The sequence below is a fragment of the Inquilinus sp. CA228 genome (assembly GCF_052078665.1).
Classification (GTDB): Bacteria; Pseudomonadota; Alphaproteobacteria; order DSM-16000; family Inquilinaceae; genus Inquilinus.
Window position 1 is genome coordinate 1 of record NZ_JBQJIK010000033.1, and the last position, 81,213, is coordinate 81,213.

An 81,213-nucleotide genomic window follows, 5' to 3' on the forward strand; every position below is an offset into this window, starting at 1 on the left:
CGGATAGCGCTTGGTCTTCTTTGCGATCTCGGCCATCCGGCCACGGCTCTGTTCCGTCCACATCCATAGCTTGAATCATATCCTCGCTCGCCGAGAAAGCCCCCATCCGCAATTTCCAAACGGTCTCTTACATATTCCGTCATCCAGCGAATTCGGCTCCTGAAGCTTGGACTGCGGGAAATCAAGGAAGCCAGACACGCTGCAAGCGAGGCATGCTGCTTATCTGTTACAGCTATAGGAGAAAGCCTCTCCACCAGATCGTCATCACTCGGCGGTATTGGTGATGAAAGTTTTTGGAGCCACTCAACAAATTCCGGAAACTTCCCATCCGCGTCGCTAAAACTATCTTCAAATGAGAGATCAAAAAAGGTTGGATGCTCGGCCATTTTTACATAGTTGTTGTTATTTATAGCTCCGAAATTTTCCGGAAAAGATCGACTCATCTCACCTTTGCATGAAACTTGAAGTACGTGCCCGCTATCGTCTGCCCAAAACTTTGAGAGACCACGGGGCCACCAATGGTGCAAACCACTTCCCTGCCTCTTCATCTCGCCCACCCTATTCCAGAGATATTATTATCTGAGTTATCGATTGCAGCAGCCACGTAAAAGCGCAAAAGCGGTTCAACTCCCAGTGCGTAGGTTGGGTTCGCTATCGGCGAACCCAACATTTCGATTCTGGGGTACCCACGATTGTTGGGTTCGCGAAGTGCGAACCCAACCTACGAACCTACACAGCTCTGATCTGGCTAAGCTTGACCCAAACCCACTCCGGATATCGATCATCATCAGACCAAATCTCTACATGGGTTCGGCCTGCCGTTACGGGCACATTGATATATCGAAACAGGTTGCTATCGCTCACGCTGAGAATGCCACTCGGCGTGGTTATAGATCCGGAAAACAGCTTTCTTCCTGCTCTATCGCAATCAGCATCTGTCACAACAACAGTTGACACTCCATCGACATAAGACAAAACCCAAAAGCAGATGCAGCTGTCGGTTGCCGTAACAAACGCCCTGCCCGTATCGGAGGGAACGGCCTCGCGAATATCCGGATCGGAAAGGAACAGGACGGGATACTGCGTCGTCGCCTGCATTTGGAACGTCGTCATGCTGGCCCTCCCATAGGGCGAAGCGTATCCGGCGAATCTGCAGCTTTCCACCCTGCCCCGACGATCACGCGCCGACACCCCCCGCTGCCGGCAGGTGGAACGCCAGCCCGAGATGGTCGCGGAAGGCGCGGACGGCGGGGGTCATCGCCAGGTCGCGCTTCCAGGCCAGGCCGGCATCCATGGTCGGCACCGGCTCGGCCAGGGCGCGCTTCTCGATCCGCTGGCCGTCCAGCGACCAGGGGCGGTAGACCATGTCGGACAGGATCGTCACCCCCATCCCGGCCGCGACCATGGAGCGGACCGCCTCGACCGAGGAGGTCTGGAAGATCACGGTCGGCTGGTGCGGCGTGCGCTCCCAGTAGCGCTTGGCGGTGAAGGCGGCCTCGTCCACCGTCAGCATGATGTAGGGCTGGCGCGCCACATCGGCCAGCGACACGCGCTCCTGCTTCTGCAGCGGGTGGTCGACCGGCAGCCAGAGATGGCGGGCGGAGCGGAACAGCGTCTCTGCCGCGATCTGGTCGGTGTTCTCCAGGTTCGAGGTCAGCATCACCGCGAGGTCGAGCTCGTCGCGCACCAGCCCGTCCTCGATCGCGGTGCGGTGCGCCTCGCGCAGTTCCACCGTCACCTGCGGATAGGCGCGGCGGAAGCGGGCCAAATAGGGCGGCAGGAAGTAGCCGGCGACGGTGTAGGTGACGCCGACCCGCACCCGGCCCTCGACCGGCGCGGCGTCGCCGGAGACGCGCATCGCCTCGGCCACCGCCGCCGCGATCGCCCGGGCCTGCGGCAGGAAGCGCCCGCCCTCATGGGTCAGCGACACGCCGCTGGCGTGGCGGAACAGCAGCCGGGTGCCGAGCAGGTCCTCGAGCTGGCGGATCGCCGCCGTGACCGCCGATTGCGAGACGTTCAGCTCCACCGCCGCCTGGCTGATCTGGCCCAGCTCCGCCGCGGCGATGAAGTAGCGGACCTGGCGAAAAGAGAAGCTCAACCGATTCCTACAACCTGAGGTCGAGCGATATCGGAAAACCAGATATCGATCTGAAGAAGATACTATTTCACAGGGCCGCGCCGCAGCGCAATGATGAGGCAACAACCGGCCCGGACCCGAACGGCATCGCCTTCGGCCAAGCGGCCGGATCCAGACAGAGAGGCCTCCATGCGCGTTCCGCGCCCCGGCACCGCTTTGCCCTGCCCTTCCCTCTGACCAGGCGAGCCCCGCATGACCGAGATCAACTGCGACATGGGCGAGGGCTTCGGCCTGTACCGGATGGGCGACGACGACGCGCTGATGCCGCTGATCTCGGTCGCCAATGTCGCCTGCGGCTTCCATGCCTCCGACTTCAACCACATGCGCCGCACCGTGCAGCTGGCCAGCAAGCACGGCGTGCGGGTCGGCGCCCATCCGTCGCTGCCGGACCTGCAGGGCTTCGGCCGGCGCGAGATGAAGATCGGCCGCGACGAGCTGGCCAACTGCATCATCTACCAGATCGGCGCGCTGAAGGGTTTTCTGGACGCCGAGGGCATGCGCCTGAACCACATCAAGCCGCATGGCGCGCTGTACGGCATGGCGGCGCAGCAGGAGCCGATCGCGCATGCGATCTGCGACGCCGCCGACGTGTTCCGGGTGCCGATCCTGGGCATGGCCGGGACGCTGCACGAGACGGTGTATCAGAGCCGCGGCCACCGCATGGTGTCGGAGTTCTACGCCGATCTCGACTATGGCGACGACGGCTATCTGGTGATCGTGCGGTCGCGCGGCAGCATCGACCCGAAGCGGGCGGCGGAGCGGTCGCTGCGCGCCCTGACTGAAGGCAAGGTCGCGTCCCAGGGCGGCAAGGACATCGCGGTGACGCCGGATTCGATCTGCATCCATTCCGACACGCCGAACGCGGTCGATGTGGTGCGCTCCGTGCGCGACGCCATCGGCCCGTATCTGCGCGCGGCCTGAGGGCGGGCCGGTGAAGACGCTGCTGATCGCCAATCGCGGCGAGATCGCCTGCCGCATCATCCGCAGCGCCAAGGCGCTGGGCCTGGCCACGGTGGCAGTGCATTCCGACGCCGATGCCAAGGCGCTGCATGTCGCCCTGGCCGACCGGGCGGTGCCTATCGGCCCGTCGAAGCCGGCCGAGAGCTATCTGAAGATCGGCGAGATCCTGGACGCCGCCCGCAGCAGCGGGGCCGACGCCGTCCATCCCGGCTATGGCTTCCTGGCCGAGAACGAAGGCTTCGCCCGGGCGGTGGCCGAGGCCGGGCTGACCTGGGTCGGGCCGACGCCGGAGTCGATCGAGGCGATGGGCGACAAGGCCCGCGCCCGCTCGTTGGCCGAGGCCGCCGGCGTGCCGGTGCTGCCCGGCAGCAGGCGCTTCGCCGAGGGCGAGCTGGAGGGCATCGAGGCGGCCGGCGACACGGTCGGCTATCCGCTGCTGGTGAAGGCCTCGGCCGGCGGCGGCGGCATCGGCATGCGGGTGGTCGACGCACCGGCGGATCTGCGCAAGGTGGCGGACTCGACCCAGGGCATGGCGGCGCGCAGCTTCGGCGACGGCGCCGTGTTCCTGGAGCGCTATGTCCGCAACGCCCGGCATGTCGAGGTCCAGGTGTTCGGCTTCGGCGACGGCCGGGCGATCCATCTGTTCGAGCGCGAATGCTCGGTGCAGCGGCGGTTCCAGAAGATCGTGGAGGAGAGCCCCTCCCCCGGCATCTCCGCCGCCACCCGGGCCCGGATGACGACGGCGGCGGTGGCCCTGGCCGCGGCGGTGCGCTATAGCGGCGCCGGCACCATGGAGTTCGTGGTCGATGCCGACAGCGAGGCGTTCTTCTTCCTGGAGATGAACACCCGCATCCAGGTCGAGCACCCGGTGACCGAGGCGGTGACCGGCCTGGACCTGGTGGCGCTGCAGCTGCGCCTCGCCGCCGGCGAGGATCTTTCGCTGCGGCAGGAGGACATCCGCCAGCAGGGCCACGCCATCGAATGCCGGCTCTATGCCGAGAACCCGGCGAAGATGTTCCTGCCGCAGCCCGGCACGCTGGCGCGGCTGGCGCTGCCGGAAGGGATGGCGGGCATCCGCGTCGACACCGGGGTGCGCCAGGGCGATACGGTGACGCCGTTCTACGACCCGATGATCGCCAAGATCATCGCCCATGGCCCGGACCGCGCCGCCGCCGTCGACCGGATGCTGGCGGCGCTGGAGCGGGTCGAGGTCGAGGGGCTGGTGGCCAACGCGCCGTTCCTGGCGCGCGTGATCGGCCACCCCGCCTTCCGCGCAGGCCGCACCACCACGAGCTTCGTCGACACTTACAAGGCCGCGCTGATCGGCTGACCAGGAAGACAGGGCAGGCAGGGAGACAGGGATGATCTACGAGACGCCGGCATTCCGGCCCGGGGGCGACCGGTACATGCTGATCGAGTTCGGCAACGAGATGAATCTCGAGCTGAACTTCATGGCCCAGGGCCTGGCCACCGCCATCGCCGAGCAGAAGACCAAGGGGGTGATCGAGACCGCGCCCTGCTTCGCCTCGATGCTGATCCATTACGAGCCGGACGAGATCTCCTACGCCGACCTGTCGCGCGAGCTGGAGCGGCTGATCGCCGCCCTGGGCCCGTCCGACGACATCGAGCTGGAGAGCCGGATCTTCTACTTCCCGACGGTGTATCTCGACCCCTGGACGCGGGACTGCGTGCAGGACTACATCGTCAAGATCGCGCCGAAGCAGACCGACCCGGAATTCGTGGCCGAGCTGAACGGACTGACGGACGTCGCCCAGTTCGTCCGGGTCCATTCCGGCACCGAATACTGGGTGGCGGCGCTGGGCTTCTGGCCCGGCCTGCCCTTCATGATGGCGCTGGACCCGCGCTGCAAGCTGACCGCGCCCAAGTACAACCCGCCGCGGACCTGGACGCCGAAGGGCACGGTCGGGATGGGCGGCGCCTCGACCGCGATCTATCCGGAGCACCTGCCCGGCGGCTACCAGATCTTCGGCCGCATCCCGGTGCCGATCTGGGACCCGGAGAAGCGCTTCGACGTGTTCACGGAGTCGATCTGCCTGTTCCGCCCCGGCGACCGGGTGAAGTTCGTGCCCTGCACGGTCGAGGAGTTCGAGGAGGCGGAGCGGCGCGTCGCCGACGGCAGCTACGTCTACAATGTGGTGGAATACCAGAAGTTCTCCGTCCGCCAGTACAAGCGCTGGGTCGGGTCGCTCGACCTCGCCCGCCGGTTCTGAGGAGGCCCGCATGCTCGAAGTGATCAAGCCGGGGCTCGAGACCTCGGTACAGGACTGGCCGGGCCGGATCGGCTTCTGGAACCAGGGCTTCCCGCCCTCCGGGCCGATGGATTCCTGGTCCTTCCGCCTGGCCAATGTGCTGGTCGGCAACGCGCCCGGCGCGGCCGGGCTGGAGTGCCAGTTCCTGGGCCCGACGCTGAAATTCCAGCGCGACGGCGTGGTCGCCGTGACCGGCGCCGACATGCAGGCGGCGCTGGATGGCGAGCCGCTGCCGATGTGGCAGTCGGTGGCGGTCAAGGCCGGCCAGACCCTGGCCATGGCCTTCGCCCGCACCGGCGCCCGCACCTATGTCGCCGTGGCCGGGGGGATCGAGACCGAGCCCTGGCTGGGCGCCCGCGCCACCTTCCACAAGGCCGGGGTCGGCGGCATGAACGGCCGGGCGATCAAGGAGGGCCAGTCGGTGCCGGTGGCCGAAGCCGCGGGCAAGCCGGGGCGCCGGGTGAAGGCCGAGGCACGGCCGGAGTTCGCCAAGGAGAAGCGCTGGACCGTCGAGGTGGTGGCCGGGCCGAACGACGACTGGGTCGACGCCGCCGGGCATGAGCGCTTCCTGTCCGCCGACTGGAAGCTGTCGGCCAAGTCCGACCGCACCGGCTTCCGCCTGGACGGGCCGCAATGGAGCTTCGCCGACAAGGCGACGGACAAGGCGCCGGAGCACGGGTCGCTGCCGTCCAACATCATCGACCAGGGCTATCCGCTGGGCGCCATCAACCTGGCCGGGCAGACGCCGATCATCCTGGTCAATGACGGCCCGTCGATGGGCGGCTTCATCAACCCCTACACCGTGCCGCAGGCCGCGTTCTGGAAACTGGGCCAGTCGCGGCCGGGCGAGATCTACAACTTCAAGGCGGTCTCGGTCGACGAGGCCCAGGCCATGGCCCGCCGGCTGCGCGAGCTGTGCAGTGAGGCATCGATCGAGACCGTGTGAGAGCGCAGGCGCCGGGGCCAGTCCCGGCTGTTCATTTTCCTGTCATTGCCGGGCTTGACCCGGCAATCCAGGGCCGCCCGAGCAGCTCTTCGTGGCCCCTGGATCACCGGGTCAAGCCCGGTGATGACAAAGAGAAACCATCTGACGACAGGGAAGACCATGGCGACCGAAGTGAAGACCCAGACCGCGGGCAACATGTGGAAGGTGCTGGTCAAGCCCGGCGACACGGTGGCGGCCGGCGACACGCTGTTCGTCATGGAGGTGATGAAGATGGAGGTGCCGCATGAGGCGCCGGTCGCCGGCACCGTCACCGCCGTCAATGTCGACGAAGGCGCCGAGGGGCTGGATGCCGACGAGACCGTCGTGGTGATCGACTGACGCGGCTGCCGCCCGTTTTGCGGCGGCCACCGATCGATGCCATCATCCCTGCATTGGGAGGACCGAACAGGCCGCACCGGCCAAGTGACACGCATCGACGAGGGAGGAGAGACATGACCGGGGAGGTCTGGATCGACGCCTGCGCGACGGACGACATCGAGCCGGAGGATGTGATCCGCTTCGACCATGGCGGCCGCACCTTCGCCATCTACCGCACCGAGGACGACCGCTACTTCGCCACCGACGCGCTGTGCACGCATGAATACGCGCTGCTGTCCGACGGGCTGGTGATGGGCACGATCATCGAGTGCCCGCTGCACAACGGCCGCTTCGACTTCACCACCGGCGAGGCCAAGGGCGCCCCGGTCGTCGAGGATCTGCAGACCTATCCGGTGAAGGTGGAGGGCGGCCGGGTCCATCTCCGGCTCGACTGACGGACGGCGCCGCGGCTCAGAAGCTGGGCGGGGTGATCGCCCAGATCACCTGGGTGATGCCGGGGCCCGGGTTGCGGTAGCGGTGCGGCCGGGTGCTGGCGAGGGCGAAGCTGTCGCCCGCGCCCAGCACGTAGAGCTTCTCGTCGACCCACAGCTCCAGCGCGCCGGACAGGATGAAGGCGGCCTCCTCGCCCTCATGGGTGTAGCTGTCGGCGCTGCCGGCGCCGGGCTGGATGGTGCACAGCAGCAGCTCCAGCTTGCCGTCGAGATTGGGCACCAGCAGCTCGTCGGTCAGGCCCAGCCCGCCCATGTCCAGCACCTTGCGCCGGCCGGCACGGACCACGACCCGGTCCTCGTCGTCGCGCGGGGTCGGGTCGCGGAAGAACCAGCCGATGGTCACGCCCATGGCGCTGCTGATCAGCTGGAGCTGGCGGATCGTCGGCGTCGACAGGCCGCGCTCGACCTGCGAGAGGTGGCCGACCGACAGGCCGGTGGTGGCGGCCAGCCTGGTCAGGGTCAGGCCGCGCTGCTGCCGCAGCTCGCGGATCTGCGGCCCGATCGTGTCGACCGGGTCGCCGGAGGACGGATCGGACTCCGCCACCCGCAGCTCCGGATCGCTGTTCTCGCCTTCGGTCATCGTCCGTCTCTCCAGCAGATCGGCCTGCCGCCGTCCGCCTCAGATTGCCTCTCCCGCCTGGCGGGAGAGGTCGGGCGTCCGCAGGACGACCGGGTGAGGGCTGGCCCCGGCCTCGACAAAGAACCCTCACCCGGAGCCGCTTCGCGTCTCCGACCTCTCCCGCAAGCGGGAGAGGCAACGCGCAGGAGCCGTCCGTCCATCCGCCTCACGCCCGTCGGGCCTTGACGTCGCGCAGGATCTCGCGCGCCGCGTTGTGGCCCGGGATGCCGGAGACGCCGCCGCCCGGATGCATCGACGAGCCGCAGATGTAAAGCCCCCGGAACGGCGTGCGGTAATCGGCATAGCCGGAGACCGGGCGCTGGAAGAACAGCTGGTCGGTCGACAGCTCGCCATGGAAGATGTGGCCCTGCGGCAGGGCGACGATGCGCTCGATGTCCGGCGCCACCAGCAGCTGGGCCTCGATCACGTCGTTGGAGAAGCCGGGGGCGTATTCCTCGATCGTGTCGAACACGGTCTTGCGGAAATTCTCCTTCTCCGTCGCCCAGTCGCCGCCCTTCAGCGTGTAGGGGGCGTGGCCGCCGAACAGGTTGACGACATGCTTGCCGGGCGGGGCCAGGCTGTCGTCGACGATGGTCGGCACCACCGGGGTCAGGAACGGCCGGCTGGAGTACCAGCCGTACTTCGCGTCGTCATAGGCCCGTTCGAGATAGTCGATGTCGGGCGCGATGTGCATGTAGGTCGGGTAGCTGAAATTGCCCAGCGCGCCGTCGGCCTTGACCTTGTCCAGGATGCGGTATTGCGGCGGCCGCTCGCAGGCGATGTTCATCTTGAAGGCGGTGGAGAAGCTGCGGTAGCCGCGGATCTCGCGCAGCACCTCGGCCGGCAGATGCGCCTCGCCGATCATGTCGAGATACAGCGTCTTGGCGCTGGCGTTGGAGACGATGATCCGGGCCGAATAGGTGTCGCCCTTGGTCGTCGTCACCGCCGTGGCGCGGTCGCCGGTCAGCCGCACCTCCTGGATCTCCGCCTCGGTGACATGGTCGACGCCGACGGTCCGGCCGTAGGAGGCCAGCGCCTGGGTGATCGCGCCCATGCCGCCCTTGATGAAGCCCCAGCCGCCCGCGCCCTCATGCTCGCCCATGATGTGGTGCATGATGACGTAGGCCGAGCCGGGGGTCTTCGGTCCGGCGAAGGTGCCGATCGAGGCGTAATAGGCCAGGACCGCCATCACCCGGTCGTCCTCGAACCATTCGCGCAGGAAGTCGTAGGCGCTCATGCTCAGCATGTCGGCGACCCGGTACATCTTGCGGCCGATCTTGCGGTGCCGCCACAGCAGGGACGCGCCGTCGCGGAAGCCGCGCCAGTCGCGCCGGGCCGGGTCGACCGGCGTCTCCCACAACAGCTTGCGCACGATCTGCGCCGCCTCCTGCAGGTAGCGGTCGAATTCGGGATAGATCGCGGCGTCCTTCTTCGAGAACTTGGCGAAACTGGCCTGGGTCTTGGCCATGTCGTCGGAGAAGACGATGTAGTCGTCGTTCGACACCGGCGAGACCATGTCCGAGCAGGGCAGCACCTCCAGCCCATGCTGCTTCAACTGGAAGTCGCGAATGATGCGCGGGTGCAGCAGGCTCATCAGGTAGGAGAAGATCGAGGCGCGGAAGCCGGGCGCGATCTCCTCGGTCACCGCGGCGCCGCCGAGGACCTTACGGCGCTCCAGCACCAGCACCTTGAGCCCGGAGCGGGCGAGGTAGTTGGCGCAGACCAGGCCGTTGTGGCCGGCGCCGATGATGATGGCGTCGTAGCGCTTGGCCGCCGCCGCGCCATTGGGCTGGGAAGAAATGGTGGTCATCGTTCTCTCTATTCGGCGGCGGCGCGGTGGGCCGGGGCGGGATGGTCGGCCATGCCGCGGCGGACCATGTCCTGGAAGGCGTGCACGGCGTGCTCGTGCTTGGGCGACAGCGGCCCGCGCTGGTAGATGCCGGCGTTCAGGTTGCGCTGCACCCCGGTGATGATGTCGAGGTCCTCGCTGACGATCTGGGCCGACCATTCGATCGAACGCTGGCTCTCCTCCGTCTTTTCGGGGGAAACATCGGTGAAGAAGTACCAGTTGATGTGGCGCAGCCTGCCGGCGCCCAGCGGCTCCAGCGTCGCGATCGAGCTGCCCCAGTCGTACAGGTTCAGCATCAGGAACGGGAAGCGGTAGAAATAGACGCCGCGGGTCAGCCCGCCATCCCGCTTCGGCGCGTGCAGGTGGAACATCTCGTCATGCACATCGATGCTGTAGCGCTCCATGTCCAAGGACGCGCACAGGCCGGGATGCATGGTCCGGCAGTGGTAGCATTCGAGGTAGTTCTCGCCATAGGTCTTCCAGTCGACCTCGCAGTCACGGTTTTTCTCGGCGAACCAGTGCTGCTGCTCGAGCGGATAGTCGGCGGCCAGGGCGTCGATCGGCCCCAGCCAGTCGCGCAGCCCCTCCCCATCCTGTGCGATGCGCAGGAAGACCAGGCCGCGCCACTCTTCCGCGGCGATGCGGAACAGGCCCCATTCGGCCGGATCGAAGGCGGGGGCGGAGCCGAAATCGGGCGACCGTTTCAGCTTGCCGTCCAGCGTGTAGCTCCAGCTGTGATAGGGGCAGACCACCAGCCGCGGGCACTGCCCCTCCGGCTTGGTCAGCAGCTGGGCGCCGCGGTGGCGGCAGACATTGTGGAAGGCGCGGACCTGCCCGTCCTCTCCCCGGATGGCGAAGACCGGATAGCCGGCGACCGTGCCGGTGACGTAGTCGCCCGGATTGCGCAGCCGGGCGGCCCAGGTGAACAGCATCCAGTGCCGGGCGAAGATGCTTTGGCGCTCGGCCTCGTAGCGCTCCGGGTCGCGGTACCAGGCGGCCGGCAGGGTCCAGGTGAAGCCGTCCGGCGCGGCCGGGTTCGTCAACGTCATGGCGCAACCTCTCGGTCGGTCGCCGCCGGCTCGCGACCGGCGCGCAGGATCTGCAGGATCACCAGCAGCAGGGTGACGGCGAACAGCACCGTCGCCGCCGCCGCGATGGTCGGGTCCACCCGCTCGTTGATGCCGTCCCACATCTTGCGCGGCAGGGTGTAGACGGCGCGGGCGGCGATGAAGAGGGTGACCACGATCTCGTCCCAGGAGGTCAGGAAGGCGAAGACCCCGCCGGCCAGGATGCCGGGCAGGATCTGCGGCAGGATCACCCAGCGGATGGTCTGGGACTGGGAGGCGCCGAGCGAGCGCGACGCCTGGTCCTGGCGCGGGTCGACCGAGGCCAGCGCGGCCGACACCGTGACCAGGACATAGGGCGCGGCCAGCAGCGTGTGGGCCAGGATCACCCCGGCGAAGCTGTCGAGGAGACCGATGCCGGCGAAGAAGCGGTAGAAGGCGAGCGCGGAGACCACCGGCGGCACGATCAGCGGCGCCAGGGCCAGCATCCGCGCGAATTCGCCGAGCGCCGAGGACAGCCGCCACAGCCCGATCGCCGCCAGCGTGCCCAGCGCCACCGACAGCGCGGTGACGGCAAGACCGATGCCGAGGCTCTGCAGCATCGCCGAGCGCCACTGCTCGTCGCCGAACAGGGTCTCGTAGTGCTGGAACGAGATGCCGTCGGTCGGCAGCGACAGGTACCGGTTCGGCGTCACCGACAGCGGCATCGCCACCAGGGTCGGCAGCATCAGGAACAGCAGCACGGCCCAGCACAGGGCGACGAGGAAAGACCAGCGCATCAGGCCCCTCCCCCGAACAGCCGGCGGACATCGACGACGCGGGACAGCGCCGCGATCAGGAGCAGGACCGACAGCAGCAGCATCGAGGCCATCATGGTGCCGACGCCCCAGCGCACGGTCTGGAAGATCTGCAGCCGGACGTATTCCGCGATCATCACCACCTTGCCGCCGCCGAGGATCGCGGGCGTCACCAGGAAGCCGAGCGACAGCACGAAGACCAGGAGGCCGGCGGCGAAGATGCCGGGCAGGGACAGCGGCAGGAACACCTTGGCGAAGGTGCGCAGCGGCCCGGCGCCGAGCGAGCGCGAGGCGGCGCCGAGGGCCGGGTCGATGCCCTTCATCCCGGCATAGAGCGGCAGCACGGCGTAGGGCACCATGTAGTGCACCATGCCGACCAGCACGCCGAACTCGTTGCGCACCAGCGGCAGCGGCTCGGTGATCAGGCCGAGGCCGGCCAGCGCCCCGTTCACCAGCCCCTCGCTGCGCAAGAGCGTCAGCCAGGCGAAGGCGCGGACCAGCACCGAGACCCAGAACGGCACCAGCACGAAGGCGGTGATCCACACCCGGTGCCGCGGCGAGGCGTGCAGCATGACATAGGCGACGAGGTAGCCGAGGACCACGGCGCAGACCGTGGTCCAGGCGGCGACGCGGAAGGTGGTCCACAGCACCCGCTGCATGGCGTCGGAGTCGAGCAGCCGCTGGTAGTTGCCGAGGCCGGGCGCCGGGTCGGTGACGCTGATCCACAGGATGTTGGCCAGCGGCAGCAGGTACAGCAGCAGCAGCGCCGCCATCAGCGGCAGCACCAGCCCCCAGGCCGACGCCGGCGTGCGACGCCGGGCGACGGCTGGAGGTGCGCTGTCGAGGGCGGGCGCTGCGACCACCGCTCAGCTCGCGATCAGGTCGAGGAAGTCGTTCTGCACGGTGTCGTAGTTCTCGGCGTACCAGGCACTGTCGATCGGGATCTGCCTGCGGTAGTTCGGCTCGTAGCCGCAGTCGATCTTCTGCAGCTCGGGCGTCAGGCTGGCGCTGGCGGCCGGGTTGGCCGGGCCGTTGCCGAGCAGCTTCAGCAGCTCGACCTGCCGCTCCGGGTTCTGGGTCGAGGCGATGAAGTCGAACACCGCCGGCCCGGCCGGGTTCTTCACCAGCACCGGCAGCACGCCGGGGGCGACGATGCCGTGGTCCCAGGTCCAGGTGATCTTGCCGCCGGAATCCCGGTCCAGCACCGAGGCGCGGGTGCACCAGATCGGGCCCATCGTCACCTCGCCCTCGCGGAACAGCTGCTGGCTTTCCGCCCCGCCGCCCCACAGCAGGAACTGGTCGCGGTTGTCCTTGATGATGGCGAAGGCCTTCTGCACGTCGAGCGGGTACAGCTTGTCCGGCTCGACGCCCGACCCCAGCAGCACCGCCTCCAGCGACCCGACCAGCCATTTGTAGATCGCGCGCTTGCCCGGAAAGTCCTTGAAGTTCAGGTAGTCCTTGAAGCCGTTCGGCGTCTTGCCGCCCGTCTTCTCCACGCTGAAGGCGTTGACGGTCGAATACATGTAGGCGGCGCAGCCATATTCGAAGGTGAATTCCGGCCGCACCTTCGCCTTGTCGACCTTGGAATAGTCGTAAGGCTGGATCAGCCCTTGCTTGCTCAGGATCGGCAGGTAGAAGCCATCGGCGTCGGTGCAGTCCCACACCACATTGCCGCTCTCGATCATCGCCTTGATCGCGCCCGGCGTCGGCTCGGCGCCCAGCACCGTGACCTTGAGGCCGCTGTCCTTGGTGAAGGGGTCGCCCCAGGCCTTGCCCCAGGCCGGCACGGCGTCGCCGCCGAAATTGACCACCACCACCTCCTGCGCCGCGGCCTTGGCCGGGCCGGAGACGAGCAGCGGCGTGACGCCGAGCGCGCCGAGCGCGGCCAGGAAGCCGCGCCGGTCGAGCTGTCCTGCCGCGAACCGCTCCGCCGCGATGGCCGCGAGATCCGCGCGATATCGAGATGCCGTCATTGTAGCCCCCTGTCTGTGTCAGGCCGATCGGTCGTCGGCTTCGTCTTCGATGAGCACGGTGGCCTCCGGCGCCCAGCCGACCCAGGCGGCCGCGCCGAGGCCGAGATCCGGCGCCGCCTCCCAGGCGAAGCCGGTCGCGGTCAGCGGGCCGAAGGCGTCGGTGCCGACCACCACCTGGCGGGTGGCGCCGAGATAGGCGATGTCGAGGATGCGGCCGGGCACGCGGTTGGCCATCTCGTGCGGCTCCTGCGCCGCGACCCGCAGCTTCTCCGGCCGCAGCGCCAGCAGCACGCCGCGGCCCTCGGGCGGCGTCGATGCGCCGCGATGCAACACGGCGGCGCCGCCGGTCTCGAGCCGGATCAGCTCGCCATCGCGGCCGGCCATGCGGCCGGCGATGCAGTTGCTCTTGCCCAGGAACTCGGCGACGAAGCGGGTGTGGGGCCGTTCGTACAGCTCGTCCGGCGCGCCGGCCTGGACCAGCCGGCCGCGGTTCATCACCGCCACCCGGTCGGCCATCGACAGCGCCTCGTCCTGGTCGTGGGTGACCAGGATGAAGGTGGCGCCGAGGTCGCGGTGCAGGGTCTTCAGCTCCAGCTGCATCTCGGCCCGCAGCTGGCGGTCGAGCGCGCCGAGCGGCTCGTCGAACAGCACGATGTCGGGGTCGAACACCAAGGCGCGGGCGACGGCGACGCGCTGCTGCTGGCCGCCGGACAGCTGCCTGGGGTGGCGGTCGTCGAAGCCGTCCAGCCGCACCCGGGCGATGGCGCCGGCGACCTTCTCCGCGATCATCGCCCGCGACACGCCGCGGACCCGCAGCGGATAGGCGATGTTCTCGGCCACCGTCATGTGCGGGAACAGGGCGTAGCCCTGGAACACCATGCCGAAGTTCCGCTTCTCCGGCGGCACGGCGGTGACGTCGCGGCCGTCGACCGCGATCCGGCCGGCGCTGGGCGCGACGAAGCCGGCGATCATCATCAGCAGCGTGGTCTTGCCGGAGCCGGAGGGGCCGAGAAGGGTCAGGAACTCGCCGCCCGGGATGTCGAGCGACACGTCGTCGACGGCGCGGACCGGGCCGTAGCGGCGCGACAGCCGGGTCAGCGCCAGGCCATGCGCCCTGGCGGCGGCTCGGGGGGCTTGCGATCGGTCGGCCCGCATCAGCATCGATCCTGCCTCCTGCGATCTTTTTCATTCTTGTGAAAGAAGCCTGGCGGCGATGGCGGAACCTGTCAAGGGCCAGAAAAGGCACAGACGGGCGGCATTCTCGGTTGCTCCTGGGGTCTCGGAGCCTCTCTCGCAGGCGGACAGCTGTTTTCAATCCTGTGAAAATGCGACACCGGCTTGCCTTGTCCGCAACGGCTTCATCGACGGAACGGCGCGGCGCCCCCATCTGAATCGGCATGCAAGGAGACAGCGGGATCCTGAACCGGGTGACGATCCGGCCCGTCGCCGGCGACAAGCCGGGGATCGAGGCGCGGCTGCCCTATGACCGGGCCATGATGCAGCGGCTGATGGCGGCGTTCCCGCGCGCCCGCTGGCGCGAGGCGGAGGGGGTCTGGTTCATCCCCGGCACGACCGCTGAGCGCCGGCTGACCCGCTGGCTGGCCCAGCAACTGCCGCCCGGCGGCGACCATGCCGACGCCAAGGGCCGCGACGCCCATGACTTCGACCCGATCGAGAGCCGCTATCTCGAGATCGGCGACGAGTTGCTGGTCCGCACCCCCTATTCCCGCACCGTGGTCGAGCAGATGCACGGCATCCCCTGGTCCTGGTGGGAGGCCGAGACGCGGACCTGGCACGTGCCGTTCCGGTCCTATGACGAGCTGTGGCGGCGCTGGCCGGAGATCGAGGCCGCGGCGCGCCGCAACGAGCCGGAGGAGCGCCGCAAGCGCCGCCTGGCCGAATGGACGCCTGAGCGGCAGCGCCGCGCCGCGATCCTGGCCGCCGAGCGCCGCCATCACCGCTATCCGCTGCTGGCCGGCGACCTGCCGCCGCTGGAGCTGCCCGTGATGACCGAGCGGTTCGGCATGCTGGTGTTCACCGGGACCGACGGCGAGATCGCGGATGTCCCCGACCCGGCCGGCATCTACGCCCATGCCGACCCGGCGGCCGGCGACTATGTCTGGGTCCGCTGGCGCCGGCCCGGGCTGGAAGAGCTGATCGGCGTCTGGCCGAGCCGATCGGAGGCCGGGCCGGCGGAGCAGGCCCGCGGCTGGTGGCAGCCGACCCGCGAGGAGCTGCGCCAGGCCCGGCGGACCGCCCGCGTCCGGGAACGGCTGCAGGAGCGCCGCGGGATGAGCCCGCAGGCGGCTGTGTAGCGGCATCCATGCACCGGATCATTGGAGCCGGCGGTTTCATGCATCATCCTCATTGATCTCAGTCCGTTTCCGGCCGAGACTGCCCGCCCCTTTCCATCCGGCGCGGGGCAGCGGATGCGGATCGATTTTCTCGGCCTGGAGGCCTTTCTCAGCATCGCCAACTGGGGCAGCTTCCATCGCGCCGCCGGCCATCTGAACCTGTCGCAGACGGCGCTGAGCCACCGGCTGAAGAAGCTGGAGGAGGATCTCGGGATCAAGCTGGTGACGCGCAGCACCCGGCGCCTGTCGCTGACGCCGGCCGGGCTGGAGCTGCTGCCGACGGCGCAGAAGCTGATCGAGGAGCTGTCGACCTCGCTCGACACGCTGCGCCGCCAGGGCCGCGACCGGCAGGAGCGCATCGCCATCGGCTGCCTGCCGACCATCGCCATCCACCACCTGCCGCAGGTGCTGGCGGAGTTCCAGGCGACGCATCCGCTTCTGGCCGTGCGGGTCTACGACAATTCGGTGAGCGAGCTGACCGACCGCGTGCGCGCCGGCGAGGCGGAGTTCGCCGTCACCATCGTGTCCGCGAACCGCTGGGACCTGGACATCATCCCGCTGATAAAAGAGCCTTTCGTGCTGGTCTGTCCGGCCGGGCATCCTCTGGCCAAGCGAGAGACCGTCGACTGGCAGGACCTGGCCGGGGTGCCGCTGATCCGCATCAGCGCCCAGACCGGCAACCGGCTGCTGATCGACGACGCGCTGGCCAGCCGGCGCGAGATGATGACCTGGCGCAACGAGGTGCAGCATGTCGCCACCGCCATCGGCATGGTGGCGGCGGGGGTGGGCTGCACCGTGGTGCCGAAGCTCGGCGTCAGCACCGTCCGCGTCACCGGCGTCGCCGTGGTGGCGCTGCGCAACCCGAGCGTGACCCGCACCCTCGGCATCATCACCCGCCGCGACCATCCGCTGTCGCCGGCGGCGGAGACGCTGGCCCGCCTGGTGCAGACCCATTTCCGCCAGATCTCGCGGCGCGACGATGCCGACGAGGCAATTGCTGCAGCAAACTGATCGATCGATCATTTACTTTCATTTGTTTCATCTCCGGCCGCTCGGATAGCGTGTCGCCGGATCGAGACGCGCCAGGAGGAGGAGATGCAGGCCGGCATCCGCTGCATGCTGATGCGGGGCGGGACGTCGAAAGGCGCCTATTTCCTCGCCAGCGACCTCCCGACCGACACCGCCGCGCGCGACCGGCTGCTGCTGTCGCTGCTCGGCTCGCCCGATCCGCGCCAGATCGACGGGCTGGGCGGGGCGCATCCGCTGACCAGCAAGGTCGCCATCGTCGCGCCCGCCGCGGACCCCGCCCATGACATCGACTTCCTGTTCTGCCAGGTCGGCGTCGACAAGCCGGTGGTCGACACCACGCCGAACTGCGGCAACATCCTGGCCGGGGTCGCGCCCTTCGCCATCGAGCGCGGCCTGATCGCCGCGGGGGACCCGGAAACGCGCGTACGGGTGCGGACCGTCAACACCGGCACGGTGGCGGAGCTGACGGTGCGGACGCCCGGGGGCCGGGTGGTCTATGCCGGCGATGCGCGGATCGACGGCGTGCCGGGCACCGCCGCGCCGATCACCATCGACTTCCTCGATGCCGCCGGGTCGGTCTGCGGGGCGCTGCTGCCGACCGGCAACGCGGTCGACACCGTCGCCGGGGTCGAGGCGACGCTGATCGACAACGGCATGCCGGTGATCGTGCTGGCGGCCGCCGCCGTCGGCCGCACCGGCTATGAGCCGCGGGACGTGCTGGACCAGGACACCGAGCTGAAGGCACGGCTGGAGCAGATCCGGCGCGCCGCGGGGCCGCTGATGAAGCTCGGCGACGTCGCCGACAAGGTGGTGCCGAAGATCGCCCTGGTGGCGCCGCCGCGGGCCGGCGGCAGCCTGTGCACCCGCAGCTTCATCCCGCATGAATGCCACGCCTCGATCGGCGTCTTCGCGGCGGTGACGGTGGCCACCGCCTGCGTGCTGCCGGGGTCGCCCGCGGCGCGGCTGGCGTGGATCCCCGCCGGCCGCGACAAGACCATCAGCATCGAGCACCCGACCGGCGAGTTCACCGTGCGCATCGCCGTCGGCGGCACGGCGGAGCGTCCGATGATCGAGCGGGCCGGGCTGCTGCGCACCGCCCGCGCCCTGTTCGACGGCATCGCCTTTCCCCATGAGACGGCCCGCACGGCCGCCTGAGCATCGAGAGCGTTCATGACAGCACAAGGCAAATCCGGGCTGGTGATCACTGCCCATCCGGGCGACTTCGTCTGGCGCGCCGGCGGAGCCATCGCCCTGCACGCCCGCAAGGGCTACCGCATGAAGATCGCCTGCCTGTCCTATGGCGAGCGCGGCGAGAGCCAATGGGCCTGGAAGACCGCGGGCGTGCGGCTGGAGGACGTCAAGGCCCAGCGCCGTGCCGAGGCGGAGAAGGCGGCCGCGATCCTGGGCGCCGAGATCGAGTTCTTCGACGCCGGCGACTATCCGCTGAAGGTCACCGAGGCGGTCCTCGACCGGCTGGTCGACATCTACCGCGAGGAGAAGCCGGCCTTCGTCCTGACCCATGCGCTGGAGGACCCGTACAATTTCGACCATCCGGTGGCGGCGCATGCGGCGCAGGAGGCGCGGGTGATCGCCCAGGCCGCGGGGCACAAGCCTGATCCTTCGCGCAGCTACGCCGCCCCGCCGGTGTTCCTGTTCGAGCCGCACCAGCCCGAGCAGTGCAACTTCAAGCCGCAGGTCATCCTCAACATCGATGAGGTGTGGGAGACCAAGTTCCAGGCCTTCCAGGTGCTGGCGGCGCAGAAGCACCTCTGGGACTACTACACCCGCGTCGCCCTGAACCGCGGCGTGCAGGGCGGCCGCAATTCGGGCCGGCCGATGACCTATGGCGAGGCCTATCAGCGCCTGTTCCCGGAAGCCGTGGAGATGCTGGCATGAAGCCCGTCGTCGTCCGCAACATCCACCGGGTCGAGCCCGAAATCGCCAAGCGCCTCGCCGAATGCGGCGTCTCGACCGTGCATGAGGCCATGGGTCGGGTGGGCCTGCTGAAGACCTATATTCGGCCGGTCTGGCCCGGCACCGGGATCGCCGGCAGCGCCGTCACCGTGCTGGCCCAGCCGGGCGACAACTGGATGCTGCATGTCGCGGTCGAGCAGTGCCGGCCCGGCGACGTGCTGGTGGTGGCCTGCACCACCGACAACACCGACGGCATGTTCGGCGAGTTGCTGGCGACGTCGCTGCGGGCCCGCGGCGTGGCGGGGCTGGTGATCGACGCCGGCTGCCGCGACGTGAAGGCCCTGGCCGAGATACGCTTCCCGGTCTGGTCGCGCGCGATCTCGGCCAAGGGCACGGTCAAGGCGACGCTGGGCAGCGTCAACGTGCCGGTGGTCTGTGCCGGCGCCCAGGTCATGCCCGGGGACGCGGTCGTCGCCGATGACGACGGGGTCGTCGTCGTGCCCCGCGCCCAGGCCGCGGAGGTTGCGGCGCTGGGCGAGAAGCGCGTCGCCAATGAGGAGGAGAAGCGGGCCCGCCTCGCCGCCGGGGAGCTGGGGCTCGACATGTACAAGATGCGGGAAGCGCTGGCCGCGGCCGGGCTGACCTATGTCGACGCGCTGCCGGACTGAGCGGCCGATGACACCCGAACCCAATCTCGACGTCGCGCATCTCGGCCATGTCGAGATCCTGAGCCCGGTGCCGGAGAAGAGCCTCGACTTCTTCGTCACCGTGATGGGCATGACGGTGAGCGGCCAGAAGGGGGATTCCGTCTATCTGCGCGGCTGGGACGATTACGAGCGGTACTCGCTGGTGCTGACCGGGTCGAAGACCTCGGGGCTGGGCCACGCCGCCTTCCGCACCCGCAGCCCGCAGGCGCTGGAGCGGCGCGTCGCCGCCCTGCGCGGCTCCGGCCACGAGATCGGCTGGATCGAGGGCGAGCTGGGCCACGGCCCGGCCTATCGCTGCCATGACCCGGACGGCCATGTCGTCGAGCTGTACTACGAGACCGAATGGTACCAAGCTCCGGCGGAGCTGAAGCCGGCGCTGAAGAACCAGGCCCAGCGCTATCCGGCCCGCGGGGTCAATGTCCGCCGCCTCGACCACTTCAACGGGCTGGCGGCGGATGTGAAGGCCAACCGGATCTTCTTCGAATCCTATCTCGGCGCCCGGCTGACCGAGCAGATCGTGCTGAACGACGGCACCGAGGCCGGAATGTGGCTGACCTTCACCAACAAGAGCTACGACTTCGCCTATACGCGGGACCACACCGGGGCCAAAGGGCGCTTCCACCACGTCACCTACGCGCTGGATTCGCGCGAGGACATCCTGCGGGCGGCCGACATCTTCCTGGAGAACGGCGTCTTCATCGAGACCGGGCCGCACAAGCACGCGGTGCAGCAGACCTTCTTCCTCTATGTCTACGAGCCCGGCGGCAACCGCATCGAGGTGGCGAATGCCGGCGCCCGGCTGGTGCTCGCCCCCGACTGGAAACCGATCGTGTGGACCGAGGAGGAGCGGAGGAAGGGCCAGGCCTGGGGCCTGAAGACGATCGAATCCTTCCACACCCACGGCACACCGCCGATCGAGCACGGGTAGCAGCCCGGCGGCAAAAACAAACTCATTGGTCTGTTTTTTGCCGGCGCCATGGGCTATCTCTTGAGATCCGCCCGGCGGCCCGGAGCCGTCTCGGCCTTGTGAGAGAGCATGGACAACGCCACCCGTTCCGAACGTTCCCGCAATGCCGCCATCCAGGCGGCGCTCGCCATCATCGCCCGCGACGGTCCCGGGCGGCTGACGCTCGACGCCATCGCGCGCGAAAGCGGCATCAGCAAGGGCGGGGTGATGCACCATTTCCGCACCAAGGAAGCGGTGGTGACGGCCCTGCTCGAACACCTGACCGAGCGCTTCAGAAAGTTCACCCAGGCGTACCTGGCCGAGATCGGCCCCGACAAGCCCGGCGCCATCCTGGAAGCGCAGATCGCGACGCTGCGCGAATCCATCGCCACGCCGCATTCGGCCTTCTTCGCCATCCTCGGCGCCGTGGCCGAGAACCCCGACCTTCTCTCGATCAACCGCGAGGCGGAGGCCGAGGCGCTCGAGGCCGTCAAGGCCGAGGCCGCCGATCCGGAGCTGGCGGTCCTGCGCTGGATGGCGGCCAGAGGCCTGCACATGACGACGCTGCTGGGAACCTGCCCCCTGTCCGCGGAGGAGCGCGACCGACTGTTCGACCGCCTGATCGATGATTCGCGATGGTCCGCCCTGGCGGAGACCGCGAAGCCCGACGCCGTCCGCCCCTCCCGCGGCCGGTCGGCATCAATCAAAAAAACCGACTAGACGGTTTGCAAATTCAGAAATCCGCTGCTATGATGTCCTCACACGAGATCGAGAGGACGACGGCATGGCACAGCGCGCTCCGTTCCCGGCAGGGGACCGCGGCATCGGCGGAACCGGAGGGCAGCCGGCCCGGGCCGGCTTCGGCGCGGTCGGTTCCCGCTAGAGAGCATCGGGCCGAGGCAGCCGCGGCCCTGACCACAGCCTGACGGCGCTGCCGTCGACACACCATTCCCCGCATCGGCGACAACCGCACTCTCCGGGACATCCCGGCGGAGAACGGCGTCCCACGGCCCGGCGCATACCGGCCGGCCGCAGACTTCGACATGGAGACTTGAATGCACGCGTTCCTCGAACGGCCGCGACGGCCGATACCTGCCCGGGCGTGGCTGTCGCTCGCGGTCGTCGGCGTGGCCCTGGCCGGCTGCGGCAGCGCCGATCCGGTACCCTATTCCGGCATCGCCTCGTCGGCACAGCTGGCGCCGAACCCGCAGGACGACACCGGGCATATCCCGTTCCGCTACGCCACCCCGGTGGACTGGCGCAGCTACAACCGGATGATCATCGACCCGATCGTGATCTACCGGGGCCCGGACAACCAGTTCGGCGACATGTCCGAGGAGGACAAGGCCGAGCTGGCCCACACCATGCAGACCGCGTTCGTGGAGAAGCTGAAGACCCGCTTCACCCTGGCCGGCGACCCGGCCCCAGGCACCCTGCGCCTGCGGCTGACGCTGACCGGCGCGTCAACCAGCACGCCGGTGCTGAGCACGCTGACGCGCGTCGACATCGGCGGCGGACTGTACAACGGGGTGCAGGCGGTCCGCGGCGGCGAAGGCATGCTGACCGGATCCGTGATCTACGCGGTCGAGATCTACGACGCGCCGAGCAACCGCCTGCTCAACGCCTTCGTCTCGAAGCAGTACCCGGGATCGATGAACATCGGGGCGACCTTCGGCTCGCTGGCCGCGGCGAAGACCGGCCTGGAGAAGGGCGCCGACGCCCTGGTCGCGCAGCTCAAGTGACCGCCACCATCATCGCGCAGGAGGTTCACCATGATCTTCGAGATGCTCTGGCTCGGCAGCATCCTGCTGTGCGCCGGGCTGTATCTGTGGGGCTATGCCGCGAATGTCCTGCCGCGACGGTGGCGCCTGCCGCACGCGCCCCGGGCCGCCGCCAGCAAGGAGAAAAACCGGTGACCCGGCGCTCTCGCTATGGCCGCCCCCTGGCCGCGCTGCTGATCCTGGCCGCGGCCGCCGGGCTGGCCGGCTGCGGCCTCGTGGCCCTGCCCTTCCGCACGACCAGCGCCGTGGTCAAGGTGGTGCCGGTGGCCGGCCACGTCGCCGCGGCACCTCTGGACGTCACCGCCGACGCCATCGACTGAGCCGGTGCCCCTCAATCCATGTGCCACTGCAGCGGCAGCAGGAAGGGGAAGCCGGTGCGGCTGTCGATCTCGACCTTCATGATCGGCGCCATGTATTCGCCCCAGCGCCGGTTGACCGGGTCGTCGCGCAGGGCCGCGATGGTGCGGTCCAGGTCGTCGGTCTCGAAATGGCCGAACAGGGCCAGGCCGTGCTTGAAGATCGAGTAGTTGCGGATCCCGGCCGCCTGCAGCGCCGCCACCATCTCCGGCCAGATCTCGTCGTGGCGGCGCTTGTACTCCTCCTCATAGCCGGGGCGGATTTCCAGGATCCAGGCGTGCTGCGTCATCGCTGTCTCCGTCGTCAGGCGGCGAGGTAGTCGTGCAGGATGCGGCCGGGCGCCAGGGTGAAGTCGGCGCGCCAGTAGAAGCCGTCGAGCATCTCCCGCACCGGCAGCCGATAGACCGGCGCCTGGATGTTGGGCCGCAGCTCGACGGTGCAGGGGCCGCTCCAGCATTCATGCACCGCCACCTCGGCCAGGCGGCGGGCGGTGAGCTGGCGGATCGCCGGCCGGCCGTCGATATGGTCGATCGCCTTCAGGTTGATGTTGGTGGCGAAGTCGAAATGCGCGGCCAGGCTCTCGATCCGGTCGCGCCGCTGCTTGTAGGCCAGCGTGCCGGTGATCACGTCGATGCCGTTGCGGGCGACGGTGCCGACCCAGGCGTCGCCGCGCGCTTCCAGCGTCGGGATGCCGGACTTCTTCGGCTGGCCGTGCACCTCGCGGCCATGCGAGACGCCGATGTCGGAGGACAGGAACAGATAGGGCGAGTAGGACCCGGCCTCGCCAGTCCCGGGCAGCCGGCAGCCGACCATGATGTTGGACTCGCCATAGGGGCCGAGCCAGTCGGTGTCGTTCATCTTGTAGATATGCGCCAGCACCACGTCGCTGGTCGGCTCCAGCGGCGGCGGCAGCAGCCGCTCGACCGCCTCCGGGTCGGTGCGCCAGGCCAGGGTCAGCACCTCGACGTCGCGGAAGCTGAACGGGAAGGGCGGCACCATCGGCGCGTCCCAGGGGGTCGAGAAGCCACCCTGCAGAATCTCCTCGACGGTCAGCCGGCGTCCGGTCATGCCAGCCACCCGCGCACCTGGTCGCGCAGGCGGATCGTCTCGGTCAGCACGTCGTCATAGAGCGTCGCCATGTAGTCCTGATGCACGTATTCGAGCGCGAGGTGCCCCTGGAAGCCGGCGTCGCGCAGGGTGGCCAGCTGGGCCTCGATGTTGATCGTGCCCTCATGCCCCTTGGCCTGCAGCGCGCCCGGCCGGGCCTGGCGCAGATGGACGTGGGCGGCGTGGCGGGCCAGCGGGTCGATCTCCTCCTGCCGGTAGCCGAGGCAGACGAAATGGGCGTAGTCGAGCGTCAGCTTCAGCCCGTCGACCCGGCCCAGCAGCTCCTCGACAAAGGCCGGGCTTTCGAGGAAGGAATGGACGTGGGGCTCGATCGTCGGCGTCACCCCGGCCTCGAGGGCGATCGGCACCAGCGCGTTGAGCGAGCGGGCTGATTCCTCCAGCGCCTGCGCCCGCCCCTGCCCCGGGTTGCACACGCCGGGCAGGATGAAGATGGTGTCGATCTCGGCCCGGGCGCAGAACTGCACGGCCTTGCGGAAATCCGCGACGTTGCGGTCGCGGTGGCGCGGATCGGCCAGGTTGCGGTCGGACAGGCCGTCGCCGAACAGGTGGTAGAAGCTGGGCACGTGGATGCCGAGCGCCCGCACCGTCTCCGCCATGCCGTCCGGATCGGCCAGCAGCGCCGCCTTGTCGAGTGCCGGGCCGTAGAAATAGCCGAGGTCGAGCCCGCCGATGCCGAGCACCCGGGCGATGCCGGCCGCCTCCTGCAGCGAACAGGCGCGCAGGGACCAGGAGGTGAGCGAAAGCTGCATGGGTCACACCCTCTCGACTTGGCCGCTGGCGGCCGAGCGGTACATGGCGTCGAGCACCTCGACCGCGCGCATCCCGACCTCGCCCGGCGCGTCGTTCTCGACATCGCGGCCGAGGCAGAGGTCGACGAAAACATCGACCGGCCGCTCGCAGCCATAGTCGCCCTCGCCCAGCGCCATCGGCACGACGGTGTCGCGGCCGTCGCGGCGCCGCACCTCCAGCCGCTCGCGCTCGATGTCGAGCAGCAGCAGGCCTTCCGAGCCGTAGATCCTGAGGTCGATATGCGGGCCGCGATGCTTCGGCACGGTGGAGGCGCCGGACAAAGCGGCGGTGGCGCCGCCCTCGAACCGCACCGTGGCGGCGTCGTAGTAGTCGACGCCGGCCGGCGAGGCGCCGGTCATGGCGAAGACCTCGCGCGGCGCCAGGTCGGCGATGCGGAACAGCAGGCCGAGCGCATGCACCAGCTGGCCCCAGCCATAGCCGCCGGCGCGCTTCGGGTCGGCCCAGGTCGAGGGCGGCGGCCGGAACATGTGGCCATGGGTCTCGGCCATCGGCCGGCCGGCGAACAGATCCTCCAGCGCCGAGCCCATCTGCAGCACGACATGCTGGACCGACCCGATCTCGCCATCCGCCACCAGCCGGCGCGCCTCACGTGCCCAGCGGGTGAAGTTCCAGCCATAGGGCACCAGGATGGCGCGGCCGGCGCGGCGCGCCCGGGCGACCAGGTCGCGGGCGTCTTCGGCGCGGGTCGCCAGCGGCTTCTCGACCAGCACATGGCAGCCACGGTCGAGCGCCGCGGCGGCGTGCTCGTGGTGCAGCACATGCGGCGAGGCCACCACCACACCGTCCGGCTTCACCCGGTCGAGCAGTTCGCGATAATCCTCCGAGCCCTCCGGAATGGCGAAGCGCTGCTGCAGCGCCGCCAGATCCGAAGCCCCCAGCCGGTTCACCCCGACCACCTCGCAATCGGGATTCCGCTGCAGCGCCGGGATGTGGTTCTGCGCCGCCCACCAGCCGGCGCCGACCACGGCGATCCGTGCTTTCCTCGTCATCGCGCCTTCTCCATCGCCGCCAGCGTGGTCTCGTAGACGCTGGTCATGTGGCGCCGCATCGCCTCCCCCGCCTTCGCGGCATCGCGGGCGTCGAGCGACGCCAGGATCGCCTCATGGTCGGCGAAGCTGCGCTCCAGCACCCCCGGCGTCTCCGAGGCGATGCGGCGATACTCCATGCCCAGCACGAAGAACGAGCCGCCGACCCGCTCCAGGAACGGGTTGCCGGAGGCGGCGTAGATGATGCGGTGGAACTCCATGTCCGACACGCGGAAGCCGACCGGTTCGCGCAGCAGGCCGCGCTGCACCGTGAGCAGCGCGTGCAGCCGGGCCAGCGAGGCGGCGTCGATCCGCTCCGCCGCCAGCCCGGCGATGGTGCCCTCGACCAGGATCCGCGCCTCGTGCAGCGCGTCGACCGTGGGCGCGTTCAGCTCCAGCAGGAACTGCAGCGGCGCCAGCAGGTCCAACGCCTCCAGCGCCGTGACGTAGACGCCGCCGCCCTGGCGCATCTTGACCACGCCGAGGATCTGCAGGCCGCGCAGCGCTTCGCGCACGCTGGGCCGGCTGACCTGCAGGATCTGCGCCAGCTCGCGCTCCGGCGGCAGCTGGTCGCCCGGCTTCAGGCTGCCGGTGCGCACCAGCTCCATGAGCTTCTTCGCCACCTGCTCGGCGACCGACTGCCGCTCGATCGGGGCGACGGTGTCGAGGCCCACGACCATCCTCAATCCCCCGCCGCGCGGCTGCGGATCTGGTCGAGGCTGACGGCCAGCAGCAGCACGATGCCGCGAGTCACGTCCTGCCAGAAGCTGGAGACGTCGAGCAGCGTCAGCCCGTTGTTCAGCGTGCCCAGGATCAGCACGGCCAGGAGGGTGCCCCAGACGCTGCCGCGGCCGCCGAACAGGCTGGTGCCGCCGAGGATGATGGCGGCGATCACGGTCAGCAGGTGCTTGCCGGCCGCATCCGGCGCCGCCGCGCCCAGCATCGCCGCCAGCACCAGCCCGGCGACGGCGCCGCTGATGCCGGACAGGACGTAGAGCGTGATCTGGGTGCGCGCCACCGGAACGCCGACCAGGCGGCTGGCCTCGGGATTGCCGCCCGAGGCGTAGACGAAGCGGCCGAAGCGGGACTTCGCCAGCACCACCCAGAGCGCGCCGTAGCACAGCAGCATCAGGATCAACGGCACCGGGACGCCGAACAGCCTGCCGCTGCCGATCCAGTTGAAGCCCGGCACCATCAGCGGCCGGGTCAGCCCGCCGGTCATCACCAGGGCGCTGCCGGTGATGATGCTCATGGTCGCCAGGGTGACGATCAGCGGGTTGAGGCGCAGCCCGGTGGTGAAGATGCCGTTGACCAGGCCGATCGCGGCGCCGCACATCACCGCCGCCACGGCCGCCACCCAGATGTCGAGCCCGAGCCCGTGCAAGAGCGCCAGCACCACCCCGGTCAGCCCGGCCACGGCGGCGACCGAGAGGTCGAGGCCGCCGGCGATGATCAGCGGCGTGCCGGTCGCCGCCATCAGCCCGATGAAGGCGACGTTGGAGCCGATGCTCATCATGTTGTTGAAGGACAGGAACCAGGGCGACAGCAGCGAGAAGGCGACCAGCAGCGCCACGTAGAACAAGAGCAGCACGGCCACGCCGGACCAGGACCGGCCGAGCGCGCCGCGGGCGAAGCCCCGGGAGCGGCGGGGAGTGTCGATCGTGGTCATGCCCTCAGCTCTCCTTCCGCTGTTGGCGCGCTGGCAGCGGCCATCAGCTCCGCCGGCTCGCGGCCGCGCGGGAATTCCGCCACCGCCCGGCCGCGGTCGAGCACGATGGCGCGGTCGCACAGACCCGCCACCTCCTCGACATCGGAGGACAGGACCAGGATCGCCCGGCCGGCATCGGCCAGACGCCGCAGCTCGGCATAGATCTCGCGCCGGGCGCCGACATCGACGCCGCGGGTCGGCTCCTCCAGGATCAGCAGGCGCATGCCGTCGACCAGCCAGCGGGCGATGCAGACCTTCTGCTGGTTGCCGCCGGACAAAGTGCGCAGGCGCTGCTCGCTGCCGCGCGTGCGGATGCCAAGCTGATCGATCCAGCCCTCGGCATGGCGCCGTTCCGCCGCCACATCCATGAACGGGCCGAAGCGGAAGCGCTCCAGGAACGGCAAAGCGATGTTCTCGCGCACCGTCAGCTCGGCGACGATGCCCTCGCGCTTGCGCTCCGCCGCGATGAAGCCGATGCCGGCCGCCTTGCCGGCCTGCGGATTGCGCGGCGCATAGGGCGCGCCGCCGATCGCCACCCGCCGCGCCGCCACCGGCCCGAGCGCGCCATACAGCGCCCGGCCGAGGGTCTCGACCCCGGACCCGACCAGGCCGAACAGGCCGACGATCTCGCCGGCCCGGACGGTCAGGTCGACATCCTCGATCTCGGCCGGGATCCGCAGGCCTTCCACGGTCAGCACGGCCTCGCCCGGCGGTGCCGCGGGGCCGGCGCCGTACAGGTCGTCGACCACGCCGCCGAGCATGGCGCGCAGCACCTCGGCCGGCGTCGCCTCATGGGTGCGGAAGCTGCCGGCGTTGCGGCCGTCGCGCAGCACGGCGATGCGGTCGGACACCGCGAACACCTCGGACAGGTAGTGCGAGATGTAGATCACCGCGACGCCCTGCACCTTCAGCCGGCGGATGATGGCGAACAGGGTCGCCGCCTCCTGCTCGGTCAGCGACGCCGTCGGCTCGTCCATGATCAGCACCCGCGCGCGGCCCGCCAGGGCGCGGGCGATCTCGACGATCCGCTGCTCCGGCACGCTCAAGCCCTTGACCCGGACGGCGGGGTCGATGCCGGGATAGCCCAGCTGCTGCAGCAGCTCCTCGGCCCGGCGGCGCATCGCCGCCGTGTCGACCACTCGGAAGCCGGGGCCGGCGCGCATCGGCAGGTCGCCGATGCAGATGTTCTCGGCCACGGTCATGTCCGGGATCACCGAGATCTCCTGCGGCAGCAGCCGCACCCCGGCGGCCACGGCCTGGCGCGGCTGGTCGAAGCTGACCTCGGCGCCGTCCAGCCGCACCGTGCCGGCGTCGCGGCCGTAGCTGCCGGCCAGGATCTTCACCAGCGTCGACTTGCCGGCGCCGTTCGAGCCCAAGAGGGCCAGCACCTCCCCCGCCGCGACCGTCAGCTCGACCTCGCGCAGCACGTCGACGCCGCCGAAGGCCTTGCGGATGCCGCGCATCTCGAGACGGGGGGCGGTCATCGTCACTCCTTCGGGATCAGGGTTTCGTAGCCCTTCAGCTCCTCCAGCCCGCGCAGGGCGGCGAGGTGCTTGGCGAAGGCCTCCTGCGGGAATTTGTAGTCGACGACCTTGGCGTCCTTGGCGCAGGCGGCATCCGGGTAGAACTCGCAGATGTTCGCCTTGGTCACCATGACGTGGTTGACCAGCACCGCCGGCGGCAGGGGCTTGTTGGCCAGGGTGGCCAGGGCGATCGGGATCAGGTAGTTGCCGTATCGCTCCGGGAAGTAGCCCACCGAGGCGACGAAGCGCGGCTCCTTCGCCAGGGTCTCGGTCTCGTCCGCGCCCATGCCGACGACGATGGTGTCGGCCTCGCGCCCGGCCTGCTGGGCGGCGCGCAGCATGCCGGTCGCCGCCTGGTCGTTGATCGCGGTCACCATGATCGGCACCCCGGCGGGGATGCGGCCGATCAGGTTGCTCATCTGCTGAAAGCTCTCCTGCAGCGTGTTCTTGGTGTCAATTTTGAGGATGTGGTCGGCCGGGAAATCCGGCAGCTCAGCCTGGAAGCCGGCGACCTGGCCGCCGGTGCGCATCGCCGGGATGGCGCCGGATTGCGGCAACTCGCCGACCACCAGATAGCCCTGCGGCACCTTGTCGGCGCCGTATTCCGCGATCGCGGCCTGGGCCAGGTAGGACCCGCCCATGAAGCCGGAGCGCGGGTTGTTGGCGCCGAAGAAGGTGGCGTTCGGCATCGGGATGTCGATCGCCGCCACCTTGATGCCGGCGGTGTCGAACTGGTTCATCACCGCCGGGCCGAAATTCACGTCGGTCTGGAATTCGATGACGAAGTCGGCGTTGCGGCGGACGAAGCTTTCGGCATTGGCCAGGGCGGTCGGCCCGTCCAGCCGGTTGTCGGCGACCGCGAGCTCGACGCCCGCGGCATCGGCATTGGCCTTGATGCCGCCCTCGACCTTCACGCCGAAGGAGATGTCGCGCTGCAGGTTGGCGAAGCCGATGACATAGCCGGAACCGTTGCGCGGCGGCGTCGCCGCCTTGGCGTCGGCCACCATGGCCTTGAGCTGGTCGGCCGACAGCATGGCGCCGGAGAAGGCGCCGGGGTCGAAGCCGTGGAAATCCTGGGCCCGGGCTGTAGCGCCGGCGGCAAGCAGGGCAACGGCGGCGATGGCGAAACCCCGGAAGCGGTGCGCGCGGATCATCCCTTTCCTCCCCTCAATTCCGGTCCACTGGTAAATTGGACAGGCCAATTCTTTTGAGGCATCGTAGTGTCGGTTCCGCCGCCCTGGCAAGAGGGTGTTCAGTACCGGGACGAAGGAGCCGTCGAAGCGGCCGGTGGGAGGAGACCAATGCGCATCCAGGGCATCACCCCGATCGTGCTGCGCTATCCGGAGCCGAACGACCACGGCAACATCCGGCACACCGTGCTGCTGCGGCTGGAGGCCGAGGGCGGGCTGACCGGCTGGGGCGAATGCATCGCCATGTGGCCGGAGGCCTGCCGCGCCGTGGCCACGCTGGTCCAGGGCGGCCTGGCCGATGTCGTCGCCGGGATGGATGTGCGCGAGCCCGAGGCCGTGTGGCAGGCGCTGAAGCGGCACACCTGGTGGTACGGCGAGGGCGGCCTGGCCACCATGGCGCTGGCCGGCATCGACATGGCGGTGTGGGACGCCTGCGGCAAGGCGGCCGGGCTGCCGCTGTGGCGCCTGTTCGGCGGCCGGGTGCACGAGTCGCTGCCGGCGATCGCCAGCATGCATGTCAACCGCGCCACGATCGAGGAGGGCGCGGCCGAGGTGGCCGGCCACATCGCCCGCGGCTTCAAGGGCGCCAAGCTGGGCTTCGGCAAGCGCGGCCTGTCGCGGGTTGGCCACGACCCGGACCACGATATCGGCTATGTCCCCGCGGTGCGCCAGGTCGCCGGCTTCGGCAAGCGCGGGCTGTCGCGGGTCGGCCGGGACCCGGATCACGATGTCGACTATGTCCGCGCGGTGCGCCAGGCCGCCGGCCCGACCGCCCGGCTGATGGTCGATATCGGCAACGGCGTGCGCTGGGACGCCGCCACCGCGATCGCCACCATCCGCCGTTTCGAGGCCTTCGATATCGACTGGGTGGAGGAGCCGCTGCATCCGGACGACCTCGACGGCCTGGCCCGGCTGCGCGCCGCCGTCGCCACCCGGATCGCGACCGGGGAGCGGGAATGGACCGTCGCCGGCTATGCCCGGCTGATCCGCACCGGCCTGGTCGACGTGCTCGGCATCGATCCCGCCCGGGCCGAGGGCATCACCGGCTTCCGCAAGGTGGCGGCGCTGGCCGAGGCGGCGCGCATCGCCGTCAACGCCCATGCCTGGAGCACGGCGGTGACCAGCGCCGCCAGCCTGCATCTGTCGGTCGCCAGCCCGGCGGCGCGGCTGTTCGAACTGAAGCCGCTGGAGAACCCGATGCAGCACGAGCTGGTCGACACGCCGATCTGGCACCAGGACGGGCTGGTGCGGCCGCCCGAGGCCCCCGGCCTGGGCGTCGAGCCGCGCCCGGCCTGCATCGACAAGTACCGGCTGCCGCTGTGACCGAGAGACCGGAGATGACCGACGATCTGGGCCTGGCGGGGCGCATCGCCATCGTCACCGGCGCAGCCAGCGGCATCGGCCGGGCAACGGCGCTGCTGCTGGCCCGGCTGGGCTGCGTCGTCACCGCCGCCGACCGCGACGCCGCCGGGGCGGCCGAGACCGCGCGGCAAGGGGCGGACGGCCGGATCGCGCCGGCCGTGTTCGACCTGGCCGATCCTGCGGCCTGCCGGGAGCTGGTCGAGACCACCGCCCAGACCTATGGCCGGCTGGACATCCTGGTGAATGCGGCGGCGCTGATGATCCGGCAGCCGATCGACGAGGTCGGCGACGACGCCATCGATCGGCAGATGCGGGTCAATCTGGCCGGCCCCTTCCATCTCTGCCGCGCCGCCCATGCCGCGATGGCGCCGCAGGGCCGCGGCCGGATCGTGCTGTTCGCCAGCCAGGGGGCCCACACCGGCGGCTATGTCGGCTCCGCCATCTATGCCGCGACCAAGGCCGGGGTGATCGCGCTGGCCAAATCCTTCGCCCGCGCCTGGGCGCCGGACGGGATCACGGTCAATGTCGTGTCGCCGGGCGCCGCCGACACGCCGATGCTGCATGACGGGGTGGCCCCCGATGCCCTGGCCCGGTTCCTGGCGACCATCCCGCTCGGCCGCGCCGCGACGCCGGAGGAGGTGGCGCGCTGCGTCGCCTTCCTGGCCAGCGACTGGGCCGGCTACGTCACCGGCCACACCCTCGACGTCAATGGCGGCCAGCTGATGCGCTAGCCGTTCCCGCCACCCTCCGGACACCATCATGACCGCACCGCGCATCGCCGACATCCGCACCCATCTGATCGAAGGCACCGGGGACGGCGGCGACTATCACCGCCAGAAGGGCGGCCACTGGATCATCGACACGCTGATCGCCAACCCGATGTCGGCCTATGCGCCCTACAAGGCGTCGCGGTTGAGCTGGGGCATCGACGTGCTGGGCTCGATCCTGGTCGAGATCGAGGACGACCAGGGCCGGGTCGGCTTCGCCACCGGCTTCGGCGGCCCGCCGGCCTGCTGGCTGATCGAGAAGCATTTCCAGCGCTTCCTGGTCGGCGCCGACCCGCGCGACCTGAACCTGCTGTGGGACCAGATGTTCCGCGCCAGCATGTTCTACGGCCGCAAGGGCCTGCCGCTGGCCACCATCAGCGTGGTCGACCTGGCGCTGTGGGACCTGGTCGGCAAGATCCGGCAGGAGCCGGTCTACAAGCTGATCGGCGGCCGGACCAAGCCGGAGCTGAGCTTCTACTGCACCGGCCCGCTGCCGGCGGAAGCCCGGCGCATGGGCTTCTGGGGCGGCAAGGTGCCGCTGCCGCACGGCCCCGCCGACGGCCGGGAAGGGGTGCGGGCGAACCGGGCGTTCCTGGCCGGGCATCGCGCCGCCGTCGGGCCGGACTTCCCGCTGATGGTCGACTGCTACATGGCGCTCGACGTGCCGTACACGGTCGAGCTGGCCACCGCCTGCGCCGATCTCGGCATCCATTGGTGGGAGGAGGTGCTGCACCCCGACGACGTCGAGGGCTACGGCCTGCTGAAGCGGGCCCTGCCCGCCACGCGCTTCACCACCGGCGAGCACGAATACTCCCGCTACGGCTTCCGCCGGCTGATCGAGGGCCGGACCATCGACATCCTGCAGCCGGATGTGATGTGGGCCGGCGGCCTGACCGAGCTGCTGCGCATCGCTGCCCATGCCGCCGCCTACGACATTCCCGTGGTGCCGCATGGCAGCGGTCCCTACAGCTACCACTACGTGATGTCGCAGCCGAACGCGCCGTTCTGCGAGTATGTGGCGAACAGTGCGGACGGACGCAGCGTGCGGCCGGTGTTCGGCAGCCTGTTCCGGAACGAGCCGGTGCCGCAGGACGGCCGGCTGGACGTCTCCGACGCCCCCGGCTTCGGGCTGGAGCTCAATCCGGACGCCCCGCTGAGACGGTTCGATGCGTCCGGGTTCTGACCTCAGGTCGAGGGGGCCGGGCGCCGGACTGCGCCGATCACGCGGGCGATCAGCGGCCAGGCCAGCATGGCGAGGCCCAGCGTGGTGATGCTGCCGACCAGCGCGTTCGACCAGAACACCGACAGGTCGCCGCCGGACATGATCATCGATTGGCGGAACGCGTCCTCGGCCTTGTCGCCCAGCACCATGGCCAGGACCAGCGGCGCGATCGGGTAGTCCAGCCGCTTGAAGATGTAGCCCACGATGCCGAAGGCCAGCACCACCCCCATGTCGAAGGGCGAGTTGGCGACGGTGTAGGCGCCGGCGAAGCACACCACCACGATCACCGGCCCGATCACCGCGAAGGGGATGCGCAGGATGGCGCTGAACAGCGGCACGGTCGCCAGCACCAGGGCGACGGCGACGACATTGCCCAGATACATGCTGGCGATCAGACCCCAGACGAAGTCCGGCCGGTCGATGAACAGCATCGGGCCTGGTGTCAGGCCCCAGATCATCAGCCCGCCCATCATCACCGCGGCGGTGGCCGATCCCGGCACGCCCAGCGCCAGCATCGGCAGGATGGCACAGGTGCCGGCGGAATGGTCCGCGGCCTCGGGCGAGACGATGCCGGCCGGGTCGCCTTTGCCGAAGCCCTCCTTGCGCCGGGCGAAGCGCCGGGCCAGGCCGTAGCTCATGAAGCTGGCGGCGGTCGGCCCGCCGGGGGTGATGCCCATCCAGCAGCCGACCAGCACGCTGCGCAGCAACGCCAGCCAGTGCCGCGGCAGCTCGCGCATGGCGCGGCCGACATCGCGCAGCCCGACTCGGGCGCGGATGCCGTCGAAGCGCAGCCCCTCCTCCATGGTCAGGATCAGCTCGCCGATGCCGAACAGGCCGATCACCGCGACCAGGAAGCTGATGCCCTTGATCAGGTCGGCGAAGCCGAAGGTCAGCCGCAGGTTGCCGGAGATGGTGTCCATCCCGACCGTGGCGAAGGCGAAGCCCAGCATCATCGACACCAGGGTCTTCACCGGCGACCCGCTGCCCATGCCGACGAAGGAGGCGAAGGCCAGGAAGTAGACGGCGAAGAACTCCGGCGAGCTGAAGCGCAGCGCGAACTGTGCCACCCAGCTGGACAAGAGGGTGATGACCACGACGCCGGCCAGGGCGCCGAAGCCGGCCGACAAGAAGGCCAGGGTCAGCGCCCGCGCCGCCTGGCCCGCCCGGGCCATCGGATAGCCGTCGAAGGTGGTGGCGACCGAGGAGGGCTCGCCCGGGATGTTGAACAGGATCGAGGTGGTGGAGCCGCCGAACAGCGCGCCCCAATACATGCAGCTCAGCAGGATGATGGCCGAGACCGGGTCCATGGCGAAGGTCAGCGGCAGCAGCAGCGACACGCCGTTCGGCGCGCCGAGGCCGGGCAGCACCCCGACCAGGATGCCGAGCATCACGCCCAGCACCATCAGCATCAGATGGTAGCCGGTGAGAACGGTGCCGAAGCCGTCGACGAGATGGGCGAGGTTGTCCACGGATGGCCTCCGGATGTCAGGCGAGGCCGAGCCAGGCCTCGACCGGGCCCTTCAGCAGCGGCACCTGGAACCAGGTCTCGAACACCAGCCACAGCAGCACGGCGACGCCGAGCCCGACCGGCACGGCCGTCCGCAGCCGGTAGCCGCCCTGCAGCGCCATCACCCCGGCGAGATAGAGGGCGGAGGCGACGTAGAGGCCGAGCGGCAGCGACAGCGCCACGAAAGCCGCCATCGGCACGAAGAAGGCGGCCACCCGGCGCAGCCGCACGCCGTCGAGGAATACGTCGCGGTCACGCGACCGGAGCGCCTGGACCAGGGTGCCGAGGCTGCCGGCGACGATGATCAGGCCGACGGCGAAGGGGAAGGTGCCGGGCTCGGGCCCCGCCTCGTTCCAGCCGATGCCGCCCTGCAGCCCACCGATGACGACCGCGGCACCGACCGCGCCGGTGGCCGCCGAGGCCGCGCATTCCATCGCGAAGCGGGAGACGCCTTCCGGTTTCTGCATGACCGAAACTCCCAAGGTGGTCAGCCGGCGAGCCAGCCCTGCTTCTGGTAGACCACGCGGACCCGGTCCTGCTCGGCGCGGATATAGGCCTGCCACTCGTCGCCGGTGAGGAACCGGCCGCTCTGCGAGCTCTTGGCCAGGTAGTCCCGCCATTCCGGCGTCTCGCTGACCTTGCGCAGCAGGTCGGTGTAGAAGGCCGTCGCCTCCGCCGGCACGCCGCCCGGCAGCCAGACGGCGCGCGGCATCTGGTAGCTGTCGATCGGGATGCCTTCGTCGCGGCACAACGGGATGTCGGCCCAGCCGAGATCGCCCGACACCTTCGGGCCGGCCGGCAGGCGCTGCGTGGCGAAGACGCAGAGCGGCCGCACCATCCCGGCCTGCCACTGGCCGCGATTCTCGTTCGGGTTGTTGGTGTTGCCGTCGATATGGCCGCCTGCCAGCTGCACCGCGGCCTCGTTGCCGCTCTTGAACGGGATGTAGGTGAAGCGGGTACCGGCGGCCTCGCCGACCATGGTGACCAGGGTCTGGTCGACATCCTTGGACTGGCTGCCGCCGAACTGGATCGCGCCCGGCTTCTCCTTGGCCGCGGCCAGCAGCTCGGCCACCGACCTGTACGGCGACTCGCCGTTGACCCACAGCACGAACTCGTCCATCGCCATCGCCGCCACCGGCGTCAGGTCCTCCGGCGCGTAGGGCAGGTTGGCGACGAAGGGCAGCAGGTATTCGTTGTTGGTGCCGAACACGACTTTATGGGGGTCGCCGGCAGCGCCCTTGCCGTAGACGAAGCCTTCGGCGCCGCTGCCGCCGCCCTTGTTGGTGACGATGATCGGCCGGTCCACCAGCTTGTGCTTGACGATGATCGCCTGCACCATCCGGGCGAAGCTGTCGGTGCCGCCGCCCGGGCCGGAGGTGACGACGAACTCGATCGGCTTCTGGGGTTCCCAGGCCTGGGCGGACGCCATCGGCAGCAGCGCTGCCAGTGCCAGGGTCAGTTTCTTGAGCATGTTCCGTTTCCTCCCTTTGCTTGTGGTTGACGGGCCGGATCAGGCCGGCGGGGCGTGCCTCCGCGCCGCCATGCGGGCGGCCAGCAGCACCGCGGCGCGGCTGGCGCCGATATCGGCGATGCCCTGCCCGGCGATGTCATAGGCGGTGCCGTGGGCCGGGGTGCAGATCGGGAAGGGGAAGCCGCCCAGCATGGTGACGCCGCGGTCGAAGCCCATCAGCTTCATCGCGATCTGACCTTGGTCGTGATACATCGTCAGCACCGCGTGGCAGCCTTCCTTCGGCGCCCGCAGGAAGACGGTGTCGGCCGGATAGGGGCCGACGACGTCGAGGCCTTCCGCCGCCGCGGCGCGGACCGCCGGGCCGATCACCTCGATCTCCTCGCGCCCGAAATTGCCGCCGTCGCCGGCATGCGGGTTCAGCCCCGCCACGGCGATGCGCGGCCGGTCGATGCCGGCGGCGCGCAGGCAGCCGGCGGTCAGCGCCAGCTCGGCCCGGATGCCGTCCGCGGTGATCGCCGCGGCCACGGCCGAGAGCGGGATGTGCGAGGTGACCCGCGCATTCCAGATCGTATCCAGGATGTTGAATTCACGCGCGGCGCCGGACCAGCCGAGGACGTCCGCCACGAAGCGGATCTCGTCGTCATAGCCGGGGGTGGCGTAGCGCATCGCCTGCTTGTTGAACGGGGTGAAGCACACCGCGTCGGCCCCGCCCGTGGCGGCCAACCTGAGCGCCCGGCGGAAGTTTTCGGAGGCGAACTTGCCCCCGGCCAGCGTGGCCTCGCGCGGCGTCACATCGGCCGGGTCGAGGTTGCCGAGATCGACCAGCACCGGCCGGTCGCCCGGCGCCTTTTCGGCCGTCGTGACCTCGAGGTCCAACGTCACGCCGGCCGCCCGGGCCCCGGCGTCGAGAATGCGGCGGTCGCCGAACGCGACGAACCGGGCCGCGGCGCGGAGCTCGTCCAGCGCCAGCAGGCGGGCGGTCAGCTCCGGGCTGATCCCGGCGGGATCACCCATCGCCAGGGCGATGACGGGACGGGCAGAGGCCACGATGCTCCCCAAATCTTCTTGCTTGTGGAGGCACGGTAGCAGTCATGTATGCACACATCAAGCATGCTGCACTCTGTATGCAGAATGCTGAGATTGACCTCCGCAGGGCTTATTCGCCATGCTTGGCTCCGCCGGGCGATTCCGCCGGCGGGGTGCGAGGACGGATGGAACTGGACCTGCAGGATGCGTTGGCCGATAGCGGCCCGATCGCCCGCCCGTCGCTGCACGACCAGATCGTCGGCCGCATCCGCGACATGGTGATCGAGGGCGTGCTGCCGCCCGGCGCGCGGATCCATGAGGGGCAGCTGGGGGCGCAGCTCGGCGTGTCGCGTACGCCGCTGCGCGAGGCGCTGAAATACCTCGCCAGCGAAGGCCTGCTGGACCTGGTCCCCGGCCGCGGCGCCGTGGTCAAGCGCTTCTCCGCCAAGGAGGTGCAGGACATGCTGGCGGTGCTCGGCCTGCTCGAGGCGGAAGCCGGCCGGTTGGCCTGCGCCGATGCCTCGGATGCCGGCATCCGCGAGGTCCGCGGCCTGCACGACCGGATGCTCGAATATTACACCCGGCGCGAGCGGCTGGAGTATTTCAAGCTCAATCAGGCCATCCACTCCGCCATCCTGCGCCTGTCCGGCAACGCGGCGCTGGTGACGGTGCACGGCATCCTGCAGTCACGGCTGAAGCGGATCCGCTTCATCGGCAATAGCAGCGAGGAGAGATGGGCGGGGGCCGTGGCCGATCACGAGGAGATGATCGCAGCCCTCGAGGCCCGCGACCCGCAGCGGCTGGCCGTGATCCTCAGCCGCCACATGGAGGAAAGCTGGAACCGGGTGCGGGACGCGATCTGACCGCCCTGCCCTCGCGGTCCCCAGAACAGGATGACTTTAGACCAAATCAGGGCCATTCGATCGAAGCAGTGGATTGTTGCCTCTCCCGCTTGCGGGAGAGGTCGGAGACGCGAAGCGGCTCAGGGTGAGGGCTCTTTGTCGAGGCCTGGGCCAGCCCTCACCCGGTCTCGCTGCGCGAGCCCGACCTCTCCCGCCAGGCGGGAGAGGCAACGCGCAAAGATGCTCGACATTCCTTCCGCACCGGATTCGCTCCTATCACGAGACGACGGCCTCGACCTCGATCTCGACCTCGTAGTCGCCGACCAGGGCGCCGGCCTGGACCAGCGTGTTGGCCGGCTTGACCGCGCCGAACACCCGGCCATGGGCGCGCGACACCGGCTCCCATTTCGACTCGTCGCGCAGATAGATGCGGGTGCGCACCACATCCTCCATCGCTCCACCGAGCGCGGTGATGGACGCGGCGATCTTGTCGAGGATGTAGGTGGTCTGCGCCCCGGCATCGCCCGGCGCGACGCAGCGGTCGCCGCCATGGGTGGCGGTGGTGCCGGAGACGCGGATGGTGTCCTTCACCCGGAGCGCGCGGCTGTAGCCGGCGATCGGCTCCCACACGCTGCCGGACGACACCCGCAGCCGGTCCGGCCGGCCGGGCACCGGTTCGGCGGTGAAGATCGACGGGATGGCGTCGAGATGGTGGCTGAGGTCGCCCGAGGCGGTGAGATAGGGCGGACGGCGGTATTCGTCGCCGCAATCGCCGGGGATCGGCGTCGCCTCGGCGAAGGCGTCGTCGAGCCGCCCCCGGTCCTCGGCGTCGAGCGCGAAGCCGAAGGCCCCGAGATTGTCGACGCGGTGCTCGCTCTCGCCCAGCCTCGCGCCGATGATGGCGGCGGCGACCGCCCCATGCTCCAGCACCCACCGGGTCGCGACGTTGGAGAGGGAAACGCCGTGCTTGCCCGCGACGTCGGCGGCGGCCTGCAGGATGCCCTGGAAGACATCCCAGCCGCCCGCCGCATCGATGAAGCGCTTGTATTTCGACCGGCTCCAATCCGGCATCGCGGCGGGCTCCGGCCGGCCCAGCCATGTGTCGGAGAGGAAGCCGCCGCAGAGCGTGCCATAGGCCAGCAACTTCACGCCCCTGGCCAGGCACAGCTCCGACAGGGCACCGGCGGCGCGGCGGTCGACCAGGGAGAACGACACCTGGTTGGTCAGGACCGGCACGCCGTCGGCCAGCGCCACGGCCAGATGCGCGGCGTCGAAATTGGTGACGCCGATCGCCCCGATCAGCCCCTCCCCTTGCAGCAGCGCCATCTCGTGCAGCGCGTCGAGCCAGGCCGGATGCTCGAAGGTCCACCAGTGGAACTGCAGCAGGTCGACCCGGTCGACGCCCAGCCGGTCGAGCCGGTCCTGGACGCCGCGGCGGACCACATCGGCGGTCATCGGCCCCGGCTCCGGGCACCATTTTGTGAAGGCCAACGGCCGCCCGGCCCCGGTCCCGTGGCGGGCCAGCAGGCGGCCGGCGATCAGCTCGGCGCTGCCGTAATGGTCGGCCATGTCGAAGCTGTCGAAGCCGGCCCGGGCATAGGCGTCGAGGGCATCGGCGCCGCGCTCGGGGTCGAGTGTCGTGCCGTCCTTCTCCAGGTCCGCCACCTGCCACAGCCCGCAGACCAGGCGGCTGATCGAGAGTCCGGGGCCGAGATCGATGCGCTCAGGGGTTGCCGGCACGGGACGTCTCCTTGGTGGTCCGGCGCGACAGCCGGCCGAGATGGCGCGACACCACCCGGTCCTCGCCCAGCATGCCGCGCGGGCGCAGCAGCAGGACGGCGCAGAGCGCGACGCCGATCATGACGATCTGCAGCGCGGCGGCGCGCGCCTGCTGGTCGGGCGGGAACAGGGCCGAGATGGCGCCGCCCGAGGCCGCCCACAGCCCCCAGACGAACACCGCGCCCAGGATGGCGCCGCGGTTGTTGCCGGAGCCGCCGACGATCAGCATCGCCCAGACCTGGAAGGTCAGCCGGGGCAGGTAGTTGTCGGGCGCGATGAAGCCGATGAAATGCGCCTGCGCCGCCCCGGCCAGGCCCATGATGCCGCCGCCGATGGCGAAAGCCTGCAGCCGGAACGCCCGGGCGTTCTTGCCCAGCGCCCGGGCGGCGGTCTCGTCCTCGCGGATCGCCCGCAGCACCCGGCCCCACGGGCTGCGCACCAGCCGTTCCAGCGCGAGATAGAGCCCGAGGACGACGGCGGCCAGCACGCCGAGATTGGCCAGGCCGAACAGCAGCGGATCGCCGGCCAGGTCGGCGAAGGGCCGCGGGATGAAGCCGATGCCGAACGGCCCGCCGGTGACCGGGATCAGGTTGAGGGCGCAGAGCTGCACGGTGACGGCGACGCCGAAGGTGGCGATGGCGAGGTAGTCGGCCCGCAGCCGGATGGTCAGCGCCCCGATCAGGAAGGAAATCAGCGCCGCGGCCAGCGCCCCGCCCAGCCAGCCGACGACGATCGGCAGGCCGAAGCCGCCGAGGCGGTCGGGCGCGTCCGGCGTGGTCAGCAGCGCCGAGACATAGGCGCCGATGGCGACGAAGCCGGCGACGCCGACATTGAACAACCCGGTCTGGCCCCATTGCAGGTTGAGGCCGAGGCACATCACGGCATAGGTCAGCGCCATGGTCAGGAAGAAGCAGCCATAGGCGACCAGCTCGACGCTCATTCCACCCTCCCGAACAGGCCCTGCGGGCGGACCAGCAGCACCAGCACCAGCACGACGAAGGCGACGGCGGCGCGCCATTCGCCGCCGACCAGCGGCACGGCGATGGCCTCGGCCAGGCCGACGACCAGCCCGGCCAGCATGGCGCCCGGCACGCTGCCGATGCCGCCGAGGATCGCCGCGGCGAACAGCGGCAGCAGCAGGTCGAGCCCCATCTGCGGCCGGATCTGGACCAGGAGCCCGGCGAAGATGCCGGCGACCGCGGCGAGCCCCGCCCCCATCAGCCAGACGGTGCGGACCACCTTGCGCACATCGATGCCAACGACGCCGGCCAGCTGCGGATTCTCGCTGACCGCGCGCATCGCCCGGCCGGTCGCGGTCCGGGTCAGCATCAGATGCACGGCGAGGACGAGGATCGCGGCGACGCCGAGCGACAGCAGCTGGTCGGGCGTGGCCCTGAGGCCGCCGCCGAGCGGCAGCGCGATCTGCAGCGCCTTGGTGTAGTAGGCCGGCTTCGAGGTGAAGATGAATTCGAGCAGGCTGCGCAGCGTCAGCGCCGCGCCGAAGCTGGCCATCACCAGGATGATGATGCTGCTGCGCTTGTCGCGCAGGCGGCCGAACAGCAGCGCGTCGACCAGCAGCGCCAGACCGCCGGTCAGGACCACCGCGATCACGGCCGCGATCGGCAGCGCCCAGCCGAAGGAGAACGGCCCGATCGGGGTCAGCAGCCCGCCGGAGACGCTGCCGAGCGCGCCGGCGGCGGCCAGCGCGGCATAGGCGCCCCAGGACAGCAGCTCGCCATGGGCGAAATTGGCAAAGCGCAGGATCGAATAGGTCAGGGTCACGCCGATGGCGCCCAGCCCGATCATCGCGCCGGTGATCAGCCCGTCTATCAGCACCTGCGGGGTCATGGCGCGGCCGCGTGGCGACGGGCGCCGAGATAGAGCTCGGCCACGATCGGGTCGTCGGCCAGGCCGGCGGCCGGCCCTTCGTGGCGCACCTGGCCCTCGACCAGAATGACGGCGCGGTCGGCGATGGCCAGCGCCGCCTTCACGTTCTGCTCCACCAGCACGATGGTGACGCCGGCCCGGTTGATCGCCTGCAGCCGCGCGAACACCTCCGCCACGATCTTCGGCGACAGGCCGGCCGAGGGCTCGTCCAGGATCAGCACCGACGGCTCCACCACCAGGGCGCGGGCCACCGCCAGCATCTGGCGCTGGCCGCCCGAGAGCTGGCCGGCCCGGAGCGACGGCCGCGCGGCGAGGTCGGGGAACATGGCGTAGAGGTCGGCGATGCGCCGGGCGCGCCGATCCTTCGGCAGGATGTCGGCCGCGGCGCGCAGATTGTCGTGGATCGACAGGGTGGCGAAGATGTTCTCGGTCTGCGGCACGAAGGCCAGGCCGTGGCGGATCTTCTGATGCGCCGGCACGAAGGTGATGTCCGCAGCCCCCAGCGCCGTCGTGCCGGAATGGACCGGCACCAGCCCGGCGATCGCCTTGACCAGGGTCGATTTGCCGGCGCCGTTCGGCCCCAGCAGCACCACCAGCTCGCCGCGCGCCACCCGGAAATCGACGCCGCGCACGATCGGCAGGTCGGGCTCGTAGCCGGCGACGAGGTCCCGGGTCGAGAGGGCGGCTGTGTCCATCACGCCACCCCGCCGAGATAGGCGTCGACCACGGCCGGGTTGCGCGCGATCTCCTCCGGCGCGCCCTCGGTCAGGTACCGGCCCCCGGCCATCACCACGACCCGGCCGCACAGCCGCGCCACCATCTCCATATTGTGCTCGATCAGCAGGATCGACCGGCCCTGCCGGTTGAGCTCGAGGATCCGGTCGATGATCAGCTCCAGCAGCGTCGGGTTGACGCCGGCGGCAGGCTCGTCGAGCAGGATCGCCTGCGGGTCGGCCATCAGCACCCGCGCCAGCTCCAGCAGCTTGCGCTGGCCGCCGGACAGCACGCGGGCCGGCTCATGCTCCAGATGCGACAGGGTGACGAAGTCGAGCAGCGCCCGCGCCTTCGCCACCGCCGCGCGCTCCTCGGCGGCGACGCGGCCGGGCCGGACCAGGTTCAGCCAGATCCGCTCGCCTGCCTGCCGCTGGCCGCCGGTCAGCACGTTCTCCAGCACCGTCATCTCGGCGAAGGGGCGCGGGATCTGGAAGGTGCGGGCGACGCCATGGGCGATGCGCTGCTCCGGCCCCCGGCGCGACAGCTCGCGGCCGGCGACCCGGATCGTGCCCGCGGTCGGCGCCAAGCTGCCGGCGAGCAGGTTGAACAGCGTGGTCTTGCCGGCGCCGTTCGGGCCGATCAGCCCCAGCAACTCGCCGCGGCGGAGGACGATCGACATGCCGTCCACCGCGCGCAGCCCGCCGAACTGCTTGACCAGGTCGCGCCCCTCGATCACGGGCGCGCCGGCGGAAGCGTTCGGGGCATGTGCGGCTGGCTGCATCCGCCTCGGACCAAATTTGATCGGTGATGTTTGATCAAAGTTTACACGCGACAGGTTGGCAAGTAGAAAATTGGGGGCAGCAGCAACGGACCACAGCCTGGAGGGCCCATGCCCGATCGGGACGAGCGACACAGGGTGCCTTGCATGGATGCGGCCGCATGAGCCGGCGCCGCACGCTGTCGCCGGTCGGGCGCGAGACGCTGCACGACCGGGTCTATGCCGAGCTGCGCCGGTCGCTGATCCACGGCATGTTCGACGCCGGCGAGGTGCTGCGCATCGTGGATCTGGCCGAGACGCTGCAGACCAGCACCATGCCGGTGCGCGAGGCGCTGGGCCGGCTGGTCTCCGAGCAGGCGCTGGAGGCGCTGCCCAACCGCTCGGTGCGGGTGCCGCTGATCACCCGCGAGCGGTTGGACGACCTGGCCCGCGCCCGCTGCTTGATCGAGGGCCAGGTGACGGCGCTGGCCCTGCCCAACCTGGCCGAGGAGGACTTCGTCCGGCTGCGAGAGCTCACCGTCGCCTGCGAAGCGGCCTTCCGCAGCGAAGACCCGGACAAGGCGCACCGGACGTCGGAGCTGAACCACGATTTCCATTTCGCCATCTACCGCGCCGCCGGGTCGGCCGTGCTGATCCCGATCGTCGAGAGCCTGTGGCTGCAATCCGGCCCCTATGTCCGCGCCGCCGCGCAGATCCATGACGAGCAGCGGGACATCCCGGCCACCCACTTCCATTGGGAGCTGATCGATGCGCTGGAGCGCGGCGATGCCGGCGGGTCGACCCAGGCGCTGACCGACGACATCACCCGGTCCTTCCGCCTGATCCGCGGTCGGCTCGACGCCGAGGATGCCGAGGAGAGAGCCTATGGTTGACGCTCACGACGACAGCTTCGAGCTGTACGACCTGCGGGTCGAGGTGGTGGCGCCCGAGGGCGGGCCGATCTATTGCGGCGCCAAGGTCGGCGATCATTTCGAGCTGCGCGGCGAGATGTTGCACCTGCCGCTGGGCCAGGGCTTCTCGATCTACTCGCTGGCGGCGCTGCTGCCGCTGCTGCCGGCCAAGCAGCGCCCGACCCATGCCAATGACTGGATGACGACGGACGCCGAGGTCGCCTGCCCCGACCCGAACTGCTCGTCGCGCTTCCGCATCACCCGGACCGGCCGGCGCCGGTTCAGCCATGCCGCGACCACGGCGGTGCCCCTGCCGCTCCAGGACGAGTGAGGCGACCATGCAGAGACTCCCGCTGGCCCCGGACTATGAGATCTCGCGCGTGATCCGCGGCGGCTGGCAGCTGTCGAGCGGCCACGGCGCGGTCCGCAGCGACGACCCGGTGGCCGACTTGGTGGCCTTCGCCGATGCCGGCATCACCACCTTCGACTGCGCCGACATCTACACCGGTGTCGAGGAGATGATCGGCCGCTTCCGGCAACAGTATCGCGACCTGCGCGGGGCGGAGGCGCTGAGCCGGATCAAGGTGCACACCAAATTCGTGCCCGACCTCGACGTGCTGCCACGCATCCGCAAGGCCGATGTCGAGGCCGTGATCGACCAGTCGCTGCGGCGCCTGGGGCTGGAGCGGCTGGACCTCGTGCAGTTCCACTGGTGGGACTATGCGGCGCCGCGCTGGCGCGAGGCGGCGCTGTGGCTCGACGACCTGCGCCGTGCCGGCAAGATCCACAAGATCGGCGGCACCAATTTCGACACCGACCACATGCTGGAGATCGTGCAGGCCGGCGTGAAGCTGGCCACCATGCAGGTGCAGTACTCGCTGCTCGACCGCCGGCCGGAGGGGCGGATGGCCCGCGCCGCGGCCGAGAACGGCGTCTCCTTCCTGTGCTACGGCACCGTCGCCGGCGGCTTCCTCGGCGACCGCTGGCTCGGCGTGACGGAGCCGGCGGACGCACTGGAGAACCGGTCGCTGGTCAAATACAAGCTGATCATCGACGATTTCGGCGGCTGGGACCCGTTCCAGGCCCTGCTGCAGGCGCTGCGCCGGGTCGCCGACCGGCACGGCACCGACATCGCCACGGCGGCCAGCGCCGCCATGCTCGGCCGGCCGGGCGTGGCGGCGGTGATCGTCGGCGCCCGCAACCGCGACCACCTGGCCGCGAACCTCGCCATCTCCAGCCTCGCTTTGACCGAGGAAGACCATGCCCTGATCGCCGAGGCGCTGGCAGGGGCGCGGAAGATCGAGGGCGACGTCTTCGCGCTGGAGCGCGACCGCCACGGCCGCCACGGCGCGATCATGAAATACAACCTGAACAAGGGAGCCGCCTGACCTTCGCGAGACAACCGGCCGGCGGCAGGTCGCCGGCCCAACAGACAGGGAGCACAATGATGAAGAAGATCCTTCTGACCACCGCCCTGGCGGCGATCCTCGGCGCGCCGGCAACGGCCGCCGCCTGCGACATCACCGTCGGGCTGGTGATGGAGCTGACCGGCCCAGCCGGCGCCTATGGCCAGGCCGGCGCCAAATCCGTCGAGATGGCGTTCCGCGACATCAACGAGGCCGGCGGCGCCGCCGGCTGCACGCTGGTGACCGACACCCGCGACAGCCAGAGCCAGGGCACCGTCGCCGTCGACCAGGCGACGCAGTTGGTCAACATCAAGAAGGTGCCGGTGATCATCGGGGGCATCATCTCCTCGGTGTCGATCCCGATCCTGACCTCGGTGACGGCGCCGGCCGGTGTGGTGCAGGTGTCGCCCGCCTCCTCCTCGCCGACGCTGACCGCGCTGGGCCGGGACGGCAAGACCAACGGCGTGTTCTTCCGCACCATCACCTCGGACGCGCTGCAGGGCACGGCGGCGGCGAAATACGCGCTCGACCAGGGCCTCAAGAAGATCGCCGTCATCCACGTCAACAACGATTTCGGCGTCAACATCGTCCGCGAGTTCTCGGCCGCCTACGCCAAGCTCGGCGGCACCATCACCTCGACCACCCCCTACAACGAGCAGCAGGCGAGCTATTCCGCCGAGGCCAGCGCGGCCATGGCGGGCGAGCCGGAGGCGCTGTACCTGGTCAGCACCCCGGTCGACGGCGCCACCATCGCCCGCGCCTGGATCTCGGGCGGCGGCCCGCAGAAGCTGCTGCTCAATGACGGCATGAATTCGAGCGACTTCATCGACAGCGTCGGCGCGCAGTATCTGAACGACGCCTACGGCACCTCGTCGGGCACCAGCAAGACGGCCTCGACCGACTATTTCTACGGCGCCTATGAGGCCTTCTCCGGCGGCATCAAGCCGGACGCGCCGGCGGCCGACCGCTCCTACGACGCCGGCGCCATCGTCGCGCTGGCCATCGCCAAGGCCGGCAAGGCCGATGCCGCGGCGATCAAGGCGGCGATCCCGCAGGTGGTGGCCGAGGGCGGCACGCCGATCCATGCCGGCAAGGCGGAGTTCGCCAAGGCGCTGCAGCTGATCAAGGACGGCAAGCCGATCAAATACGAAGGCGTGATCGGCCCGGTGACCTTCGACCAGTACGGTGACATCACCGGGCCGTTCCGGCTGTGGCGGATCCAGGACGGCAAGGTCACCACGGTCGGCGAGATGAGCGCCGCGGAGGTCGACAAGATTCGGGCCGAGCTGGCGAAATAATCCTGTAACCGACGGGTCTGGTCGCGACGAACGTGAGAGCGTGGAGCCGCTTCAGGTTCGCGAGGCGGCCTCGATCGAAAGGGGGAGAGCTTCATGACCCGTCTTACGGCACAGGACTTCCAGCCCGAGCTGCTTGAGCTCTACGATTTCTACGTCCATGGCAAGATCACCAAGCGCGAGTTCCTCGACCGCGCCGGCACCTTCGCCGTCGCCGGCCTGGGCGCAGCGGCCATCCTGGCGTCGCTGACCCCGAACTACGCGATGGCGCAGCAGGTCGAGTTCACCGACCCGGACATCGTCGCGGAGTACATCACCTACCCATCGCCCAAGGGCAATGGCGAGGTCCGCGCCTATCTGGTCCGCCCGGCCAAGGCCGCCGGCCGGGTGGCGGGCGTCGTCGTCGTCCATGAGAACCGGGGCCTCAACCCCTATATCGAGGATGTGGCGCGGCGCGCGGCGAAGGCCGGGTTCGTCGCGCTCGCGCCCGACGGGCTGACCTCGGTCGGCGGCTATCCCGGCAATGACGACAAGGGGCGCGAGCTGCAGCAGAAGGTCGACCCCGCGAAGCTGATGAACGACTTCTTCGCCGCGGTCGAGTTCCTGATGCAGAGCGAGCTGACCACCGGCAAGGTCGGCATCACGGGCTTCTGCTACGGCGGCGGTGTCGCCAATGCCACGGCCGTCGCCTATCCCGAGCTGGCTGCCGCCGTGCCGTTCTACGGGCGGCAGGCGAAGCCGGAGGACGTGGCGCGCATCAAGGCGCCGCTGCTGCTGCACTATGCCGAGACCGACGCCAACATCAATGCCGGCTGGCCTGCTTATGAGGCGGCGCTGAAGGAGCAGGGCAAAACCTACGAGGCCTACATCTATCCCGGCACCAATCACGGCTTCCACAACGACTCGACGCCGCGCTACGACGAGGCGGCGGCCAAGCTGGCCTGGGACCGGACGGTCGCCTGGTTCAAGCAATACCTCGCCTGAGGCTTTGCGACCTCTGATGCGCCGCTCAGCGGCGCGTCAGTTCGATCGCGGCGTCGATCAGCCTCTCGGCCGCGCCGGGCGCAAAGGCGGCCGGCAGGCCGTAGTAGCGGTGCGCCTCCTCGACCTCATAGCCGCCGTGCCGGTATTCGCCGGCGGGCGAGATGTACCCGGGGCAGCCGTCGGCGAAACCGAACGTCATGGTGCGGTCGGCGAACGGATCACCGTCCAGCGCCCGGCGGAGGTCGAGCGCCGTCTGGGCGAAGATCTCGCCCGGCAGGCCGATCAGCCGCGCACCGCCCCAGTCGAACAAAGTGACCCGCGCCGGCCATGGGGCCAGCGGCCGGGATGCCACCCGTTCGGCCCAGTCGATCCAGATTCGCAGCAGGGCTGCCCGGGCCGGGTCGGCGGCCTCCCGGCGCCAGGCATCCGCCAGGACTTCCGGCGCCTCGGTTTCGGTGCGCGCCAGGGGCAGCATCAGCTCGGTACTCGCGGCACGGATGTCGCTGCCGAGCGGCTGCTCCGGTGCCTGCAGCGCCGATTGCGCGATCCGGGCGCCGATGCGCTCGGCCTCGGCGAAGGTCCGGTCCGCCCGCGGCGCGGTCGAGATCGAGGCATGCGCCGGATGGCCGGTGTTGATGTCGCCGGTGCAGCCGGTGAGGAAGATCGCGACCGCACCTGGATGCGCAGCCTCGAGATGCCGGCGGACCGCGCCCGGATAGTCGGCGGTGAACAGCGTGTTGTCGGCGCCCAGCACCACCGGGTGCAGCGCGTAACACGCCAGCACCGCGATCGCCGCTCCGCCCGGCTCCCGGATGCGCAGCACCGGCAGCGCCGGATCGACCGGACCGCCGGCGTGGCGGCGGTTGCGGGCGACGCCCGGATCCGCGCCCATTCCGAAGCTCAGCCGGGCCGGCCGCCGCGCCGCGCGGGCCTCGGCGACGGCCTGGACGCAGGCGTCTTCGAGCCGTTGCAGCCAGGCCGGGTCCAGCCCCGGACCGAGACGACCGGGCATGGCGACAGGCCCGCCATGGGTGTGGGTGGCGGCGACGACCAGATGCCCGTCGGGGAGCCCGCCCCGCTCGCGGATCCGGCGGCAGCTGCCCTCGTGCAGGCCGATCGCATCGGCGACCACGATCGCAGTCTCTCCAACCGCAACGGCGCGGACGGTCAGCGGATCGTTCGTGCCGGTGGCGGGGCTGGTCCGGGCCGCGAAGCCGGACATCGTCAGCCCGGCCGGCGGCGTCACGTCAATCATCGCCGCCCCGGCCTGCAGGAGCCGGGTCACGGCCGCTCCTCGCCCAGGGCCAGGACGGTGTCGATGGCGAGGTCGCGGTCGCCCGGGGCCCAGTGGAAACGGATCAGGTCGGCCGGCGCGCCGACGGCCAGGACGCCGCGCCCGCCGAAGAAGCGGCCGGGGTTGACGGTGGCGAGGCGCAGGGCGTCGGTCAGCGGGATCCCCGCCATCTCGATCGCCAGCGCCACATCCTGCTTCAACGGCCGGGCGGCGCCGGCCAGGAAGGGCGTGCCGGCGAGGCCGAGCCGCCCGTCGGCCGTGAGCTCGACCCTGCCGCCGATCGGCTGGTCGTAGAGGCCGGGCGGCAGGCCGCCCAGCGCCGCCGCGTCGGAGACCAGTATGGCGCGGTCCAGCCCCTTGGCCCGCAGCATCACCCTGAAGACCTCGGCCGGCAGGTGATGCCCATCGGCGATGAAGCTGGCGGTCAGCCGGTCCTCGGCCAGCTGCGACCAGATCGGGTTCGGATGGCGCGGCAGCGTCGCGGCGATGCCGTTGCCGAGATGGGTCGACAGCCTCGCCCCGGCTTCCACCGCCGTCGCGATCTGCGCCAGCGAGGCGTCGGTGTGGCTGATCGCGACATGGACGCCGCGCGCCGCCAGGGCCTGGATATAGTCCGGCGCGGCGTCATGATGCGGCGACAGGGTGACCAGGCCGACCAGGCCGCCGCAGGCCGCCTGCCAGCGGTCGAATTCGGCGAGGTCCGGCGGCCGCACCTGGTCGCGCGGATGCGCGCCGCGCGGCCCGTCCTCCGACGAGATGTGCGGCCCTTCGACATGCACTGCCGGGATGGCATGGGCGACCAGCGGGTCGGCCGCCCGGGCCGCGGCGATGGCGGCCAGCGCCGCGGTGATCGAGGCCTCGGAGGCGGTGATCAGCGTCGGCAGGAAGCTGGTGACACCGCCGTCCCGCAGCACGGACACCAGCCGCACCACCGTCTCCGGCACCAGGCCGCCGCCGTTCAGGTCGAGCCCGGCGAAGCCGTTGACCTGCAGGTCGACCAGCCCGGCCGACAGCCAGGCCGTCTCACCGGCCGGGCCGTCCTCGATCGCGGCGACGCGGCCGTCCGAGACCGTGACCGCGAGGCTGCGGCCGGTGGCCGGGTCGCGGCCGGTGATCACAGCGACCGGACCCGGCCGCGGAACCGGCCGATGAAGCGGCCATTGGCCTCGTCGCCGCCTGGGGCGTTGCCGCTGCGCCAGACCGGCGGCTCGATGCCGCGCTCGGCCAGCTTGGCGATGGTGCGGATGACCAGGCAGTTCAGCGCGAAGGCGTTGGCGAAGGTGGACACGGCCGCCACCGGCTCCCCCACCCCCGGGATCCGCACGACCGCATCGCCGACCGGCACCTTGGTGTCGATGGCGATGTCGGCCAGGTCGTGCAGGTTCTGCCTGGTCGGGTGGCGGGCGGGATGGTCCGGCACGGTCTGGTCGGCATGGCCACGCGAACTGACGCCGATGACGAAGGCGCCACGCTGCTTGGCCTCGATCGCCGCGTCGATCAGCGCGGCGTTGATGCCGTAGGCATTGACCAGGATCAGCAGGTCGTCCGGCCCCAGGCCGCGATCGGCGATCACCACTCGGCCGTAGCCCGGCGTCCGCTCGATCGCCATCGAGCGCAGGGCGCCGTTCGACAGCAGCGTGCCCTCGTCGAGGATGGCCGAGACATGCATCAGCCCGCCGGCGCGGAAGAAGATCTCCTGCGCCGCCAGGTTGGAATGGCCGCCCGGCCCGAAGACATGGACCAGCCGGTCGGCCGCGATCTGGTCGGCCAGCCGGGCGGCAGCACGGTCCAGGCTGTCGCGCTCCGCCTCCAGGATCGCGCGCATCAGGTCCTGTGTGCGATCGAGATAGGCGGCGCAGAGGGCGTCGGCGTCGATGTCAGCCATGGGGGTCCGACTCCGGGTCCAGGAACAGGGTGACGGCAGGGTGCCGGCGCAACGCGGTCGCCGGGCAGGCGGCGCCGATCGGGTCGTTCAGCGCACGATAGACCGCCTCGCGCTTGGCCGCGCCCGGCACCACGCAGACCAGCCGGTCGGCGCGCAGCAGCCGCGGCACCGTCAGGGTGATGGCATGGGTCGGCACGTCGCCGAACCCGGGGAAGCAGCCATCGTCGACCTGCTGCCGGCGGCAGACCGCGTCGAGTTCGACCACCTTCACATCCAGCGGGTCGGTCAGGTCGGCCACCGGCGGGTCGTTGAAGGCGAGGTGGCCGTTCACGCCGATGCCGAGGCAGACGATGTCGATCGGGGCCTGCGCCAGGGCGCGGGCATAGTCCGCGGCGGCCCCGGCCGGATCCGCGCCGGGGTCGATCAGATGGACGGCGCCGAAGGGCACCCGGTCGAACAGGTTTCGGCGCAGCCACAGGGCGAAGCGCGCCGGCGCGTCCGGCGCCAGACCGATATACTCGTCCATATGGAAGGCGGTGACGCGGCCCCAGTCGATACCGGGCTCCGCAACCAGGGCGTCGAGCATCTCGGCCTGGCTCGGCGCCGCAGCGAAGATCATGCGGGCTGAGCCGCCGTCGGCCAAGCGGCGCCGCAGCTTCGCCGCCACGACAGCCGCGGCGGCCCGGCCCATTTCGGCCCGGCTGGGATGGACCTGGACATCGATGCCGCCGATGGGGGCGGATGCGGACAGGGTCATGTGGAACTAGCTCCGTTGGCCCGGCGGCAAAGCCGAGAGCCTTTCGATCATTAGCAGCAAGGCCCGGGCGATATGGAACGGGTCCTTGACCGGCAACGCCACCGTCTTGTCGAGCGGCGCCCCGGCGCGGTCGCGGATCTGCACCCATTCGCCGCCCGGGCCAGCGGGGAAGACCCGGTAAGTGTAAGCCGCCAGCCGGTCGTGCCAGGCGGCGAGATCCTGCCGCCCGGTCTCGAGATGCAGCAGCGCCAGCGTGTACAGCGCCTCGGCATGCGGCCACCACAGCTTGGTGTCCCAGGTGTCGACGACGAGGTCCTCGTAGCGGTCGCCGGTGCGCCGCCCGCGCGGCGCGCCGCCGTCGCGGTCGGCATAGCGGAACAGCCCGCCCTGGTCCTCGTCCCAGCCCAGCGCCGCGGCGCGGACGGCGATGTCGGCGAGGGTGTCGGCATCGAACAGCCGGAAGTCCGCCGCGATGCCCCGGCGCCGCAGGGATTGTCCGGCCTGCAGCAGGAACCAGCAGGCCTCGAGCACATGGCCCGGAGTGCGGTGACGGGCCAACAGCGTGTCGGCGTCGCCGGCCGCCGCGGGCGCCATCTCGGCGATGTCGTCGCCGGCCAGGAACACCGTCTCGATCTCGCGCACCGCGCGCAGCACCGTGTCGGCGGCGGCCGCGGAGCCGGTCGCGTCCAGCACCTCGGCGCCGACGCCGACCAGGATCATCGGCAGCGAGAAGCCGCGGAAGCCGGCGCGGATCGGATACGGCTCGGTCCGCGCGGTGCCGGCGGCGATGCGGCCGGAGGCATTCGCCAGCAGCCGCTCCGCCAGCCCGCCCCAGTCCCCCTCCCCGCTCTCCGCCGCCAGAGCGGCGAAGCCCAGGGCGGTGAACAGGTCGGCGAAGACGCTGGTGTGCAGATCCGATCCAGGCGCCGGCGGCTTCGGCGGGCCGTCCTGCGCCAGCAGATAGGCAGTGCTGCCGTCGGGCAGCAGGGCGTGGTCGCGTAGCAGGATAGCGCAGCGGCGGGCCCGGTCGAGGCAGGCGGCCGGGTCGATGTCGACCAGGCCGAGCCGCCCGGCGCGGGCCAGCCGCGCCATCAGCCAGACCCACCGCCCCTGCGACCAGGTGTATTTGTCGCGCGACAGCATCCGGCCGCCATCGTTCGACCAGCAGGTGAAGACCCCGCCATGGCGGTCGTCCGGGCCGTTGGCCAGCCACCAGGCCAGGACATCGTCGACCAAGTGCTGGGCGGTGGCCCGGCGCAGCGCCGCCGGGTCGGCGATCGAGACGGCGTCAGGCACGACCGGCACTCGTGCTATGGGCGGGGATGCCGGCCACCGCCGTCTCGTCGCTCACCAGCGCATCGATCAGGGCGTCGGCCTCGGCGTTCCGCCACGGCGCCACCAAGCCGATCCCGATGAACACGGCCAGCGAGCACAGCACCGGCCCGGCCACGGTGATCGAGGTGGTCCAGTCCGGGTTCAGCGCCTTGATCTGGTCGGCGAAGACGTATTTCACCAGGACGAAGACCATCAAGCCGGTGGCCCAGGACGCCAGCGCCGCGGTCGGGCCGCAGCGCCGGAAGGCCGGCAGCATGCCGAACAGCATCGGGATCGCGATCGGCCCGACCAGCGCGCCGAACCACAGGATGATCAGCCCCAGCACGCCGCCGAAGCTGTCGGCCGTCAGCGCGATGCCCATCGACAGGGCGATGAACAGGAAGGTGCTGAGCCGGCCGATGAACAGCTCGGTCTGGCCGGACATCTTTCGCGCGCCCTTCCAGATCACCGGCAGGATGTCGCGGGTGACCACGGCCGAGACGGCGTTGGCGTCGGAGGAGGTCATGGCCATGGTGTGCGCGAACATCCCGGCCAGCACCAGCCCGACCAGGCCGGTCGGCAGCAGGCTCTGGGTCAGCAGCGCATAGGATTGCTGCGGCTGGTCCAGGTTCGGCAGCAGGATCGGCGCCGCCCACATCGGGAAGAACAGGATCAGCGGCCAGACCAGGTACAGCGCGGCGGACAGCAGCGCCGCCTTGCGCGCGTCACCGCCCGTCGGTGCGGCGATGAAGCGCTGCGCCAGGTTCCAGGTGCCGCCGTTGTAGGACAGGGTGTTGATCAGCAGATAGACCAGCACGAAGACGATCGTGTACTGGCCGTTGAAGGGCTGGGAATGGCCGGGCGGCAGCTGGTCCCAGATGGTCCATAGGGCCGAGACGCCGCCCAGCTTGGCCAGCACCGCGACGAACATCACCGCCCCGGCCAGCAGCTGGATGATGAACTGGCTGAAATCGGTCAGCGCATCGGCCCACAGGCCGCCGATGGTGGAATAGATCAGGGTGACGCCGCCGGTCAGCAGCACGCCCCAGACCAGCGGCACGTCGGCGAAGACCTTCAGCAGCAGGGCCGTCGCGGTCCATTTGGCGCCGACGTCGAAGATCTTCAGCGCCCCGCCGCTCCAGGCCAGGACCTGTTGGGTCGGGACGTTGTAGCGGGTCGACAGGTATTCCAGCGGCGAGATGATCGCCAGTCGCTGCCGCAGCCGCGACCAGCGCGGCGCGAACAGCACCGACCCGACCACCATGGCGAAGGCGATGCCCATCGCCCACCAGACATAGAGGGTGAAGCCGGCCGTATAGGCGATCGCGGCATAGCCGACGAAGACCGCGGCGCTGTAGCCGGACATGTGGTGCGACACGCCGGACAGCCACCAGGGCATCCGGCCGCCGGCGGTGAAGAAATCGGCCGCCGTCTTGATCTGGCTGCGGGCCCAGACGCCGATGCCGACCATCAGCAGGAAATAGGCCCACAGCACCACCCAGTCGAACGTCCCCATGAAGTCCCCCTTGCTGCCGGCCCGATCGTTGCGGGCCTTCTGGCGCAAGGGTGTTGTGCAACCGGTTGCATGTCAAGCCGCAACCGGTTGCACGATCAAATTTGCAAGCGATGTACCATTTCGCTCCGCCGCGCTAAGAGTGACCCATGGACCAGCCGCCGAAATCCATCCCGACGATCGAGCAGGTGGCCCGCGCCGCGGGCGTGGCGCGGTCGACCGTGTCGCGCGCCTTCAGCCGGCCGGGGATGCTGAGCCCGGCGACCGTGGCCCATGTCATGGCCGTGGCCGTCCGGCTGGGCTATGCCCCGAACCAGGTGGCCCGGGCGCTGTCGACCGGCCGCTACGGCAACATCGCGCTGATCGTGCCGGATGTCGCCAACCCGTTCTTCCCGCCGCTGATCCGGGCCGCCGAGGCCCGGGCGGACGCCGCCGGGCTGTGCGTCTTCCTCGGCGATTCCGACGAGGACCCGGCGCGGGAAGAGCGGCTGACCGGCAAGATGGCGGCGCAGATCGACGGCTTCGTCCTGGCCTCTTCGCGCCTGGCGGACGACGCCATCCGGGCGCTGCGCGGCCGGCGGCCGGTGGTGCTGGTCAACCGCGACATCGAGGGGCTGGACCGGGTGCTGATCGACAGCGCCCCCGGCACCGCCGTGGCGGTCCGCCACCTGCAGGCGCTCGGCCACCGACGGATCGCCTATATCGGCGGCCCGCCTTCCTCCTGGTCCAACCAGCAGCGGCGGTCGGCGGTGCTGCGGACGGCGGAGGAGCTGGGGGTCGAGGCCGTCGAGGTCGCCGCCGAGCGGCCGTCCTATGAGGGCGGGATGGCGGCGGCCGCGGCCGTGCTGTCCGCCCGGACCACCGCGGCGATCGCCTTCGACGACCTGGTCGCGCAGGGCCTGCTGGCCGGCCTCGCCGGGCTGGGGGTCGAGGTGCCGGCCGCATTCAGCGTGATCGGCTGCGACGACGTGCTCGGCGCCCGCACCTACCCGCCGCTGACCACCATCTCCTCCCGCTCGAACGACGCCGGCCGGGCGGCCATCGAGATGCTGCTGGCGCAGATCGAGTCCGGCTCATCCTCCGGCACGGCGCAGCGGCTGGCGACGGAGCTGATCATCCGGGCGACGACGGCAGAGCCGCCCGGCCGGCGCTGACCGGCCTGGCGTCCCGTCAGAGATCCTGGGGCGGTTCCGGGACGGACCGATCCGGCACGGCAACGAACCGGGAGCCCTGGTCTCCCCGCGCGGCGCAGGCGATCTTGGCGACGAAGCGTCGCTTCACCTCGCCGATCTGCAGCTCGAAGACATCTGCGGGGTTGTAATTGTCGTTGGCCTGAGGCCGGGGCGGAATCATGGCGTCATCAAATGCGGTGGACTATACCGCCAGCATGGCACCGCAGCCCCAGTTCCTCCAGTGAAAAGCCGCAGGCCGCAACGGCAGCAACGGATCACGGGGCGTTGACGGAAGTGCTACTCTAGGTTGATCAAGGGCGGCGCCAGCCTTGCCCCCGGGAGATGACAACCGTGCCGGACGTCGCCCATCGCCTTCGTCGCCGCGAGGTCATCCACCGCACCGCCACCACCACGGTGATCCGGGCCATCCTCGACGACGGCCGCCCGGTCATCCTGAAGGAGGCGCTGGGTGAGCCGGCGGTCGGCCTGGTCGATCGGCTGCGGCGCGAGCATGAGCTTCTGGCGCGCTTCGACTCCGATCTCGTGGTCCGTCCGGTCGGGCTGCAGCCGGACGGCCCGGAGGGGCCGGCCCTGGTGCTGGAGGACATCGGCGGGATCACCCTGTCCGACTGGATCGCCACGGCGCCGCCGGACCTCGCCGGCCGGATCGCAGTCGCGGAGGCCCTGGCCATCGGCCTCGCCCATGTGCATGAGCGCGGCGTGCTGCACGGCGACCTGTCGGCCCACAACATCGTGCTCAACCCGGCGGATCACCGGGTCAACTACATCGATTTCGGCGGCGCCGTACTGCTCGGCCGCGGCGACTCCGTCCCGGCCGAGGCGCTGCCGGCGGTGGAGGACATGACCGCCGTCGCCCCCGAGCGGACCGGCCGGATGAACCGGCCGATCGACCACCGCGCCGACCTCTATTCGCTCGGCGCCGTGCTGTACCAGCTGTTCGCCGGCCGGCCGCCCTTCGCCGGCGAGGAGCGGCTGGAGCTGCTGCACGCCCATCTCACCCGGCGCCCGGAGCCGCTGGACGCGCTGCTGCCGGGATTTCCGCCGGTGCTGGCGGAGATCGTGGCGACGCTGTTGCTGAAGGACGCCGCCACCCGCTACCGCAGCGCCGCCGACCTGGCGGCCGATCTGGGACGCTGCCGCGCCGGCTTCGCGCCCGAGGGTGACGCGGGCGGGCGCATTGCCGCCTTCGCCCTTGCGGCCGGCGGCGACGGCGACAGCTTCGGCGACGGCGCGATCCTGTACGGCCGGGCGGCCCCCCTGGCCGCGCTTCAGGCGGCGTTCGACGCGGCGCGGTCCGGCCGCAGCGGCGCCGCGCTGGTCACCGGCGCCCCCGGCATCGGCAAGAGCGCGCTGGCGGCCGGGCTGCGCGACCGCGTGGCCGAGGCCGGCGGCCGCTTCGCCGCCGGCAAGTTCGAGCAGCAGCGCGACGAGCCCTATCTCGGCCTGGTCCAGGCCTTCGCCGGGCTGGTCCGCGGCGTGCTGACCGAACCCGATGCCATGGTCGCGGCCTGGCGCACCGCGCTGCTGGACCGGCTGGGCCGCAGCGCCAGCGTGCTGGCCGAGCTGGTGCCCGGGTTCGACCGGCTGATCGGGCCGCAGCCGCCGGCCGCCGTTCTGGCCCCGGCCGAGGCCGGACGCCGGCTGGCGCAGGCGGTGCAGGACCTGGTCGCCGTCTTCGCCGCGCCGGACCATCCGCTGGTGCTGCTGCTGGACGATCTGCAATGGGCGGACGGCGCCAGCCTGGAGCTGCTGGGCCCGATCGGCGCCGCCGCGCCCGCCGGCGGGCTGCTGCTGATCGGCACCTGCCGCGACGGGGATCCGGAACCGGCGCTGCGCGAAGCGCTCGACGCGCAGCCCGGGCTGCGCCGCATCGCCCTGCAGCCGCTGGCGCCGGGGGATGTCGAGGCCATGCTGGTCGCCGCCTATCGCGGCCGGCCGGACCAGGCGGCGGCCGCCGCCGCCCTGGTGCACGCCAAGACCCTGGGCAACCCGCTGTTCGCCCGCCAGCTGCTGAGCCATCTGCGCGACACCGGCGCGATCGGCCCGTCCGGGCGCTGGGACCTGGACCGCATCGCGGCGGTGGAGGCGACCGACAACGTGGTCGGCTTCCTGGCCGATCGCATCGGCCATCTGCCGGCGGAGCTGCGGCGCGTGGTGACCACCAGCGCCTGCCTGGGCATGCAGGTCGATGCGGAGCTGCTCGGCGCCGTGCTCGGCCTCGACGACGCGCCGCTGCGGCGGATCCTCGACGATGCGGTGGCGGAGGGGTTGATGGTCGCCCGCGACGGCAGCGTCGGCTTCGCCCATGACCGGATCCGCGAGGCCGCCGACCGGCTTGCCGAAGATCCCGCGGTCCTGCATCGCCGCATCGCCCTGCTGCTGCTGGAGCGGACCGGCGAGGCCCAGCTGCCCGGCGCCGCCTTCGCCATCGCCCGGCACCTGAACGCGGCGGGCGGGCTGGATGATGACCCGGCGCTGCGGGCGCGCTGCGCCGAGATCAACCTGATCGCGGCCCGGCAGGCCCGGGCGGCGGCCGCCTTCGCCCCGGCCCGCGACTACGCCGAGACCGGGCTGCGCCTGGCCGACCCGGGTCTCTGGGACAGCCGCTATGCCGACATCGCCGAAGCCGCGCTGCTGCTGGCCGAATGCCGGATGTTGACCCAGGACCACGCCGCCTTCGACCGGGAGGTCGAGGCGCTGGCCGCCCGGCTGAAGGACGACGAGCACCGGCTGCAGCTGGCCATGCTGCAGCTGGTGTCGCTCGATGCGCGGCTGCTGGAGCAGGAGGCGATCGAGGTCGGCCGCCGGGCGCTGCGCCTGGTCGGCATCGAGCTGCCGGTGACGGTGGAGCAGCAGCGCGAGGCCGTCGGCGCCGAATTCGCGGAGTTCCAGCGGCTGATGGCCGGGCGCCCGGCCGAGGTGCTCCTGGAACTGCCGCCCCTGCGCGACCGGCGCCTGGCGGCGGCGATGCAGATCCTGTTCCGCCTGGCCCCCGACGCGCACAACACGCTGCAGCCGGCGCTGTTCGCGCTGATGGCGCTGCGCAACGCCAATCTGATGCTGCAGCATGGCGGCGACACGCTGGCGCCCGGGATCATCGTCACCCTGGCCCTGACCCTGCGCGGGATGACGGGCGACAGCGTGACGGCCGACGCCTTCGCCCGGACCGCGATCGCCCTCGACGTCCGGCTCGGCCACCCGCTGACGGCGAGCACGACCTTCGTCTACACCTATTTCCTGCGGCACTGGCTGCACCCGCTGGCGGGCGCGCTGCAGCTCAACCTCGACGGCATCCGCGCCGGCTTCGAGATGGGCGACATCCAGTTCGGCTCCTATCACGCCGCGGCCTATGTCATCCACCTGCTGGGCAGCGGCGGGGCGCTGGCCGAGGTGGCCCGCATCGGCGAGGAGCATCTGCGGCTGATCGGCGACCGGAACCGGACGGCGGCCGAGCATTGCCGGATGCAGGTCGACTTCGCCGCCGCGCTGATGGGCCGGACGCCGGCGCCGACCAGCATGTCTCGCGACCGGGTCCGGAGCGAGGCGGAGGAGGATGCCCATCTGCAGGCGCTGGATCTCGTCGCCCGCGCCAACTACCTGATCCGCCGGCTGCAGCTGGCCCTGCTGTTCCGGGATCTCGCCGCGGCCCGGCGCCTGATCGGCCCGACGCTGGCGAACCTGCCCGGCGCTGCCGGCCTCGCGGTCGAGGCCGACGGCGTCGCCTTCCTGCTGCTGGCGGCGCTGGCGGATGACGGCGACCGCGGCGACGATTTCGCGGCGCAGCACGACCGGCTGCGCGGCTGGAGCGAGCTGAGTCCGCACAATTTCGGCGCCATGCACAGCCTGGTCGAGGCGGAGCTGGCGCGGGCCGAGAGGCGGACCGCCGACGCGCTCCACCTCTACGGCGACGCCATCCATCGGGCCGAAGCCGCCAAGCTGACCCATCAGGCCGCGCTGGCGAACGAATATGCCGGGCGCTTCTGCCTGGGCCTGGGCAACGACGTCGCCGGCACGGCCCATCTGCGCGAGGCGGCAACGCTGTACGGCTATTGGGGCGCCGCCGCCAAGGTGGCGGCGCTGGAGCAGGAATTCCCGCGGCTGGCGGTACGGTCGCGCGGCGGGCGTGCCTCGCTGCGCGAGGCCGGCAGCCCGGCCGGCGAGGACGACATCGATTTCCGGGCGGTGCTGCGCGCCGCGCATTCGATCTCGCGCGAGATCGACCTGCCCCAGCTGGTGCAGCGGGTGCTGGGGGCGATCCAGGAGAGCGCCGGCGCGTCCTACGGCGTCCTGGTGCTGCGGCGCGACGACGGCCTGTATGTCGAGGCCGTCGGCCGCGACCGGGAGATCTCGCTCCTCGCCGGCGAAGGATCCGGGCGGCTGGAGGAGAGCAGCGCCGTGCCCCGGTCGGTCCTGTCCTATGTGTTGCGCACCCGCGAATCCCTGGTGCTGGACAATGCCCAGCATTCGGCCGAATTCTTGCGGGATCCTTACATCCAGACCCACCGCGTCGCCTCGATCCTGTGCGCCCCGCTGGATGAGCGGGGCCAGGTCGACGGCCTGATCTATCTCGAGAACAACCTCGCCGCCGGGGTGTTCAGCCCCCGCCGGCTCGAGGTCGTGCAGGTCCTGGCGGGGCAGGCGGCGATCGCCCTGGCGAATGCCCGGCTGTTCACCGCCCTCGACGGTGCCCGCACCGATCTGCTGCAGGCGAATGAAGGACTCGAGCAGAAGGTCGGCGAGCGCACCGCGGAACTCGCCGCCGCCCGCAACCGCGCTGTGACCAAGGAGCGCGAGGCGCGGCGGGCCAGGCGCGCCGCCGAGGTCGCCAACCAGGCGAAGTCCCGCTTCCTGGCGGTGGTCAGCCACGAGATCCGGACGCCGATGAACGGCGTGCTCGGGATGCTGCAGATCCTCGACCGCGACCGCCTGGGCGAGGAGCAGCGCCGCTATCTGGAGATCGCCGAGGAATCCGGCAAGTCCCTGCTCGACCTGATCGACGGAATCCTGGACTACGCCCGGCTGGAGAACAGCCAGGAGGCGCTCGACCTGCATGATTTCGACCTGCACCGGCTGGTGGCAGACGCGGTCGAGCTGATCCGCCCCCAGATCGCGGCCAAGGGGCTGGGGCTGACCCTGTCGATCGACGCGCCGCCGGAGGCGATCCTGCGCAGCGATCCCCGCCGCCTCGGCCGAGTGCTGATCAACCTGCTCAGCAACGCCGTCAAATTCACCTCGGAGGGCGGCATCGCCGTAACCGTCGGGCTGGACCCGATGCCGGGGGGGCGGTCGATGCTGCGTGTCGCGGTGACGGACACCGGGATCGGCATCGCCAACGACATGCACGACCGGATCTTCGGCGACTTCATCCAGGCCGATTCATCGATCGCGCGGCGCTACGGCGGCACCGGGCTGGGCCTGGCGATCTGCCGCCGGATCGCCGACCTGCTGGGCGGCACGCTGACGGTCGACAGCGCCCCGGGCGCCGGCAGCACCTTCCGCCTGGCCGTGCCGGTGACGCCGGGCACGGCGAAGCCGGCGGCGCCGGCGCCGGTCGTGGCCGGCCCGGCGCTGTCAGTCCTGGTGGTCGACGACGACCCGATCAACCGGGCGGTGGCCGCCGGGCTGCTCGGCCGGCTGGGCCACCGGGTCACCATCGCCGATGGCGGCCAGGCCGCGATCGAGGCGGCGGCGGCCGCCGCCTTCGACGTGGTCATGATGGACCTGCACATGCCGGGCATGGACGGGCTGGAGGCCACGCGGCGGATCCGGGCCCTGCCGGGCGACCGCGAGCCGCCGCACATCCTGGCGCTGACCGCCGACCTGACCGACGGCAGCCGGCAGCGCTGCGCCCTGGCGGGCATCGAGCGCATCCTGGGCAAGCCGCTGCAGCTGGCCGCGCTGCAGCGCATGCTGGCCGCCGTCTCGGACACCCGCCCGCCGGTCGAGCCGCCGGTGGTGTCGGCCGATCCGACGGCCCTGGTCGACCGGGAGTTCTACGACGAGCGCCAGGAGATCCTGGGCCCCCGCGAGCTGGCCCGGCTGGCCCTGATGTTCCACCGGGTCTCGCGGCCGATGGTTCGGGCGATCGGCGCCGCGGCCGAGGCCGGCGACCGCCGCGACCTGGCCCGCCTGGTCCATCGCCTGAGCAGCTCGGCCGGCGCGCTGGGCCTGATCCGCCTGGCCCGCCACGCCTCGGCGATCGAGGTTTGCGCCGGCAACGACGCCCCGATCGACGACCTGGTGGACATGGCGGCGGTGCTGGAGCCGCTCCGCCGCCTATCGATCGACGCCCTGATGGTGGAGATGCGGCGATCCCGCTCTCAGCTCCGCGCGTCGGTGCGGACGCCCAGCTTGTAGCCGACCCCGGTCACGGTGACGATCACCGGCGGCCCGCCGGGCGGCGTCTGCAGCTTGCGCCGCAGCCGGGCGACCAGCGCGTCGACGGTGCGGTCGCCGACCTCGGTGTCGCGGTTGCTGATCACCTCGACCAGGTAGTCGCGGCTGAGCGGCCGGCCATTGGCCTGCACCAGCGCCGCCAGCAGGTCGAATTCGCCGCGCGTCACCCGCACCGGGGTGCCGTCCCGGGTGGTCAGCTCGCGCCGCGTCTGGTCCAGCAGCCAGGAGTCGAAGGTGATCACGGGATTGTGCCGCGCGGCGTCGCGCTCCAGCCCCCGGCGGCGCAGCAGCGCCCGCGACCGGGCCAGCAGCTCGCGCAGCTTCACCGGCTTGGTGACGTAGTCGTCGCCGGCCAGCTCGAGCCCGACGACGCGGTCGACCTCGCTGTCCTTCTGGGTGACGAAGATGATGCCGACCGCGCTGGTCGACCGGATCTCGCGGGCGAGGTCGAAGCCGTCGCCGTCCGGCAGTTGGATGTCGATGAACAGCAGGTCGGCGGGCGTGCGCTTCATGGCGCGGCGGCACTCCGCGCCGGTGGCCGCCTCCTCCACCTCGAACCCCTCCTCCGCGAAGTAGCGGGCGATCATCGTGCGCGTGACCGGGTCGTCCTCCACCACGATCAGGCGATCGCGCCGTGCGGCGCCGCCCGTCATGTCCGCCATCCTATTGCTCATCAAAAATCCTGCCCTGCCCCGCGGCCGTTCCTTGTCGAGGCGCGTAGCGGATGAATGCGAACAGCCGTTCAAATCTGGTTTACATCCCGCGCCGCACACCATGCTACCAGAGTCAGTAGGATTCGGCATCCGAACGTGTCATGGCGGCAGGAAACAGCCGTCGGGCGGAGTAGGATTCGAAAGCTTTTTTCTAAAATTTATTGCGAACGGGGTGGGTCCGTCCGGTCCCCCGCTCGAAACGGCGGAGGCGAGCATGTCCCAGCAGCAGAGCACCTACCCGCATGTCCCGATTGTCGAGATGCTGCAGCGGATCCGGCAGGACAATGCCGGGCACGGCACCAAGCATGTGGTGATCCTGGGCGCCGGCATCGCCGGCCTGGTGGCCGCCTATGAGCTGCAGCAGCTCGGCCACATCGCCACGATCCTCGAGGGCAGCGAGCGCGTCGGCGGCCGCATCCTGACCCACCATTTCAAGGACGGCAGCTACAACGAGCTCGGGGCGATGCGCGTCCCTGGCTCGCACGACTACACCCATTACTACATCGACCGGGCCGGCCTGACGGGCCGGCTGATCCCGTTCGTCAACAGCGTCGACCAGAACTTCCTCGACATCCATGACGTCGTGTGCCGGCTGGGCGAGGATCGCAGCCGGATCTATCCGCGCTACGGCCTGCCGGAGACCCCGCCCTCGCCCGACGGCGCCTATCCGCAGGATCCCGGCGGCGCCATCTTCGGCTGGGTGCTGGCCAACGCCATCGCACCCTTGACGCCATTCGAGCAGGACAGCCTGTTCAAGGGCGAGATGACCACCGACCGGCTGCGCTATCTCGACGGCCTGTCGCTCGGCGCCTTCCTCGACACCGTGCTGCCGCAGTCGGTGAAGCAGCTGGTCGGCGCCTATACCAGCCTTGCCGTCTGGTTCGACAAGGCGGTGACGATGTTCATCCGCGACACCATCGTCGGCACCGGCAACAACCTGACCACGCTGCAGGACGGCATGAGCCAGCTGCCCGACACGCTGGCGGCGATGCTGCGGCCCGGCACAGTGCTGAAGCAGCGCGAGGTCACGCGCATCAGCCTGGCCTCCGAGACCAGCGTCGAGATCGGCTACACCGGGCCCGAGGGGCCGCAGACCCTGACCGCGGACTATGTGCTGTGCACCCTGCCCTTCGGCGTCATGCGCCGGATGCAGCTGGACGGCTTCAGCTACGGCAAGCGCCTGTCGATCAGCCAGATGGCCTATGCCGCGTCGACCAAGGTCATCCTCGACTGCCGCGAGCGGTTCTGGCAGTCGCGCTACGGTATCTATGGCGGCGCCTCGATCTCCGACGGGCTGCAGCGCCAGACCTACTATCCGATGGACCATCTGCAGGTCGAGCGCGGCCCGCTGCCGCCGCGGCCCTGGTCGAACCCGCACACCGGCCCGGCGCATGACGAGCGCACCGGGCCCGCGCCGAACGCCGATGCCTCGATGCCGGGCGCGCTGCTCGGCGCCTATTGCTGGGGGTCGGACGCGCTGCGCCTCGGGCTGATGGAGCCGGCGGCGCAGGTCGAGGCGGTGCGCCGCGGCATCGCCCGGTACCATCCGGAGATCCTGGACGACAACCTGGTGGTCGATTCCGCGTCGATCTGCTGGCAGTCGCACAAATGGTCGGCCGGCGCCTTCGCCTTCCTGCTGCCCGGCCAGCTCGGCTCGATCTGGCTCGACGGCAAGAAGCCGGAAGGCCGGGTGTTCTTCGCCGGCGAGCACTGCTCGCTCGACCAGGCCTGGATCCAGGGCTCCCTGATCGCCTCGCTCGAGGCGGTCGACCAGATCGTGAGCCTCTGACATGGCCGCCGCAGCGGCCGCGCAACCATCCTTGCAGACGGAGTGATGATCATGGGCGCAGACATCGACGGCGTCATCGACTGTGCGATCATCGGCGGCGGCATGGGCGGCGTGTACAGCGCCTGGCGGCTGGCCACCGCGCCGGACTCCAGGATTCCGGCGGCCGGCATCCACCTGTTCGAGATGAGCGACCGGATCGGCGGCCGGCTCGACACCGTCCGCCTGCCCGGCATGCCGCATGTGCCGGCCGAGCTGGGCGGCATGCGGATCATGACCACGCAGCTGCTGGTCATGGGGCTGGTCAAGCATCTGGGCTTCCAGACCGAACCATTCCCCATGGGCGGGCCGCAGAACCTGGCCTATCTGCGCAGCCACCGCTTCCAGGTCCGCCAGTATGTCGACGCCGCGACGGTGCCCTACTGGCTGACCGAGCAGGAGCGCGGCAAGTCGCCGTCGCAGCTGGTGGTGCAGGCGATCGAGACGATCATCCCCGGCGCCACCAAGATGAGCAGCGAGCAGCTGCGCGCCGCCTGCGCCGCGGCCACCCTGAACGGCTTTCCGCTGCGCCAGCACGGCTTCTGGCAGGTGCTGCTGAACCTGCTGAGCGTCGAGGCCTACAACCTCGCCCTCGCCGGCGGCGGCTTCAACACGGTGCTGACCAACTGGAACGCGGCCGAGGCGATCCCCTGGTACATGGAGGATTGGGCGATCCCGCCGGACCAGACCCCGTATGTCCATCTGCCCGAGGGCTACGAGGCCCTGCCCTGGCGCCTGCGCGACGAGTTCGAGGCGGCCGGCGGCCATGTCCATCTGCGGCGGGAGCTGATCGCCTTCAGCCGGCGCGAGGACGGGCTGTACGCCCTGACCGTGCACGACCACGGCATCGGCCATGACCATGTCGTCCTGGCGCGCCGACTGATCCTGGCCATGCCGCGCCGGTCGCTGGACCGCATTGCCGAGCATCCGCTGGACCGGGCCGGCCCGAGCGAGTTCTTCGCCAAGCCCGGCGTGGCCGAGCTGCTGGCCACCGTCACCGGCCAGGCGCTGTACAAATTCGCCCTGGCCTATCCGCAGCCCTGGTGGCACGAGCTGGGCCTGACCTCGGGCGATTCCGTCACCGACCTGCCGCTGCGCCAGATCTATTATTTCGAGACCGAGGGCGACATGCCCGGCGGCGACCCGCGAAACCACAATTCGCTGCTGGTCGCGGCCTATACCGACGGCATCTCGGTCGATTACTGGGAGGGCGTGCGCGACAGCGGCCCGCCCTTCGAGGGCCGGCCCAACCCCTTCGTCACCGGCGGCGAGCCGAAGCTGGGCGACATCTACCGCATCAGCGCGCTGATGGTGGCCGAGGCGCATCGCCAGCTGAAGGAGGTGCATGGCGTGGCGGAGGCGCCGGAGCCCTATGCCGCCGCCTTCCGCGACTGGGGCGACGACCCCTATGGCGGCGGCTGGCATTCCTGGAACATCGGCGTCGACACAGCGGCGGTGATGCCTCTGATCGTCAAGCCGGTCCTCGACGAGGAGGTCTATATCTGCGGCGAATCCTACTCGACCTATCAGGGCTGGGTCGAAGGCGCGCTGCAGACCGCCGAGATGATGCTGACCGGGCATTTCGGCCTGACCGCACCGGACTTCAGCCCCGCCTCCGCCGCCTGATTTCCCGCCGCCCCTCGCCCGGCCCCCTTCCCCGGAAAGACCCCCGCGATGCTGCAGCAGAGCACGACCTACTACCGCACAGTGACCGACCGGACGGTGTCGCAGCTGCTGCTCGACTACCTGAAGCTCGAGAATGTCCGCTACCTGTTCGGCATTCCCGGCGGCGGCATCATGTATCTGCTGAACGATCTGCGGCTGCGCGAGGACGAGTTCACCTACATCGTCTGCCGGCACGAGACCGGCGCCGCCTACATGGCGGACGGGCTGCACCGCGTCACCGGCGGGCTGGGCGTGGTCCTGGCCACCACCGGCCCCGGCGCGGTCAATGCGCTGACCGGGGTGATGAACGCCCAGGCCGACCATTCCGCCGTGCTGGCCATCACCGGCGAGGTGGCCGAGAGCTATTTCGGCAAGGGCTATCTGCAGCAGGGCGTCGACGGCACTCTGAACGTCGATGCCGTATACCAGGCCTCGGTGCAGTACAGCGCCATGATCGCCAGCCCGGACGATTTCGCCACCTTGTTCACCCAGGCGCTGCGCGACGCGCTGTCGATCCCGTTCCGCGCCACCCATATCAGCCTGCCGGTCGACGTCTCGAACGAGGCGCCCAGCAAGCCGGTCGCGTTCCCGGCGACCTGGCGGAACTACCGCACCGTGCCGCAGGCCAGCGACCGCGCCCGCACCGACCAGGCGCTGGACCTGCTGCTGCAGGCGAAGCGGCCGCTGATCATGCTCGGCAACGGCAACCGCTTCGCCCTGCAGGGCGAGCGCCGGGACAAGTTCATCGCCTTCGTCGAGCGCTTCGGCATCCCGGTGATGACCTCGCCCGACGGCAAGGCGCTGTTCCCGGAGACCCACCCGCTGTCGCTGCGCAACACCGGCCTGGCCGGCTGCATCTGGCCCAGCCTGTATCTCGCCGCGGCCGGCGGCGGCCCGGCCTATGACGCGCTGATGGTGATGGGGTCGGTGCTGGGCAACCTCGCCACCGGCAACTGGAACACCGCCCTGCTGCCGCAGGGGCCGCTGATCCAGGTCGATGCCGACCAGGCGGTGATCGGCCGGGTCTTCCCGATCGAGCTCGGCATCGTCAGCGAGCTCGGCCAGTTCATCGACGATCTGTGCGAGCTGGCGGCGCGGCGCCAGCCGGACGAGGCCGCGGTGGCGGAGCGGAAGAGGTATGTCAGCTGGATCCGGGACAACCACGCGCCCTGGTACGACCCGGAGAAGCGCGAGTCCCAGGCCAGCCCGATCCTGCCGCAATCGGCGATGCGGGTGATCAACGAGGTGGTGCCGGCCGGCAGCCACATCTTCATCGACTGCGCCAACTGCGTCGGCTGGACGCTGAACGACCTGGCGATCGACCCGCCGACCCAGCTCCATTTGTCGCTCGACACCGGGCCGCTCGGCTTCGGCACCTGCGCTGTGGTCGGCGGCAAGCTCGGCGCGCCGCACCGGACCTGCGTCGCGATCACCGGCGACGGCGCCTTCCTGATGCATGGCAGCGAGGTGTCGACCGCCGCGCGCTACGGCATCGGCGCCATCTGGATCGTCATGGACAACAACGACCTGGCCATGGTCAGCCAGGGCAACGCGCATTTCTTCCCCGAGCCCCCCGAGCCGTCCTGGACCGACTACTACAAGCTGGGGGCGCCGGACCTGATGGCCTTCGCCACCGGGCTGGGCGCCACCACCTACACGGTGCGCGACCCGCAGCAGCTGCGCGCCGCCCTGACCAAGGCGATCGGCCAGGCCGATCTGTACCGGCGGCCACAGGTGATCGTGCTGGAGATCGACCGGTCGGAGGTGCCGCCCTATTACCGCACCCCGCCGCAGGCCTGAGCATGCCCGTCGCACCCCAGGCCGAGGCTCCGCGGAAGGACGCGTGAATGGTTGACAACACGGCCCGGATCAAGGGCGTCGGCTTCGCGGTGCCGGAGCAGGTCCGGACCAACGATGCGCCGGTCTTCGACTGGATCAAGGCCCACCCGCCGCCGCACACCGACCTGTTCCAGGGCTTCGACCAGCGCCGGGTGCTGGCGCCCGGCCAGACCCTGGTCGGGCTGATGGCCGAGGCCGCCGCCGCCGCCCTGGTCGATGCCGGGCTGGGCGCCGGCGACATCGACCTGCTGATCGGCGCCGCCTCGGTCGCCGACTACATCAGCCCGAACGACCTGGTGGCGCTGCACCAGACGCTGAACCTGCCGTCGCGCTGCCAGGTGCTGCCGCTGGGGACCGAGTTCACCATCTTCAACGACGGGCTGGTCCTGGCCGAGGCGCTGATCCGCACCGGCCGCGGCCTGCGCAACGCGCTGGTCGTCTGCGGCTGCAACTGGAGCCGGCATGTCAGCTACCACGAGGCGACCTGCATCGGCGCCGCCGACGGCGCCGGCGCGGCGGTGATGGCGGTGACCGACGACCCGCAGCGCTTCGCCCTGGTCGACGTCGTGACCGACACCGACACCGGCTATTTCGGCGCCATGCATATGAGTGCCCGGCCGGCCGGCACGATCGACCCGCCGCCGCCCTATCTGGCGGAGAGCTTCACCACCCCGCTGATGTATATCGGCGACGAGGGGGCCGCGTCATACAAGGAGTACGGCGCCAAGATCCCGCCGCGGATCGTCGACCGGCTGCTGCGCCGCAACGGGCTGGCGGCCGACGAGATCACGCTGATCACGCACCAGGCCTCGTCGGTGCTGAGCGGCGCCTGGGCCGAGGCGATCCGGCCGGGCCAGTATCTGTCGACGCTGACCGAATACGCCAACATGACCTCGGCCTCGGTGCCGGTGACGCTGGCGGCGCTCTATTCCGAGATCGCCCGCGACAATCTGGTGCTGCTGACCATCGGCCTGCAGCAGCAGACCTCGGCGGTGCTGCTGCGGCGCCGCTGCGCCCGGGGGCAGGTCGCGATCTGATCCCGCGGGCCGGCGTCAGGCCCTCTCCAGGCTCGACGGATGCGGGCTTCGATCGATGCGGTCGAAGCCCGCTGTCGTTTCTGGCGGTTTCCAAGATCCGGCCATACCCAGTTATTCGCCATCTCGTCCGGTGCGAATGGTGGTTCATACCCCAGTCACAGCTCTGAACGTTGCTGCATTTATACAGGAACATAAGCTGAGACGCGCAATATTGCGCCAAGTTCCCCGGGCGATATCGGCGGAATATTGTCGCATGACTGGAGCGTGGACGGCGGCAGGCCGCAGATCGACGGCCGACAGGATGGAGGCCTTCATGCACAACAGAATCGCCCCTAAGGGAGAGTCCCCCTCGGACGGGTTGGCGGCGCTGTTCGACGCCATCGAGACCCGCAGCGGCATCGCCGGTGTCTCGAGCCGGGCGATCGGTCCGAACGAAGCCGCTTTCCGCGCCATGCATCTGGATCTCGGCGAGATCCGTGCGGCGCTGCGGGCCGCCGATCTCGATCCCCCTCTGGTGACAATCTGCGCCGATGTGCTGCGCATCCCCGACCGGTTCGACTGGACCCTGCGCCGGACCGAGCTGGTGATCGTGGCCCGCCGGATCCAGTCGGACGGCTATGCCTCCCTGAATCTCGACTATCGCGACAGCACGACGGCAAGCCTGACCGTGTTCACCGAGGGGGTGGACGGCCGGTTCCAGGCGATCGCCATGACCGCGCCCGACGGGCCGCAGCCGGCCGCCTTCATCTTCGACTCCGTCCCGGCGACGGGCGGTGTGCGGATCCACGTGCCGGTCCGCCAGCCTGTCGAGACGCCGCTGGACAGCATGCAGGGCCTGCCGCCTCGGGCGATGGCGGTCGTCGAGCAAGCGCTCCAGACCGAGTGCGCCGTCGCCTCGCTGCTCCGCGAGCAGCGTCCGGACCTGGCCCGGGCGATGGTCGGCTGGATCAAATCCTGGTCCGGCGACATGCCTGGCTTGGCCCGGATCGCGGCGGAGCTCGACACCCTCCTGATCGCGCAGACCGGCGCAGCCCGGACATCGCACTGGCAAAAGAACGCGATGGCCGCGACCGGCTGACACCGGGTCGGCCCGCCCCCCGCGCGGTGAGGCCCGCTATCCGCGGGCCGTCTCAGCCCAGAGGTCGCGGGCCAGCCCGGCGAGGGTCAGGGATTCGGCCCAGCGGTCGGTGGTGTCGTTGCCGTCGCGCCCGGTGATCGCATAGGGCTGCGGCCCCAGCTCGCAGGTGAAGGAGAGGGTCGCATCCGCGGCGGCGCGGCGGCGCCAGCTGCGGAAGCCATGGCCCCACCAGTCGAGGAACAGGTCGACCCAGGGCTGGTGGTGCGGGAAGGCGATCTCGATCTGCACCTGCTCGCGCGAGGCGACGCGGCCGTGGAAGGCCCAGGAATTCTCCAGGATCCGGTGGATCAGGGCGTGGTTCTCGTCGGAGACCGGCCAGGCGAATTCCCGCCCGACCAGGAAGTGCGACAGGTCGGCCAGCAAGGGCAGCTCCGGGAACCGGTCGAGCAGGTCGAGGGTGAAGTACAGGTCCGTGGTCATCCGGTCGCGATGGGTCTCGATCAGGACAGGGAAGTCCACTTGCTCGGCCAGGCGCCGCCAGCCTTCGATCAGCGGCACGCAGTCCTCCAGCCGCCGCGGCCGGACGTCCGGCTGCAGGTTGATGTGGTGCACCGGGAACTCGGCCGCGATCTCCAGCACCGGCTTCAACTCGTCGACGGTCTTCGGAAAGCACACGCCCTCGGCGACCATGCCGGTGCGCAGGCAGCCCGCCATGCGGCGGACCAGATCGCGATCGGTCCAGGGCGTGCTGATGCCGTCGAAGCCGGCCCCGGCGATCATCTCGACATTGGCCTCGACCGTGCGCTCGACCCCATCGGTGTGGCGCCGCTCCATCGCCCAGAGCGACTGAAGCACCAGAAGCCGCTGCATCCCCTGCCCTCCCCTTGCGTTCAGGCCTTGCGCCGGCGGCGCTGGCGATACTGGTCCGCGGCCACGGCGGCGACGATGATGCCGCCCTTCACGATGTCCTGGTAGTAGGCGTCGATGCCGAGGAAGGTGAAGCCGCTGGTCATCACCCCCAGGATCACCGTGCCGATCACGGTGCCGGTGATGCGGCCGACGCCGCCGGCCAGGCTGGTGCCGCCGATCACCGCCGCGGCGATGGCGTCGAGCTCGTAGCCCGTGCCCATATTGGCCTGGCCGCTGCCGTTGCGCGCCGCCATGACGATGCCGCCGAGACCGGCCAGGAGGCCGGCGATGGTGTAGACCAGCATCAAATGCCGGCCGACATCGATGCCGGAGACGCGCGCCGCCTGCGGGTTGGCGCCGATGGCATAGGTGAACTTGCCGTAGCGGGTGTAGCGCAGCGCCACGTGGAAGATCAGCGCCACCACCAGGAACAGGATCACCGGCCGGCTGCCCTGGCCGATCCAGGTGAAGGCCGGCAGCAGGCCGGAGACCGGGGCGCCGTCGGTATAGGCGCGGGCGGTGCCGCGGGCCGCCACCATCATGCCGAGCGTGGCGATGAAGGGCGGAATGCCGGTCTTGGCGATCAGCGCGCCGTTGACCAGCCCGGCCGCGCCGCCGACCAGGAGGCCCATCGCCAGCGGCACCACCACCGGCATGTCGGTCAGGGCCGGGAAGATGACGCGGCTGAAGCTCGAGCTCTGGGCGAAGGTCGCCGAGACCATCGCGGCCAGCGCCAGCACCGAGCCCGGCGACAGGTCGACGCCGGAGGTGATGATCACCTGGGTCGCGCCGACCGCGAGCAGCCCGACGATCGAGACCTGCAGCACGATGATCAGCAGGCGCTGCGGGTTGGCCAGGAAGGACTGGCCGCGGGCGTACCAGCCGAGCGCCTCGAACAGCACGCAGATGCCGACCAGGACCAGGAAGATGCTGGCCTCCACCGGCATGCGGAAGCGGCGGCGGGCGGCGTCGATCTGGGGGCCGGAAACCTGGGTCGCGCTCATCCTGTCCTCCCCGGCCGGCGCCCGGCCGGCTCTCCTTCATGTACGGTCGGCGGCCTCAGCGCGAGGCCAGCCGCATGATGCTCACCTGGTCGGCCTCGCTGCGGTCGAGGATGCCGGTCACCCGGCCCTGGTGCATGACCATGATCCGGTCGCTCATGCCGAGGATCTCCGGCAGCTCGGAGGAGATCATCAGCACCGCCACGCCCTCCTGCGTCAGGGCCGAGATCAGCCGGTAGATCTCGGCCTTGGCGCCGACATCGATGCCGCGCGTCGGCTCGTCCAGGATCAGGATGCGCGGCTTGGTCAAGAGCCAGCGGGCGATCAGCACCTTCTGCTGGTTGCCGCCGGACAGGTTCAGCGCCGGCTCCTGCAGGTCCGGCGTCTTGATCCTGAGCGTGGTGCGCCAGGCCTGGCAGGCCTGGGCGATCGCGCCCTGGGCGACGAAGCCGGCCTTGACGTAGCGGTCGCGCAGCACCGCCATCTGCATGTTCTCGAGCACCGGCAGGGTCAGGAACAGCCCGGTCTCCTTGCGGTCCTCGGTCAGGAAGGCCATGCCCGCCGCCATCGCCTGCGCCGGCGACCCGATCCGCATCGCCTCGCCCCGGATTCGGATGGTGCCGGCGGTGGCCGGGACGACGCCGAACAGCGCCTCCGCCACATTGGTGCGGCCGGAGCCGACCAGGCCGGCCACGCCGAGGATCTCGCCGGCGCGCAGCTCGAAGCCGACATCGGCGAAGACGCCGGCGAGGCCGAGGCCTTCGACTGCCAGCACGGGCGCGCCGATCTCGGCCTGCAGCTTCGGATACATCTGGCCGAGCTCGCGCCCCACCATCATCCGGATGATGGCCTCGCGGTCGAGCTCGGCCGCGGGGCCGGAGCCGATGAAGCGACCGTCGCGGAACACCGACACCTCGTCCGCCACCGCCGCCAACTCGCTCATCTTGTGGGTGATGTAGACGATGCCTTTGCCGGCGGCCTTGAGCGTGCGGATGATGGCGAAGAGGTGGTCGACCTCGCGCTCGGTCAGGGCCGAGGTCGGCTCGTCCATGATCAGGACGTCGGAGTTGTAGGACACCGCCTTGGCGATCTCGACCATCTGCCGGCTGGCGATGGTCAGACTGCGCACCTCCGCCTCCGGGTCGATGTCGATGGCGAGGGTGGCGAACAGCTCCGCCGTGCGCCGCCGCATCGCGCCGTGGTCGATGAGGCCGAGGCGGTTGCGCGGCTCGCGCCGGATCCAGATGTTCTCCGCCACCGTCATGAACGGCATCAGGTTCAGCTCCTGATGGATCATGGCGATGCCGGCCTCCAGCGCCGCCAGCGGCGTCGGCAGCACGATCGGCCGGCCCTTGAGCCGGATCTCGCCGGCATCCGGCGCGTAGATGCCTGCGATGATCTTCATCAGCGTCGACTTGCCGGCGCCGTTCTCGCCCATCAGCGCGTGCACGGTGCCGGGGCGCAGCCGGAACGATACGTCGTCGAGGGCGACGACGCCGGGGAAGGCCTTGCGGACATTCGCCACCTCCAGCAGGCAGTCGGCGGCGGGCTCGGGCCGGTGCAGGGCGGTGACGGCGGCAGTCATGGCGGACGCCTTTCCACCCGGGGGCGCGAACGCCCCCGGGACCGTGGTCGATGATCGCGGATTACTGCGAGAACTTCTTCATGTTTTCCGGCGTCACCAGCTCGAACGGGATCCACTGCCAGGATTCCATCTTCTCGCCGGCCGCCAGCTTCAGCGCCGCCTCGACCGCGCCGCGGCCCTGGCCGCGCGCGTTCTGGAACACGGTGACGTCGAGATTGCCCTTCTCCATCTCGGCCAGCGCGTCCGGCGTCGCGTCGACGCCGCCGATCAGATAGGGCTTCGGATCCTTGCCGGTCTGCTGCATGGCGAGGATGGCGCCGATCGCCATCTCGTCGTTGTTGGCGGCGACGATGGTGAAGTCGGTGCCCGCGGTCAGCCAGTTGGTCATCAGGTCGATGGCCTCGTTGCGCTGGAAGTTCGCGGTCTGCTTCTCGACGATCTTCATGTCGGGGTATTTGGCGACGACGTCCTCGACATCCTTGGTGCGCAGCTGCGCCGCATTGGTCGCCAGCTCGCCGACCATGACCACGACATTGCCCTTGTGGCCGGCCAGCCGCGCCAGCTCCTCCATCTCCAGCGTGCCGGACTGGCGCTCGTCCGAGCCGACGAAGACCACGCCGTCCGGCAGGGTGTCGCCGTCCGGCTTGCGGTTGACGAAGACCAACGGGATCTTGGCCTCCACCGTCAGCTGCGACATCTGCGGCGTGGCCGAGGTGTCGACCGGGTTGACGATGATGGCGTCGACGCCGGAGGCGATGAAGTTCTGGATCTGGCTGGTCTGGTTGCCGATGTCGCCCTTGGCGTCCTCGAACTGGATCTCGGCGCCCTTCGCCTTGGCTTCCTCGGTCATCGCGTTGCGCAGGATGGTCAGGAAGTTGTCGTCGAAATGGGCCATCGACACGCCGATCTTGGTCGCGGCCTCGGCGGGCAGCGACAGCAGAGCGGCGGCGGCGAAGGCGAGCAGGGTTCTCTTCATCAGGCGTCCTCCCATGTTTCGGCCCGGATGCCCGAGCCGTCCGGTTCGTGCCGGTTCTGTGTCCGGTGACGGTAGATCGCGCCGCCGGACGGCTCAATCAGCCCGTGATGGAATCTATCAAATTCCTTCACAGACTCGTGGATTTCTCTGAGGGATCTCCATCATTCGGCCGCCCTCCGAGCCAGCGCCGCGGCCAGATGGTCGATGCTGCCCCGCAGCGCGCCGGCGATGTCGGGATCGGCGTGGACGCTGGCGGCGAAGGGCTCGAAGGAGACGGGGCCGCGATAGCCGCCGGCGCGCAGCCCCTGGATCTGAAGCGCATTGCCGATCATGTCGTCCGGGCCGACCAGCACGCGATGCGCGTCGCGCAGCGCGGCCAGCGGCACCGTGCCGTCCTCCACCCCGGAGATGTGGACCAGCCCGGTGCGCTCGGGGAACAGATCCGGCTCTCCCGCCAGGTGATGGTGGAAGCTGTCGTGCACCAGCCGGAAGCGGTCGCCGAGGCCGAGCGCGTCGATCGCCGCCACGGCCTCGCGCTTGGAGCGGAGCGAGCAGATCTCGAAACCGAGCGGCTCGACCAGGCCGAGGATGCCGGAATCGGCCAGGATCGGGGCCAGGCCGGACAGCGCCCGGCGCAGCCCGGCGCGCCGCTCCTCCGGCGGCGGCTGCCAGCCGGCGTCGTTGACCGGCACCAGCACCAGCGCACCGGCGCCGCACCCCCGCGCATAGTCCGCCAGCGCCCGGGCCTCCTCGGCCCGCGCCCCGGTCCAGTCGTTGAAGCGCTGCAGCGCGTTGATCGACAGGATGGTCAGGTCGCATTGCGCCGCCAGCCGCGCCACCGCCTCCGCCGCCAGGCCGCCCGCGATCGTGCCATCGCCGAGATCGTTGCGGATCTCGACGCCGCGGCAGCCGAGGCCGGCGGCGAGGTCGAAGAACCGGGGCACATCCAGGGCCGGCGCCACCATGTGGTTCAGCGCCACCACGACATCCGTCTCCATCCCGTCACCCTTATGATTGATTAACAATCATATTGCTTCGTTTCAGTGCCGATGATGGAAGCCATGTGATTGAATATCTGTCAACGACATTTGCAAATGCCCCTGCACGGCGCGGTCCCAGTTCAGTTTGACCTTGCAGGCGCAAATCCGTATTGATGATTAAGCCATCAACGAGAGGATTGGATGCGGCGCGGCAGCTGGCAGGGCCCCACCATCGCCGAGATCGCGGCCGAGGCCGGCGTCTCGACCGCCACGGTCGACCGTGTGGTCAACGGCCGCGGCGGCGTGGCGCCGGACAAGGCGCAGGCGGTGCTGGCGGCGCTGGAGCGGCGGCAGGGCCCGGCCGCCCCAGCCGAGGCGCCATCGATCCGGCTGGGCTTCGCCTGCGATTCGGGCCGCACCTTCACCGCCACCCTGATCCAGGCGCTGGAGCGGGTGGCGGCGGAGGATCCGGGGCTGGGCCTGGAGATTTTCACCCAGCCGACCGCGGAGGTCGACCCGCCGAACTTCGCCGACCGGGTCGCGGCGATGCTGTCGCGCTGTGACGGGCTGCTGCTGGTGGCGCGCGAGCATTTCGCCATCAACCGGGCGGTCCAAGCCGGCGCGGCGGACGGCACGCCGGTGGTCTGCCTGACCACGGACCTGCCAGGATCGCGCCGCACCGCCTATGTCGGCATGGACCAGGAGCGGGCGGGGTCGACCGCCGCCTGGCTGATGGGCCGGCTGACCGGCGGGCGCCCGGGGCGGATCGTGCTGGTCGCCAGCGCGCCCTACCGCTGCCAGGAGGAGCGCGAGATCGGCTTCCGCCGCGTGCTGCGCACCGAGTTCCCGACCCTGTCGGTCGAGGAGAGCATCCATTCGAGCGACGATCCCGACATCGCCCACGCCACTATGCGCCAGATCCTGGCGGCGGGGCCGGCGCCGCTCGGGGTCTACAACACCGCCGGCGGCAATGTCGGCATCGCCCGGGCGATCGCCGAGGCCGGGCTGACGGGCGCCGTGGCCTTCATCGGCCATGAGCTGAACGAGAACTCCGCCCGGCTGCTGGAGGAGGGCGGCATGGATGCCGTGCTGAGCCACGACGTGGCGGCGGAGTTGCGCCAGGCGATCGCGATCATCCGCGGCCGACTCGCCGGCACTCCGGTGCCGGAGGAGGCGCCGGCCCGGCCGCTGATCGTGACCAAGTACAACCGGTAGGTCCGTCGCCCCTCAAATATTCTCCGACACATACAGCTCGAACGGCACCAGAATCTGGCCCGGCGGCTCGGGAGCCGGCATCTCGACGGCGCGCACCATCGCCTCCACCGCCCGCGCCGCCAGGAGCGCGGTCGGGGTCGAGATCACCGCGGTCAGGACGCCGTCGATCAGCGCGGCGCGGGCCTTGGCCGTCAGCTCGTTGCACACGATCGCCACCGGCGCATGGGCCGTCTCCTGCCGCGCCGCCTCGATCACGCCCTCGGTGCCGCCGCCGCAGATGTAGAGGCCGACCAGGTCGGGGTTCCGAGCCATCAGGTCGTGCGTCGCCTCACGCGCGATCCGCGCGTCCTCAAGGTTGATCAGCGGCTCCAGCAGCCGGAATTCCGGCGCGTGCTCGCGGAAGTAGGAGCGGAACGAGATCTCCGCCGTCTCCTGGCACAGATAGCGGTGGCTGCCGACGATGATGCCGACCTTGCCGGGCGTCCGCGCCGTCTTCGCCACTATCCAGGCGGCGGTCCGGCCCTCCTTCCGGTTGTCGCGGCCGATATAGCCGGCGCGATCCTCGGCCATCAGGTCGGTCAGGACGGCGAAGACCGGAACGCCGTCGCGCCGCAGGTCGGCGATCGCCTCCGACACATGCGGATGGTCGACCGAGACCACGGCCAGCGCGTCCACCCGGGCCCCGACCCGGCGCAGAGCCTCGACGATGGTCGCCGGCGACAGCTCCTCCATGAACTCGACCACGGGCCGGCCCCGCACCGCGGCACAGGCGGCGGTGGCGGCCTGAAGGTCCACGGCGAGTTGCTGGTAGAAGGGAACCTCCCGCTTCTGCAGCAGGAAGCCGAAGGTACGGATCGGCAGCTCCCCCCGCAGCCGCTGCTGCAGCAGCGTGGTGGCGTGATAGCCGATCGCCTCGGCGGCGCGCAGCACGCGCTCGGCCGTCCCCTCGCGCACCGGATGGCGCTGGTTCAGCACCCGGTCGACGGTGGCGACGCTGACGCCCGCCGCCGTGGCGAGGTCGGCGATGGTGGGGCGCCTGCTCATCTGCTTCCGCTATCAGATCCGATCACGGCAGCCTGCCATGGTATGACTGAAAATGATAGATTCTATCATCACTGCATTGAGGCAAGCGGAGCCCCGGGTTACGCTCCCTGCACATCCGCGGACAAGCGGAGGTGATGCAGGAGGACGCGATGCCCGGGGAGATCGGCCGCAGGGATTACAGCCTGGTCGGGGCGGAGGCGCGGCGCGCGGTCGAGACCGGGCTGGCCGGGGCCGCCTGGTACGCCAGCCCGATCCCGCGCAAGGAGATGAAGGAGCTGATGCGCCGGTCGGACGGGCCGGCGATCCGCGACACGCTGATCTGGTTCGCGGCGCTCGCGATCACCGGCGGGCTCGGCGGCGTCTTCTGGGGCAGCTGGTGGGCCGTGCCGTTCTTCCTGGCCTATGGCGTGCTGTACGGCTCGGCCTCGGACAGCCGCTGGCACGAATGCGGCCACGGCACCGCCTTCAAGACGCGGTGGATGAACGACGCCGTCTACCACATCGCCTGCTTCATGATCCTGCGCGAGCCGACGGTCTGGCGCTGGAGCCACACCCGGCACCACACCGACACCATCATCGTCGGCCGCGACCCCGAGATCGCCGCGCCGCGCCCGCCCAATCTCCTGGGCATCGTCCTGAACATCTTCATGCTGAAGGGCAGCGCGGTCGCGATCCGCAAGCTGTTCGTGCACGCGGCCGGCCGGCTGACGGCGGAGGAGGAGACCTTCATCCCGGAGATGGAGCGCTGGAAGGTGTTCCTGGTCGCCCGGATCTATCTCGCGATCTTCGCCGCGGTGATCGCCGCCTGCCTGGCGCTGGGCAGCATCCTGCCCGCCATGTATGTCGGGCTGCCGACTCTCTATGGCGGCGGCATGGTCCTGTTCTTCGGCCTGACCCAGCATGCCGGCCTGGCCGAGGACGTGCTGGACCACCGGCTGAACAGCCGCACTGTCTACATGAACCCGGTGTTCCGCTTCCTGTACTGGAACATGAACTACCATGTGGAGCACCACATGTTCCCGATGGTGCCCTATCACGCTTTGCCGAAGCTGCACGCGGCGATGAAGCACGACTGCCCGCCGCCCTATCCGAGCTGCTGGGCCGCCTATCGCGAGATCATCCCGACCCTGCTGCGGCAGCTGCGCGACCCGCGCCACCATGCCGTCCGGCGGCTGCCCGCCGGCGCGTCGCCCGGGCCGGCGATCGCAGGCGCCCAGGCCGCGCCGGCCGAATGACGCGCATCGACCAGGGAGGACAGAGCATGGACGGCTGGATCGCGGCCTGCGCGGCGGATGAGATCGACGAGGAGGATGTGATCCGCTTCGACCATGGCGGCCGGACCTTCGCCATCTACCGCACCGAGGACGACCGCTACTTCGCCACCGACGGGCTGTGCACGCATGAGCAGGTGCATCTCGCCGACGGGCTGGTGATGGGCACGATCATCGAATGCCCGAAGCACAATGGCCGCTTCGACTTCACCACCGGCGCGGCCAAGGGGGCGCCGGTCTGCGTCGCCCTGCTGACCTATCCCGTGAAGGTCGAGGGCGGGCAGGTCTTCCTCCGGCTGGGATCCTGACGCTTGGCCGGGATGGTGATCGTTGGCGCCGGCGAGGCCGGAGCCCGGGCGGCGGCGGCGCTGCGCGAGGAGGGCTGGGACGGCCCGGTCACGCTGGTCGGCGACGAGGTGCATCCGCCCTATGAGCGCCCGCCTTTGTCCAAGGCCGCGCTGCTGGCGGAGGCGGAGCCGGTTGCGACCACCGTCCTGGACCGCGATCGCGCCGCCGCGCTGGGCATCGACATGATCCTGGGGACCGAGGTCACGGCGATCGACCGCACGGCCTGCGCCGTGGACCTGGCCGATGGGCGCACCCTGCCCTATTCCCGGCTGCTGCTGGCGACCGGGGCGCGGCCGCGGCGGCTGACCCTGCCGGGCCATGAGCGGGCCCTGTATCTGCGCCGCTTCGACGATGCGCTGGCGCTGCGGCCGCTGCTGCGCCCCGGCACGCGGCTGGCCATCATCGGCGGCGGCTTCATCGGGCTGGAGCTGGCGGCGGCCGCGGTCTCGCGCGGCTGCGCCGTGACCCTGGTCGAGGCCCAGCCTCGCATCCTGATGCGCGGCGTCCCGGCCGAGATCGCCGCGGTGATCGCGGCTCGGCACCGCGCCGCCGGAATCGACCTCCGCACCGGCAGCGGCATCGAGCGGATCGAGCCGGACGCCGTGGTGCTGGCCGATGGCAGCCGGATCGCGGCCGACGCGGTGATCGCCGGCATCGGCGCGGTGCCGGAGACCGCGCTGGCGGAGGCCGCCGGCCTGGCGGTCGACAACGGCATCGCCGTCGACGCGACGCTGGCGACCAGCGACTCCGCCATCTTCGCGGCCGGGGACTGCGCCGCCTGCGCCCATCCGCTGTATGCCGGCCGCCGCATCCGGCTCGAGGCCTGGCGCAACGCCCAGGACCAGGGGGCGCTGGCCGCGCGCAACATGCTGGGCCGCGGCGAGGCGATCAGGGCGGTGCCCTGGTTCTGGTCGGCCCAGTACGAGCTGACGCTGCAGATCGCCGGCCTGGCCGATGAAGGGCGGACGATGGTCGCGCGCGACCTGGGCGACGGGGCGCAACTGCTGTTCCACCTGGCGGCGGACGGAAGGCTGGTCGCCGCCGGCGGCATCGGGCCCTTGGGCAAGATCGCCCGCGAGATCCGGCTGGCCGAGATGCTGATCGCCCAGCGCGCGGCCCCCGACCCCGACGCGCTCGCCTCGCCCGCGGTCAGGCTGAAAACCCTGCTGGCCGCGTGAACCCGGCGAAGCGGGCGGTCTGTGCCCCTATCCGATCAGGCGGTCGAGCTCATCCATCAGCGCGGCCGCCGAGGCCGGGGAGGGCGCCGCCTCCGCCTCGAGCTTCGCCACATCCTTGAGCAGGTAGCGGGCAATCTTCTCCAGCGTCGGATAATCGAACAGCAGCGAGGCGGGCAGCGCGCAGCCGAGGCTCTTGTTCAGGCTGTCCAGCGGATAGATGGGTGACATTTTAGACCGGATAGATGGGTGACAGATGCGTCGGGGTGGGGCGCCAGCGCCCCACCGCCCCAACCCCACCCCGAACCGTACTC

The 81,213-nt window shown here is 70.3% G+C and carries 78 protein-coding genes; 36 read left to right on the plus strand and 42 right to left on the minus strand.

From position 1 onward, the window contains the following. The 3 genes from ACTOWL_RS17630 to ACTOWL_RS17640 all read right to left on the minus strand — a co-directional run. Nucleotides 1–443 (minus strand): hypothetical protein (locus tag ACTOWL_RS17630; protein WP_441322564.1); only part of this gene is annotated, 443 nt, incomplete at its 3' end. Between the two features lie 286 nt (nt 444–729). Next, nucleotides 730–1,113: a hypothetical protein gene (locus tag ACTOWL_RS17635; RefSeq protein ID WP_441322565.1), complete on the minus strand. Its 384-nt coding sequence runs from the start codon at nt 1,111–1,113 to the stop codon at nt 730–732. 64 nt (nt 1,114–1,177) lie between these two features. After that, nucleotides 1,178–2,098, minus strand: coding sequence for a LysR family transcriptional regulator (locus ACTOWL_RS17640; RefSeq protein ID WP_441322566.1), 921 nt, complete (start codon nt 2,096–2,098; stop codon nt 1,178–1,180). A gap of 231 nt (nt 2,099–2,329) precedes the next feature. Between ACTOWL_RS17640 and ACTOWL_RS17645 the strand changes: the two genes are divergently transcribed. The 6 genes from ACTOWL_RS17645 (at nt 2,330) to ACTOWL_RS17670 (ending at nt 7,125) form a co-directional block, all read left to right on the plus strand. Continuing rightward, nucleotides 2,330–3,058: a LamB/YcsF family protein gene (locus ACTOWL_RS17645; RefSeq protein ID WP_441322567.1), complete on the plus strand. Its 729-nt coding sequence runs from the start codon at nt 2,330–2,332 to the stop codon at nt 3,056–3,058. 10 nt (nt 3,059–3,068) lie between these two features. Further along, the gene (locus tag ACTOWL_RS17650) at nt 3,069–4,427 is read left to right on the plus strand and encodes an acetyl-CoA carboxylase biotin carboxylase subunit (protein WP_441322568.1); all 1,359 of its coding nucleotides are present in this window, start codon (nt 3,069–3,071) and stop codon (nt 4,425–4,427) included. Between the two features lie 31 nt (nt 4,428–4,458). Beyond that, nucleotides 4,459–5,328 (plus strand): 5-oxoprolinase subunit B family protein, encoded by an 870-nt coding sequence (locus ACTOWL_RS17655; RefSeq protein WP_441322569.1) that lies wholly within the window; start codon nt 4,459–4,461, stop codon nt 5,326–5,328. 10 nt (nt 5,329–5,338) lie between these two features. Further along, nucleotides 5,339–6,313 carry a biotin-dependent carboxyltransferase family protein gene (locus ACTOWL_RS17660; protein WP_441322570.1) on the plus strand — a complete coding sequence of 325 codons (975 nt, stop codon included), beginning with the start codon at nt 5,339–5,341 and terminating at the stop codon, nt 6,311–6,313. A gap of 159 nt (nt 6,314–6,472) precedes the next feature. Continuing rightward, the gene (locus ACTOWL_RS17665) at nt 6,473–6,691 is read left to right on the plus strand and encodes an acetyl-CoA carboxylase biotin carboxyl carrier protein subunit (RefSeq protein ID WP_441322571.1); all 219 of its coding nucleotides are present in this window, start codon (nt 6,473–6,475) and stop codon (nt 6,689–6,691) included. Nucleotides 6,692–6,804: 113 nt separating this feature from the next. After that, a complete protein-coding gene (locus tag ACTOWL_RS17670; protein WP_441322572.1) occupies nt 6,805–7,125 on the plus strand; it encodes a MocE family 2Fe-2S type ferredoxin in 321 nt (106 codons plus the stop codon). Between the two features lie 16 nt (nt 7,126–7,141). On the opposite strand, the gene ACTOWL_RS17675 is transcribed toward ACTOWL_RS17670, so the two are convergent. The 7 genes from ACTOWL_RS17675 to ACTOWL_RS17705 form a co-directional block, all read right to left on the minus strand. Further along, complete coding sequence (locus ACTOWL_RS17675; protein WP_441322573.1) at nt 7,142–7,762, minus strand: cupin domain-containing protein; 621 nt, start codon at nt 7,760–7,762, stop codon at nt 7,142–7,144. A 205-nt stretch (nt 7,763–7,967) separates the two neighbouring features. Next, complete coding sequence (locus ACTOWL_RS17680; protein WP_441322574.1) at nt 7,968–9,611, minus strand: phytoene desaturase family protein; 1,644 nt, start codon at nt 9,609–9,611, stop codon at nt 7,968–7,970. A gap of 8 nt (nt 9,612–9,619) precedes the next feature. Continuing rightward, complete coding sequence (locus ACTOWL_RS17685; RefSeq protein ID WP_441322575.1) at nt 9,620–10,699, minus strand: aromatic ring-hydroxylating oxygenase subunit alpha; 1,080 nt, start codon at nt 10,697–10,699, stop codon at nt 9,620–9,622. Continuing rightward, nucleotides 10,696–11,493 (minus strand): ABC transporter permease, encoded by a 798-nt coding sequence (locus tag ACTOWL_RS17690; RefSeq protein WP_441322576.1) that lies wholly within the window; start codon nt 11,491–11,493, stop codon nt 10,696–10,698. The genes ACTOWL_RS17685 and ACTOWL_RS17690 overlap by 4 nt, the downstream gene beginning before the upstream one ends. Then, nucleotides 11,493–12,374 (minus strand): ABC transporter permease, encoded by an 882-nt coding sequence (locus ACTOWL_RS17695; protein WP_441322577.1) that lies wholly within the window; start codon nt 12,372–12,374, stop codon nt 11,493–11,495. Before ACTOWL_RS17695 ends, ACTOWL_RS17690 begins: the two co-directional genes overlap by 1 nt. 3 nt (nt 12,375–12,377) lie before the next feature. Then, nucleotides 12,378–13,484 (minus strand): extracellular solute-binding protein, encoded by a 1,107-nt coding sequence (locus tag ACTOWL_RS17700; RefSeq protein ID WP_441322578.1) that lies wholly within the window; start codon nt 13,482–13,484, stop codon nt 12,378–12,380. An 18-nt stretch (nt 13,485–13,502) separates the two neighbouring features. Further along, a complete protein-coding gene (locus ACTOWL_RS17705; protein WP_441322579.1) occupies nt 13,503–14,645 on the minus strand; it encodes an ABC transporter ATP-binding protein in 1,143 nt (380 codons plus the stop codon). A 266-nt stretch (nt 14,646–14,911) separates the two neighbouring features. Here ACTOWL_RS17705 and ACTOWL_RS17710 point away from each other — a divergent pair, with 266 nt between their 5' ends. From ACTOWL_RS17710 to ACTOWL_RS17755, 10 genes are all read left to right on the plus strand, one after another. Beyond that, on the plus strand, nt 14,912–15,799 hold the full coding sequence (locus ACTOWL_RS17710) for a hypothetical protein (protein WP_441322580.1): 888 nt from the start codon (nt 14,912–14,914) through the stop codon (nt 15,797–15,799). Nucleotides 15,800–15,913: 114 nt separating this feature from the next. Next, nucleotides 15,914–16,849, plus strand: coding sequence for a LysR family transcriptional regulator (locus tag ACTOWL_RS17715; RefSeq protein ID WP_441322581.1), 936 nt, complete (start codon nt 15,914–15,916; stop codon nt 16,847–16,849). Nucleotides 16,850–16,933: 84 nt separating this feature from the next. Next, on the plus strand, nt 16,934–18,022 hold the full coding sequence (locus ACTOWL_RS17720) for a 4-oxalomesaconate tautomerase (protein ID WP_441322582.1): 1,089 nt from the start codon (nt 16,934–16,936) through the stop codon (nt 18,020–18,022). A 15-nt stretch (nt 18,023–18,037) separates the two neighbouring features. Further along, entirely contained in the window at nt 18,038–18,763 is a 726-nt protein-coding gene (locus ACTOWL_RS17725) for a PIG-L deacetylase family protein (RefSeq protein ID WP_441322583.1), read from the plus strand. Continuing rightward, nucleotides 18,760–19,449, plus strand: a complete 690-nt coding sequence (locus ACTOWL_RS17730) for a 4-carboxy-4-hydroxy-2-oxoadipate aldolase/oxaloacetate decarboxylase (RefSeq protein ID WP_441322584.1) — start codon at nt 18,760–18,762, stop codon at nt 19,447–19,449. The genes ACTOWL_RS17725 and ACTOWL_RS17730 overlap by 4 nt, the downstream gene beginning before the upstream one ends. 7 nt (nt 19,450–19,456) lie before the next feature. After that, the gene (locus ACTOWL_RS17735) at nt 19,457–20,416 is read left to right on the plus strand and encodes a catechol 2,3-dioxygenase (protein WP_441322585.1); all 960 of its coding nucleotides are present in this window, start codon (nt 19,457–19,459) and stop codon (nt 20,414–20,416) included. A gap of 108 nt (nt 20,417–20,524) precedes the next feature. Further along, nucleotides 20,525–21,154 (plus strand): TetR/AcrR family transcriptional regulator, encoded by a 630-nt coding sequence (locus ACTOWL_RS17740; RefSeq protein WP_441322586.1) that lies wholly within the window; start codon nt 20,525–20,527, stop codon nt 21,152–21,154. 335 nt (nt 21,155–21,489) lie between these two features. Continuing rightward, nucleotides 21,490–22,176, plus strand: a complete 687-nt coding sequence (locus ACTOWL_RS17745; protein ID WP_441322587.1) for a DUF3313 domain-containing protein — start codon at nt 21,490–21,492, stop codon at nt 22,174–22,176. Nucleotides 22,177–22,206: 30 nt separating this feature from the next. Continuing rightward, nucleotides 22,207–22,350, plus strand: coding sequence for a hypothetical protein (locus ACTOWL_RS17750; protein WP_441322588.1), 144 nt, complete (start codon nt 22,207–22,209; stop codon nt 22,348–22,350). Next, nucleotides 22,347–22,535 (plus strand): DUF6726 family protein, encoded by a 189-nt coding sequence (locus ACTOWL_RS17755; RefSeq protein ID WP_441322589.1) that lies wholly within the window; start codon nt 22,347–22,349, stop codon nt 22,533–22,535. The genes ACTOWL_RS17750 and ACTOWL_RS17755 overlap by 4 nt, the downstream gene beginning before the upstream one ends. An 11-nt stretch (nt 22,536–22,546) precedes the next feature. On the opposite strand, the gene ACTOWL_RS17760 is transcribed toward ACTOWL_RS17755, so the two are convergent. Genes ACTOWL_RS17760 through ACTOWL_RS17795 form a run of 8 tightly spaced genes read right to left on the minus strand, consistent with a single transcriptional unit; the run spans nt 22,547 to nt 29,920 of the window. After that, on the minus strand, nt 22,547–22,861 hold the full coding sequence (locus ACTOWL_RS17760; protein WP_441322590.1) for an L-rhamnose mutarotase: 315 nt from the start codon (nt 22,859–22,861) through the stop codon (nt 22,547–22,549). A 14-nt stretch (nt 22,862–22,875) separates the two neighbouring features. Beyond that, nucleotides 22,876–23,640, minus strand: coding sequence for an acetoacetate decarboxylase (locus ACTOWL_RS17765; protein ID WP_441322591.1), 765 nt, complete (start codon nt 23,638–23,640; stop codon nt 22,876–22,878). Then, nucleotides 23,637–24,449 carry a sugar phosphate isomerase/epimerase family protein gene (locus ACTOWL_RS17770; RefSeq protein WP_441322592.1) on the minus strand — a complete coding sequence of 271 codons (813 nt, stop codon included), beginning with the start codon at nt 24,447–24,449 and terminating at the stop codon, nt 23,637–23,639. The genes ACTOWL_RS17765 and ACTOWL_RS17770 overlap by 4 nt, the downstream gene beginning before the upstream one ends. A gap of 3 nt (nt 24,450–24,452) precedes the next feature. Continuing rightward, entirely contained in the window at nt 24,453–25,499 is a 1,047-nt protein-coding gene (locus tag ACTOWL_RS17775) for a Gfo/Idh/MocA family protein (protein ID WP_441322593.1), read from the minus strand. Continuing rightward, nucleotides 25,496–26,215, minus strand: a complete 720-nt coding sequence (locus ACTOWL_RS17780) for a FadR/GntR family transcriptional regulator (RefSeq protein ID WP_441322594.1) — start codon at nt 26,213–26,215, stop codon at nt 25,496–25,498. The genes ACTOWL_RS17775 and ACTOWL_RS17780 overlap by 4 nt, the downstream gene beginning before the upstream one ends. Before the next feature lie 2 nt (nt 26,216–26,217). Beyond that, nucleotides 26,218–27,204 carry an ABC transporter permease gene (locus tag ACTOWL_RS17785; protein ID WP_441322595.1) on the minus strand — a complete coding sequence of 329 codons (987 nt, stop codon included), beginning with the start codon at nt 27,202–27,204 and terminating at the stop codon, nt 26,218–26,220. After that, nucleotides 27,201–28,727, minus strand: a complete 1,527-nt coding sequence (locus ACTOWL_RS17790; protein WP_441322596.1) for a sugar ABC transporter ATP-binding protein — start codon at nt 28,725–28,727, stop codon at nt 27,201–27,203. The genes ACTOWL_RS17785 and ACTOWL_RS17790 overlap by 4 nt, the downstream gene beginning before the upstream one ends. A gap of 2 nt (nt 28,728–28,729) precedes the next feature. Continuing rightward, nucleotides 28,730–29,920 carry a sugar ABC transporter substrate-binding protein gene (locus ACTOWL_RS17795; RefSeq protein WP_441322597.1) on the minus strand — a complete coding sequence of 397 codons (1,191 nt, stop codon included), beginning with the start codon at nt 29,918–29,920 and terminating at the stop codon, nt 28,730–28,732. A gap of 147 nt (nt 29,921–30,067) precedes the next feature. Here ACTOWL_RS17795 and ACTOWL_RS17800 point away from each other — a divergent pair, with 147 nt between their 5' ends. The 3 genes from ACTOWL_RS17800 to rhmD are packed head-to-tail and all read left to right on the plus strand — an operon-like array spanning nt 30,068 to nt 33,268. Continuing rightward, on the plus strand, nt 30,068–31,279 hold the full coding sequence (locus ACTOWL_RS17800) for a mandelate racemase/muconate lactonizing enzyme family protein (RefSeq protein WP_441322598.1): 1,212 nt from the start codon (nt 30,068–30,070) through the stop codon (nt 31,277–31,279). Nucleotides 31,280–31,293: 14 nt separating this feature from the next. Further along, a complete protein-coding gene (locus tag ACTOWL_RS17805) occupies nt 31,294–32,049 on the plus strand; it encodes an SDR family NAD(P)-dependent oxidoreductase (protein WP_441322599.1) in 756 nt (251 codons plus the stop codon). 28 nt (nt 32,050–32,077) lie between these two features. Further along, nucleotides 32,078–33,268: an L-rhamnonate dehydratase gene (gene rhmD / locus ACTOWL_RS17810; protein WP_441322600.1), complete on the plus strand. Its 1,191-nt coding sequence runs from the start codon at nt 32,078–32,080 to the stop codon at nt 33,266–33,268. Nucleotides 33,269–33,270: 2 nt separating this feature from the next. Here the strand turns inward: rhmD and ACTOWL_RS17815 are convergent, their stop codons facing one another. Genes ACTOWL_RS17815 through ACTOWL_RS17830 form a run of 4 tightly spaced genes read right to left on the minus strand, consistent with a single transcriptional unit; the run spans nt 33,271 to nt 37,332 of the window. Beyond that, a complete protein-coding gene (locus ACTOWL_RS17815; RefSeq protein WP_441322601.1) occupies nt 33,271–34,776 on the minus strand; it encodes a tripartite tricarboxylate transporter permease in 1,506 nt (501 codons plus the stop codon). Between the two features lie 16 nt (nt 34,777–34,792). Continuing rightward, on the minus strand, nt 34,793–35,281 hold the full coding sequence (locus ACTOWL_RS17820) for a tripartite tricarboxylate transporter TctB family protein (protein ID WP_441322602.1): 489 nt from the start codon (nt 35,279–35,281) through the stop codon (nt 34,793–34,795). A 20-nt stretch (nt 35,282–35,301) separates the two neighbouring features. Further along, a complete protein-coding gene (locus ACTOWL_RS17825) occupies nt 35,302–36,285 on the minus strand; it encodes a Bug family tripartite tricarboxylate transporter substrate binding protein (RefSeq protein WP_441322603.1) in 984 nt (327 codons plus the stop codon). A 39-nt stretch (nt 36,286–36,324) separates the two neighbouring features. Continuing rightward, entirely contained in the window at nt 36,325–37,332 is a 1,008-nt protein-coding gene (locus ACTOWL_RS17830; protein ID WP_441322604.1) for a 4-hydroxythreonine-4-phosphate dehydrogenase PdxA, read from the minus strand. A gap of 164 nt (nt 37,333–37,496) precedes the next feature. Here ACTOWL_RS17830 and ACTOWL_RS17835 point away from each other — a divergent pair, with 164 nt between their 5' ends. Continuing rightward, the gene (locus ACTOWL_RS17835) at nt 37,497–38,174 is read left to right on the plus strand and encodes a GntR family transcriptional regulator (RefSeq protein ID WP_441322605.1); all 678 of its coding nucleotides are present in this window, start codon (nt 37,497–37,499) and stop codon (nt 38,172–38,174) included. A 255-nt stretch (nt 38,175–38,429) separates the two neighbouring features. Here ACTOWL_RS17835 and ACTOWL_RS17840 read toward each other — a convergent pair whose 3' ends face one another. The 5 genes from ACTOWL_RS17840 to ACTOWL_RS17860 are packed head-to-tail and all read right to left on the minus strand — an operon-like array spanning nt 38,430 to nt 43,314. Further along, on the minus strand, nt 38,430–39,893 hold the full coding sequence (locus tag ACTOWL_RS17840) for an aldo/keto reductase (protein ID WP_441322606.1): 1,464 nt from the start codon (nt 39,891–39,893) through the stop codon (nt 38,430–38,432). Further along, entirely contained in the window at nt 39,877–40,872 is a 996-nt protein-coding gene (locus ACTOWL_RS17845; protein WP_441322607.1) for a branched-chain amino acid ABC transporter permease, read from the minus strand. Before ACTOWL_RS17845 ends, ACTOWL_RS17840 begins: the two co-directional genes overlap by 17 nt. Then, nucleotides 40,869–41,780, minus strand: a complete 912-nt coding sequence (locus tag ACTOWL_RS17850) for a branched-chain amino acid ABC transporter permease (protein WP_441322608.1) — start codon at nt 41,778–41,780, stop codon at nt 40,869–40,871. Before ACTOWL_RS17850 ends, ACTOWL_RS17845 begins: the two co-directional genes overlap by 4 nt. Then, entirely contained in the window at nt 41,777–42,514 is a 738-nt protein-coding gene (locus ACTOWL_RS17855; RefSeq protein WP_441322609.1) for an ABC transporter ATP-binding protein, read from the minus strand. Before ACTOWL_RS17855 ends, ACTOWL_RS17850 begins: the two co-directional genes overlap by 4 nt. Beyond that, entirely contained in the window at nt 42,514–43,314 is an 801-nt protein-coding gene (locus ACTOWL_RS17860; RefSeq protein WP_441322610.1) for an ABC transporter ATP-binding protein, read from the minus strand. The genes ACTOWL_RS17855 and ACTOWL_RS17860 overlap by 1 nt, the downstream gene beginning before the upstream one ends. A 158-nt stretch (nt 43,315–43,472) precedes the next feature. On the opposite strand from ACTOWL_RS17860, the gene ACTOWL_RS17865 reads away from it, so the two are divergent. The 5 genes from ACTOWL_RS17865 to yghX all read left to right on the plus strand — a co-directional run bounded on the left by ACTOWL_RS17865 (nt 43,473) and on the right by yghX (nt 47,886). Beyond that, complete coding sequence (locus tag ACTOWL_RS17865) at nt 43,473–44,183, plus strand: GntR family transcriptional regulator (protein ID WP_441322611.1); 711 nt, start codon at nt 43,473–43,475, stop codon at nt 44,181–44,183. After that, on the plus strand, nt 44,176–44,532 hold the full coding sequence (locus ACTOWL_RS17870; RefSeq protein WP_441322612.1) for a TIGR04076 family protein: 357 nt from the start codon (nt 44,176–44,178) through the stop codon (nt 44,530–44,532). Before ACTOWL_RS17865 ends, ACTOWL_RS17870 begins: the two co-directional genes overlap by 8 nt. A gap of 7 nt (nt 44,533–44,539) precedes the next feature. Further along, on the plus strand, nt 44,540–45,589 hold the full coding sequence (locus tag ACTOWL_RS17875; RefSeq protein ID WP_441322613.1) for an aldo/keto reductase: 1,050 nt from the start codon (nt 44,540–44,542) through the stop codon (nt 45,587–45,589). A 59-nt stretch (nt 45,590–45,648) separates the two neighbouring features. Then, complete coding sequence (locus ACTOWL_RS17880) at nt 45,649–46,905, plus strand: ABC transporter substrate-binding protein (RefSeq protein WP_441322614.1); 1,257 nt, start codon at nt 45,649–45,651, stop codon at nt 46,903–46,905. A gap of 93 nt (nt 46,906–46,998) precedes the next feature. Then, the gene (gene yghX, locus ACTOWL_RS17885) at nt 46,999–47,886 is read left to right on the plus strand and encodes a YghX family hydrolase (RefSeq protein WP_441322615.1); all 888 of its coding nucleotides are present in this window, start codon (nt 46,999–47,001) and stop codon (nt 47,884–47,886) included. 25 nt (nt 47,887–47,911) lie between these two features. Here the strand turns inward: yghX and ACTOWL_RS17890 are convergent, their stop codons facing one another. From ACTOWL_RS17890 to ACTOWL_RS17915, 6 genes are read right to left on the minus strand one after another with little or no spacing between them, the layout of a single operon-like run. After that, the gene (locus ACTOWL_RS17890; protein ID WP_441322616.1) at nt 47,912–49,171 is read right to left on the minus strand and encodes a hypothetical protein; all 1,260 of its coding nucleotides are present in this window, start codon (nt 49,169–49,171) and stop codon (nt 47,912–47,914) included. Continuing rightward, nucleotides 49,168–50,298 carry an N-acetylglucosamine-6-phosphate deacetylase gene (locus tag ACTOWL_RS17895; RefSeq protein ID WP_441322617.1) on the minus strand — a complete coding sequence of 377 codons (1,131 nt, stop codon included), beginning with the start codon at nt 50,296–50,298 and terminating at the stop codon, nt 49,168–49,170. The genes ACTOWL_RS17890 and ACTOWL_RS17895 overlap by 4 nt, the downstream gene beginning before the upstream one ends. Further along, on the minus strand, nt 50,295–51,065 hold the full coding sequence (locus ACTOWL_RS17900; protein WP_441322618.1) for a sugar isomerase domain-containing protein: 771 nt from the start codon (nt 51,063–51,065) through the stop codon (nt 50,295–50,297). The genes ACTOWL_RS17895 and ACTOWL_RS17900 overlap by 4 nt, the downstream gene beginning before the upstream one ends. Beyond that, nucleotides 51,058–51,822, minus strand: coding sequence for a 6-phosphogluconolactonase (locus tag ACTOWL_RS17905; protein ID WP_441322619.1), 765 nt, complete (start codon nt 51,820–51,822; stop codon nt 51,058–51,060). The genes ACTOWL_RS17900 and ACTOWL_RS17905 overlap by 8 nt, the downstream gene beginning before the upstream one ends. Nucleotides 51,823–51,828: 6 nt before the next feature. After that, on the minus strand, nt 51,829–53,118 hold the full coding sequence (locus ACTOWL_RS17910; protein WP_441322620.1) for an AGE family epimerase/isomerase: 1,290 nt from the start codon (nt 53,116–53,118) through the stop codon (nt 51,829–51,831). Continuing rightward, on the minus strand, nt 53,111–54,652 hold the full coding sequence (locus tag ACTOWL_RS17915) for a sodium:solute symporter family protein (protein WP_441322621.1): 1,542 nt from the start codon (nt 54,650–54,652) through the stop codon (nt 53,111–53,113). The genes ACTOWL_RS17910 and ACTOWL_RS17915 overlap by 8 nt, the downstream gene beginning before the upstream one ends. A 146-nt stretch (nt 54,653–54,798) precedes the next feature. On the opposite strand from ACTOWL_RS17915, the gene ACTOWL_RS17920 reads away from it, so the two are divergent. Beyond that, nucleotides 54,799–55,803, plus strand: coding sequence for a LacI family DNA-binding transcriptional regulator (locus ACTOWL_RS17920; RefSeq protein WP_441322622.1), 1,005 nt, complete (start codon nt 54,799–54,801; stop codon nt 55,801–55,803). A 16-nt stretch (nt 55,804–55,819) separates the two neighbouring features. Here the strand turns inward: ACTOWL_RS17920 and ACTOWL_RS17925 are convergent, their stop codons facing one another. Further along, nucleotides 55,820–56,002 (minus strand): hypothetical protein, encoded by a 183-nt coding sequence (locus ACTOWL_RS17925; RefSeq protein WP_441322623.1) that lies wholly within the window; start codon nt 56,000–56,002, stop codon nt 55,820–55,822. Between the two features lie 170 nt (nt 56,003–56,172). Here ACTOWL_RS17925 and ACTOWL_RS17930 point away from each other — a divergent pair, with 170 nt between their 5' ends. Next, entirely contained in the window at nt 56,173–62,199 is a 6,027-nt protein-coding gene (locus ACTOWL_RS17930) for an AAA family ATPase (RefSeq protein WP_441322624.1), read from the plus strand. Here ACTOWL_RS17930 and ACTOWL_RS17935 read toward each other — a convergent pair. Further along, the gene (locus ACTOWL_RS17935) at nt 62,163–62,900 is read right to left on the minus strand and encodes a response regulator (RefSeq protein ID WP_441322625.1); all 738 of its coding nucleotides are present in this window, start codon (nt 62,898–62,900) and stop codon (nt 62,163–62,165) included. The genes ACTOWL_RS17930 and ACTOWL_RS17935 overlap by 37 nt on opposite strands. 265 nt (nt 62,901–63,165) lie before the next feature. Between ACTOWL_RS17935 and ACTOWL_RS17940 the strand changes: the two genes are divergently transcribed. From ACTOWL_RS17940 to ACTOWL_RS17960, 5 genes are all read left to right on the plus strand, one after another. Then, a complete protein-coding gene (locus ACTOWL_RS17940) occupies nt 63,166–64,740 on the plus strand; it encodes a flavin monoamine oxidase family protein (protein ID WP_441322626.1) in 1,575 nt (524 codons plus the stop codon). A 51-nt stretch (nt 64,741–64,791) separates the two neighbouring features. After that, nucleotides 64,792–66,402, plus strand: a complete 1,611-nt coding sequence (locus ACTOWL_RS17945; protein ID WP_441322627.1) for a flavin monoamine oxidase family protein — start codon at nt 64,792–64,794, stop codon at nt 66,400–66,402. Nucleotides 66,403–66,450: 48 nt separating this feature from the next. Then, entirely contained in the window at nt 66,451–68,241 is a 1,791-nt protein-coding gene (locus ACTOWL_RS17950; RefSeq protein WP_441322628.1) for a thiamine pyrophosphate-binding protein, read from the plus strand. A gap of 47 nt (nt 68,242–68,288) precedes the next feature. Then, nucleotides 68,289–69,317, plus strand: a complete 1,029-nt coding sequence (locus ACTOWL_RS17955; RefSeq protein ID WP_441322629.1) for a 3-oxoacyl-[acyl-carrier-protein] synthase III C-terminal domain-containing protein — start codon at nt 68,289–68,291, stop codon at nt 69,315–69,317. Between the two features lie 313 nt (nt 69,318–69,630). Beyond that, entirely contained in the window at nt 69,631–70,395 is a 765-nt protein-coding gene (locus ACTOWL_RS17960; RefSeq protein ID WP_441322630.1) for a hypothetical protein, read from the plus strand. A gap of 36 nt (nt 70,396–70,431) precedes the next feature. Here ACTOWL_RS17960 and ACTOWL_RS17965 read toward each other — a convergent pair whose 3' ends face one another. From ACTOWL_RS17965 to ACTOWL_RS17985, 5 genes are all read right to left on the minus strand, one after another. Continuing rightward, nucleotides 70,432–71,265 (minus strand): sugar phosphate isomerase/epimerase family protein, encoded by an 834-nt coding sequence (locus tag ACTOWL_RS17965; RefSeq protein ID WP_441322631.1) that lies wholly within the window; start codon nt 71,263–71,265, stop codon nt 70,432–70,434. Nucleotides 71,266–71,285: 20 nt separating this feature from the next. Beyond that, on the minus strand, nt 71,286–72,308 hold the full coding sequence (locus ACTOWL_RS17970) for an ABC transporter permease (RefSeq protein WP_441322632.1): 1,023 nt from the start codon (nt 72,306–72,308) through the stop codon (nt 71,286–71,288). Nucleotides 72,309–72,363: 55 nt separating this feature from the next. Then, nucleotides 72,364–73,890, minus strand: coding sequence for a sugar ABC transporter ATP-binding protein (locus ACTOWL_RS17975; RefSeq protein WP_441322633.1), 1,527 nt, complete (start codon nt 73,888–73,890; stop codon nt 72,364–72,366). 61 nt (nt 73,891–73,951) lie between these two features. Beyond that, nucleotides 73,952–74,866, minus strand: a complete 915-nt coding sequence (locus tag ACTOWL_RS17980) for a sugar ABC transporter substrate-binding protein (RefSeq protein WP_441322634.1) — start codon at nt 74,864–74,866, stop codon at nt 73,952–73,954. 161 nt (nt 74,867–75,027) lie between these two features. Next, nucleotides 75,028–75,864 carry a TIM barrel protein gene (locus tag ACTOWL_RS17985; protein WP_441322635.1) on the minus strand — a complete coding sequence of 279 codons (837 nt, stop codon included), beginning with the start codon at nt 75,862–75,864 and terminating at the stop codon, nt 75,028–75,030. 183 nt (nt 75,865–76,047) lie between these two features. Here ACTOWL_RS17985 and ACTOWL_RS17990 point away from each other — a divergent pair, with 183 nt between their 5' ends. Next, a complete protein-coding gene (locus tag ACTOWL_RS17990) occupies nt 76,048–77,061 on the plus strand; it encodes a LacI family DNA-binding transcriptional regulator (RefSeq protein WP_441322636.1) in 1,014 nt (337 codons plus the stop codon). A 12-nt stretch (nt 77,062–77,073) separates the two neighbouring features. Here the strand turns inward: ACTOWL_RS17990 and ACTOWL_RS17995 are convergent, their stop codons facing one another. After that, entirely contained in the window at nt 77,074–78,105 is a 1,032-nt protein-coding gene (locus ACTOWL_RS17995) for a LacI family DNA-binding transcriptional regulator (RefSeq protein ID WP_441322637.1), read from the minus strand. Between the two features lie 149 nt (nt 78,106–78,254). Between ACTOWL_RS17995 and ACTOWL_RS18000 the strand changes: the two genes are divergently transcribed. The 3 genes from ACTOWL_RS18000 to ACTOWL_RS18010 are packed head-to-tail and all read left to right on the plus strand — an operon-like array spanning nt 78,255 to nt 80,902. Beyond that, a complete protein-coding gene (locus tag ACTOWL_RS18000; RefSeq protein WP_441322638.1) occupies nt 78,255–79,340 on the plus strand; it encodes a fatty acid desaturase family protein in 1,086 nt (361 codons plus the stop codon). 26 nt (nt 79,341–79,366) lie between these two features. Beyond that, nucleotides 79,367–79,684, plus strand: coding sequence for a MocE family 2Fe-2S type ferredoxin (locus ACTOWL_RS18005; RefSeq protein WP_441322639.1), 318 nt, complete (start codon nt 79,367–79,369; stop codon nt 79,682–79,684). A 12-nt stretch (nt 79,685–79,696) separates the two neighbouring features. Next, the gene (locus ACTOWL_RS18010) at nt 79,697–80,902 is read left to right on the plus strand and encodes an NAD(P)/FAD-dependent oxidoreductase (protein WP_441322641.1); all 1,206 of its coding nucleotides are present in this window, start codon (nt 79,697–79,699) and stop codon (nt 80,900–80,902) included. Nucleotides 80,903–80,929: 27 nt separating this feature from the next. Here the strand turns inward: ACTOWL_RS18010 and ACTOWL_RS18015 are convergent. After that, a partial coding sequence (locus ACTOWL_RS18015) for an acyl carrier protein (RefSeq protein ID WP_441322640.1) occupies nt 80,930–81,213 on the minus strand: 284 nt, incomplete at its 5' end.

What these genes read in the sequence shown, in the direction of transcription:
- ACTOWL_RS17635 (WP_441322565.1), bottom strand. Translation starts at nt 1,113, where the DNA reads ATGACGACGTTCCAAATGCAGGCGACGACGCAGTATCCCGTCCTGTTC.
- ACTOWL_RS17645 (WP_441322567.1), top strand. Translation starts at nt 2,330, where the DNA reads ATGACCGAGATCAACTGCGACATGGGCGAGGGCTTCGGCCTGTACCGG.
- ACTOWL_RS17655 (WP_441322569.1), top strand. Translation starts at nt 4,459, where the DNA reads ATGATCTACGAGACGCCGGCATTCCGGCCCGGGGGCGACCGGTACATG.
- ACTOWL_RS17660 (WP_441322570.1), top strand. Translation starts at nt 5,339, where the DNA reads ATGCTCGAAGTGATCAAGCCGGGGCTCGAGACCTCGGTACAGGACTGG.
- ACTOWL_RS17665 (WP_441322571.1), top strand. Translation starts at nt 6,473, where the DNA reads ATGGCGACCGAAGTGAAGACCCAGACCGCGGGCAACATGTGGAAGGTG.
- ACTOWL_RS17670 (WP_441322572.1), top strand. Translation starts at nt 6,805, where the DNA reads ATGACCGGGGAGGTCTGGATCGACGCCTGCGCGACGGACGACATCGAG.
- ACTOWL_RS17675 (WP_441322573.1), bottom strand. Translation starts at nt 7,762, where the DNA reads ATGACCGAAGGCGAGAACAGCGATCCGGAGCTGCGGGTGGCGGAGTCC.
- ACTOWL_RS17680 (WP_441322574.1), bottom strand. Translation starts at nt 9,611, where the DNA reads ATGACCACCATTTCTTCCCAGCCCAATGGCGCGGCGGCGGCCAAGCGC.
- ACTOWL_RS17685 (WP_441322575.1), bottom strand. Translation starts at nt 10,699, where the DNA reads ATGACGTTGACGAACCCGGCCGCGCCGGACGGCTTCACCTGGACCCTG.
- ACTOWL_RS17690 (WP_441322576.1), bottom strand. Translation starts at nt 11,493, where the DNA reads ATGCGCTGGTCTTTCCTCGTCGCCCTGTGCTGGGCCGTGCTGCTGTTC.
- ACTOWL_RS17700 (WP_441322578.1), bottom strand. Translation starts at nt 13,484, where the DNA reads ATGACGGCATCTCGATATCGCGCGGATCTCGCGGCCATCGCGGCGGAG.
- ACTOWL_RS17705 (WP_441322579.1), bottom strand. Translation starts at nt 14,645, where the DNA reads ATGCTGATGCGGGCCGACCGATCGCAAGCCCCCCGAGCCGCCGCCAGG.
- ACTOWL_RS17715 (WP_441322581.1), top strand. Translation starts at nt 15,914, where the DNA reads ATGCGGATCGATTTTCTCGGCCTGGAGGCCTTTCTCAGCATCGCCAAC.
- ACTOWL_RS17720 (WP_441322582.1), top strand. Translation starts at nt 16,934, where the DNA reads ATGCAGGCCGGCATCCGCTGCATGCTGATGCGGGGCGGGACGTCGAAA.
- ACTOWL_RS17725 (WP_441322583.1), top strand. Translation starts at nt 18,038, where the DNA reads ATGACAGCACAAGGCAAATCCGGGCTGGTGATCACTGCCCATCCGGGC.
- ACTOWL_RS17730 (WP_441322584.1), top strand. Translation starts at nt 18,760, where the DNA reads ATGAAGCCCGTCGTCGTCCGCAACATCCACCGGGTCGAGCCCGAAATC.
- ACTOWL_RS17735 (WP_441322585.1), top strand. Translation starts at nt 19,457, where the DNA reads ATGACACCCGAACCCAATCTCGACGTCGCGCATCTCGGCCATGTCGAG.
- ACTOWL_RS17740 (WP_441322586.1), top strand. Translation starts at nt 20,525, where the DNA reads ATGGACAACGCCACCCGTTCCGAACGTTCCCGCAATGCCGCCATCCAG.
- ACTOWL_RS17745 (WP_441322587.1), top strand. Translation starts at nt 21,490, where the DNA reads ATGCACGCGTTCCTCGAACGGCCGCGACGGCCGATACCTGCCCGGGCG.
- ACTOWL_RS17750 (WP_441322588.1), top strand. Translation starts at nt 22,207, where the DNA reads ATGATCTTCGAGATGCTCTGGCTCGGCAGCATCCTGCTGTGCGCCGGG.
- ACTOWL_RS17760 (WP_441322590.1), bottom strand. Translation starts at nt 22,861, where the DNA reads ATGACGCAGCACGCCTGGATCCTGGAAATCCGCCCCGGCTATGAGGAG.
- ACTOWL_RS17765 (WP_441322591.1), bottom strand. Translation starts at nt 23,640, where the DNA reads ATGACCGGACGCCGGCTGACCGTCGAGGAGATTCTGCAGGGTGGCTTC.
- ACTOWL_RS17770 (WP_441322592.1), bottom strand. Translation starts at nt 24,449, where the DNA reads ATGCAGCTTTCGCTCACCTCCTGGTCCCTGCGCGCCTGTTCGCTGCAG.
- ACTOWL_RS17775 (WP_441322593.1), bottom strand. Translation starts at nt 25,499, where the DNA reads ATGACGAGGAAAGCACGGATCGCCGTGGTCGGCGCCGGCTGGTGGGCG.
- ACTOWL_RS17780 (WP_441322594.1), bottom strand. Translation starts at nt 26,215, where the DNA reads ATGGTCGTGGGCCTCGACACCGTCGCCCCGATCGAGCGGCAGTCGGTC.
- ACTOWL_RS17785 (WP_441322595.1), bottom strand. Translation starts at nt 27,204, where the DNA reads ATGACCACGATCGACACTCCCCGCCGCTCCCGGGGCTTCGCCCGCGGC.
- ACTOWL_RS17790 (WP_441322596.1), bottom strand. Translation starts at nt 28,727, where the DNA reads ATGACCGCCCCCCGTCTCGAGATGCGCGGCATCCGCAAGGCCTTCGGC.
- ACTOWL_RS17795 (WP_441322597.1), bottom strand. Translation starts at nt 29,920, where the DNA reads ATGATCCGCGCGCACCGCTTCCGGGGTTTCGCCATCGCCGCCGTTGCC.
- ACTOWL_RS17800 (WP_441322598.1), top strand. Translation starts at nt 30,068, where the DNA reads ATGCGCATCCAGGGCATCACCCCGATCGTGCTGCGCTATCCGGAGCCG.
- ACTOWL_RS17805 (WP_441322599.1), top strand. Translation starts at nt 31,294, where the DNA reads ATGACCGACGATCTGGGCCTGGCGGGGCGCATCGCCATCGTCACCGGC.
- rhmD (WP_441322600.1), top strand. Translation starts at nt 32,078, where the DNA reads ATGACCGCACCGCGCATCGCCGACATCCGCACCCATCTGATCGAAGGC.
- ACTOWL_RS17820 (WP_441322602.1), bottom strand. Translation starts at nt 35,281, where the DNA reads ATGCAGAAACCGGAAGGCGTCTCCCGCTTCGCGATGGAATGCGCGGCC.
- ACTOWL_RS17825 (WP_441322603.1), bottom strand. Translation starts at nt 36,285, where the DNA reads ATGCTCAAGAAACTGACCCTGGCACTGGCAGCGCTGCTGCCGATGGCG.
- ACTOWL_RS17835 (WP_441322605.1), top strand. Translation starts at nt 37,497, where the DNA reads ATGGAACTGGACCTGCAGGATGCGTTGGCCGATAGCGGCCCGATCGCC.
- ACTOWL_RS17845 (WP_441322607.1), bottom strand. Translation starts at nt 40,872, where the DNA reads ATGAGCGTCGAGCTGGTCGCCTATGGCTGCTTCTTCCTGACCATGGCG.
- ACTOWL_RS17850 (WP_441322608.1), bottom strand. Translation starts at nt 41,780, where the DNA reads ATGACCCCGCAGGTGCTGATAGACGGGCTGATCACCGGCGCGATGATC.
- ACTOWL_RS17855 (WP_441322609.1), bottom strand. Translation starts at nt 42,514, where the DNA reads ATGGACACAGCCGCCCTCTCGACCCGGGACCTCGTCGCCGGCTACGAG.
- ACTOWL_RS17860 (WP_441322610.1), bottom strand. Translation starts at nt 43,314, where the DNA reads ATGCAGCCAGCCGCACATGCCCCGAACGCTTCCGCCGGCGCGCCCGTG.
- ACTOWL_RS17865 (WP_441322611.1), top strand. Translation starts at nt 43,473, where the DNA reads ATGAGCCGGCGCCGCACGCTGTCGCCGGTCGGGCGCGAGACGCTGCAC.
- ACTOWL_RS17870 (WP_441322612.1), top strand. Translation starts at nt 44,176, where the DNA reads ATGGTTGACGCTCACGACGACAGCTTCGAGCTGTACGACCTGCGGGTC.
- ACTOWL_RS17875 (WP_441322613.1), top strand. Translation starts at nt 44,540, where the DNA reads ATGCAGAGACTCCCGCTGGCCCCGGACTATGAGATCTCGCGCGTGATC.
- ACTOWL_RS17880 (WP_441322614.1), top strand. Translation starts at nt 45,649, where the DNA reads ATGAAGAAGATCCTTCTGACCACCGCCCTGGCGGCGATCCTCGGCGCG.
- yghX (WP_441322615.1), top strand. Translation starts at nt 46,999, where the DNA reads ATGACCCGTCTTACGGCACAGGACTTCCAGCCCGAGCTGCTTGAGCTC.
- ACTOWL_RS17900 (WP_441322618.1), bottom strand. Translation starts at nt 51,065, where the DNA reads ATGGCTGACATCGACGCCGACGCCCTCTGCGCCGCCTATCTCGATCGC.
- ACTOWL_RS17905 (WP_441322619.1), bottom strand. Translation starts at nt 51,822, where the DNA reads ATGACCCTGTCCGCATCCGCCCCCATCGGCGGCATCGATGTCCAGGTC.
- ACTOWL_RS17915 (WP_441322621.1), bottom strand. Translation starts at nt 54,652, where the DNA reads ATGGGGACGTTCGACTGGGTGGTGCTGTGGGCCTATTTCCTGCTGATG.
- ACTOWL_RS17920 (WP_441322622.1), top strand. Translation starts at nt 54,799, where the DNA reads ATGGACCAGCCGCCGAAATCCATCCCGACGATCGAGCAGGTGGCCCGC.
- ACTOWL_RS17925 (WP_441322623.1), bottom strand. Translation starts at nt 56,002, where the DNA reads ATGATTCCGCCCCGGCCTCAGGCCAACGACAATTACAACCCCGCAGAT.
- ACTOWL_RS17935 (WP_441322625.1), bottom strand. Translation starts at nt 62,900, where the DNA reads ATGGCGGACATGACGGGCGGCGCCGCACGGCGCGATCGCCTGATCGTG.
- ACTOWL_RS17940 (WP_441322626.1), top strand. Translation starts at nt 63,166, where the DNA reads ATGTCCCAGCAGCAGAGCACCTACCCGCATGTCCCGATTGTCGAGATG.
- ACTOWL_RS17945 (WP_441322627.1), top strand. Translation starts at nt 64,792, where the DNA reads ATGGGCGCAGACATCGACGGCGTCATCGACTGTGCGATCATCGGCGGC.
- ACTOWL_RS17950 (WP_441322628.1), top strand. Translation starts at nt 66,451, where the DNA reads ATGCTGCAGCAGAGCACGACCTACTACCGCACAGTGACCGACCGGACG.
- ACTOWL_RS17955 (WP_441322629.1), top strand. Translation starts at nt 68,289, where the DNA reads ATGGTTGACAACACGGCCCGGATCAAGGGCGTCGGCTTCGCGGTGCCG.
- ACTOWL_RS17960 (WP_441322630.1), top strand. Translation starts at nt 69,631, where the DNA reads ATGCACAACAGAATCGCCCCTAAGGGAGAGTCCCCCTCGGACGGGTTG.
- ACTOWL_RS17965 (WP_441322631.1), bottom strand. Translation starts at nt 71,265, where the DNA reads ATGCAGCGGCTTCTGGTGCTTCAGTCGCTCTGGGCGATGGAGCGGCGC.
- ACTOWL_RS17970 (WP_441322632.1), bottom strand. Translation starts at nt 72,308, where the DNA reads ATGAGCGCGACCCAGGTTTCCGGCCCCCAGATCGACGCCGCCCGCCGC.
- ACTOWL_RS17975 (WP_441322633.1), bottom strand. Translation starts at nt 73,890, where the DNA reads ATGACTGCCGCCGTCACCGCCCTGCACCGGCCCGAGCCCGCCGCCGAC.
- ACTOWL_RS17980 (WP_441322634.1), bottom strand. Translation starts at nt 74,866, where the DNA reads ATGAAGAGAACCCTGCTCGCCTTCGCCGCCGCCGCTCTGCTGTCGCTG.
- ACTOWL_RS17985 (WP_441322635.1), bottom strand. Translation starts at nt 75,864, where the DNA reads ATGGAGACGGATGTCGTGGTGGCGCTGAACCACATGGTGGCGCCGGCC.
- ACTOWL_RS17990 (WP_441322636.1), top strand. Translation starts at nt 76,048, where the DNA reads ATGCGGCGCGGCAGCTGGCAGGGCCCCACCATCGCCGAGATCGCGGCC.
- ACTOWL_RS17995 (WP_441322637.1), bottom strand. Translation starts at nt 78,105, where the DNA reads ATGAGCAGGCGCCCCACCATCGCCGACCTCGCCACGGCGGCGGGCGTC.
- ACTOWL_RS18000 (WP_441322638.1), top strand. Translation starts at nt 78,255, where the DNA reads ATGCCCGGGGAGATCGGCCGCAGGGATTACAGCCTGGTCGGGGCGGAG.
- ACTOWL_RS18005 (WP_441322639.1), top strand. Translation starts at nt 79,367, where the DNA reads ATGGACGGCTGGATCGCGGCCTGCGCGGCGGATGAGATCGACGAGGAG.
- ACTOWL_RS18010 (WP_441322641.1), top strand. Translation starts at nt 79,697, where the DNA reads ATGGTGATCGTTGGCGCCGGCGAGGCCGGAGCCCGGGCGGCGGCGGCG.